The following is a 113525-nucleotide window of genomic DNA, read 5'->3' as shown; positions in this document are numbered from 1 at the left end:
GCCGGTCGGCACGGGCCGGTTCGACGCCAACCGCCAGACCCTCGCCGTCAACTTCGTCGCGGCCGCGGCCCAGATCGAAGCCGCCGCCGGGATCTTCCGCGAGCAGGGCTCGGGACACCTCGCGGTGGTCTCCTCGTTCGTAGCGCTCCGCGGCTTCCCGGGCCACCTCACCGCGTACGCCGCTTCGAAGGTGGGGATCTCGGCGTACGTCGACGGCGCCCGGATCGAGCTGAAGCGCAAGGGCATCGCCGTCACCGACGTCCGGCCCGGCTACATCGAGTCGGAGATGAACGACCGGATCGGCCGGAACCCGTTGCTGGCCAAGGCCGAGCACGGCGCCAGGGCGCTGGCCAAGGCGATCGAGGCCGAGCCGGCGCGCGCCTACGTCCCGGCATGGCCGTGGGTGCCGCTGAGTGTCGTCATGCGCCTGCTGCCGGGCTCGCTGCTGCGGAAGATCGCGTGAACACCCCGGTCGAGGTCCGCGCGGAGGACGCCTTCGACGCCGCCGCGGTGCACGCCTGGCTGAGTGCGAAGGTCGAGGGTCTCGGGGACGCCCCGCCGCTCGTCCGGCAGTTCCCGGGCGGCGCGTCGAACCTGACCTACCAGCTGACCTACCCGGACCGGGAGCTGATCCTGCGCCGCCCGCCCGCCGGGCACAAAGCCGCCTCGGCGCACGACATGCGGCGTGAGTACCGCGTCCAGCACGCGCTGAAGCCGGTGTTCCCGTACGTGCCGCGGATGCTGGCGTTCGGCGACGACGAGAGCGTGCTCGGCGGCGACTTCTACGTCATGGAGAAGCTCGACGGCCTGATCCTGCGCGGCGACCTGCCGCCCGGTCTCGAGCTGCGCCCGGACCAAGCGCGCGAGCTGTCCGGCAAAGTTGTCGACCGGCTGGTGGACCTGCACGCCGTCGACGTCGGGAAGGCCGGGCTCGCCGATCTCGGCAAGGGCGCGGGGTACGTCGGGCGCCAGATCCGTGGCTGGTCGGAGCGGTATGTCGCGGCGCGCACGGACAACGTCGGCGACTTCGCCGAAGTACGCGCGTGGCTGGCGGAGAACCAGCCCGCCGAGGTGAAGATCTGCCTGATCCACAACGACTACCGGCTCGACAACCTGGTGCTGGACGGCCCGGGAACGCTGAACATCACCGGCGTGCTCGACTGGGAGATGGCCACGCTCGGCGACCCGCTGATGGAGCTCGGCAGCATGCTGGCCTACTGGGTGCAGGCCGGCGACGACGACGTCATGCACGCGAGCCGGCGGCAGCCGACGCACCTGCCGGGCATGTTCACCCGCGAGGAGTTCGTCGCCCGCTACGCCGAGAAGACCGGGCTGGAGATCGGCGACTGGCGGTTCTACGAGGTCTACGGCCTGTTCCGGCTCGCGGCCGTGCTGCAGCAGCTGTACCGGCGCTACCACGACGGCGCCACCCGCAACCCGGCGTTCAAGGACTTCTGGCAGTTCGTCGGCTACCTCGACTGGCGCTGCCGGGAGATCATCGCGAAGGGACGTGTCTAGTGGGCGCGATCTATCTGGTGCGGCACGGACAGGCGTCGTTCGGCGCGTCCGACTACGACGCGCTGTCCTCGCGCGGCTTCGAACAGTCCACTGTGGTCGGTGCGGAACTGCTGCGGCGCAACGTCTCCTTCAGTCAGATCAGGTCGGGTACGCTGGCCCGGCAGCGCGACACCGCGGCCACGGCGCTGAAGGTGCTCGACGCGGTCGTCCCGGTGGTCGAGGATCCGCGCTGGAACGAGTACGACCACGTCGACATCGCGCTGCACCACGCCGGCGGGGCACCGCAGGAGGATTCCCACGCTTACCAAGGCGTGCTGGACGCGGCGCTGACCGCGTGGGTCGAAGCCGGCGACGGCGGCCCGTGCGCCGAGACGTGGCCCGCGTTCCTCGCGCGCTGCCGTGCCGCCCTCTCCGACCTCGTCGCGTCGCTGGGCAAGGGCGAGCACGCGGTCGTGTTCACCTCCGGTGGCGTGATCGCCGCGGTCTGCGGCGCCCTGCTGGGGACGCCGGAAGCCGGGCTGCTCAAGCTCAACCGCGTCACGGTCAACGGCGGCATCACGAAGCTGGTGTCCGGGCGCGGCGGGGTCACGATGCTGTCGTTCAACGAGCACCCGCACTTCGAGGCGGACGCGGCCCCGTTGCTCACCTACCGGTAGGAGGCACCCGATGCGGTTCGGTGACGTCACGCTCATCCCGGTCGGCGGCCACCGCCCGGAGGACGTCGTGGTCGACGGCGAAGGCCGGATCTACACCGGCGTCGACGACGGGCGCGTCCTGCGCCTCTCGCCCGACGGCCGGCACATCGACGTCGTCGCCGACACCGGCGGCCGCCCGCTGGGGCTGGAGCTGTACGGCGACGACGAACTGCTGATCTGCGACGCGCGCGCCGGGCTGCTGGTGGTGCCGCGGTCCGGCGGCACACCGTCGGTGCTCGCCACGTCGGCCCTGGGCCTGGACTTCGTGTTCTGCAACAACGCCGCGGTGGCCGCGGACGGGACGATCTACTTCACGGACTCCTCCCGCCGGTTCGGCATCGACAACTGGCGTGACGACCTCATCGAGCAGACCGCGGGCGGCCGCCTGCTCCGCCGCTCCCCGGACGGCACGATCGACCTGCTGCTGGATGGCCTCCAGTTCGCGAACGGCGTCGCGCTGGCCCCGGACGAGTCGTTCGTCGCGGTGGCGGAGACCGGCGCGTTCCGGGTTTCGCGGGTGTGGCTGCGCGGTTCGCGGCAGGGCCGGTCGGACGTGTTCGCCGACGGCCTGTGGGGGTTCCCGGACAACATCTCGACCGGCACGGACGGCCTGATCTGGATCACGCAGGCGTCGCCTCGCGTGGCGGCGCTGGACGTGGTGCGCCGCCTCCCGGCCTTCCTGCGCGCGGGAATCCGCGCGCTCCCGACGTCGCTGCAGCCCCGCCCGGGCCGCGAAGTGGGGGTGCTGGGTGTCGCGGCGGACGGCAAGGTCGAACGCGAGCTGCGCGGCGAGATCCCCGGGTTCCACATGCTCGTGGGCGTCCGCGAGTGGCGGGGCAAGCTGTATTTCGGCTCTTTGGAGGAGTCGGCGATCGCGGTGACACCTACCATCGGGTGATGCTGAGCAACGTCCGGATCGAAGCGCGCATCCCCACCCAGGACCTGGCCCGCGCCCGGCGCTGGTACGCGGAGAAGCTTGGACTCGAGGCCGTCGAGGAGCGCGAAGGCGGCCTGCGGTACGAAGGCGCGTCGGGCGTCTTCTGCCTGTATGCCTCGGCCGGGGTGTCCGACGGCTCGTTCACACAGGTCGCTTTCTACGTCGACGACCTCGAAGCGACGGTCGCCGTGCTGCGCGAGCGCGGCGTCGTGTTCGAGGAGTACGAGGGCATGCGCGGCGGCATCATGGAGATCGACGGCAACTACCCGAGCAAGGGCAGCGGCGAGCGGGCCGCGTGGTTCCGCGACAGCGAGGGCAACCTCATCGGCCTCGCCGAAGTGGTGCCCTGACGCGTTACTACGGCACGGTTTCGCCGCGGTTCGACCGCGGGCCCTCCGAAAAACGTCGTCACGGGTCGTGGTGACCGCGCCGGTGTAACAGCCCTGTGTCAGGTGCCGACTAAGCAGGGCACAATTGGAGTCGGCGGCGGAGGGAACCACGAGTGCAGGGCGAGGGGCCGTACGAAGAGGTGCCGACCATCGTCGTCGAGCGGTACAAGTACATCCTCAATCAGATCCACGTGGTGAACGAGAACGTCTACCGGTTCTTCGCCATCTTCCAGGCACTGGCGACGGCGATGGTGACGGCGGCGCTGGGTCTGTTCGTGGGCTATTCGAAGTGGGGAATCTCCGCGGACACCGCCCGAACGGGCGTCCGCGGCGTGCTCGTCTTGACCACGGCCGTCGCGGCATTCACGGTCTTGATGGTGGTGATCGGCCTCCTTTCTTGGCTCGATTACCGCCGTGAAGAGTGTGAGCTGACGGAGAAGTTCTTCGCCGCCGGGTTCCGGACATTACCGCGCCTGCGCAACTTCTACCGCTGGTACGAGACTTACATCGTCTTCTTCATCGTCGCGATCACCGCGGTCCTCTGGATACTCGGTGAGTCGACCCTGGTCGCGCGGATAAGGTGATGGGCGTTCCCGGCCGCGACTACATCGGGGTAGGCGTGGGAGCAATGGTTTCGGACGGCGTGGACAGGTACTTCTTGGCGCGCCGCGGCCCGGCGGCGCGCAACGAAGCCGGCTCCTGGGAGTTCCCGGGCACCTACCTCGCGCGGCACGTAGCGGGCGAGCCGGGGATCGCCGAAGAGACGAAGTGCTCGGCGATCGGCTGGTTCCGCCTGGACGAGCTGCCTTCGCCGCCGAGCAAGATCACCGGCGCGAACTTCGAGGCCTGCCGGAACGCCGCCACCCGCGATGGCCGGACATAGGTCCCTCTGGAAGGAGCAGGTCGTGGAGCTTTGGGACATCCTCAGAGGTGGCGGCGACGCGCAGCTCACCGCCGACGTCGAATACCTCGTCGACTACGCGGCCGGCAAGTTGATCCTGGCGCGGGACACTTTCCCCGATTACACCTTGCATGACCGGCGCCACGCCGACAACGTGATCGGCCTGATGGAGAAGCTCTTGGGGCCGGACATCGAGAGCGTGACGCTGCTGGAAGCGGCCATGCTCATCCTGGCTGCCTACTTCCACGACATCGGCATGGTCTACAGCCGCGAGGAAGTGCGGGAGCTGCTCGAAGAACAGGACTTCAAGGACTACCTCGACGAGCATCCGTCGGCCTTCGTCCGGGTCGCCCAGTCGGACGAGGTACCAGGCGACATCGTCGTGGACTACTGCCGGGCGCGTCACGCCGACCGGGTGTCCGAACACCTGTATCGGCTGGAACCGGGCAAGCTGGCCTGGCAGAGTGTGAGCTTGGTCGAGGCGCTGGCCACGGTGTGCAAGAGCCACAACGAACCGCTGGACGAACTGCGCTCCGATCGGTTCGAGACCGACTTCCTCGACGGCTGCGACCTGCGGCTGTGTGCGATCCTGCTGCGGGCCGCGGACCTGCTTGACTTCGACGAGACCCGGTCCCCGACCGCGGTGTACGAGCACCTCCGGCTCGACGACGCCGAGGGAAGCCGCAAGGTCAGCCGGACCGAGTGGGCGAATCACATGGCCGCCCGCGGCTTCGTGTTTCCGCGCGACCGGAGTCCCGGCTACGCCGTCAAGTTGATCGCCAGCCCGGACCAGCCTGCGGTGGAGAACGCCATCCGCAAGTTCCTCGATCTGGTCGAGCACGAGTTGCGCGGATGCCGCGTCCTGCTCGACAGCTGCCACCCGCGGTGGCGGTCGCTGAACTTCCCGGGCAACGTCGACCGTCGTGGCATCGTGAGCCAGGGCTACCTCTGGGGCGACTACCGGTTCGTGCTCGACCGGCATGCGGTTCTGCAACTGTTCATGGGTGACCGGCTCTACGCGAACCCGTACGTGTTCATCCGCGAGCTGCTGCAGAACGCCATCGACGCCTGCCGGCTGAATGTGTACCTGCACGACGCCGACCCGGAGTCGATGGAAGTGCACATTTCGGCGTGGGAGGACGAGTCGGGCAATTATTGGTTCCGCGTCGACGACACCGGCGTCGGAATGGATCGGCACATCATCGAAAACTACTTCCTCGGTGTGGGCCGCTCGTACTACAGCTCCGACGATTTGCAGGCGGAAATTCTGCGTAAAGGGAACAAAAGCCGGAAGTTCATGTCCATCAGTCGATTCGGCATCGGAGTGTTGTCGACGTTCATAGTCGGCGATCATGTGGAAGTCTCCACCCGGCGGCGTGATCCAGATGGAAGAGCGGGGGTTCGCCTTCGGATGTCGCTGAACAGTCTCGACGACTTCTTCGTCTTACGTTCACATCCTATGTCTGTCCCGGCTTTCCCTGGTCGCGATGAGCATGAAAGCGACTATCGAAAGAAGTGTGGAACAAGCGTAGCGGTTCGGATCAACCCCGCCAAGTCCGATGTTGCACTGGACAAGCTTTTGCAGTACGCCAAGGATAGTCTTTTCTATCCGCCGGCCAAGATTTTCATTAATGGAATTGAATGGCGTGAGCGCGAGTATCCGGACCTGTCCTGGCCATTGCTTGACGGTCCGGTTTCTCATATTGTCTCTGATCGAGCATTCGCGGATGTCGAATCGGGTGCCGACCTCCTCAAGACAACCGAAATACAGCTTACCTTCCTTCCTTTGGATTTGACCAGGAATTCGCCGCTTCAGCAACTTCGAGGTCAGGTCTTGGCGGTTTCGGTTGACGTATACCCCGCGATTTCGAATCGCCAAAGCAGTCTACTGGCGGCTCTTCCAAGAGAATTAATCGACGAACTGCCATCACAGCTCGCGGCCCGGCTGGAAAGATGTATCAAATCCCGCGAGTCGGTATGCAGAAAACGAAGCTTTGGTCAACTGGATTTGATGGTACTGCTGCACTGCGAGACTACAGTAATCAAAGAGCTGCGAGTCTGGCTCAATGCGAGACATTTGAAGGGTGACTTATCATTTGATTCTCTGTTCAGTCGAACTCTTGGCCTCGAGGGCATCTTGGATCGAGAGGCGAATTTGCCGCCAACCGTCTCTCTTGGCCGAATTTATACCTTGTACTGGCTGGACCTGCTGGACGGCCGTGCGGCGCGGCACGTTGCAGAAGAGTGGCTCGGGCACAATGGCGTGCGGGTCTCCGTCAAGCTCGAAGCAGGGCCCGGTGGCCCACATTCAGCAGCCTCTCTGGCTGGAGGTCTGCTCTACGGTCCGGTCTGTCTTTTTGATCGCCTTCGCCCCGATGTTTCAGTTGCACGTGATTCGCTTCGCGATATTTCTTACGCCATAAGGTCCGCGCTACACCTGGCTCTTCGTCGTGCGGCGGCAGGGTATGGGGATTCCGAGTTCCGGGGTGCAATCGAGGGCTTGTCCACTGATATTGGTTTTCCGGAGTTCAAGTTGCGGTCGGTGACCTCGGCGCAAATAACTGACGACGACCTCTTCTGGGAGTGGATGAAAGAAAAAACCATCAACCCGGGCGGTAAAGGGTTGAGTATGGATGACCTGTGTGCCCGGGCGGCAAAAAAGGAATTGTGGCAGCCGCTTCGAGCGACCGGCCTTTGGTCGATAGAGCATAGTGGCGACGCGCGATCTGCCATGAATTTTTACGATGTTCTACGAGTTGCGATGCTTGAATCACGGCTCGATTTACGACTTCGAATTCTCGAGCCCGATGGAGAATTCCCGTACGGTGAACTCAGGGCGAGTCATCCTAAGAAGGATATTCGTCCGGCGGGTCTTGATCATCTTCCACCCTTCTTTGCTGTCCGCTATGACGATGTGGACGTTGTCATTTGCTCCAATCTTCCGGCAAATCTGGCCAATCCGCTGATTGCTTGGCTTGTCGAGCAGTGGGAGGTGCTGGGCGTCCGCGTTTATCCGGCGATCTTCTTGCGGATAAGACACGCTCTCGCGATTGTCGCAAACCTGAGGATGTTCACCGTTGGAACGGTTGCCGATGGTGAAGCGTCGAGAGCTGCCGATCAGGTGAACTCCGCTCTCGACAAACTGCGACGTTCGATGGCGAACCCGCCGGAGATCCTTGCCGCGCAGGTCTACGCGAGTAGCAAGTACAGCTTGCGGCTGCGGCAATGAGCGCTCAGCGACCCGTCCAGCGAGGCTCCCGCCCCGCCGTCCAGGCCGCGTAGAACTCTTTGTGGTCCTTGGCCGTCATCAACAGCGCCTGCGTGATCGCCTCCAGCTCGATCGCGCTACCGAGGTCCATGTCCAGTTCGCGGGTCAGCAGCACCTTCGTCGTCGCGTACGCCAACGCCGGGCCGTCCGCCAGTCGCCGTGCCAAAGCCGAGGCTGCGGCCGGCAGCTCCGAGTCGTCAACCACCTGCGAAGCCAGCCCGATCTCCGAAGCGCGCTCCGCGGATACCTTGTCGCCGAGGATCAGCAGCTCCGTCGCCCGGCCCAAGCCGACCAGACGCGGCAACAGATACGCCGAACCCATGTCCGCCCCGGCCAACCCCACCTTCGTGAACAGGAACGCGAACTTCGCCGACTTCGCCAGCAGCCGGAAGTCGCTGGCCAGCGCGATCACCGAGCCCGCGCCCGCCGCGACGCCGTTGACCGCCGCGATCACCGGCAGCGGGCACTCCCGCAGCGCCTTCACCACCGCGCCCGTCATGCGCGTGAACTCGAGCAGCTCCGCGGTCTCGAACTTCTGCAGCTCGCCGATGATCTCCTCGACGTCGCCGCCGGAGCAGAACCCGCGGCCGCGGCCGGTGATCACCAGCACCCGGACGTCGTCGTGCTGCGGCAGCTCGATGATGAGGTCCCGCAGGTCGGCGTAGACCTCGAAGGTCAGCGCGTTCAGCTTCTCGGGCCGGTCGAGGGTCACCGTGGCGACGCCGTCGGCCACGGTGAACTCGAAGTGCTCCCACTCCTTCAGCGGTGCGGTCGCGCGGAACGGGCTCATGACTGGATTCCTCCGCCGTCGAGTACGAGGGTCTGGCCGTTGATCGCGGCGGCTTCCGGCGCCGCCAGGAAGGAGACGGCGAACGCCACCTCCGAAGGTTCCAGCAGCCTGCCGAGCGGGGACGCCGCCGCCAGGGCCGCTTCGGCGTCGCCGGTGGAGCGGCCGGTGCGCTCCTGGATCCGTGCCACCGAGGTCGCCGTCATGTCGGTGCGGACGAACGCCGGGCACACCGCGTTCGCCGTGACGCCGGTGCCGGCCAGCTCCGCCGCCACCGCGCGCATGAATCCCACTGCCGCGTGCTTCGACGCCGTATACCCGGCTGTGTAGCGGTAGCCGACGTGCGAGGCCGTCGATGCCACCGTGACGATCCGGCCGCTGTCGCGCGAGCGCATTCCGTCCAGTACCGCGCGCGTGCAGAGAAAAGCGCCGGTCGCGTTCACCTCGAACTGCTCGCGCCAGTCGCTCAGCGATGTCCGTGAAACGGGGGCGCTCGACGAGATCCCGGCGTTGTTGACCAGCACGTCCACCGGCTCCGCCGAGGCGAAATAGGCCTCGACCGCGCGTTCGTCGGTGACGTCGCATTCGGCCCGGCCCGGCGCGAGCACCGTGTCACCCGAAGCGCGGAACCGGGCGGCGATCGCCGCGCCGATGCCGCGCGTGCCGCCGGTGACCACGACCAGGCGGCTCACGGGCGGCCCGCCAGGGCGCGCCGGTCGAGCTTTCCGTTGGCGGTGCGGGGGAGTTCCGGCATGAAGACCACCTCGCGGGGGTACTTGTGCTTGGCCAAGTGGGCTTTCGCGTGGGCTTTCAGGTCGTCCGCGGACACCGAAGCCCCGGCCCGCAGCACGACGTACGCGCGCGGCACGACCAAGCCGCCGGTTTCGTGCCCGACGACCGCGCAGTCCACCACGGAAGCGTGGCCGAGCAGGCAGTCCTCGATCTCGCCGGGCGCGACGAACACGCCGCCGACCTTGAGCAGCGCGTCGGCCCGGCCGTGGTGGCGGAAGCACCCGTCCGGATCGCGGCTGAAGAGGTCGCCCGAGGTGAGCGTGTCGCCGTCGAACGTCCGCGCGGACTTCTCCGGGTCGCCGAAGTACTCCAGCGCGATCGTCGGCCCGGTCACGCGCAACGGCCCGATTTCCCCGTCCGGCAACGGGTTTCCGAGCTCGTCGACGACCTGCGCGGTGTAGCCGGGCACCTCGGTGCCGAGCGTGCCGATCTTCGCCTCGCCCGGCCGGTTCGACAGGTAGATGTGGTACGCCTCGGACGAGCCGATCCCGTCGACCACCGGCACGCCGAAGGCCGCGTCCCACTTCCGGTGCAGCTCCGAGGGCAGTGCCTCGCCCGCCGACGTCGTCATCCGCAGGCAGCTCAGGTCCTGCTCCGCCGCGGCCGGGTGCGCGACCATCGCGCTCATCATGGTCGGCACGTTGACCAGCACGGTCGGCCGGTGGCGAGCGATCAGCTCGAAGATCAGGTCCGCGGTGCTGCGTTCTCCGAACGCGATCCCGGCCGCGCCGACGCCGAACGGGAACAGTGCCACCAGGTCGCGTGCGTAGCCGAAGAACAGCTTCGGTACCGCGAGGACCCGGTCGTCCTCACGCAGCCCGAGCACCTGGACGGCGTACCGCTCGAAGCTCTCCAGCGGACTGCGCAAGGGATGCACGCACGCCTTGGGTGCGCCGGTGCTGCCGGTGGTGAACTTCCAGATCCCGACGTCGTCCACCGTGGTCGGTGCCGCTTCGAGGGTGTCCGGCGCCGCGTCGACGAGCGTCCGGAAAGGACTCTCGCCGGGGCGCAGTTCGGCTTCGGGCACGCCGGTGACGAGCAACCCGGTGGCGCCCGCCTCGCGCAGCGCGGGCAGCGTGACGGCGTCGGCGAGCACCGCGACGGCTTCGGTGTAGCCGAGGTAGTACGCGTAGTCCTTCGGCTGCAGGAACGGGTAGACCTCGGCGGTGACCGCGCCGATCTTCTGTGCGCCGTACCACGCCGCGACGAACTCGTCGCCGTCGCTCAACGCCAGGAGCACCCGCTGTCCTTTTCGGACACCCGCGTCGAGCAGGACGTTTCCGATCCGGTTGGTGAGCCGCGCCAGCTGCGCGTAGCTGATCGAACGATCCCCGACGAGCAGGGCGGTCCGGTCGCCGCGGCCCTCGGCCACGTGCCGGTCGAGGAAGTGCGTGGCGAGGTTGAACGGCTCACTCACGGGCCAGCTCCCGGATCGCTTCCACCAGCAGGTCGGTCAACGTCGAGAACGTCTCGTCGCCCTCTTCGGCCGTCGCCTCGGCCGGCTTGCCGCAGTACGCCTCGGTCATCCCCATTTCGCGGAAGCCGCCATCCTCAGGCGCCGAGGCGAGGCTGACCGGCACGTGCGGCAGCTCCCGCATCAGCGCCTGGTCGACCAGCTCGGGCCGGTCGGCCAGCACCAGCGACGTCTCGTACCGCCCGGCGTGGCACTCGCCGGACCGGAACTCCTCGGTCAGCCGCCGCGCGTGCCGCCGCCGGACCAGGTCGAGCAGGGCGACGCGTCCGTCGTAGGCGAAGTTCAGCGTCTCCACCGCCCGCCGCAGCGTCACCAGGTGCGCGGGTTCGAAGTGGTTGTTGACCAGCAGGATCCGGCGGAACCGCTGGCCGATCAGCGACGCGCCGATGTCGACGAGCAGCGAGTGCAGCGTCTCCTCGCCGATGTGGACGCCGCCGGCGAACCCGGCCGCGAACCGCGTCACACCGTAGGGCACCTCGGGGAGCACCAGCACGTGGACGTCCTCGTCGGCGGCCAGCCGCTCGGCGGCGCGTTCGCACATCCCGCGCGAGATCAGCGGGTCCGTACCCAGCGGCGCGTGCGGGCCGTGCGGCTCGATCGCGCCGAGCGGCAGCAGCAGCACCGGCACACGCTCACCCGAGGCGAGCGCGGCGACCTGCGGTGAGCTGAGGTCCGCGAAGTACGTCACGCAAATCAAGCTACACCGCAGCGGCCTGAGGTGTATAGAGTTGCGCTCATGCCCGCCGACGCCTTCGAAGCCAGCCCCCAGGAGCTGGTCGTGACGTTGCTGGGCAGCTACGTGCACCCGCGCGAAACCCGCCGGGTGTGGTCGGGCGGCCTGGTCGCGGTGCTCGCCGAGCTGGGCTTCTCCGACGGCGCCGCCCGCATCGCGCTCACCCGCCTGGTGCGCCGCGGCCTGCTGCAGCGCCACCGCGAAGGCCGCACCGTGCACTACTCGCTGACCCGGCGCACCATCGCGCTGCTCGCCGACGGTGACCACCGGATCTTCTCCCTCGGCCGCCGGGAGCGCGCCGCGGGCGAGTGGACCGTGCTGTGGCAGAGCATCCCGGAGAGCCGACGGCAGGCCAGGGAACGCCTGGTCAGGCGGCTGCGGTTCCTCGGGTTCGGGCCGTACCAGGACGGCACCTGGATCGCCCCGCACGACCGCGAGGCCGAGGTCGTCGCCCTGCTCGGCGAACTGGACGTCACCGAGCACGCCGGGCTGCTGCTCGGCCGTCCGTCGGCCGCGCTGGACGTCCGCCGGTTCGCCGGGCGGGCCTGGGACCTCGACGACCTGGCCGCGCGGTACACCGCGTTCGTCGGCCAGTTCGGCGGGTACGCGGACAAGGACATTTCGGACGCCGAAGCGTTCGAGGTCCGCACGCGCCTGGTGCACACGTTCCGGGCGTTCCCGTCGCTCGACCCCGAACTGCCCGCCGACCTGGTGCCCGCACCGGATCGCCGGGCGGCCGCGGTCGAGCTGTTCCACGATTTGTACGCCGCGCTCGCGCACCCCGCCCAGCGCCATTTCGACGAGGTGACCAGAGGATGACCGAAACCAGTCAAGCGACCCAAGAAGCCATGAGCTACACCTCGTACCTCGCGCTGGACGACGTGCTCAACGCGCAGCGCACACGTTCGGACGAGCACGACGAGCTGCTGTTCATCGTGATCCACCAGGTCTACGAGCTGTGGTTCAAGCAGATCCTGCACGAACTGGCGTTCCTGCAGGAGAACCTCGTGGCCGGCAACACCGCGCTTTCCATCCGCACGCTGCGCCGGATCCTCACGATCCTCAAGGTCGCCGTCGCGCAGATCGACGTGCTCGAAACGATGACGCCCAGTCAGTTCACCAGCTTCCGCGCCCGGTTGGACGCTTCGAGCGGCTTCCAGTCGGCCCAGTTCCGCGAGCTGGAAGCGGTGCTCGGGCGCCGCGACGAGCGCGTGTTCGCGCACTACCCCGAAGACGGCGAGCAGCGGAAACGCATTGCCGAAGCGATGGCGCGCCCGTCGTTGTTCGACTCTTTTCTCGCGTACCTCAAGGCTTCTGGTTACGCGATCGAGTGTGACCGAGACGTCACCCGACCGGTGGAGCCGTCCCCGGCCCTCCAGGCGATATTGCTGGACGTGTACAGCGACGACGGGGGACCCTCGGTCGTCGCGGAGTGTCTGGTCGATCTCGACGAAGGGATGCAGGAGTGGCGCTACCGGCACGTGAAGATGGTCGAACGCACCATCGGCGACAAGACCGGGACGGGAGGATCATCCGGCGCGACTTACCTGCGTACCACGCTTTTCCAGCCGATGTTCCCGGATCTCTGGGCCGTACGGAGCCGACTGTGACCACTTTGGACGACTTGCGCGCGGACGACAACGCCCTCGCCGCGCACTACACCCGGTTCGCGGTGGCCGAACGCCTGCTGCTGTCCGGGCACTCGCACCAGGCCTGGCCGGACGTCGCCGAGGAGGGACTCCTGGAGTCCTTCGCCGACGCCGCGCGTGACGTCGACGTCAAATGGGAGCGCGCCTTCGCGAAGGCGGACGAGCTGCGCGCGGGCTTCCGCCTGCTGCTCGGCGACCCGCACGGCGAGTACGCGCTCGGCGCGAGCACGCACGACCTCGTGCTGCGGTTCCTCTCGGCCATGGAGCTGCCGCGGCGGCCGCGGCTGGTCACCACCGACGGCGAGTTTCACACCCTGCGCCGTCAGCTCGCCCGCCTCGAGGAGGAGGGCGTCGAGATCGTGCGGGTGCCCCTGGAACCGGTGACGACGCTCGCCGAGCGTGTCGCCGGCGAGGTCGACGGCACCACCGCGGCAGTGCTCGTCTCGGCCGTGCTGTTCGAGACGTCGAGGCTCGTGCCCGGGCTGGCGCACCTCGCCGACGTCTGCCGCGGCCGCTCGATCGAGCTCGTCGTCGACGCCTACCACGCGCTCGGCGTCGTGCCGTTCGCGCTGCACGACCTCGGGCTCACCAACGCCTGGGTGCTCGGCGGCGGCTACAAGTACCTGCAGCTCGGCGAGGGCAACTGCTTCCTGCGGCTGCCCGCGCACGCCCAGGAGCTGCGGCCGGTGATCACCGGCTGGTACGCCGAGTTCGGCGCGCTCGCCGACGCGCGCCACCCCGGCAAGGTCCCGTACGCCACCGGCGGCGACCGGTTCGCCGGCTCGACCTACGATCCCGCCAGCCACTACCGCGGTGTCCGGGTCCAGCGGTTCTTCGCCGAGCAGGGGCTCACGCCGGAGTTCCTGCGCGAGGTTTCGCAGCACCAGGTGGGCCTGCTCGCGTCGGTGTTCGACAAGCTGGCACTGCCGGAGGACGTCGTCACCCGCGACCGCGAGACGCCGCTCGGGATGCTCGGCGGGTTCCTCTCGCTGCGCTGCGCCGATGCCACCGGGCTGCAGGCGGCGCTGGCCGCCCACGGCGTCCGCACCGACAGCCGGGGTCCGTACCTGCGCTTCGGCCCGGCGCCCTACCTCTCCGACACGCAGCTGGAGACGGCGATGAACACCCTCGGCACGGTGGTCCGGGGCTGAACACCGGTCCGTATCGCGGGACCTCCGCTGGTCCGTGCTGCGGCGAAGATCTAGGTTGGTGCCGGGCACCCGCGGGCGGACGACCTCCGCGCGAAGGGTTCCCGCCAAACCCGTGAAGCGCGTCCCGGCCACGAACCGGGCGCGGGAGACAAAGGAGTCACCACCGTGACCGAAGGAGTGTTCGCCCGGGGCACCGGGCACGAACAAGTCGTGTATTGCCACGACGCGGCCAGTGGCCTGAGGGCCATCATCGGCATCTACTCCACCGCGCTCGGCCCCGCGCTGGGCGGGACGCGCTTCCACCCCTACGCCACCGAATCCGACGCGCTCGACGACGTCCTCGCGCTGTCCAAGGGCATGGCGTACAAGAACGCGCTGGCCGGGCTTGACCTCGGCGGCGGCAAGGCCGTCATCATCGGCGACCCGAAGACGCTCAAGTCCGAAGCGCTGCTTCGCGCGTACGGGCGCTTCGTGCAGTCCCTGGGCGGCCGCTACATCACGGCGTGCGACGTGGGCACGTACGTGCAGGACATGGACGTCGTGGCCCGCGAATGCCAGTACGTCACCGGCCGCTCGCCCGAGGACGGCGGGGCAGGCGACTCGTCCGTGCTCACCGCGTTCGGCGTCTTCCAGGGCATGCGGGCCTCGGCCGAGCACGTCTGGGGCAGCCCGGACCTGGCGGGCAAGCGCGTCGGCGTGGCCGGCGTCGGCAAGGTCGGGCACATCCTCGCCGGGCACCTCGTGGACGCCGGCGCGCAGGTGACGATCACCGACGTGTGGTCGCCGGCCATCGAGCGCACCCGCTCGGTGTACGGCGGCGTCCAGGTGGCGTCCGATGTGGACACCCTCCTGCGGTCCGAACTGGACGTCTTCGCGCCGTGTGCCCTCGGCGGTGTGCTGAACGACGAAACCGTGCCGGTGCTCGGCGCCCGCATCGTCTGCGGCGCGGCGAACAACCAGCTCGCCCACGCCGGCATCGACAAGCAGCTCGCCGATCGCGGCGTCCTGTACGCGCCGGACTACCTGGTGAACGCCGGCGGCGTCATCCAGGTCGACGACGAACGGCACGGCTTCGACTTCGCCCGCGCGAAGCGCAAGACGACGGCGATCTACGACACGACGAAGGCCGTGTTCGCGCTGGCCGACACCGAGGGCGTGCCCCCGGCGACGGCGGCCGACCGCCTCGCCGAACGGCGGATGGCCGAGGTCGGCCGGCTGCGGTCCATCCTCACCGTCTGAGCCCAAAGCCGTGAAGGCCACCTTCAGGAACTTGAAGTTCCTGAAGGTGGCCTTCACGACTGTTCCGGAAGCTCAGCCGCTCTTGCGGCGGAAGGTCCGCTTGTTGGCCGCCGGGCCGTGGGCGTGCTGGTTCTTGCCGCCGGCGTTCTCGTGCGACGCGCCGCTGCGGGTGCTGGCCTGCTTGCGTTCCAGTGCTTCGCGGAACTTGCGCTTGACGTCGTCGTCCTCCTCGCCGCTGGGCGACGGATTCGGTTCACTCATGCTTACCTCCGGAAATGACGACGTGTGACCACTCCAGCCTGGCATCACTCAAACCGCTTGGCGAGTCGATTACGTCACCCTCGTCAGTGTTTGGGCGACGGAACGCCGCCCCACTGCACCGACTTGCGGGTCAGCGGGCGGCCGCAGTGGTCGCACAGCAGCATCGGGCGCAGCCGGTTGCCGCATTCGACGTGGTGCAGCGTGATGTCCGGCTCCTGGCCGGTCACCTCGAACCCGCGTGACCACTCGGCGATGAACGCGAGCGCCGGGAAGAACGCCAGGCCCTTCGCCGTCATCCGGTAGTCGCGGGCGTCGGTGCGGGTCTTCGCCGTGCCGGTGCGCAGCACGCCGACCTCGACGAGCTTGCTCAGCCGGGCCGACAGCACGCTCGGGCCGATGCCCAGCTCGCGCTCGAACTCCGAGAAGTGCCGGCAGCCGAGCAGCGCGGAGACCAGCAGACCGGTCGACCAGCGATCGCCGAGCAGCTCCATCGTGTCCGGGAAGAACATCATCGGGTCGCCGGCCAGGGACTCGGCGTCCTTGCGGCGGAAGCGCTTGGACGCCGTCGCCGCCGCGACGCCGGTGCTGTCGAGGCGTTCCGCGCGGACGTCACGGGCATCGACCCGGCGGCCGCAGGCGGCGCAGCCGAGGGGCGCTGATGTAGCCAGCTCGCAGTCGAGGTGGATCAACGTCGGCAGCACCTCGCGGCGGCCTTCGACCCACTCGCGCTCCCACGCCCAGATGCAGATCAGCAGCGGCCACAGCTCCAGGCCGCGTTCGGTGAGCCGGTACTCGTGCCGCGTGCGGCGGGCGTCCCGGTACGGCACGCGCGTGAGCATGCCCGCTTCCACCATGTCCCGCAGGCGTCCGGACAGCGCCGTCGGCGAAATGCCCAGCCGCAGGCGCAGCTCCTCGTAGCGCCGGAAGCGCAGGAACAGGCTCTGCAGGATGAGCAGCGTCCACTGGTCGCCGACCAGTTCCAGCGCTCTCCGGAGCGGATCTCCCGCCGGCCGGACGCGGTGCGCGGTCGCTTCGGTCACTGTCATCCCCTCGATTGCTTGCGGACCCAGCGTACCTGACTACACCAAAAGAAGCCTATTGACAGCTGGGTACACAAATCATAGTCTCATCTCCAGCAGCCCGCAGCACTGAGGCCGACAGCCAGGGAGCAGCCCGATGACCAGCACCTCCGAACAGCCGCTGATGGTGGCCCGGACGGCGGACACCGGCGAGGCGAACCCCTATCTGCTCGGCGTCTACGCCCCGGTCGGCACCGAGATCGACGCGGAAGACCTGCAGGTCATCGGCGAGATCCCGAAGGACCTCAACGGCGTCTACCTGCGCAACGGCCCGAACCCGCGGTTCGCCCCCGAAGGCCGTTACCACTGGTTCGACGGTGACGGCATGATCCACGCCGTCCACCTGGAGAACGGTAAGGCCCGCTATCGCAACCGCTGGATCCGCACGAAGGCCTTCGAGGCCGAGTCCACGGCGGGCAAGGCGCTCTGGACCGGCGTCATGGAGAACCCGGAGCACAACCCCTTCGGCAACTCCCACGGCCTGGGGCTCAAGGACAACGCCAACACCGACGTCATCTTCCACCGCGGCCGGATCCTCGCCACCTGGTACCTGTGCGGCTCGCCGTACGCGGTCGACCCGCTGTCGCTGGAGACGCTGGGTGCCGAGGACTTCCTCGGCACGCTGGTCGGCGACGTGATGGCCCACCCCAAGGTGGACGAAACCACCGGCGAGCTGTTCTGGTTCGACTACGGGCCGCGCCCGCCGTACCTACGCTACGGCGTGATCAGCGCGGACGGCCGGGTCGTGAACACGACCGAGATCGAACTGCCGGGCCCGCGCCTGCCCCACGACATGGCCATCACCGAGCACTACGCGGTGCTGATGGACCTGCCGCTGGTCCAGGACCTGGAAGCGGCGAAGCAGGGCCGTCACAAGCTGCACTTCGACCGCTCGATGCCGAGCCGGTTCGGTGTCATGCCACGCTACGGAGACGGTAGCCAGATCCGGTGGTTCGAAGCGAGCCCCTGCTACATCTACCACGTCGTCAACGCCTGGGAGGAGGGCGACGAGGTCGTCCTCGACGTCTGCCGCGTGCAGCGCCCCCAGCCCCGGGCGGACGCCCACACCCCGCTCGCGAAGATGCTGTCCTACCTGCGGCTCGACGCCCAGCTCCACCGTTACCGCTTCGACCTGCGGACCGGTGCCTGCCGCGAGACGCCGCTCGACGACGGCAACACCGAGTTCCCGACCGTCGACGCCCGCGGCGTCGGCAGGCGGAACCGGTACTCCTACACGGTGCACATCTCGCCCGAGTCGACGCTGAAGTTCGACGGGCTGGTGCGCCACGACAATCTTGCCGGCACCAAGACCGAATACCGGTTCGGTCCCGGCCGGTGGGGCAGTGAGGCTCCGTTCGCACCCCGCGAAGGAGCATCCGTCGATTCGGCGGACGGTTATCTGGTGACGTTCGTGCAGGACGAGCGTGAGGGACGCTCGGAACTGGACATCTTCGACGCCGCCGATCTCGCTGCCGGACCCGTGGCCAGGGTCCTGCTTCCCCAGCGTGTCCCGCTCGGTTTTCACGCGACCTGGGTCCGGGCGGACCAGCTGGAAAACCTCCGCGCATGAGATGCCATCGAGAGGGTCGCGCCCGGGACTTCCGGACGCGGGGATGGTGGAGTGCGGAGACGATCGATCAGCTCGTGAAGGAGCGGGTCAGTGCCGACCCGGAGGGTCTCGCGCTGGTCGATCCACCGAACACCACCGCACTGGTCGGACGCGACCCGGTGCGGTGGACCTGGAACCGGCTCGACGAACGTGTCGACGTCCTGGCCGCGTTCCTGCTCGCCAGAGGGGTGCGAGCAGGTGACGTCGTGGCCGTGCAGCTGCCGAACTGCTCGGCCCTGGTCCAGGCGTTCCTCGCGATCGTGCGGATCGGCGCGGTCGTCACCCCGTTCCCGGTGTCCTACCGGGAGCACGAGCTGGGCCCGATGTGCCGGCGCACCGGGGCCGCGGGAGTGATGACCGCATCCAGATACGGCGAGCACGAGCTCGCCGGGGCGGCCCTTGGGCTAATCGGCGCTTCGGCGCCGTCGGTCCGGTTCGTCGTCGCCAGGGGGGACGACGAACCGGCCGGCGCCCTGGCCTGGCCCGAAGATCCACTGCCGGCGGCCGAGAAGTCCACTTTGGACTCATACTTGAGCCGGCTCGACACCGATGTCAACGACTGCGTGACGATCTGCTGGACGTCCGGCACCGAAGCCGAACCGAAGGCCGTCCCGCGCTGCCACGGAGACTGGCTGGCGGCGGCCGCCGGCTGTGCCCAGGCCGCCGGGATGACCCGCGACGACGTCGTGCTGTCGCCGTTCCCGATGACGAACATGGCCGGCATCGGCGGGATGTTCCTGCCGTGGCTGCTGACCGGCGCCGTGTTCGTCCCGCACCACCCGTTCGACCTGCCGGTGTTCCTGGGCCAGCTCGCGGCCGAGCGGGTGACGTACACGCTCGCGCCGCCGGCGTTGCTGACCATGCTGCTGCACAACGAAAAGATCCTGTCCGGAGTGGACCTTTCCGCGCTGCGGAAGATCGGGTCCGGCTCGGCGCCGCTCTCGCCGTGGCTCGTGCGCACCTGGGCCGAGCGGTACGGCATCGACATCATCAACTTCTTCGGCTCCAACGAAGGCACCGCGCTGCTGTCCGGTCCGGTGGACATCCCGGACCCGGACCAGCGCGCGAGCTACTTCCCGAACTACGCCTCCGCCGTCGCCTGGTCGACCCCGGTCGCCGGCTGGACGTCGGTGCGGCTGCACGACCCCGTCACCGGCGAGCACGTGACCGAACCCGGGCGCCCCGGCGAACTGCACATCGCCGGGCCGACGGTGTTCGCCGGATACCTCAGGGAGAGGGGCGAGCCGCTCGACACGTCGGCGTTCGACGACGACGGGCACTTCCGCACCGGCGACGTCTTCGAGATCGCCGGCGAGCGCGGCGAGTTCCTGCGCTACGTCGACCGGATGAAGGACCTCGTGATCCGCGGCGGCATGAACATCTCGCCGGCCGAGGTCGAGGGCCTGCTCGCCGGCCACCCGGACGTCGCCGACGTCGGTGTCGTCGGCGTGCCCGACGACGTCATGGGCGAGCGGGTGTGCGCGGTCGTCGTGCCGGGCTCGCGCAAGCCGACGCTGGAGGAGCTGGTCGCGTACCTGCGCGAGCGCAAGGTGGCGGCGTTCAAGCTGCCGGAACGGCTCGAATACGCGGACGCGCTTCCGCGCAATCCGGTGGGGAAGATCCTCAAGCGGCAGCTGAGGGAAAGCCTGGGGTGAGGTCATGACGGTGTTCGTGCTGGGCGGGGCGCAGACCGACTTCGCGCGCAACTTTACGAAGGAAGGGCGCGGGATCCTCGAGCTGTTCGCCGAGGTCGTGCCCGCCGCGCTGGCCGACGCCGGCGTGAGCGCGGACGACGTCGAAGTCGCCCACGTCGGCAACCTCGCGGCGGAGCTCTTCACCGGCCAGGCCCAGCTCGGCGGGCTGCTGGTGGCCGCGGTGCCGGAGCTCGACGGCGTGCCCAGCACCCGGCACGAAGCCGCGTGCGCATCCGGCAGCACCGCGGTGCTCGCCGCGTGCGCGGACCTCGAAGCCGGCCGGTACGACCTGGCGCTGGTCGTCGGCGTCGAGCTGATGCGCAACGTCGACGGGCAGCGGGCCGCCGAGCACCTCGGGTCCGCCGCGTGGGCCGGGCACGAGGCCGTCGCCGCGAAGTTCCCCTGGCCCGCGCTGTTCGCGGACGTCGCTTCCGTCTACGACGAGCGGTACGGTCTCGACCCGGCGCACCTCGGGCTGTTCGCCGAACACGCCTTCGCCCAGGCGACGCTGAATCCGCTGGCCCAGGCCCGCGACTGGCGGTTTCCAGCCGGCGCGTTCGGGCTCGACGACGAACTCAACCCCGTCATCGAAGGCCGCCTGCGCAAGCAGGACTGCGGCCGGATCACCGACGGCGCCGCGGCGGTCCTGCTGGCCTCGCCCGCGTTCGCCGAACGGCTCGGCGGCGGGTTCCCGCGCATCGCGGGCTTCGGGCACCGCACCGCGCACATCGGCCTCGCCGAAAAGGTCGCGGCCGGCGGCGAGTACCTGTTCCCGCACCTGCGCGGCGCCGTCGTCGATGCCTACCGGCGCGCGAGCGTGCCCGGCCCCGACGCACTCGACGTCGTCGAACTGCACGACTGCTTCACCATCACCGGCCTGGTCGCGCTGGAGCACCTCGGCGCGGCACCGCCCGGCGACGGCGGCCGGTTCATCGCCGGAGGCGGCCTCGACGCGGCGGGGATCAACCCGGGTGGCGGACTGATCGGCCTCGGCCACCCGGTCGGCGCGACCGGCGTCCGCATGCTGTGCGACGCGGCCCGGCAGGTCACGGGCGTCTCGGGCGAGACGCAGGTCGGGGGCGCGCGGACGGCGTTGACGGTAAACGTCGGCGGCTCGTTCACCACCGTGGTCACCATGATCGTGCAGGCCGCCGCATGAGGCTTTCGGTGTCGCTGGGACTTTGGCAGGACCGCCTGCCGGTGGAAGCACTGGAAACCGCCCGCGCCGCCGAGGCCGCCGGGTACCCGGAGCTGTGGATCGGCGAGATGGCGACGTGGGACGCCTTCGCGCTCGGCACGGCGATCGGTGCGGCCACTTCGCGGATTTCCCTCACCTTCGGCCCGCTCGCGGTGACCGTGCGGGACCCGGCGACGATCGCCATGGGCGTCGCGTCGGTGGCGGCGCTGACCGGCCGCGAGACCGGTGTCGCGCTCGGCACGTCCAGCGACGTGGTGGTGCGTGCCTGGCACGGCCGTTCGCGGGACCGGGCGGCCACGGCGCTGGCGGAGTCCGCGACCGCGGTCCGGCAGCTCCTCGGCGGCGAGAAGTCCACTGTGGACGGCAAGGTCGTCGGCTCGCGGGGGTACCGGTTGCGGCTGGCCGCCCCGAAGTCGCCCTTGACGATCGCCGCCTTCGGCCCGCGCGCCCTCGACGTCGCCGCGCGGCACGCCGACCGGATGGTCGTCAACCTGGTCAGTCCCGCGGCCGCGGCGACGCTGGTCCGCGGACTGCGCGAAGCCGCCCAGCGCGCCGGCACCACCCCGCCGCCGGTGGCCGCGTGGGTCGTCGGCGCCGCCGACCCGGGCCGGGCCGAGGTCGAACAGCTTCGCCGCGGCGTGGTCGGCTACCTCGCCGCGCCCGGCTACGCCGACATGTTCCGCGCCGAAGGGTTCGGCGCTCTCGTCGACTTCGCCCGCACCCGCCCGCACCCGCGCGAGCTCCTGGCCGCGGTGCCGGTGGAGGCCATCGCCGCGGTCGGGCTGCTCGGGTCCCGCGCCGACATCGCCGCGAAGGCCGCCGAGTACGCCGCGGCGGGCGTCGACGAGCTGGCGATCGTCCCGGCGACGAGCGACGACGACCCCGGCGGCGCGAAAACTCTCGCCGCGTGTCGATCCGCCGTCGTCCCGTTCGACGCGTAGGCATGACTGAAGCCAGCGAAACCAAGAACCTCGACCGGTCCGGCCTCGCGGAACTGCCGTGGAGCAGGGCGCGCGACCTCCTCGCCACCCAGACCCCGCACGAGGACCTGACGTTCTTCGTCGGGACCGTCCGCCCCGACGGGCGGCCGCACGCCGCGGGCGTCGGAGCCATCTGGGTCGACGACGCCCTGTACTTCGTGAGCGGGCCGGGCACGCGCCGGGCCCGCAACCTGGCGGCGAACCCGGCGTGCACCGTGTCGGTGCGGCTGCGCGGCCTCGACCTCACGATGGAAGGCGAGGCCGGCCGCCTCACCGACGCCACGACCCTGGAGCGGGTGGCGGCCGTCTACCGCGAGGGCGGCTGGCCCGCGGCGGTCGTGGACGAGGGGTTCACGGCCTCGTTCATGGCCGCGAGCGCCGGGCCGTCGCCCTGGCACCTGTACCGGCTCACGCTGCACCGGGCCATCGGCGTCGCCACCGCCGAGCCCCACGGCGCCACCCGCTGGGACTTCAGCCGCTGATCGACGAGGCGACCAGCCCGCCGATGGCGACCATGCCGTCGGCGTTCGGGTGCAGCGGTGCCGCGATCGACGTCGGGATCACGCTCTCGAACCACTTCACGCCCGGCCGCTTGCAGACGTCGTGCCCGATCGAGGCCGTCCGCACGTCGACGTAACGGGCATCGTGCGCGGCGGCTTGGCGGGCCAGGGCCGCGTTGGTCTTGTCGATGCTGCCCTGGATGTAGTTCGCGTCGCGCGGGGTGAGCGGCGCGATCGGCCAGCACCCGTTGTGCGGCAGGTACGTCCCGTACCCGGCGAGGTAGACGGCGGCGTTCGGCGCGTGCGCGTGGATCGCCTCCAGCAGCTCGCCCCACACCGGCTCGAACGCGGCGATCTTCTCGGCGAGCTGGTCGTGGCCGCCGGCGGTGAACCGGTCGACGCAGTCCCCGATGATGCCCGGCAGCAGGTTGATGCAGCTCGTCGCCGCGCCGACCAGGCCGACGTCGTTGCCGCCGATCGTCAACGTCACGATCCGGGTCGAGGTGCTCAGCGCGTCCAGCTGCGGCGGCACCGGGCCGGACGACGTCTGCTGCGGTGCGGTCATGTCCGCGGTCGTCGCACCGGAGCACGTGACGTCTTCGAGCGGCACGCCGAGGTCCTTCGCGGCGACGTGCGGGTAGTCGAGCAGCGACCGGAGGCAGCCGGGAGAGGAGAGGTCCGGTGGCGGGATCAGCGGCCCGGCGGCCGCCGAATCGCCCAGCGCCACGTACTCGCCGCCGGTGCCCGCCGTCGCCGTGCCCGCCGTCGCGCTCGCCAGCGCGGTGACCATGATCGCGATCAACGCCGTCGTTCTCATTCGCACGCCGTCCTCCTTGACGTTGTGCCGATGATTGGCTTCCGTGACACCATCGGCACGCAGCGTGGCCGGATTGACTGGGAATCCGGGCAGAGAACGGGGGGATCGGTTGTGACGGAGCACAAGCACGGCGGGGACCTGGCCCTCGGCGGCCAGCGCGTGCACGAGCGGCTCAGCCGGGAGGAGCCCGAGCTCGTCTCACGGGTCCTCACGCGCATCCAGGCCGAGGTCGCGGACTACCGGCGGCTGCCGGTGGAGGAGCTGGCCGGCGACATCGCGGGCATCACCCGTCAGGCGGTGCGGGCGTTCGCGCGGAGCCTGCGCGAGGACCGCGAGCTCAACGCCGCCGAGCTGCGGCAGATCGGCGCGTCCGCGGTCCGGCGCGCGGAGGAGGGTTTCCCGCTGGAGGCTGTGCTGACTGCCTACCACGTCGGCGCGCGGGAGATCTTCTCCGTCGGCTCCGCCGAAGCGGGCCACGCGGACGTGGCCGACCTCCTGGAAGTGGCGGACCGGGTGCTCGCGTTCGCCGGCACCGTCACCGGCGCGGTGACTCGCGGCTACCTGGAGGAGCTGCGCACGAAGGTCGGCCAGGAGCACACCGCGCGCCGGACGCTGCTTTCGGTGCTCGTCGACGGCGGCCCGGTGGACGTCGTCGCCCGCAGCGCCGGGATCGCCCTGCCGGCGCGGTACCTCGTCCTGAGCGTCGAGCTCGGCCCGCACGCCGACGAGGAGTCCCCGGGTGTGGACGCCGAGATCGCCGTCCGCCGCAAGCTCCGCCGCTTCCTCGCGGCGTTCGAACGGTGCTGCGGCGACGGCGTGCTCGCGTCGCTGGACGGCCCCGGCGGGCTCGTCCTCCTGCCGCTGGCGGGGCGGCTCGCCGACGTCGCCGAATGGCGGCAACTGCTGCACACGGCCGGCCACGCGGCGGGCGTCGCCGTGCTCGCCGCGGCGGACACCGCGGCGCCGGAGCAGGTCCGCGAGGTCGCCACGCAGACCGCGGACGTCCTGGACGTGCTCCGCTGGTTCGGCCGCGAACCAGGCCTCTACCGCCTCGACGACGTCCTGGTCGAGTACCAGCTGACCCGCCCTGGCGCGGCCCGCGATCGGCTCGCGGCGGTGCTCGGCCCGCTCGACGCGCACCCCGAACTCGTCGAGACCCTGGAGACGTACCTGGTCCTGGACGCGAATCGCCGCCGAACGGCGACGCGGCTGCACGTCCACCCGAACACGGTCGACTACCGCCTCCGCCGGGTCCGCGACCTGACCGGCGTCGACCCGCTCCACCCGGCGGGCCTGCCCCGCGTCATCGCGGCCCTCGCCGCCCGGCGGGCTTCGGCGTCACGCCGGGCTTGACTGGCGGGACCGCGAGAGGTCGAGGGCTCGCACTTCCACGGGTCGGCGGGGCGCGGGCACCCGAACCGGCCACGGCGTGCGGGCGACCAGCCCGGTGAGCGTTCCCGCCGCCAAGGCGGCCGTCAACACGATCGCGGCCACCGCCGAGGCGTGGCCGAAGGCGAGCTCACCGAAGCGGCCGAGCACGAACCCGGTGTGCAGCGCCCAGGCGACCACCGCGATCCCCGCCGCAGCGCCGAAGGACGTTTCGAAGGCGGCCGCCAGTACGACCGCGCCCAGCGTGACCAGCGCGTACCACGGATGACCCGTCGCGCCGGCCAGGTCCGCCACGATCACCGCCGCGATCGCGGCCACACATCCGAACGGGAACCCGAACCCAGCTGTCATGTTCCCAGTGCAGTTTCGACGGCGTCGAAGGCCATGATCCAGGACACATTTCCTACGCGGAGCCGCCCGGATCTTTACGTCTTGTTTACTCCGCTTGTTTACTCCGGGCGGTCACGCGGCCGATCGCGTCGGCGAGCTCCGGCCAGACCGCGCGCGGCAGGTTGTGCCCCATGCCCGGGACGACGACCAGCTCCGCGTCCGGGATCGCCTCCGCCGTCGCCTTGCCACCGCTGACGTCGATCAGCGGGTCGGCGTCGCCGTGCACGACCAGCGCCGGCAACCGCACCGACCGCAGTCCCGCGGTGCGGTCGCCGGAGGCCATCACCGCCGCGGCGTGGCGCAGCGTGCCCACCGGGTGGCGTGCGCGGTCGTAGTGCAGTGCCGCCTTGGCCAGCAGGAACGCTTCGGCGTCGGGGTAGCCGGGGGAGCCGAGCCGCCGGTAGCCCTCGACGCTGTCGGCGATGGCCTGTTCGCGGGTGTTCGCCGGCGGCCGCGACAGCAGCGCCAGCGCCCACGGCTCGGCCCGGCCGACCGCCGGGTCGCCGGTGGTCGACATGATCGACGTGAGGCTCAGCAGCCGGTCCGGGTGGTCGATGGCCAGCTGCTGCACGATCATCCCGCCCATCGACGCGCCCACTACGTGCGCGCATCCGATGCCGAGCGCGTCGAACAGCCCGATCGCGTCGTCGGCCAGGTCCGAAAGCCGGTACGGCGCGGTCGTCAGGTCGCCGGCGGCGATCGCGGGCAGGTCCGGCGCGGGCAGGTGGTCGAGCCAGGTGGAGAGCCCGACGTCCCGGTTGTCGTAGCGCACCACGAAGAACCCGTGGCCGGCGAGCAGTTCGCAGAAGCCGTCCTCCCAGGTGATCATCTGGGCGCCGAGGCCCATCACCAGGACCAGTGCCGGGTTCGCCGGATCGCCGAAGGTGTCGTATTCGAGCTCGAGACCGTTGGCCTGTGCACGTGCCATACCCCGATCCTGCCGTACTCGCGCGGTGCTGGCACCGGCACGGCCGGTGCGGTTACCGTTACGCCCCATGCCGACCTCATCTTCGGGCACGGGACAGCGCCCCCGGTCGCGGGCCGCGGCGGGATTGCCGGCACTGACGGCCGACTGCATCATCGGCGCCGCCACGGACCTGACCGGCCGACGTGGCCTCGACAACTGGACGCTGCGGGAGCTCGCCCGCGCGGTCGAGGCGTACCCGGCGGTGATCTACCACCACGTCGGCGACCGGGACGCGGTGGTGAACGCCGTCGTCGACCGGGTGGTCGGCCTCCTGGAGCTGCCCGACGAACGGCTGCCGTGGCAGGAGTGGTTCACCGAACTGCTGGCCGGGCTGCGGGAGCTGCTGCGGACCTACCCGGGCTGCGCGCGCCGGCTCGCGCTGTTCGGCCCGTCCGTCCAAGCGGCCACCCGCAGCATCGACGCGGGCGTCGGCGTCCTGCTGAAGGCGGGATTCGGCCGCGAAAGCGTGCTGGCGTACAACCTGCTGCTGATGACCGCTTGCCAGTTCGTGGCGATGGAAGACGACCGCGACGGCGCGCTCGCGCTGCGGATCGACAACACGGAGACGTACGCGACCTACCGGGAGCGGGCCGACCTGCCCGGCATGGCCGAACTGGGCGCGGCGATGCACGACCTGATGGGTGACCCCGAACTCGCGTCGGGCTATTACGCGCAGCTCTACGACTATGCCGTCCGGCGGTGTCTCGACGGGCTCGCGCACCGGCTGGGCGAACTTCGCGAATCGGACGAGCTGAGCTGACAGTGACTTGACAGTGGTACCGCGTACGGTGGGGGGTAGGTCGGTGGTCTGCCATCGACCCGGAGCTCCCGGCGCCCTCCTCCCCCTCGTGGCGCCGGGGGCTTCGGTCTGTTCGGGGGTTTATTCGAGACCGCCGTGCCTTGGCGCCGGCGGTTCGCCGCGCGGCGGCTGCGCCTGGATGGCCGGGAAGATTTCGCCGACCAGCGTCACCAGCGACTTCGCCAGCAACAGGTGTACCTGGGCGCGCGTCAACGACCGGCGCACGAGCCATTCCCGGCCGGCCGACTTCACCATTCCGCCGAACGCGCGCACGAGCGCGTTGAGCTCGGGCCCGTGGTCGCTCTCCCGGGACAGCCCGACGGCTTCCAGCACGCGGTCGGCGGATTCGCGGTCGGCTTCTTCGAGGATGCGCTCCACCTCGAGGTCCCGGCCGATCCCTTCGGGCGCGATCGCGGCCAGCCACATCCGCTCCTGGCTGGTGACCATGTCCAGGAACCACTCGATGGCGACGTCGGCCCGCAGGTCCAGGGGCCCGTCCGGGAGGATTTCGACGGCCAGCCGCGGCACGGTCAGCGCCCGGCGGATGATCTCGAGGTACAGCTCGCGTTTCGTGCCGAAGTAGTGGTTGATCAGCCCGCGCGCGACACCCGCCGCCGCGGCGATGTCCGAAGTGGACACTTCGGAATAGGGGCGTTCACCGAACAGCCGCGCCGCGCAAGCGTAGATCTGTTCCCTTCGCTCGTCCGGTTCCAGTCTTCGCCATCTCGGCGCCGGCTCGGTGTTCATCGTCCCATCGTCGCATGGCCGGTTGGGCCGGGCAGCTCATTCAGCACTATGTCGGAAGTGGTGCCACGATCGGGGCACGGTCAGTCCGGGAGAGTGATCGGCGCGATGTCCGCGAAGCCGTCACCCGGGCCGGGATTCGCCGGATCGGTCTCGCCGCCGAAATGGTGCAGCACGCCCCAAACGGCGTTGAGCGCGGTCTGGACCGCGCCCTCGGCCCAGCCCGCCGTCCACGAGATGTCGTCACCCGCCAGGAAGAGCCCGCGGTAGCGCGCCGGGAGCTCGTCCTGCACGAAGTGCGTGAACAGCCGGTGCTGGTAGCGGTAGTGCCCGGGCAGGTTGGCCTTGAACGCGCCCATGAAGTGCGGTTCCGCCTCCCACGACACGGTCACCGGGTCGCCGATGATGTGCCGCCGGACGTCGACGCCGGGGTAGATCTCCCGCAGCGACTGCAGCATCACCTCGACGCGCTCGCTCACCGGCAGCGGCAGCCACTTCAGCGAGTCGTCGGCCCACGTGTAGGACAGGCAGATGACCGCGGGCTTCGCGGGGTCGTCGCCGAGCAGGTAGGTGCCGCGCGGCATCCGGTCGGTGAGCGTCATGCTCATCGTGTCGCGGCCGGTCGCCGGGTCGCGGTCCAGCCAGAACGGCCGGTCGACCGGCACGAACACCTTCGACGACGCCATGTAGTGCGTGCGCTCGATCGCCGTCCAGTGGTCGATCGGGAACAACGCTTCGTCGCATTCGATCTGCGAAAGCAGCATCCAGCTCTGCGCGGTGAACACGGCGGCGGGGAACGTCCTGATGTGGCCGTCGACGTCGGTCACGGTGATGTTGCCGGGCGCGGTCCGGTGCAGCCGCGCGACGCCGGGGTGCGGCCGTCCGCCGTGCAGCGTGCTCAGGCTCGTGCCCGCCGGCCAGAAAACGATTTCGTCCGGAGCGTGGTCCCACAGCCGCCGTGGCAGCTGCCCGCTGCCGCCGACGATGCTGCGGTGCTCGTCGTCGGCGCCCGTGTAGACCACGCGCAGGATCTCGAGGATGGAGTTCGGGAAGTCGGTGTCCCAGCCGCCCGTGCCGAAGCCGACCTGGCCGAAGATCTCGCGGTGGCGGAAGGAGGCGAACGCGGGGGAGTCGCAGAGGAAGCCGTAGAACGTCTGGTTGTCCAGCTGTGGGACGAGCTCGTCCCACAGCCGCTTGATCGTCTTCGCGTCGCGGTCGCGGATCGCCGTCTGCATCTCGGCGAAGGAGGCCTGCTCGGTTAGCGTCCGGTCCCAGGCCGCGGCGACTTCGCCGAAGACGGCGGGCAGGTCTTCCGGCGTCCGCGCGTAGTGGCTTTGCCCCTTCAGGTCCACGACGGTGCTCGGCGTCCCGGGCGCCAGCGGGTTCGGGAACGGCGTGGTCTCGAGCCCTACCTTGTCGATGTAGTGGTACAGCGCGGTCGACGCGGGCGGGAAGCGCATGGCGCCCATTTCGGCGACGAAGTCGTCCGGGCAGCCGGGGAACCGCACCGTGCGCAGCCGGCCGCCGACCTCGCCGATCTCGTACACCACCGGCCGCAGGCCGAGCTTCATCAGCTCGTACGCGGTGACGATGCCGGAGAGGCCACCACCGATCACCGCCACTTCGGTGCCGTGCCGGCCGGCGGGCACCGACCCCAGCCCGGCGGGGTGGGCGAGGTAGTCGTCGTAGGCGAACGGGAAGTCCGGGCCGAACATCGTGATCGGGCGGCCCGCCGGTTCGTCGTGGTGGATCGCGGTCGGGACGGCGGCGGTCATGCGGTGATTCCCCGGTACAGGTCGGGCCGTCGATCGGCCAGGTGGGTGTTTTCCGCCCGCGAAGCGACGAGCGCGTCGCGGGTGACGTCGGCGGCGATCACTTCGGGCCCGGCACCGGCGCGGGCGAGCACCTCGCCGGTGGGGGCCACGACGCAGGACCGCCCGCAGTAGACGAGTTCCCGCTCGGTGTCGCAGCGGTTGGCGTAGGCGACGAACAGCTGGCTTTCGTAGGCCCGCGCGGGCACGAGCGTGTCGGCGACCAGCTCGTACGGGCTCATCAGCGCGGTCGGCACGACCAGCAGCTCGGTGCCGGCGAGCGCGTGCGCGCGGACGAGCTCCGGGAATTCGACGTCGTAACAGATCAGCAGGCCGACCCGGACCCCGCCGACGTCGGCCTGCACCACCGCCTCGTCACCGGGGGTGAACCAGGCTTTGTCGAGGGCGCCGAACAGGTGCGTCTTGCGATAGTTCGCCAGCCGCCGCCCGCCGGCGTCGATGAGCTGGACGCTGTTGTAGACGTGCTCGCCGTCGGTCTCCGGGTAGCCGTACGCCAGGGCGACGCCGGTTTCCTTCGCCAGCGCGGACAGCCGGGCGGCGGTGGGGCCGTCGGCCGGTTCGGCGAGTTCGTGCGTGCGGGCCCCGATGTGGTAGCCGGTGGTGCTCATCTCCGCGGTGACGACCAGATCGGCGCCGGTTTCGGCGACCGTGCGGGGCACCTCGTCGAGCGGCCCTTGGTGGATGGCGACCCTCATGCCAGCCTCGACTTCCGGACGCCGTAGCCGAAGTAGATCAGCAGGCCGACCGCCATCCAGGCGCCGAAGACCACCCAGGTGGCGCTGTCGAGGCTGAGCATCATGTACCCGCAGCACAGCACGCCCAGAACCGGCGTGACCGGCGAGAGCGGCACGCGGAACGAGCGCGGCCGGTCGGGCTGGCGCCGCCGGAGCACCAGGACGGCGATGTTGACCAGCCCGAACGCGAACAGCGTCCCGATGCTGGTGGCGTCCGCGAGCTTCCCCAGGGGGATGACCGCGGCCAGGACGGCGACGAAGCCCGAGACCACGAGGGTGTTGATCCGCGGCGAACCCGACTTGGCCTCCACTTTGGACAGAGACGCCGGCACCAGGCCGTCGCGCGACATCGCGAACAGGATGCGGGTCTGCCCGTACAGGACGGTCAGCACGACGCTGGAGATCGCCACGATCGCGCCGACGGCGAGCAGCCCGGCCCAGAACGGGTTGTCCGACACGACGTCCAGCACGTGCGACAGCGCCGCCTCCTGGCCGTCGAACTCCTGCCACGGCAGCGCGCCGACGGCGGCCACGGCGACCAGGCAGTACAGCACGGTGACGATGCCGAGGGAGAGCAGGATCGCGCGCGGCAGATCGCGCTGCGGGTTCTTCGCCTCCTCGCCGGCGGTCGACGCCGCGTCGAACCCGATGTAGGAGAAGAACAGCTTGGCGCCGCCCGCGCTCATCCCGGCGAGCCCGAGCGGCAGGAACGGCGTGAAGTTCTTCGCCTGCACCGCGCTGAAGGCGATCACGCAGAACAGCACCAGTGTCCCGATCTTGACCACGACCATGACCGCGTTGGCCCGCGCGCTCTCCTTCGCGCCGGAGAGCAGCAGGACCATCGCGAGAACGACGACGAGGATGGCGGGCACGTCGACGACCCCGCCCGAGCCCGGCGGCCGGCTCAGCGCGTCCGGGATCGCGAACCCGAAGGCCAGCCGCAGCAGTTCGTTGAGGTACTGACCCCAGCCGACGGCCACCGACGCCACCGAGACGCCGTATTCGAGGATCAGGCACCAGCCGCACACCCAGGCGACCAGCTCGCCGAGCGTCGCATAGGCGTAGGAGTACGACGAACCGGACAGCGGGATCATGCCGGCGAGCTCGGCGTAGGACAGCGCCGAGAACAACGCGGTGATCCCGGCGAGCACGAACGAGAGCACGACCGCCGGTCCGGCCACCGGGACGGCTTCGCCGAGCACGACGAAGATCCCGCTGCCCAGCGTCGCGCCGATGCTCAGCATGGTGAGCTGCCCGAGACCGAGCGATCGCCTCAGCGTGCCATGATCACCTTCGGCGACCAGATCGGCGACCGGTTTCCGCCGCACCGCCGCGGCTCGCAGATTCATGCCGACGACGGTATTCGCCGTCTCCGACGCGCAAAACAGGAGAACGTTGCGCGTACAGATAAATCACAGGTGATTCATTGCACAGAAGCTTCGAATCATGGCGAATCGTTCCGTTCACATCACCCGTGTTCCGGGGGCATCAGGCCGATGCCTCTCCCAACACGTTTCATGCCCGGTTCGTCACGCGGGACTGTCTGCGGGCAGCACCAGCGTGAACGTCGGCGGGTCCGGCCGGCTCAGCCGCAACCGCCCGCCTTCGGCTTCGGCGAGGCTGCGCGCCAGCGGCAGGCCGATCCCGTGCCCGCTGAGCGCCGCCGCGAACGGATCGGCCTCGCCGAGGTCGGGGCCTTCGTCGGCGACGTCGATGGCGAGCGCGTCGCCGGCGTCCCGGGCCACCACCGTGACGGTGCCCTGCCCGTGCGTCGCCGCGTTGTCCAGCAGCACCCCGAGCACCTGCCGGACCGCCGCGGCCGCCGCGTGCGCCGGCGGCGGGTCCTGCCGGACGATCCGCAGCGCCCGCCCGTGCGGTGCGAGCAGGGCTTCGCCCGCCTGCCGGACTTCGTCGAGGAGCGCGCCGAGGTCGAGTTCGGCCCGCGGGGCCCGGCGTTCCCGGCCCAGCGCCAGGAGGTCCTCGATGGTGCGTTCCAGCCGGTCGGCGGACGCGATCCCGGCGCGGATCGCCGCGTACGGGTCCGCGGCCGGCGTTTCCAGCGCGGCTTCGAGCTGCAGCCGCAGCCCGGTCAGCGGGGTGCGCAGCTGGTGCGACGCCTCCGCGGAGAACGCCCGCTCGCGCTCCAGTGTCTCGCCGATCCGCGCCGCCGTGGCGTCCAGAGTCTCGGCGACCTGGTCGATCTCGGCGATTCCCGCGCGGGGAGACCGGGCGGTGAAGTCGCCGTCGCCGAGCCGCTCGGCCGCGGCGGCGAGTTCCTCCAGCGGCCGGACGAGCCGGGTGGTGAACCGGCGGGCCAGCAGCCAGCTGGCCCCGGTCGTCACGACCGCGAGCCCGGCCATGCCGAGCCAAGTCAGCACGATCCGCAGCTGTAGCTGAGACAGCGGCAGCGCGGCGCGGACCACGCCAGTCACCCGGGAACCGCTGACCACCGGCACCGCCAGCACCATTTCGCCGCCTTCGCGGCCGATGACGACGTCCACCGTGGCCTTGGCCGCCTGCTGCTCGACCGGGCCACCGACGGCGGGCCCGTGCCCGGTGAGCAGCCGCCCGCCCGGGGCGTAGATCCCGACCTCGCCCCCGGCTTCGTCGTCCTCCTCGTCGAGCGGGGGCACGGTCGGCCGCCGCCCGGCGGTCAGGTCTTCCGACACGGCGAGCGCGGCGGCGTCCGCGGCCCGCTCCAGGTCGCCCTTTGCGTCGTCGTGGTAGTACCGCCACACCGCGATGCCCAGCGGCAGCGCGAACAGCACTGTGGCGACGAGTGCGGCCAGTACCGTCAGCGAGGTGATCCGGCGGCGCACGGCTACCCTTCGGCCACGGACCGGGCGGGGTCCTCCAGGCGGTAGCCGTGCCCGCGCAGGGTGGCGATCCGGGGCACTTCGGCGTCGGGCCCGGCCGCCGACGTGAGCTTGCGGCGCACCGCCGCGATGTGCACGTCCAGCGTCTTCGTCGAGCCGTACCAGTGCGCGTCCCAGACCTCGGACATCAGCGTCTCGCGGCTGACCGCGACCCCGGGCTGCTCGGCGAGCCGGGCCAGCAGGTCGAACTCCTTCGCGCGCAGCACGACCTCGCGCCCGTGCAAGGTGGCGCGCCGGCCGGCGATGTCGACGATCAGCCCCCCGATGGTCACCGGTGGCCGGGCCCCGGCCGGTGCGCCGCGGCGCAGGTGCGCCCGCACCCTCGCCAGCAGCTCGCCCAGCCGGATCGGCTTGGTGAGGTAGTCGTCGGCCCCGGCGTCGAGGCCGACGACGACGTCCATCTCCTCCTGCCGAGCGGTGAGGATGACCAGCACCGCGGACGGCAACGCGGCCCGCAGCCGACGGCAGACCTCGACGCCGTCCAGGTCGGGCAGGCCGAGATCGAGCAGCACGAAGTCGAACTCGCCCGCTTCGGCGGCCTGCAGGGCGGTCCGCCCGTCGCGTCGCCAGCACACCTGGTAACCGTGCAGTCGCAGGGTCGATTCGAGCACGCTGCCGATCGCCGCGTCGTCTTCCACCACCAGCAGGTTCGGCATGCCGGGAGCCTAACCAACGATGCGTCGGATGCCGGGGCGTTGTGGTCTATTCCGCCCGGGTACCGAGGCCGATCCGCGATATCCGCCGCGAGGCGTGAACGACGGCTTCGCTGAACGCAGCGACTTCGGCGCTCCCGAACCGGCTGCTGGGACCCGTGATCGCCAGCGCAGCCAGTACCCGGCCGTCGCCGTCGCGCACCGGCGCGGCGACACTCGACGCGCCCGCCTCCGGCTCACCGTGGCAGACCGCGGCGCTTTCGGCCGCGCCGGCCAGGACCTGCCCGGCGGCCCCGCACTCGAGCGGCAGCTCGTCACCTACGTGGCCGACGTGCCGGATGGCCTGAGGACCCTCCTCCTGCGCCACGCAGACCAGCACGCTGGTGCTGCGCACGTAGAGGTTCACCGTCTCGCGGCACTCCCGCGCCAGGTCGCGCAGCACCTGCCGGACCGGCTCGGGCAGCTGCCACGCCGTGTTCGCCAGCTGCGCCCAGCGGAGCATCCCGGGCCCGACGGTGATCCGCCCGTCCGGGCGTGTCCACAGCAGGCCGCGTTGTTCGCAAGTGGCGACGAGGCGCAACAGGGTCGTCTTCGCCAGGCCGCTCGCCGCGGTGAGGTCCTTCACCGCCCAGGTCCGGGTGCGTTCCGTGAAGAGAGCGAGCAGGTCGAAGGTGCGCAGCACGCTGCGGACCGCTCCCTCGTCTTCCGCGTGCATCGAGCGACCCCCGTCCGCGTGGTGGATCCAGCGTATCGGCGGACGGACGGGCTCAGGCCACGTGTCGCTCGAACGCCGCAACGGTCTCGGCGAGCACTTCCGCTCCCGGCCGCGCCCACAGCCCGGCGTTGAACACCTCGACCTCGATCGGGCCCGTGTAGCCCGCGGCCTCGACGCAGGCACGCAGGTGGCGGTGGTCGATCGGGCCGTCGCCCGGCAGCGCGCGACCCAGCAGCGGGTCGGGCAGCGGCACCAGCACGTCGCACACGTGGAACCCGGCGATCCGGCCGGCGGCCGCGGCGATCGACTCCTCGATCCGCGGGTCCCACCAGACGTGGAACTCGTCCACGATCACGCCGACCTGCTCGGCGGGGTGCTCCCGGGCGACCGACAGCGCCTGATCCACAGTGGACAGCACCGAGCGGTCCGCGCACTGCATCGGGTGCAGCGGCTCCAGACCGAGCCGCACCCCGCGCTCCCCGGCGTACGGCGCGAGCTCACCCACGGCGTCCGCTACCCGCTGCCGGGACGCGGCCAGGTCGTTGCCCGCGATCCCGCCGACAACCAGCACGAGAACGTCGGCGCCGAGCGCGGCGGCCTCGTCGATCGCCTCCCGGGTCTGGGCCACACCGTCCACAGGGGACCCCTCCGGCGTCACGCCGGTGAAGAACCCACCACGGCACAAAGACGAAACCCGCACACCGTGCTCCTTGAGCACCCGCGCGGCTTCGTCGACACCGGTTTCGGCCACCTTGTCGCGCCACAGTCCGATCCAGCCGACGCCCGCCGCCGCGCAGCCGGCCACCGCTTCGGGCAGCGACCAGGCCTTGGTGGTGATCTGGTTGAGGCTCAGCCGGGGATCCATCACGCCACCCCCGCGGCCTGCAGCAGCGGCCGCATCCGGGCCACGGCCAGGTCGGGGTCGGCGAGCACACCGGCCTCGTCGGCGAGCCGCAGCAACGTCGCGAGGTGGGTGATCGTGCGCGCGGACTCCTGGCCGGCGATCATCCGGAAGTGCTCCTGGTGGCCGTTGAGGTAGGCCAGGAAGACGACACCGGTCTTGTAGTGCCGGGTCGGCGCACGGAAGATCTCGCGGGACAGCGGCACGGTGGGGTCGAGCAGGGCGCCGAACCCGGCCCGGTCGCCTTCGTCGAGGCGAGCCAGTGCGGCCGCGGCGACCGGCGCGATCGGGTCGAAGATCCCGAGCAGGGCCTCGCTGTGGCCTTCGTCGTCCCCGGCGATGAGTTCGGGATAGTTGAAGTCGTCGCCGGTGTAGCAGGCGACGCCGCCGGGAAGGGCCCGCCGGAATTCGGTCTCGATCTCGGCGTCCAGCACCGAGACCTTCACCCCGGCGATCGTCCCGGCGTGCTCGGCGCAAAGCGCGGCCAGCTCGCGGGCCGCGGCGCGCACGTCGTCGTGGCCCCAGTAGCCGGCCAGCGCCGGGTCGAACTGCTCGCCCAGCCAGTGCAGCAGGACCGGCCCGCTCGCCTCGGAGAGCAGCTTCCCGTACGCCGCGTGGTAGTCCTCGGGACCGGTCGCCGCCGCGGCCAGCGCCCGGCTGGCCATGACGACCGGGATCGCGCCCGCGCGGGAGACCAGGTCCAGCTGCTCGCGCCAGGCGTCCACAATGGAGGCGACGGTCGCCGGGCCGGCGGGCAGCTGGTCGGTGCCGACCCCAGCGCACCAGCGCCGCCCGGCGGCGACGGCACCGGTGCGCGTCACCAGCTCCTGCGTCGTCGCCCAGTCGAGGCCCATGCCGCGCTGCGCGGTGTCCATCGCCTCCGCGACGCCCAGCCCGCACGACCAGAGATGCTCGCGGAAGGCCAGCGTCGTGTCCCAGTCCACGGCGTAGGGCTCGTCGGCCAGCGCGTCCGCGACGACATGCGCGGCGGCGTAGACGATCCGCGACGCCGGCGGCGTCTTCGGTGGCTCCGGGAGCGGCGGCCCGGACGGCGACCAGTTCAGGAGCTCCCCGCCGGGAACCGGGAGCACGAGCATCAGGACCTCCGAGACAGTCAGAAAGCGCTTTCTCAAATCCACGGTAGGGCCTGTGCCGGAGCACGACAAGGCCCGTCCGGGTCAGCGCTTGGGGCGTGCGGTGCTTTCGCGCAGGACGACCTCGCCGGACAGCCGGACCGTCCGCGGCCGGCTGCCCGTGGCGCCCTTGATCGCCAGGTCCATCGCCCGTTCGCCCAGTTCCTCCAGCGGCAGCCGCACGGTGGTCAGGGCCGGGGCCAGGTCGCGGACCACCGGGATGTCGTCGAAGCCGGCCACGGAGATGTCACCCGGTACGGACAGGCCTTCCTCCCGCAACGCCGTCAGCGCGCCGATCGCCATCACGTCGGTGACGGCGAAGAGGCAGGTAGGCAGCTTGCGCTTGCGGCCGGCGAGCAGCCGCTTCGTGGCTTCGTACCCTCCGTCGCGGCTGAACGCGGCCTCGAAGACGTCGTCTTCGCGCAGCTCGATACCGTGCGCGGCGAGCTCACCCGAGAACCCGGCCAGCCGGTCGATCACGGTGCTCAGCCGCCGCGGCCCGGCCAGCACGGCGAACCGCTTGTGCCCGAGGCCGACCAGCGCCTTCGCCAGTTCCGCGGCACCGCCCTTGTTGTCCGGCTGGACAGTATCGATCTTGAGCCCGCGGTGGCGGCTGACCGCCGCGACCTGACCGCCGCCGCGGCGGTAGGGCTCCAGTTCGGCGGCCATCGCCCGCTCCCACGCCCGGTCTTCGAATGCCGAGCCGATCAGCAGGATCGCCGCGGCCCGCTGCGCGCGCAGCGTCGAGACGTAGGCGACCTCGCGATCCGGGTCGCGGAACGTGCCGGCGAGCATCACGAGCAGCCCGTTGTCGGTGGCCACGCGCATCACGCCGCCGGCGATCGCGGCGAAGTACGGGTCGCTGACGTCGTGGCAGATCACGCCGACCGTGCGGTGGGTGCCACCGGCAAGGGCCTGCGCGTGGGCGTTCGGGGCGTAGGCCAGCTCGGCCGCGGCGGCGGAGACCCGCTCCCGCAGGTCGGCGCGGACGGACGCGGTGCCGTTGAGCACCCGCGACGCCGTCGCGAGCGAGACGTTCGCGCTGCGTGCCACATCTTCCAGTGTCACGTGCGGCCGGGCCTTCATGGCTCCTCCAAGATCGGTCTCGGGCGTTCGCGTGTGCTCGGTCGGTGCAATCTACTGGGAGTCGAACGCGGACGGAGAAACCGCTACTCGGCGAACGTACCCCGATCGAGTGAAAAGCGGCCGGGGAAGATCCACGACGGTGTGGGTGTTCCTGTCCAGGGGAACCGTCAAGTGGTGAGCTGGCCACATCAGAGGATCGCGAAAGGAACCACGCATGCTGTTCGGTGACGAGCACGTCCGCCGCTACGAGGAGACCGACGGCGAGGTCGGCCACGACTGGCAGGAAGGCGTCCCGACGCTGGTGCTGACCACGAAGGGCCGCAAGACCGGGCAGGAGCGCAAGTTCGCCCTGATCTACCAGGAAGTCGACGGAAACCCGGTGATCGTGGCCTCGAAGGGCGGCGCGTCGAGCCACCCCGGCTGGTACTTCAACCTCGTCGAGCACCCTGAGGTCGGCGTGCAGGTCAAGGCCGACAAGTTCAAGGCGCGCGCCCGCACCACCTCCGGTGAGGAGCGCACCAAGCTGTGGGAGAAGCTCGCCGCGGTCTGGCCGGACTACAACGAGTACGCGAAGAAGACCGACCGCGAAATCCCCGTGGTGGTGCTCGAGCGGCTGTGACCTTCCCACGGTGAACTTCTTGCTGTGATCTGCGCCGCGTTCGGCGCGCGCCGGGGCCCAACCGGCCGGTCGTGAGCTACGAATGACACTCATGACCGACCGCTGGACCGTCCTGGAGACCGAAGGTGAGCTACTCACCCGACGCCAGATGATCGCCTACGGCCGGCGCTTCGCCCGCGCCGGCCGGGGTGCCTGGTACAGCCTCGCGATCGAGGTGGTCTGGCAGTTCCTCGCGCAGACGACTCGCTTCCGCGTGCGGGGTTCGCGGCACATCCCCCGGTCCGGCGGGGTGCTGGTGGCGTCGAACCACCTGTCGTTCGCCGACCCGACGACGCTGACGGCGTTCTGTCTCGCCGCCGGCCGGGTGCCCCGCTACCTGGCGAAGGCCTCGCTCTGGAAACTGCCGGTGGTGGGCCCGGTGATGCGTTCCGGACGGCACATCCCGGTCTACCGTGGCGCGGCGACGGCGGCTGAGGCCTACCGGGACCTGGTCGCCGCCGTGCGGGCAGGCGAGTGCGTCGCGATCTTCCCGGAAGGCACGTTCTCGAACGATCCCGCCGGCTGGCCGATGCGCGGCAAGACCGGTGTGGTCCGGGCCGCGTTGGAGACCGGGGCCCCGGTGATCCCGGTGGCCAACTGGGGGACCCACCACTTGCTGCCGGCCACGGCGTGGCTGCCGCGCGGGGTGCCCCGCAAGACGGTGGACCTCGTCGCGGGGCCGCCGGTCGACCTCTCGGACCTCGTCGGCCGGGAGCTGACTCGCGCGGTGCTGGAAGAGGCGACGGCCCGGATCATGGCGGCGGTGACGTCGCTGCTGGCCTCGGTCCGCGGGGAGCAGCCGCCGATCGCCGCCTGAGGCGCCGGGCGGCGTTCGGAAACGGTGAGCATCTGCCGTCCTCGACCTTCCGGGGGCGCCCACGAGCAGTTTCCTACCGGCGGTGACCGCGGCGGTGTGGACGACCAAGCGAGGGTGACGACGGACGCGGAGCAAGACCCGGCGGTCCGTGCCCCGGCCGCCGGTTGGCGATGCCCGTCGCCAGCCTGTGGCAGTGCCCAGCACCGAACTGCCCTTCGAGTCGGCGGCGGTCGGGACTCCGTGGTGCCAGATCTGCGGATCCGCGTGCTGGATGGCGGCCATCTCTTGCCCGGAGCGCGTGACGAGGAGGTGACCGCGGTCCTGCGCGGCCACCTTGGCGGTCGAGCGAGCACCGTCACTCCGCTTGGCGATGGGGAAAGGGGTAGTTTCGGCTCATGAGTGCACAACACTTTGATGTCGTCGTGCTGGGGGCCGGGGTGGGCGGCTACGTCGCGGCGATCCGCGCGTCCCAGCTGGGGCTGAGCGCCGCGGTGGTCGAGGAGAAGTACTGGGGCGGCGTCTGCCTGAACGTCGGGTGCATCCCGTCGAAGGCGCTGCTGCGCAACGCCGAGCTGGCGCACGTGGTGACGCAGGAGGCGAAGGCGTTCGGCATCTCGTCCGACAGCCCGATCCGCGTCGACTACACGGCCGCCTACGAGCGGAGCCGCAAGGTCGCCGACGGGCGCGTCAAGGGCGTGCACTTCCTCATGAAGAAGAACAAGATCACCGAGTTCGACGGGCACGGCACCTTCGTCGACGACCACACCCTCGAGGTCAACGGCTCGCAGGTGACGTTCGACCACTGCATCATCGCGACGGGCGCGACCACACGGCTGCTGCCCGGGACATCGCGCAGCTCCCGCGTTGTGACCTACGAAGAGCAGATCCTCTCGAGCGAGCTGCCGTCGAGCATCGTCATCGCCGGCGCGGGCGCGATCGGCGTCGAGTTCGCGTATGTGCTGCACAACTACGGCGTCGACGTCACGATCGTCGAGTTCCTCGACCGGATGGTGCCGCTGGAGGACGCCGAAGTGTCGGCGGAGCTGGCGCGCCGGTACCGCAAGCTCGGCATCAAGGTGCTGACGTCGACCCGCGTCGAGTCGATCGACGACTCGGGCCCATCGGTGCGCGTCACTGTGTCTTCGGAGAAGAACGGTGAGCAGGTCCTCGAGGCGGACAAAGTCCTGCAGGCGATCGGCTTCCAGCCGCGGGTGGAGGGCTACGGCCTGGAGACGACGGGCGTCGCGCTCACTGATCGAGGGGCGATCGCCGTGGATGGCCGAGGCCGCACGAATGTCTCGCATATTTTCGCGATCGGCGACGTGACGGCGAAGCTGATGTTGGCGCACGCATCCGAGTCGATGGGCGTGGTCGCGGCGGAGACGATCGCGGGCGCGGAGACGATGGAACTCGACTTCCCGATGATCCCGCGCGCGACGTACTGCCAGCCCCAGATCGCGAGCTTCGGCTGGACCGAGGAGCAGGCCCGTGAGAAGGGCTTCGACGTCCAGGTGGCGAAGTTCCCGTTTACGGCCAACGGCAAGGCCCAAGGCCTCGGCGACGCGGGTGGCTTCGTCAAGCTGATCAGCGACGCGAAATACGGCGAGCTGATCGGCGGCCACCTCATCGGGCCGGACGTCACGGAGCTGCTGCCGGAGCTGACACTGGCCCAGCAGTGGGATCTGACGGTGCACGAAGTGGCGCGGAACGTTCATGCTCACCCGACCCTGGGTGAAGCGGTGAAGGAAGCGATCCACGGCCTTGCGGGCCACATGATCAACATGTAGGGACCTCGAAGCGGAGCTCCGGCCGCTCCCAGCGGACCTTCGGGGGTTTCGGCGGGATCGTGCCGGTGCGCCGTCCGCCCATGCGGACGTAAAACGGCAACGCAGGCGGGTGCGAGACGACGCGGACGCTTTCGATCTCGCGTTCGCGGGCCTCGGCAAGCATGTGCGTGATCAGGCGCGCGCCGATGCCGAGGCCCTGCGCGTCGTCCGCGACGAAGAGGATGTCGAGTTCCGGTTGCTCTGTCAGCAGCGTGTAGAAACCGAGGAGTTCGTCGCCTCTCATGGCGGTGAAGGTCAGGTTGCTTTCGATGTACTCGGGTGTGACCGCGTAACCATCCAAATGGACGCATATTCGCCTTGGTAGGCCGGAGAGGCGTGCATCAGGGCGGTCAGGACGCCGGCCTGCGCCGGGCCGGCGCGGAAGATTTCGATCTTGTCCATGGCGCAGAGCGTACGTCGGGGTACCGACAGTTTCGGTTCGTTGTCGTCTCATGACGGGGGTCGCTCCGCGAGGCTCGGGGTTGGCAAGGGTGGCGTCGATCTTCGGATCACGCGGGATGATTTGGCCGCCCAAGTGCGGTCGAGTCGCCTTGGTTGCCAGGAACTCGGACATGCGCCCGGCAGCGCGGGGCAGGCCTGCATCGTCTAAGCCGCGTCGTTCTGAGGCGGGTGCGAGGTGCGCGGCAGCGGGCGGGCGCTGTTCTCGGGTGCGCGCGGTGCGTGCAGTGGCGGCGCGGTCGAGCGATGGACGAGGCCGGCGGGGGTGGTGATCGTCAGGGTGCCGTCCTCGGCCAGGGCGTAGTGCCAGCCGGGTTCGTCCTTCAGGTGGTGGTCGCAGCTGCAGAACGCGGCCAGTGACGCTGTACTGGTGGGGCCGCCGTGGTGCCAGTCGGTGACGTGGTCGATCTCGCACGCCTGCGCCGGGCGGGCGCAGCCGGGGCGGCGGCACTCGCGGTCGCGGACCCGGACGAACTCCGCCATCGCCGCCGTGGGGCGATAACGGGTACGGCCGAGATCGTGGACCTGACCAGTCAGCGGGTCCGTGATGATCCGGCGCAGGATCGTGTCCGGGCCGCCGAGGAGTTCGCGGGCGAGGGCCGCGGAAATAGGCCCGTGGCCCGCGAATTCCGCCGGGTTCTCGTTCAAGCCCAGATAGGTGGCCAGGTCCAGGTAGAGGAATCCCTCCAGACGCGGGGGAGTGCCGCCGACTTCGGCGCTCAGCAGTAGGTTCAGGGCGACGTCGGCGCGCAGCTGGTCCAGCGTGCGGGGCTCGTCGCTCGTCTTCAGCGCCTTGGCCATCCCGTTGACCCGGGCATACGCCGCGGCGGCCTTCTCGGCCGGCGCGTGGTCGAGGGACAGCGTCGCCGCGCCCGAATCCTGATGGATCAATGTGAGGCAACGCGCCGCGCGCCGTTCGCGGGTTCGTCGTTCGGCACCTTCCGGATCCGCCATCTTCGCCGCGTACGTCGCTGCTTTCCGTACTTCCGTGGCATTCTTGCCCGCCAAGTGCAACGCGAGACTCGCATCGGCGCCCCGCGCGGCCTCGTCGGTGAGCCATGCTGTCGCGTTGGTGACCTTCATCGCGCGTCCCAGGTCGAGCCGACCGCGCTCCATGAGTCCGAAGGTGTCGGGCAGGCGACTGGTCAGTGCCTCGGCTGTCGCGATCATCGCGCCCGCGTGACGTGTCGTGACGGAGAGGGCCAGGGAGAGTTCCGCCTCGGTACTGCGCGGATTCCCGCGTCTTCGGCTCAGTGTGGCCGCGGCGCGTACCTGGAGCGCTTCGAGCCGTGCGATTTCGGACGCGGCCGCCTGCATGACGCGGACGATGCCGTTGTCGGTCAGGTGATCGATCTGCTTCGAACGAAGGCGGAAGGCTCGGTCTTCGCGCCTGAGGTAGTGCACGACTGCCTTGCGGACTTCGTTGTCGGTGATGTTCTGGACGGAAGCTTCGGTGGTGGTCATGCCGGCGACGTTAGGGGCGGCCACCGACAGAAAAGCGGGCTGAGGCAGCGAAAATGGCCACTCGATCGAGTGAAGATGTGCGGTAAGGTCGAGTCATGACGGACCTCGAGCGGCTCCGAAACATGTTGGAACACAACGAAGTTCTCACCGAATTGCTCGATCGGGCAAGGAAACTCGAACTCCCGCATTGGTACCTCACCGCCGGGTGCGTCGTGCAGACCGTTTGGAACGTCCTGACCGGACGCGAAGCGGCGCGGGGAATCAAGGACTACGACCTCTTCTATCACGATGCCCAAGACCTCGGCTGGGAAGCCGAAAACCGGGTGATCCGCATGGTCGGCGCCGCGTGCGAAGATCTTCCGGTCGAAGTGGAAGTACGCAACGAAGCCCGAGTGCACCTCTGGTACGAAGGGAAGTTCGGCATCCCCTGCCGTCCCTTCGCCACCACGGAGCAAGCGATCGACGCCTTTCCGGCGATCTGTTCGTGCGTGGGCGTCCGGATCGAACGCGACGGGATCTGGCGCTTCCATGCACCACATGGTTGTGATGACCTGTTCGCGTTGGTCGTTCGGCCGAACCCGGTGCTCGCCCCGCGGGAAGTCTACGAACGCAAAGCCGCCCGATGGCAAAACCAGTGGCCTCAGCTGAAAGTGCGGCCGTGGTCTTGACCTCCAGTCTGCTGGAAGTTCCAGGATGGTGGAGCAAGCGACAACCTGGAGGGAACCGATGAAAGCCGCTGCGTTCACCGAGTTCGGTGGGCCGGACGTACTCCGCGTTCTCGAGCTGCTGGAGCCGCACGCCGGGCCAGGGCAGGTTCGGGTGCGGGTGAAGGCCGCCGGGGTGCAGCCGTACGACGCCGCCGTTCGTGCCGGGTGGGAGCCGCCGGGGCTGAAGCTGGGCTGGCCGCGGGTGCCCGGCAATGAATTCGCCGGTGTCGTCGACGAAGGCAGCGAGGACATCGAGGTGGGTACCGACGTGCTGGGCTTCACCGCTGTGCAGGCCGCCGCCGAGTACATCGTCGTCCCGGCTGCCGATGTGACGCCGAAGCCGCCCGAAATGCGTGGGAGGTGGCCGGCGGGTTCACGGCCGGCACGCAGATCGCGTCGATCGCGCTGGAAACGCTGCACCTGCGAGAAGGCGAGACGTTGCTCGTCCACTGCGCCGCCGGGTCAGTCGGCACCGCCGCGGTTCAGCTCGCGCAACTCCAGGGCGCCAAGGTGGTCGGTACCGCGAGCGAAGCGAACCAGGACTATCTCCGCGAGTTGGGCGCGACCCCCGTTGTCTACGGCGTCGGACTCGAGGCCGGCATCGAGGCTGCCGCACCGCAGGGGATCGACGTGGTGCTCGACGGCGCGGGGTGGTCCCGCACTCGACATCTCACTCGAACTGGTGAAGGACCGGCGCCGGATCCTCACTCTCGTCGATCACGGCCGGGCTGCGGAACTCGGCGTGCTCGTCTCGAAGTCCGGACGCTCCGCTGCGCGTCTCGCCGAATTGGCCGCGCTTTACGCCAAGGGCGACTTGCGGTTCCACGTACGCCGCGTCTATCCGTACACCGAGGCGGCCGCCGCCCATCGGGAGGTCGAGACGGGACACGGCCGGGAAAAAATCGTTCTCACGTTTTCCTGACCGTTCCAGTATGTGGACCGACGGGTGTTCCCGACTTTGGTCGGTGGACCACTGAGCGGGCACTCCTTAGATTCTCCCAATACGCCCGGTCGGGTGTCATTCGGTCGAGCGACCGAGCAATACAGGGAGACATCGATGGTGAGATTCAGCCGGGTCGCCGCGCACGCGGTTCCGCTGACGGTCGGCGCGCTGCTGCTGACGACGGGGGTCTCGGCGGCGCAGCCGTCCACCGTGGACGTGGCGACCGCGCGCACCGAAGCGGGTATCAACGCGCTGCAGAGCATCAAGAAGAGCCTGAGCCCCGCGGAACGCAAGCAATCGAGCCAGCTGGTCATCGAGAAGCGGTTGCGGGCCGACCGGTCGCTGGCCGCGAAGCTCCCCGACTACCGCTCCGGCGTCGGTGTCAGCACCGCCGGCACCGTCGCCGTTGACATCGCCGCTCACGGCAAGGCCGTCGCGAGCGCCGTCCAGGCGGCAGGCGGGACCGTCCGCTACGTCTCGTCGGACGGTGCCGTCCGCGCCGACCTGCCGCTGTCCGTGCTGGACGAGATCGCCGGCCGGGCCGACGTGGCCGAAGTGAAGCCCGCGGCGCAGGCCACGACCTGGAGCGAGCCGGGCAACCGGGACCTGCGCCAGGCCCTCGCCGCGCAGGCCGCGGCCGCGACCCAGGTCTCCGAAGGCGACAAGGCGCACGGCGCCGACACGGCTCGTACGACCTACGGCGTCAGCGGCTCCGGCGTCAAGGTCTGCGTGCTTTCCGACGGCGTCGACTCGCTGGCGAAGTCGCAGAGCGCCGGCGAGCTGCCCACGGTCGACGTCCTGTCCGGCCAGAAGGGCAGTGGCGACGAGGGCACCGCGATGCTCGAGATCATCCACGACCTCGCGCCGAGCGCGACGCTCGGCTTCGCCACGGCGTTCACCAGCGAGGCCAGCTTCGCCGCGAACATCCGTGCGCTGCGCAGCACCGGCAACTGCCAGATCATCGTCGACGACGTCTCCTACTTCGACGAAGCGCCGTTCCAGGACACGCAGGTCGCCCAAGCGGTCAACGACGTGACCGCGGCCGGAGCGCTGTACTTCTCCTCGGCCGGCAACTCGGGCAACGCGACCGACGGCACCAGCGGCTACTACGAAGGCGACTTCCGCGCCTCCTCGACGAAGATCAGCGGCGTCACCGGCACCCCGCACGACTTCGACCCGAGCAGCACCACGCAGAACTTCGACGCCCTCTCGACCGGCTCGCTCGGCAAGCCGGTGACGTTGTTCTGGTCCGACCCGTGGGGCAAGTCCGCCAACGACTACGACCTGTTCATCCTGAACTCGTCGGGCAGCGTCGTGGCTTCCAGCGAGAACGGCCAGTCCGGCGCGCAGAACCCGTACGAGATCGCGAACGTGCCCACCACCGGCTCCGGTTACAAGGTCGCGGTGGTCAAGTACAGCGGCGCCGACCGGTTCATCGCCCTGAACGTCATTCGCGGCCGGTTCGTGGCCTCGGGCTCGCTCAAGGCGTTCAGCACCAACGGCGTCACGAACGGCCACTCGGCCGCGGCGAACGCGTTCAGCGTCGCGGCGGCCCCGGCGGCGGCCGCGTTCAGCCGTCCGCTGGAGACCGGCGACCCGGCGAACCCGGCCGGCCCGTACCCCGGCCTGTTCAGCGCGTCGAGCAAGTGGGAGCGGTTCTCCTCCGACGGCAAGCGGCGCCTGTTCTACAACGCCGACGGCACCGCGATTACCCCCGGCAACGTGTCCTCGACCGGCGGCACGGTCCGCACCAAGCCGGACATCACCGCGGCCGACGGCGTCGCGACCTCGGTGAGCGGTTTCCAGCCGTTCTTCGGGACGTCGGCGGCGGCCCCGCACGCGGCGGCGATCGCGGCACTGCTGCTCTCGGGCAAGCCGACGGCGACCCCGGCCCAGATCCGTACGGCTTTGGTGTCTTCGTCGATCGACCTGGGTACCCCCGGGTTCGACACGGTGACCGGCAACGGCGTGATCATGGCAGGCCCGGCGCTGGCCGCGCTGGGTGTGCAGGCCAAATAGGTCTCCTCGCACCGGCCCGGCGAGTTCTTGCGCTGTTGTGCTCGCCGGGCCGGTTCGTGCCCGGGTTGTCCACAGGGTGGTCGTGATGTGGACGAGTTCGCCGCGACGGCACCGTTTCGCCCGGATTGTCGGGGGCCGATAGACTGGCCTGGGGACGCCCCCTGGGAGCGGCGGGGGATGTTCGACGGTGGCTGTGGTGAGGCCGCAGCTGGTTACTTCGATCCGGTGCGGTCCACATCCGACGTACCCGGGCGGACCGGCGAACGTCCGGCCTCGGAACTCCCGGCATTGCGCGAACGAATCATCCACCTCGGCGAAAGCCGTGGACGAGTCGTTCACGACGTCGGAGCCGGTTACTTCGGTGCGGTCACCAGCAAGTGAAATCCCAGCCCGCTGTGCGCGAACCGCTCCTGCCGCGTCACCTGCAGGCCCGCCAAGCTCAGCGCGGCCTTCAGCTCGTCCAGCGGGCGGATGTGGAAGCCGTTGTCCGTCAGCATCTTCGAACGGCCCATCAGGTCCGGGTCGCCGATGCCCAGCACGAACCGGCCGCTCGGGGTGAGGACCCGGGCCACCTCCGCGAACGCCGCGCCGAGATCTAGGACGAAGTAGATCGTGTTCGTCGAGACGATCGCGTCGACTGCGTGGTCGTCGAGAGGCAGGGCCGTCATCGAACCTTCGTGGAGGTGCAGCCGGCCCGCCGAGATCTCCGTGGCGAACGTGCCCCGGGCGTGGTCGAGCATGGTCGCCGAGATGTCCACGGCGTGGACCGCGGCCGCTCGGCGCAACAGCAACTCCAGGCCCAAGCCGCCGCCGAAGCCGATGTCCAGTGCCGTCTCGGTGCCCGATGGCTCCAAGGCCTCGACCGCCTTCACGACCGCCGTCCGGTTGCGGCGGTTGAGCATCGCGCCGACGAGTCGGCCGCGCAGGCCGCTAGGGTGGCCGAGTTGGCGGGCCAGGCCGGCCTGGAAACTTTCGCGAAGTCCCATGCGAACAGTGTAGGAGGCGCGATGGCGAAGACCGCGGTTGTCACCGGAGCCGGATCGGGGATCGGGCGGGCCCTGCTCGGCGACGGCTACCACGTGGTCCTCGCCGGCCGCCGGACCGACGCGCTGGGCGAGACGGCAGGGGACGCCGCGCACACCCTCGTCGTGCCCACCGACGTCTCGGATGAAGAGTCTGTCCGGAGCCTCTTCGAGACCGTCCGCCGGGAATGGGGACGGCTCGACCTGCTGGTCAACAACGCGGGCGTCTCCGTCGGCGGGACCGTCGCCGGCCTGTCCGTCGAGGACTGGAAACGTACGGTCGACGTCAACCTCACCGGGATGTTCCTCTGTGCCCGGGAGGCCGTGCGGCTCATGAAGGACCAGGATCCGCGCGGCGGCCGGATTGTCAACAACGGCTCTATCTCCGCGCACGTGCCGCGGCCCGCGAGTGTCGCCTACACCGCCACCAAACACGCCGTCACCGGGCTGACCCGGTCGATCTCGCTGGACGGCCGCGCCTGGAACGTCGCCTGCGGGCAGATCGACATCGGCAACGCCGCCACCGAGATGACCGAACGGATGACCGCCGGCATACCGCAGGCGGACGGCCGGGTCGCCGCCGAGCCGACGTTCGACCTGAAGCACGTGGCCGACGCGGTGCTGTACATGGCCGGGCTGCCGCTGGACGCGAATGTCCAGTTTCTGACCATAACGGCGACGACCATGCCGTTCATCGGCCGCGGGTAGAATTCCGACATCCAGGTGAACTCGGAACCAGCTAGTCGACGGCCCGGCGGAGCGGTTGGTAAAACCGGAAATCCGTAGCGCCGAGCACAAGGGCTGAACCGTGCCGACTCAGTGGACTTTCGCCGCCGTGCTGGCGATCTTTTTCGCCGCCGCCGCATTCCTTGTCAAACAATTTCTGGGTGAGGGAGCCAAACACCTCGGCCAGCGATTCTGGCCGAACGTGTTCCGCAGCCGGCGCCGGACGCTGGGAAAGCGCAGCTTGCGACGGTACGTCAGCGGGGTCGCGCGGACGTACAACAACCACGCGCTGGGTTTCCTCGCCAACACCAAGGTCACCGTGAGCGACGTCTACGTCCCCCTCCAGCACGAGGTCGACGGACGCCGCGAGGACATCTACGGCAGCATCCGCACCAAGACCCGCATGGTCGTGCTCGGCGCCGCCGGCGCCGGAAAGTCCATGTTGCTGAAGAACTCTATGGTGAAGTGGGCGAAGGAGCCCGGTGTTTTCGACCGTGTGCCGGTCTTCGTCGAGCTGTTCCGCCGCAACCGCGGCGACGATTCCCTGTTCGACCTGGTCGCGGACGCGTTCGCGCGTGGTGGAGTGAAGAAACCGGAACGGTTTCTGGAACGAGCTCTCGAAGACGGCCTGCTGAGCGTGTTCTTCGACGGATTCGACGAAATCGTGACGGACCGCAGAGGAGAGGTGACACAACAGTTGAAGCAGTTCGCCGAGAAGTGGCCGAACTGCCAGATCGTCGTCACCTGCCGCGACGCGGTCTACGATTACGACCTGCGGCCGGCCTTCGAGGACGACGTCCGGGTGGCCGGTTTCGACGACGCGGCCATCCGCCGGTTCCTCGGTCTCTGGTTCAAATCGAAGCAGCTGCCCGACGTGCGGTACGAGGTCGACCAGATGATGGCGGGGCTGCGGGCCAGTCCCGCCATCATGCGGCTGGCCCGGACGCCGCTGCTGCTCACCATGATCGCGTCCCTGCACGACGCGGATCCCGGCCTCGGGCCGATGCTACCGAGCTCGCGCACCGAGTTCTACGAAATGGCTGTGATGCACCTGCTCAGGCGCGATTCCCAGCTCGGCCGCGGCCGCGAGCTCGCGACCTACAAGGCCGGGCATAAACTCATGGCCCTGCGGGCCATCGCCGTCCAGGCACAGGGGGCCATCGCGCCGGGAACGGACCGCCGGACGGTGTCGGAAAGCGAGCTCCTCACGAACATCACACGGGTACTCGGCCGGTTCAACCTGGCGCCGACCCACGCCTCCGACATGCTCGAGGAAATCGTCGACCGCAGCGGCTTGCTGGTAAAGGTCGACGAGGGCAACCTGCTTTACGAGTTCCCGCACCTGACCTTGCAGGAGTACCTCGCCGCGATGGAACTGGCCGACAGTCCCGAGCGGTTGCTTCACCTCTACGACAGCAACCCGGGCCGTTGGCGCGAGACGGTGAAGCTGTGGTGCGGTGGCGCGAATCGCGACTGCACACCGGTCGTCGAGCGGATCTTCGCCGGCGACGAGCGTGACAAGCTGCTGGCCCTCGAATGCCTGACCGAGGCGCGGCAGATCGACGAGGAGCTGGCCGGCAAGGTGCTGAACCACTTCGAGTCGGCGCTCCGCAGCGGCGAAGTCGCGGACCACCTCGTGGTGGCCGCGCTCGGTGCGGTCGCGGCGGATCCCGGACCACGGGGAACGGCGCTGCTGTCCCGGCTTCGCCAGGGTGCTCGGGAGCGCCGGGACTTGGCGATCGAGGCGCTGGCGGCGTCCCGGCTGCGGTCGGCGGTCGAGACGCTCACCGCGCTGGCCAAGGACACCCCGTCGGCACGGATCGCCCTGCGCTCGACCGGTGAGCTCGCGGTTCCGGTGCTCGCCGAGTGTGCCAAGCAGGGCTCGCTGTGGGCAGTCGACGACATCGCCGCCGTTGGCACCGCGTCGGCGGGCCTGGCGCTCGTCGACTTGCTGGATGACGAGGGTCCGGTGGCTTTCCGCGCCGCGTGGCGGCTGGCGGCCCTGGTGAACAACCCGGATATCGAGGAGGAGCTGTACCGCGCCGAGCCCCGAACGGTGCCGGGACCGCGCCACGATTGGCTGTGGGTGCCGTTCAACCGGAACGCTCCCCAGACGATCAATGAAATCATGGGTCGGGTCGGTTACCTGATCGACACTTCCGGCCCGGAGCACATGCCGGACGGCCCCGGCCGGATCGACCCGAGGCTGGCCATGCCGATCGGGGTGATCGGCGCTTCACGGCAATACCATCCGGCTTCCAGTGAGCGGCTCGAGGAGCGCATTCGCGACTTCGCCCGTTCGGTCGGCCTCGGCGTCAAGGAATTCCACGGCAGTGCCTTGTTGCTCGGTAGGATCTACGAGCAGGACCCGGAGGCGGCGCGGGCGGCCATGGCCGAGGTGTTCGACGAGGCACACGTCCATTCGGTTTACCGGGTTCTGCTGGAAACCCTGCCCACTCCCATTCTCCTGGACCTCGCGGACTGGTTCGGTGACATGGGGTTCCGGGTCGACGAGCACCAGTGGAAGGCCGTCACCGAGAATCCGCACGAGCCGGTCTTCCTCCGGCCCTTGGCCGGTGCCGCCCTCGCCGTTCTCCTCTTAGGCCCGTATCTGGTCGGGGTGACCAGAGCGACCGGAACCGCGTTCGGGTGGTGGCCGTGGGGCCCGTCGTGGCTGGGCTGGACTACGACGGTCGCGGCGGCCTGCACCTTCGTCGGTTTTGGGGCCCTCATGCTGGTGCTCGACATCGACTGGCTCGACGACTTGCTCGGAGCCATCTCGCCCAATGATGATGCGGAGGACCTGATCCTGCTGGTATTCGGGGTCGGCTTGGTCGTCTCCGCTCCGGGGGCCGCGGTGCTGTCGTGGACGACCCTGGTCGGCTGGGTCGGTATTCCCATGCTGGTGAGCGCGGTGGCCGCCCTGATCGCCGTCACTGTCGCGCTCTTCTGGGTCGTCGATCGGCGGGAACGGAAGATCGCCAATCCCTTCCGCGAGCTGCGGAGGCTCGACGAAAGCATCATCCGCGTCCGGTCGACGGTGATCTCGGGGCGGGAAGTGACCTGCTAGGGGATCACCCGCGCCTTGCGGAACTCGTCGAAGAGCCGGAAGAACATCTGCTCGGTTTCGACATAGGTGTGGAAGCCCGCCCGCCGCGACTTCGACGTGTCGGCGAACATGTCGTAGTCCCAGCCGAACACGAAATCGCCGAACGCCCACGACGACACGTCCGCATAGGATGCCGAAAGACCGTACTTAGAAGACATCGATGTCCACAGTGGCCCTTTGTCGGCCATGACTTCGGCCAGGGACATCCGCAGCGGCGGCGCGACGTCGAGGCCGAAGTACGCCGCCAGTTTCGGCCAGAGTTCGTTCCAGCGGAAGAGGTCGCCGTTCGCGATGTTGAAGGCGCCCTGGTGTCCGGTCGCCCAGATCGTCGCCTCGGCCAGGAGCCCTGAGTCGGTCATCTCCAGCAGGCTGTCGTACGCGCCGGGCTTGCCGGGGAACCGCAGCGGCAGCCCGAGTTCCTTCGAGATCGACGCGTACACCGCGATGACCAGCGCGAGGTTCATCGGGTTGCCCAGCGTGGTCCCGCCGACCACCGACGGCCGGATCGCCGACCACGTCCACGACCCCGGATGCCGTTCCAGGAACGCCTGCTGGTCGACGTTGAACTCGGGCGGCATGTGCCCCGCGTCGGTCTCGCGCGCCGGGGTCTTGAACGGGCCGAGGTGCGCGCCGTAGACCTTGTAGCCCTGCATCAGGCTGACGTGCTCCAATCCGGGCGCCGCCGCTTCGACCGCGTCGACGAGGTTGGTCAGCATCGCCAGGTTCGGCGGGACGAGCTCCGCCCACGTCGGTTTGTCCTGGTAAGCGGCGTAGAACACGTGGGTCGCGCCGGCCAGGGAGCCGACCTTCGCACGGGTGTCCGCGGGGTCGAGCAGGTCGACGGCCACCGTCCCCGGCCCGCCGCGGCGGGAAAGGCCGACGACGTCCCAGCCGCCGTCCGCTCGCAGGTGCTCGACCAGGTGCTTGCCGATGATTCCGTGGGCCCCGGCGACCAGGGCGGTCTTGCGCTTCATGACCTCAAGGCTGCCTAGGCGGGAGTGATGAGTCCAAGGCTTACTTGTCACCAAGTCGATAAGCTGAGGTCATGGCTAGTCTCCGGCAGCTCGAGTACCTGGTCACGGTGGTCGACACCGGTTCGTTCACCCGCGCCGCTGAACAGCTGCATGTGACACAGCCGGCGCTGTCGCACCAGATGCGCGTGCTCGAGCGCAGCCTCGGCGGGCCGCTGCTGGAGCGGCTGCCCCGGGCTGTCCGGCTGACCCCGATGGGCCGGGCGATGCTGCCGCACGCGCGAGCCGCGTTGGCCGACGCTGAACGTGCACGCTGCGCCGCCCGGCTCGCGTCCGGGACGACGGCGGGCGAGCTGCAGGTGGCGACGGTGTACTCGGTGAGCCTCGGCGTGCTGCCGCCCGCGCTGCGAGTGTGGCGGCGTGACCGGCCGGAGGTCGATGTCCGGCTCATCGAATTCCGGCACGCCGACGAGCTGCGGGAAGCGATGGCCGCGGGAGAAGCGGACGTCGCGCTCGGTCCGCGGCCCACCGGGTGGGACGGGCCGGTGCGGGAACTGGGCGTCGAGGACTTCGTTGTCGTGCTGCCCGCTGACGGCGCATCGGAGGAAGACACCACCGGCGTGGTCGACCTGAGCACGCTCGCCGGCTGCGCGTGGGTGCACTACGCCCCGGGCAACGGCCTCGCCGAACTCGTGGACGAGACGTGCGCCGCCGCGGGGTTCCGGCCACGCGCGGCGGTCCGCACCGAGCAGACGGCCGCCGCGCCGATCCTCGCCGCCGCGGGCCTCGGTCCCGCCCTCGTCCCGGCGAACGTCCTGCCGGCGCGGTTCGACGGCCGCGTTCTGCGCCCGTCGGTGCCTGTCCGCCGGACACTGGTCGCCTACACGCGCGTCGCGCCCGACCCGTTGACCACGGCGTTCATCGAAACTCTCGCCGAGCACGCCACCGTCTAGAGGCGATCAAGCCACGGATGCGGTCCGTAAGTGGTTTCAAGAGCCTTCGCCAGCCAGCGCCGCTGCGTGTCGTCGAGGACCGGCAGGGCCGCGGTGAAGTCTTGCTCGTCCTTGGGCCGGGTTCCCCGGGCTTTGGCGAACAACTGCACCTCGGGGGCCAGGTAGGGGACGCCTCCCGGCGAGACCGCACCCAGGTCGGCGATGGCGCGCCGCACGGCGCCGTTCCGGCGCGAGACCCACTCGTCGCCTTGCGCCTCGTCGAGCATGACCTGGATTCGCCACGGCGCGGCCGCCGACGGGCGGCACCACACATCGTCGACGCCGACCGGCAGGATTTCGCCGCGCTGCCAGGGACGCAGCGTGCCGGGTGGATCGGCCGCCCACCAATCCCACGATGACAGTGCCTCCTGGACCGCCGACTGATCGCGCCGGAGCAGGAGCACGTCGACGTCGCCGTGCTCGCGGAACGCGTGGCCCACGGCCAGCTCGATCGCGTGGCCGCCCGCGATCCACCACGGCACCCGCACCCGTGAGAACAACGCGGTCACCTCGGACAGGGGTGCGGGATCCCAGGTCATGACACCCCGATTCCGGCCAGCACCGGGCCGGCGAAGGGCGTCGTCGTGACGTCGTGGACGCGCGACGACCAGACGGCGTGGCCGTGCCCCGACCACAGCGGGACCACCGGCAGGTCGCGCAGCAGCTGGTTCTCCGCCAGCCGGTACAGCTCGCCCGCCTCGTCCGCGGTCGCCGCGGCGTCGGCGAGGGCCAGGTTCTGGCGGAAGACGTCGTCGGCGTACCCAGACTCCGAAGCCAGCTCCGAGAGCAGCTCGTACGGGCTCGCCGTGGCGAGCTTGAGGTCGAGCGTGGCCGGCCCGTCCAGCGGACCGGTGCTGGGTTTCGCCTGCGCGGTCACGGATACGTCCAGGGCCTTGTGCAGACCGACCACGAGGGTCCGCGTCCATGCTTCGGCGCCGGGTCCGAAGTAGACGGTTGCGCCGCCGGGAAAGGCAGCTTGGTGCAGGAGGGCCTTGCCGGCCGCGGCGTCGAAGCTGCACGGCCGGCAGGTGCCGGATCGTTCGCCGGGCGCGTCCGCCGGTGGCAGCAGCGCCTTGGCCGGGTCGACCTGGTGCGCGAGGGGGCCGGCTTCCAGCGCCGCGCGGTCGACGCCGAGCGCGAAGCCGTGACGGACTGTCGCGTCGGCGAACTGCGGGTTCGCCACCGGGAACGCCAGGTAGCCGGCTTGCGGCAACGCCCAGGTCGCGTGGTGGCCGTCGAAGTCGCCGTGCATGGCGTCGTGCTTCTCGCCGGGGACCTCGATCGCGAGGTCGAGCGTGCCCGCCTTCACCGCGTCGTACTGGGCCGCCGGCTCGCCGACCCGCAGTTCGATCTCCGTGGCGTTGCCCTGGCCGGTTCGTTTGAGAGTGCCACCCGAGCCGGGCTTCCACGGTCCGTCGAGCCGGTAGGGGCCGTTGCCGACGGGGCTCTTCGCGAAGCCGTCCCAGTCGCGGGAAGCGAGCACCGACGCGGGCAGCGGTACCAGGCCCGGCGCCGAGAGCAGCGCCGGCACCTGGCCGGACGGCCGGTCGAGCGTCAGGACGATCGTGTCCGGGGCCGGCGCCGTGATTTCCCGGGCGCGCAGCAGTTTCGTGAGTACGGGCGAGGAGACCCATCGCGAGTCCGCGATCACCTTCCAGGTGTCCACATAGGACTGCGCAGTGACCGGGGTGCCGTCGTGGAACGTGGCGGGCCGCAGCTTGACCGTCCAGTGCACCCGGTCGGTGCTCGTGATCGACTCGGCGGCCCGCGGTGTCACCTTTCCGGACGCCGCGTCGTAGTCGGCGAGCGGGGTCCACAGGGCGCCGGTCACCAACCGGCCCGCCTGGTCGGCGAGGTCGGCGGGCAGCAGCGTCGCGGGCTCCCGGATGCCGACGGACAGGACACCGGGCCGGGCCGGATCGGGGCCGGAACAGCCCGTGACGGCGAGAGCCAGGACGGCGAGCAGGACGAGCAGGCGCATGCGCCAGTCCTACCAGTCGGATGGCAACGAAAGACGGTTGTGTCCGGTTGATCTCCGTCGTACCGTTCGGTTGGTCACGCTCGTAGCGTTCTGGGAGGTTCCGCGTGCGCACCTGGTTGCGGTCGTGCTTCGCCGCCGTCACCGTCAGCGCCACGCTGGTCGCGACCGGGTTGCCGGCCGCCGCCTGCGGCGAGGACGACAAGCCCGCGACCCCGGCCGCCCGCACGGCGGGTGACCCCGGCGCGATCAAGAACGTCAAGGCCGTCGGCAGCGTGCCCGACGCCGCCGGCGCCATCTCGATCAACTTCCTCGACTACGGCCGCCGCGACGTGATGGTCGTGTCCGGCGAGTTCGGGCTGAAGGTGTACGACCTGACGAAGAACCCGGCGGCGCCGAAGCTGGTCGGGCAGGTGAGCCTGCCGGGGCTGTGGGAGACCGAGGACACCGAGGTCGACCCGGTTCGCAAGCTCGTGTTCCTCTCGCGGGACCCGCGCGCGTTCGGGGGCACCACTCACACCGGCGAGTCCGGGATCTACGTCGTCGACGTCGCCAAGCCCGAAGCTCCGGCCATCCTGAGCTACACCAAGGTGCCGGCCGGGCACACCACCAGCTGCGTCGACGGCTGCCGCTACCTGTGGACGGGCGGCCCGGCGAAGGCCGACGACCAGCCGGCCGACTGGGGTGGGCGGCCGATCTGGGTCACCGATGTCCGCGACCCGAAGCACCCGAAGGTGAACCTGCAGCCGATCGAGCTGGCTCGCAACGACGGCAAGACCGACTACGTGCACGACGTGCAGGTGGACGGCAACGGCGTGGCCTGGGTGTCCGGGCGCGGTGGCGTGCGCGGCTACTGGACGAACGGCGTGCACCGCGACCCGTTGACAGGCAAGATCCGGCGCGCGACCGCGCACGAGCCGGTGCCGTACGCCGGTGGCGGCATCGCCGAGACCGCGGCGCCGTCACGGTTCATGCACAACAGCTTCCACCCGGCCGGCCACCGCGCCGGCGACGGCGCCTGGCGCAACCGGGACCTCGTCTACGCGACGGAGGAGAACTTCGTCGACGGCTGCGCGGGCGACGGCGTCCTGACGATCTCGTCGCTCGAAGGCTCGTACAACGGCGAAGGCTGGCGTTCGACGCCGGACAAGCCGTTCCGGCTCCGCAGCGTCGGCACCTGGAGCGTCAACGGCCAGGAAGGGAGCGACCCGGCCTCCGACGACTGCTCCGCGCACTACTTCGACGTCCGCGGCACCGTCCTGGTGCAGTCGTTCTACGCGCAGGGCACCCGGTTCCTCGACGTCAGTGACCCGACGAACCCGCGCCAGATCGCGTACTACCGCCCGGGTGACGCGAGCGCGTGGGCGCCGTACTGGCACGGCAAGTACGTCTACGTCGCCGACAACGCCCGCGGTGTGGACATCCTGCAGCTGACGAAGTAACCAAGTCCGTGAATGGCCCATTGAGGGACTTCAAGTCCCTCAATGGGCCATTCACGGCTTTCAGGATCGCCGGAGCCAGACCGCGGTGTCGGTCGGGAGTTCGGTGGTCACCGGGCCGCTGGCCAGCAGGATTTCGCCGTCCGGGAGCGGGATCGGCGTGGTCGAGAAGTTCAGCACGAACGTGAATCCCGGCTTGCGGCGGAACGCCAGCACGCCGTCGGCCGGCGAAAGCCATTCGAGCCCGTCGACAGGGAGCCCGCGCCGCAGCCGCAAACCCTGTCGGTACAGCGACAGCATCGAGGCCGGATCGGCGGCTTCCGCCTCGGCCGTGTAGTCCGCCCACTCGGCCGGCTGGGGGAGCCAGGTGCCACCCGAGCCGAAGCCGAACGGCGGAGCGTCGCCGGACCACGGGATCGGCACCCGGCAGCCGTCGCGGCCGGGGTCGGCGCCCTGCGTGCGGGCCCACACCGGGTCCTGCCGCAGCTCGTCGGGGATGTCCAGGACCTCCCAGAGCCCCAGCTCCTCGCCTTGGTAGACGTACAGCCCGCCGGGCAGCGCCAGCGTCAGCAGCGCCGCCGCCCGCGCCCGCCGGGTGCCCAGCTCCCGGTCCACGGGCAGCTCGTGCAGGCGGTCGGCGAAGGAGAAGCCGGTGTCGCATGGGCGGCTGTAGCGCGTGACGTGCCGCGTGACGTCGTGGTTCGAGAGCACCCAGGCCGCCGGCGCGCCGACCTCGTCGTGCGCTTGCAACGTGCGCGTGATGACGTCCCGGAAGCGGGCGGCATCCCACGGGCAGACCAGGAAGTCGAAGTTGAACGCCGAGTGCAGCTCGTCGCGGCGCAGGTAACGAGCCGCCCGCGACATGTCCGGCAGCCACATCTCGCCGACCAGCACTCGCTCGCCCGCGTAGCTGTCGGCGATCTTGCGCCACGACCGGTAGATCTCGTGCAGGCCCTCCTGGTCGGAAAACGGCGACTCGTCGCCGTCGTCGACGTCGGGCAGCCGCGGGTCCTTGACGAGCCCGTCGGCGACGTCGATGCGGAAGCCGTCGACTCCGCGGTCGAACCAGAACCGCAGCACGTCCTCGAACTCCGTGCGGATCTCCGGGTTGTCCCAGTTGAAGTCGGGCTGGCGCGAGCTGTAAAGGTGCAGGTACCACTCGCCGTCCGGCACGCGGGTCCACGCGGACCCGCCGAAGCGCGACTTCCAGTTGTTCGGCGGTTCGCTGCCGTCCGGGCCGCGGCCGGGCCGGAACCAGAACCGCTGCCGCTCCGGCGAACCCGGGCCCGCGTCCAGGGCGGCTTGGAACCAGCGGTGCTCGTCGGAGCAGTGGTTGGGCACGATGTCGATGATCACGCGGATGCCCCGGGCGTGGGCCTCTGCGATCAGGTCTTCCGCCTCGGCGAGGGTGCCGAACAGCGGCTCGATGTCGCGGAAGTCGGCGACGTCATAGCCGCCGTCGTCCATCGGCGACGGGTACCACGGGGTGAACCAGATCGCGTCGATCCCGAGGTCGGCCAGGTGGTCCAGCCGGGCGCGGACGCCGGCGAGGTCGCCGACGCCGTCGGCGTTGCCGTCCGCGAAGCTGCGGATGTACACCTGGTAGATCGCCGCGCTCCGCCACCAGCCGGTCTTTTCGGTCACGAAAGTGCCTCTCCTGGTCGTTGTGAAAGCCTCAGCCCTTGACGCTGCCGGCGGTCAGCCCGGCGAGGATCTGCCGCTGGAAGGCAAGGAACAGCGCCACCATCGGCAGGCTGGCCAGCACCATCCCGGCGACGAGCACGTTGAGCGGCATGTCGATCGCCACTCGTTGCAGCATCACCGAGAGGGTCTGCTTTTCCGTGTCCGGGAACACCAGCAGCGGCCAGATGAAGTCCTTCCACGCGGTGACCACCGCGAGGATCGACACGACGGCCAGGATCGGCCGCGAGATCGGGAGGATGATCCGCCAGAGTGTGCGCACCGGCCCGGCGCCGTCGATGCGCGCCGCTTCGATGAGCTCGTGCGGGATCTGGTCGAAGAACCGCTTCAGCAGGTAGATGTTGAACGCGTTCGCAGCCGCCGGCAGCCACACCGCGGTTGGCGAGTTGATCAGGTTGAGGTGCAGCAGCGGCAGGTCGGTCACCGTCACGTACGTCGGGACCAGCAGCGCCGTCGCGGGGAGCATCAGCGTGGCCAGCATCAGCCCGAGCACGACGTTGCCGAATTTCGGCCGCAGCTTCGACAGCGCGAACGCGGCCGGGACGTCGATGGCCAGCTGCGCCAGCCACGCGCCGCCGGCGACGACGAGCGTGTTGAGGAAGTACTTGCCCAGGCTCAGCTGGTCCCACGCGTCGGCGAACGTTTCGGGGTGCCACTCGTGCGGGACGAGCGTCGCCGGCGTCTGCGCCAGCTCCTGCGGTGACTTCATCGCGCCGGTGACGACCCAGTACAGCGGGAACATGAAGGCCAGGATGAACACCGCGAGCGTGCAGGCGAAGACCACGCCGTAAACGAGCTTGCCGCGCGGGCTGCGCAGCGCGCCGGGGGAGACGAGGGTTCTCATGACTGGTCCGCCTTCCGCGTCAGCCGGACGTACCACGCCGAGAACACGCCGAGCGTCACGAACAGCAGCAGGCTCATCGCGCTCGCCGCGCCGAAGTCGTTGTAGACGAAGGCGTAGCGGTACAGCAGCAGGAGCACGGTGACCGTCGAATCGTCCGGGCCACCGCCGGTCATCACGTACGGCTCGGTGAACACCTGCATGGTCGCGACGATCTGCAGCAGGAGCAGCACCAGCAGGACGAACCGGGTCTGCGGGAACGTCACGTGCCGCAGCCGCTTCCACAACCCGGCGCCGTCCAGCTCCGCGGCCTCGTACAGCTCGCCGGGGATCGTGCCGAGCGCGGCCAGGTAGATCAGGGTGGTGCTGCCCATGTTGGCCCACGTCGAGACGAACACCAGTGAGAGCATCGCCGTGCCGCTCGAGTCGAGCCACTGGCCGCCGGGCAGGCCGGCCGCGCCCAGTGCCGAGTTGAACAGGCCGGGACCCGGGTCGTAGAACCACTTCCACATCAGCGCCGTGACGACCGGTGGCAACATCACCGGCAGGTAGACGGCGAGCCGGAAGAACGCCTTCGTGTGACGCAGCTCGTTCAGCAGCACCGCGGTGAGGAACGGGACGGCGAACCCGAAAACCAGCGCGAGGCCGGTGAACAGCAGCGTGTTGCGCCAGGCGACACCGAACAGCGGGTCTTCGAACAGCTTCGCGAAGTTGTCGAAGCCGACCCATGCCGGCGCGTTGACGAAGTCGACCTGCTGGAAGCTCAGCAGCACGCCACGCACGATCGGGTACCAGGAGAACAGTGCGAACACCACGAGCGCGGCGCAGAGCAGGCCGTACGCCGTGAGGTTCTCCTTGAGCTTGCGACGGAGTCTGGTCCGGTTTACCTGCGTTGCGACCGGGCGCCCGGCCCGCGACGGTTTCGCCGCGGGCCAGGCGAGCAGGCTACTTGACCTGGGCGAGGACACTGTTGACCTTCGACGCGGCCGACGAAAGCTGCTGGTCGATGTTCGCGTTCTGGTCGGTGAGCACGGCCTGCATCACGCTGTCGAGCGCGGCGTAGATCTGCTGGGCGTTCGGCGGCTCGATGCTGCCCTTGATGTGGCTGGTCGTGTCCACGTAGGACTGGAAGTTCTGTGCCAGGACGTTGGCGTACTTGGCTTTCAGCGCCAGCTGCTGGTCGCGCACCGCGCCCTGCCAGATGTCCGGGGTCGGTTCGGCGGGCAGGCCGACGGGCTGCTTGCCGTCGACGTATTGCCGGATGTGCTTTTCGAAGCGGTCCGGGTTGAGGTACTTCCACTGGATCCACTCGAGGCCGGCCTTGATCTTCTCCGGCGACGCCTTCGGGTTCATCATGTAGCCCTCGCCGCCGAGCAGGGTGCCCTGGCCGCCGGGCATGCCCGCGATGCCGTAGTCCTCGTACTTGCCGTTGAACTGCTTGACCAGCACCGGCACGTTGTCCGGGGCGGCCATGTACATGCCGAGCTGGCCGGCGCCCATCATCCGCTGGACGTCCTGGGCTTCGAGCAGCTGCTTGGCGCCCATGGAGTTGTCGGTCCAGCGCATGTCGTGCAGGTACTGCAGGGCCTTCTTGCCTTTTTCGTTGTCGAAGTCGGCGACCCACTTGTCGCCGTCCTTGCGGGCGATGTCGCCGCCCGTCGAGTAGAGCCAGCCGGTCAGGTGCCAGCCGCCCTGGTTGTTCTTGCTGTAGTCGGCATACCCGACGATGCCGTTGCCCAGTGCGGAGATCTTCTTCGCGGCTTCGCGGACTTCGTCCCAGGTCTGCGGTGGCTTGTTCGGGTCGAGCCCGGCCCTCTGGAACAACGGGCGGCTGTAGAGCAGGCCCATCGTGTAGTTCATCGTCGGCAGGCCGTAGAGCTTGCCGTTGGCGTCGCGGAAGTTGTCGAGCAGCTCCGGCTTGAGGTCGCCGACGTGCGGGACGCCCTTCACGGCTTCGGTGATATCGGCGGCCTGGTGCCGCGCGATGATCTGCGCGGGGTCGGTGAAGTAGACGTAGTAGACGTCTTCGAGCTGGCCGCCGGCGAGCTTGGCGGAGAACGTCTTGGGGTCCATGAACCCTTCGTGCGGATCGATGTCGATGTTCGGGTGTGCCGCCTCGAACTCCTGGACATCGGCGTCGAACACGCTGCGCTCGAACGGCTGGCTGGTCGGCGGCTGGCCGGTGACCGTGATCTTCACCTTGCCGCCGGTCTGCGCGGTGTTGTCACCGTCGCCGCAGGCGGCCACCGCCAGGGCGAGGCCGCCCGCGGCGAGCAGGCACAACGTCCGGCGGGAGACGGTCCGGGACCAGGGACTGCTCATCTCAAGCCTCTTCTCAGGGTCGCGACGGCTGTCACGTGATTGCGGTCACTCTAAAGTGTGAGACCGTAACGACGCAATAAGCCGACGAGAGTATGCAAGTTACGAACATGTGGAGTTGTCCACAGGGCGGCCTAGATGTGGACAACTCAGCTCCTGCACGGCCGTTTCCGACTTTCGTCGGGCAGGCCCGATATGCTGGATGCGGGGCCGGTCCCCCGGAGAGGGCGGGGGCTGCTTTCTGGGCGGCGCGTCGCTTTCCGGCGGGGTGCTGTGACGCTGGGGTGGGCATGCGAAAGGGCGCGACGGCCGGAACCGTCGCGCCCCGGGGATTGAGGGCTAAGCCGTGCGCCGTGCCGTGGAGCCGCGGACCACCAGCTCCGGTGCGAAGAGCAGCTCCTCGGCTGCCACCTCGCCGCCGTTGATCCGCTTGACCAGCAGTTCCACCACCGCGCGGCCCATCGCCTCGATGGGCTGGCGGGTCGTCGTCAGGGGCGGGTCGGTGCAGTTCATCAGGGCCGAGTCGTCGTAGCCGACCACCGAGATGTCCTCGGGGACCGACAGGCCCTGTCGTCGCGCTGCGCGGATCGCGCCCAGGGCCAGCAGGTCACTTGCGCACAGCACCGCCGTCGCACCGCGAGGGTACAGCCGGGCCGCCGCCGCGTGGCCGCCTTCGATCGAGAACATCCCGTGCTCGACCAGCTCGTCCAGCACCGGCAGCCCCAGCTTCGCCGCGTACGCCTGGAATGCTTCGAGCTTGCGCCGGGACGGCACGTGGTCGGACGGGCCGAGCACCAGGCCGATCTTCTCGTGTCCGAGCGAGCTCAGGTGCCCGACGACCTGCTCGACGGCGACCGCGTCGTCGCACGAGACCTGGGGCAGCCCGAGGTGGTCGACCGCGGCGTTGATCAGCACCGTCGGCAGCCGCCGCTCCACGAGGTGGTGGTAGTGCGAGTGGAGCGCGTCGGCCTGCGCGTACAGCCCGCCGGCGAACACCACGCCCGAGACCTGCTGCTGCAGGAGCAGCTCGACGTACTCCGCTTCGGACACCCCGCCCGCGGTCCGCGTGCAAAGCACCGGCGTGAAGCCCTGCTGGGCGAGCGCGTTGCCCATGATCTCGGCCAGGGCGGGGAAGATCGGGTTCTGCAGCTCCGGCAGCACCAGCCCGACCAGCCGGGCCCGGTCGCCGCGCAGCTGGGTGGGTCGTTCGTAACCCATCACGTCCAGCGCGGTGAGCACGGCCGCCCGGGTGCCGGCGGACACCCCGGACCGGCCGTTGAGCACGCGGCTGACCGTGGCTTCGCTGACCCCGACCTGGCGGGCGACTTCGGCAAGGCGACGCGTCATGGGTGAAACTTTACAGCAAGCAGGCGAAAAAGCAGGACGATGCGTGGCGTGCCGAACCGGCGCCGATCTGTTGATCAACGGTCGCGTGACGCGCACATCCCGTTCCTAGCTTGGCCCTCGGGACCACGATCCGAGGGGGACGATGACCAGCACACTCGACCACGCCGCGAAACGGGACACGAGCTCCCGTGGCCTCACGGCGCTCGCCGCACTCGCTCTGCTGCTCGCCGCGTACCGCGGGTTCCGGATGCCGGGCGACTGGGTCGCGACGCTCGAAGCCGTCTCGGTGACCGACGGTTTCCACCGCCGGTTCCTCGTCGGGACCCTGCTGCATCCGCTCGCCGTCGCCACCGGCTACGCGTACTGGGTTTTCGCGGTTGCGGCGCTCGCCGTCCTCGGCGCCCTGCTGGCGGTGCTGGTCTTCGCGTTCTTCCACGCCCGGTACCCCGGCCACCGGTTCCTGATCGTCGGCTGGCTGCTGCTGCCGACCGGCGGGTTCTTCTTCCACGACGTCGGCTACTTCGAACAGGTGCTGTACCTGCTGCTGTTCGCCGCTTTGTGGCAACTGCCGCGCCGGCCCGCGGTGGCGGCCTGCTTGATGACCGCCGCGGTGCTCGTGCACGAGATCGCGGCGGTGACCGTCCTCCCCGTGTTCGCGGCTGTGCTGGCGAGGCGGTTTCCCTGGCAACGCGTGGCGGTGCTGCTCGCGGCACCGGTGGCGGCGGAACTCGCCGTGCTCGCGATGCCGGCGTCGAGCGCCGGTGCGGCCGACCGGCTGTGGACCGCGATGGCCGGCGCCGGGTTCACCCCGCGAGCCGACGCGCTGGCGCTGTTCGAGCGCACCCAGAGCGAAAGCTGGCAGCTGTACTCCGTCACCGAGGTCCTGGTGCTGCTGGCGCCGATCGTCGTCGTGGTGGTGGCCGGCTTCCTGACCCAGCGGCCGGACGTGCTCAGCGTGGCGGCCGTCGCGGCGCCGGCGTTGCTCGCCTTCGGTGGCTGGGACTGGGCGCGCTGGGGGTTCCTGCTGGTCACGAACTTCGCGCTGCTGCTGTGGCTCGGTCCGGTGCGGGACTTCCGGCCGTGGCCGCTGATCGGTGCCGCGGTGCTGCTCGCGCACCTGCCGCTGCAGTACTTCGACGCGCAGCACCCGCGCGACCTGAGCTGGCGGCAGCTCACCGCCTTCGCCGATCAGGCGTTCTCGACGCCGGAGGACCGCGGGAGCCGCACGGTGAACACCGCGCCGCCGTCGTTGTGCGCCGCAAGCGATCCGCCGTGCGCGAGTACGTTCTCCCGGGCGATCGCCAGCCCGAGCCCGCTGCCCCCGGTCGCCTGACGCGCGTGGTCGCCGCGGGTGAACCGGTCGAACAGGATCGGCAGCAGGTCCTCCGGCACCCCGGGGCCGGCGTCGGCGACGCGGACGACGACGTCGCCGGTGTCGGCGCCGGTGCCGGTGCCGGTGCCGTCGAGCGTGACCGTGACCGGCGCGGCGCCGTGCTGGACGGCGTTGCTCAGCAGGTTTGCCACCACGACGTGCACTCGCCGCGGATCGGCGATGACCGTGACGTCCCCGCTCGCCCTCACGGCAGCCTCCATGCCGGTGACTTCGGCGGCGTCGGCGACCAGGTCGGCGAGGTCGACGGGCGCCACCCGCAGGTCGGCCTTCCCGGCGTCGAACCGGGCGATCTCGAGGAGGTCCTCGACGAGCTTCGCCAGCCGCCGCACCTGGGTGCCGAGGATCTCGGCGGCGCGGGTGCGGGTGGCCGGCTCGGCGTGGTCGAGGCTGTCGACGGTGGCGATCATCGAGGCGAGCGGGGTGCGCAGGTCGTGGGCGACGTCGGCGACGAACCGCCGCTGCTGGCGGTCCTTCGCGTGCAGCTCGTCGATCGACGAGCCGAGCCGCGCGGCCATCGTGTTGAACGACTCGGCGAGTGCGGCGACCTCGTCCCGGCCCTTGACCGGCACTCGCGTGTCGAGCGCGCCCGCACCCAGCTCGTCGGCGGCCACGGACAACGCCTTGATCGGACGGCGGATCCGGCGTCCGATCACGAGCGCGACGCCGACGCCGAGCACGCTCACCCCGAGCGCGATCAACGCCAGGTTCCGGCGCAGCGCGCCGAGGTCGGTTTCGAGCACGCCGAGGTCGAAGAGCTCGACGAGGAAGTAATCGGTGCCGCCGAAATCGCGGCTCACGACCAGCACCGGGCGGCCGGTCTCCGGATCCGTGGTGTGCGCGGTGCTCATCGAGATCGTGCCGAAGGGGCGGGAAAGCACCTCTGCTTCGACCGGCCTCAGCAGCTCCTCCGGGATTTCCGTGGAGAGCATCCGTGGTGGCCCGAGGGCGACGACCTGGTGCCCGTCGAGTTCCAGGGGCGCGCGGGCGATCGTGGTGAACGGCTTGCCGGGTGGTTTGGTCACGAGCAGCCAGCCGGCGGGCTGCAACCTGAGCTCGTGCAGGATCGCGTTGGCCCGCTCCTCGGGCCGGACCCGGTCGACCTCCTTCTGCATGTCGATGGTGTCGGTGATCATCCGGGACTCGGCGGCGATGGTGAACGCCCACACCACGTCATCGGACTGCACCTGGTACGCGAAATAGGCCATGACCGCCGTCGCCGTCGTGGTCACCCCGACGATCGCCGCGACGATCCGCGTCCGCAGGCTGACGGCCGGGAGCCTCACTTCGTCACCAGGTGGTAGCCGAGGCCGCGAACCGTCCGCAGCAGCACCGGGTTCGCCGGGTCGTCCTCGACCTTGGCCCGCAGCCGCGCGACTGCCGCGTCGACGATCCGCGAGTCGCCGACGTAGCCGTAGTCCCAGACCCGCTTGAGCAGCACCTGCCGGCTCAGCACCTGGTTCGGGTGCTCCGCGAACTCGACGAGCAGCCGGATCTCCGTGGCGGTCAGGGCGAGCTCCTCTCCGCCGCGGGTGACGCTCATCGCGGCGGCGTCGATCTCCAGCTCGCCCACGCGCAGCAGGCCGGCTTCCGGCACGGCAGGGTGCGCGCGGCGGCCGATCGCCTTGATCCGCGCGTCGAGCACGCGGGGTTCCGCCGGCTTGACGACGTAGTCGTCGGCGCCGCATTCGAGCCCGGCGACGACGTCGATCGGGTCGCCGCGCGCGGTCAGCAGCACGATCGGCAGCCGGCTGCGGGCGCGGATGCGGCGGCAGACCTCGAAGCCGTCGATGCCGGGCAGCATGACGTCGAGGAGGACGAACTCGGCGTCGGCCAGCTCGGTCAGCGCGTGCTCGCCGGTGGGGGCGTGGACGACGTCGTGGCCGAGCGCGCGCAACGCCAGCGAAAGGGCTTCGGCCAGTGCTTCGTCGTCCTCGACGAGCAGCAGACGCGGCACTGGTCCTCCCCGGGATGATCTCCCGGCGAGACTAGTGCAGGCCCGGCGGCCCGGCGGTCGTCGTGCGGAACCGCCGAGCCGCCGTGCCGTTTCGTCACACTAGGCGGCCGCCACCTCGACCTCGGCCGCCTGGCCGGCGGGCCAGCCGGTGTTGCCGCTGAACGACAACCGCACGAAACGCTGCGACGTCGCCGTGAACGACACCGACGCCGTGTTGCCGGAAGCGGGGTCGAACGTGTAGCCGCGCGAACCCACCAGCGTCGTGTACGAGGCGCCGTCCGTGCTGCCGGAGATCGTCACCGTCTGGGTGCGTGTGCCCCAGGCCGGCGACGGCGGCAGACGCAGCGTCACCTTGTTGATCGACGAAGCCGTGCCGAGGTCCACGGTCAGCGTCTGCGGGAAGGCGTTGTTCGCGCTCTCCCAGTAGGAGTTCGCGTCGCCGTCGACCGCGTTCGACGGCGGGAAACCACCCTGCGAACCGGACGCGCTGATCGCCTTGCCCCGTGCGAGGTTGGTGCCCGGCAGCGGCGGCTGCGGCGGGCCGGAGTTCGGCGGGGGCCAGGTCGAGCAGTCGTCCCAGGTGCCGGTCCAGCCGCTGTTGCCGGACCCGCTGAACGTCATGCGCGGGATCGACGCCGGGTAGGGGCAGTTGTACGTCCCGGTGACGCCGACGCCGGACGCCGTCAGGTTGCTGATCGACACCGACCCCTGCGTCTGTGCCTGCGCGACGAACGTGCCGGCGCCCTGGACCGAGACGCCGTCGATGGTGATGCCCTGGATCGGCTTGCCGGCGCCGTTGCCGTCGATGAACTGGATCGCCTCGTACGGGCTCTGGATCGCGGTGAACCCGGTGACGCGGATCGTCACGCCGGTGATCGCCTGGTCGCGCGCGTCGAACCACAGCGCGCCGACGCCGAACTGCCAGTTCGGGTCGAGCGCCCCGGCCCGCAGTGCCGTGTTGTCCGACAGCGTGATCGTGCCGCCCAGCGGAACCGAGTTGAAGCGGTTCCCGACGACGTAACCGCCGCCGAGGGCGTTGGTGTCCTGCACCAGGTTGCCGCGCACGGTGTTGTTCGAGCCGCCGTACAGCGCGATGCCGTTGGCCAGGTTCGGCTGGACGACCGTGTTGTTCGCGATGGTGTTGCCCGAGTCGGCCTGGCCGTTGGACCACAGCGCGAGCCCGTCGTCGCCGTCGTTGCGCAGGTAGTTGTTGCGCAGCGTCGAGTTCGTGACCGCGCCGTCGAAGTTCACGCCGTCGGCCTGGGTGTCGAGGATGCGGTTGTTCTCGATGGTGACGTTCGACGACGCGCCGTTCATCAGCCACAGGCCGCATTTGGTGTCCTGGATCCACAGGCCGGATACGACCGAGCCGTTCCCGAGGACGCCGTGGAACGCGTTGTCGGGGCTGCCGTCGTTCCGCTCGGTGACGTCGCCGAAGACGGCGAAGTCGTAGAGCCTGATGTTCCCGGACGCGCTGCCGTTGTTGAAGATGTTGTTGCCGTGCAGCACGGTGTACCACGGGCCGGCGCCGCGCACAGTCGTCTGGTCGATCTGCAGGGCCGAGCCGATCTCGAAGCGCCCGGACGGCACCCAGACCTCGCGCCCTTGCGAACGCGCGGCCGCCAGCGCGGTGCGGAACGCCTGCGAGTCGTCGGAGCCGTCGTCCGCGGTGGCGCCGTAGTCGGTGACCGAGAGCGCGTTCGCCGGTTTCGTGCCCGCGCCGCCGACCTGCTCGAAGTCGGCGAGGTCGAGGGTCGCCTGGCCGATGTCACCCGAGTCGGCCTGCACGCGCACCTTCGCCCCAGGCGCGAGGTTCTGCCCCAGCGGCAACCTCGCGTCGTCGAAGAAGTGGTGGGTCTTCGCGCCCGGGATCCAACTGGTGTCCACATAGGAATACCGCGACGTCACCGAGAGCCCGCCGCTCAGCTTGGTGCCGTTGACGTACACCGAAAGCCGGCCCGAGGAACCGTCCGGGACGCTGTAGTGGACGTTGATCGCGTTCGCCGCCGCGGGCAGCGTGAACTCGACGTACTGGCCGGTCCCGATCCGGACCGCCTGCCGCCCGGAGGCTTCCGAAGCCAGGCTCGCCTGGGTGTAGCCGGGGCCGACGGCCGAGCCGTTCGTCGCCGAACACTCGGCTTCGACCGTCCGGAACGGCACATTCGCGCCACCGGACGCCGTTGCCGGGCAGGTCGCCGCCGCGGCGGGCGTCGTCGCGCCGGTGATCACAGTCAGCCCGGACGCGGCGAGCGCCGCGGCCAGCACTACGGCGCGGCGCCGGGGAGTAGGGGACATCGTCGTCACCTTTCTCGCGGGGATCGGGAGGTGCAGGACGTCGACGTGATCGGGATCATACGAATGTCGAACAAGAATCCGCAATAGTTTGACTGACTTACGCAAATTTGCGACAGAATCTGACGGGCGCGCGGTTCGTCCGACGCCCGGCCCGGCTTGCTACGTTGTCGCCATGAGCCAGCGACGGGCCGACGGCAGCGCAGGGGACGCGGACTACGGCGCGATCGGCGGGGTGTACACCGACTACCGCAAGCCGGATCCGCGGATCGGCCAGTACCTCCTCGACGCGCTGGGCGACGCGCGAACCGTCCTCAACGTCGGCGCGGGCGCCGGTGCGTACGAGCCGGGCGACCGCGAGGTGACCGCGGTCGAGCCCTCCGCGTCGATGCGCGCGCAGCGGCCGGCGGGCCTGCCGCCGGCGGTCGACGCCGTCGCCGAAAAACTGCCGTTCCCCGACCGGGCCTTCGAAGGCGCGATGAGCACGTTCAGCGTCCACCAGTGGAACGACCTGTGGACGGGGCTGCGGGAGATGCGCCGCGTCACGCGCGGCCCGATCGCGATCCTGACCTGCGACCCGGAGCGGCTGCGCCGGTTCTGGCTGCTCGACTACGCGCCCGAGGTGATCGAGACCGAGGCCGGGCGCTATCCGTCGATCGACGACATCGCCGACGGGCTCGGCGGCCACACGTCCGTCGTCGGCGTGCCGATCCCGATCGACTGCACCGACGGGTTCAACGAGGCGTACTACGCGCGTCCCGAACGCCTGCTGGACCCGGGCGCGCGGCTGTCGTGTTCGGCGTGGAGCTTCGTCGACGACCGCGTGCACCACCGCTTCGCCGCCGAACTGCAGCACGACCTGGACGACGGCACGTGGGACCGCCGCTACGGCGGCCTGCGGGAGCAGGCGACGTTCGACGGTTCGCTGGTCCTCGTCGTTTCCGATCCGACGGCGTGACTCCGCCGCCGTTCGACCCCGAGCTGGCGGCGGTCGTCGACGAGCTGCGCGCCGGACGTCCGCCGCTGACGACGCTTGCCGACATCCCCGCGCGCCGCGCACTGGTCGCCGCGGACGAGCGGACCGTCGGTGAGCTGGCCGCGGCGCACTCCGGATTCGCCTTCCGCGAGGAACGCGCCGGTGACGTGCCGCTGCTGGTCGTCACACCGAAGGGCCGGGCCTCGGCCGGCGTCCTCTACCACGTGCACGGCGGCGGCATGATCGTCGGCAGCCACCGCGGCGCGGACGTGCCCGTCCTGCTGGAGTGGGCCGGGGATCTGAACCTCACCGTTGTCTCGCCGGGGTACCGGCTCGCTCCGGAACACCCGTACCCGGCGGCGGTCGAGGACTGCTACGCCGGTCTCCTGTGGACAGCCGAGCACCTGGGCCGCCGTCCGGTGATCGGCGGGGCCAGCGCGGGCGGTGGGCTCGCCGCGGCGACGACGCTGCTGGCGCGCGACCGCGGCGGCCCCGACCTCGCCGGCCAGCTGCTGATCTGCCCGATGCTCGACGACCGCAACGACTCGGCGTCCGCCGTCGACCTCGACGGCCGGGGCCTGTGGGACCGCACGGCGAACAACGTCGGCTGGACGGCATACCTCGGCGACCGCTGCGACGTCCCCGCCTATGCGGCTCCGGCTCGCGCCGAAGACCTTTCAGGCCTGCCGCCCGCCTTCCTGGACGTCGGCACGGCCGAGACGTTCCGCGACGAGGTCGTCGCCTACGCGAGCCGGATCTGGCAGGCGGGCGGCGAAGCCGAGCTGCACGTGTGGCCGGGCGGGTTCCACGGGTTCGACGCTCTGGTGCCCGGCGCGGCGATCAGCCGGGCGGCCCGTGCCGCCCGGCTGGCCTGGCTGCGGCGCCTGCTAAGCCAGTAGGTCCTGCAGTTCGCGTACCGCGCGGGCGAGTTCGTCGGCGAAGCGGTACATCTCCGCCGAGACGTGCTTCGGCGTGCTCAGGTAGATGTTCCAGCGGTCCGGCAGCAGCACGTAGGCGATGCCGATGCACTGCGGGCTGGTCGAGCCGAACCCGAAGTACTGGATGTTGACCGACGGTGCCGAGCTGGTGCTCAAGTAGTCGTCGCGCATCTTCAGCCAGCCCGGCGAGGTGTACAGGGCCGGCGTTTCGGTGTCGCCGCGGCGTTTCCCGATCAGCTGCAGCTCCCACAGGTGCTGCTCCGGCGCGTCACCGGCCTGGCACTCCTTCGCACGGGCGACGTGCTTCGCCGCGGCGGCACGGAACGCTTCGCGCTTCTCGTCGGGAGAAGCGTTCTCGTCGGTCATGATGTCGGCGAAGCGCACGACCTCGGGCGTGACGACCCGCATGGCCTCGGTCCGGCCGTTCTGGAACTGCCGGGTGGCGATCGACTCGTACGTCGCGCCGGTCAGGCCCTTCGCGCGGCGGTGGGCCAGCTGGTACGCCATCTGCGCGAAGGCGTCCGGGGACATGCCCAGCTCCTTCGCCCGGTTGGCGCCGAAGTCGAACGACACCGTCTGCGTCGCTGTGGCGTCCGCGTACGCCTTGTAGGCGGCTCCGGCGGCGCGAGCGTCTTCGCGGAGAGTGCCGGTCAGCGTGAACTCGATCGACTCGAAGCCCGGCACGCCGTCGGCGGTCTCCCGTGGCAGTCGAGAGCCGCTCAAGAGCGCGTCGGTGAAGCCGAGGATCGTGGTGCCGTCGAGTTCGCAGTGCTCGACGTTGATCCCCGCGGTGCCGTCTTCGAACACGATCAGCGACACGGCCTTGTCGTACCAGCGGTTGTCGCCGTACAGCAGCCGATCCCCGGCTTCCAGGGCGTTCGACGGCGTGAAGTCGTCCAGGCACAGGCAGAACAACGCGGTTTCGATCGTCTCGAGCGAGTCGCCGTTGCCGGCTTCGAGCAACGCCGCCCGCGAAGCCGCCCACTCCGCGCGGGCTTTCGTCGTGAAATGGCCGGCCGCGACGTCCGGCTCGTCGGTGAAGCGGCCGGTCTTGAGGATCGCGTGCAGGCCGTCGGCGATCTGCGCGGGCGAGTACGGCCGCCCGTCCTCGGCGATGACGTCCATGCGGAACGGCGTGTTCTGGTGGAAGACGACAATGTGCCGTTCCCGGGACGGCCCTTCCCAGCCCTCGCGGTACGGCGTGCGCACGCTGTCCAGGACCTCACCGGGGATCCGCGTCGCCGAGAAAAGGTACTTGTGCTGCACCATCGACTGCGGCGTGCCGCGCAGCAGGACCGGCGGCACCAGTTCGTCGTCGAGCCGGAGCTTGTAGTCCACGGCGGACGCGGCCAGCTCGGCCGCGCGTTCCACCTGCCCCAGCGAGGATTCGCGGAACAGGAAGAAGAAGTTGGCGTTGAGCGCGATCCGGTCGCGGCGGCCGAGGTAGCGGTACGGCCAGAACGTGTCGAGCCAGCTCCGCACACCGGGCGAGCGGTCGTACTCCTCGAGCGCCGCCTGCAGCCCGTGCGCAGGGCTGGCCGGCGCCAGGAACTCCGCGACGGCCGCTTCGGTTTCCGCCAGCTCGTCCGGTGTCAGCAGCGGGGCGCACCATTCGAGGAGGCGGCGGCAGCTGTCGTCCAGCGTCGGAAGCGGGACGCGGGGAAGCCGGTCTTCGTTGCCGAAGGTTCGGGTGGACCATTCCGGACTGCTCACGGTCATCCTTCTTGCTCGGAATTCTCAAGCGCGGTGGCGAGGGTGGCCGCGCCTTCAGGACGGGAAACATACAGCTGCGCGTAGAGCCACCCGTCGGCCTCCAGACCGGTGGGGTCCACCCCGGCGGCGTCCAGGGTGTCGAGGATCTGCGTCTGCTCCTCTTCGGACGCGAACCGCCGCTGCCGGAACGCACCCGGCACCTGCGCGGTGTCGTACCCCAGCTCGGCCAGGCTCGCCGCGACCGGCTCGTAGGAGAACATCCGCAGCACGAAGTGCGCCATCCACGGCCGCGCGCCGCGCGCGACCCGGGTGAGGGTCTTCTCGGTGACGTACCCGACGCAGCCGGTCGAGACGACGAGGTCGACGTCGTCCAGGAGCTTCTGCTGGACGACGTCCGGGTCGTCGAGTTCGAGGTCCGCGTGGATCGCCTCGTCGAGGAACCCGGCGGAAAGCGCGTACTCGAGCGCCGGGCCCGAATTGTCCAGGCCGTAGTATTTCGGGCCGCCGGTGCGGGTCCGCTTCCGGTCGGCCTCGACCAGCGCCGCGTGGTCCAGGGCACGCACGGCAGGGTCGGTGTAGTGGGCGTAGAGGTCGTCCATCGTCGCGCCGCACCGCTGCAGGGCCGCGTTGACACCGTACGAGCAGCCGATGTCGAGCACGGCCGGGCGCTCGGCGGGGTGCTCGGAGATCAGCTTCGCGAAGTACGGCTTCGCCAGCTGGGGAATGCCGTAGTCCACGCGGCGCAATGTGCCGAAGAACGGCCGAGGGTCGGGCGCGGTGTAGATGTGGTCGAACGAGATCTTGCCGGTCGAGTCCAAAGGCACGGGCCAGGCTCCTGATCTAGTCGAGCAGCTCGTCGCCGCGGGCGGTGCGCTCCGTGAGGTGGGCGGGCAGGACCCGGCCGAACAACTGCCTGGTCCGCTCCGCGCTGCCGATGACCCCCGGGCGCTCGCTGTAGGCGAAGATCGCGGAGTGACGCGCGATCACACCCTCCACCGTACTGACCCGGTGCAACGCGAACCGGCCCTTGAAGAGCTGGAGGTCCCCCGGCCGCAGGTCCAGGCGCCGGACCGGCCGGATGTCGCCGGCCAGCACCGAGCGCACGGCGGCGAAGTTCTCGTCCGCGGCGGACCTGATGCCGGGGCAGTACTCGAACGTCCCGCCGTCGGCCGCGGCCTGCGTCAGCATGCTGACGGTGTGGGTGTTCGTGTCGAAGTGCCACGGGTGCGCGCGGCCGGGCGCGATGACGTTGAGCGTCAGCCCGGACAGCGGGTCGGCGAGCTCGTGCAGCTCCGGTAGCGCGAAGCAGTCGGCGACGAACCGCTGGAACAACGGGCTGGTGTAGAGCCGGCTGATGATCGACGACGCCGGGATCCGGTCGCGCGCGACGAAGGCGTTGCCGCGTTCCATGATCGTCCGGCCGGGGTGGTCTTCGGGCAGCGGCTCGTCGATCGCGGTGTTGTAGGCGTTGACCTTTTCGATCTTCGTGTACGCGTGCGGTTCGAGCGCGGCGCATTCGGCCCGCAGCACCTCGTGCAGTTCCGGGCGGATGAAGTCGGCGAGGACGCTGCAGCCGACCTCGGCCAGCTCGGCGCGGGTGCGGCCGACCGTCTCCCGCCAGGCGGGACCGTCCGGATCGGTGAGGGGGTAGCGGTCGGTGCCGACCATCTCCAGTGGCGCTACGGAGGTGCTCATCATCGAGGTCCCTTCCGCCGGTGAAGGAACAGAGTTAGCACAGAAGCCCGCTGGTCAACCGTCGGTTTGTGAGCGGTGACACAAAGTGGTCACATCCGGATTTTGGTGGCCCACGAGCTGACCGTGACGGTGGCCGTGGTGCCCAGATCGGTCTCGATGGGCTGTTTTTGCGCCGGCTCGCCCGGGGCGGGCACCACGGAAATGGCGGCGCCGGTTTGCTTGCCACCGCTCGTCACGGTGGCCGACCACGAGAGCACGGCCAGCGCTTTCTCGCCCGGCTGGAGGGTGAGGTTCTGCGGCCCGAAGTCGCCGGCGAAGTAGGACGTGCCGTGTTTGACTTGGACGTCCATCGGGGTGCCGTCGTCCGCGAGGACCTTCAGGTCGGGGTAGTCGGTGACCTTCCGCGGCGTCGTGTCCCGGTTGGTCAGGGTCAGGACGCTGGCGCGGTGGCCGAGGGCCAGTTCGACCTGGCCGACCGAAAGCGACAGTCCGGTCGACGGCGGCGGAGCGTACGTCGGGCTCGGCGTGGTCGTCGGCGTCGGAGCGGGCGGTGGCGGCGGAGTGCTACAGCCCGCGAGAAGTGCTACGACGAAAAACGGCGCGAAGCGCAAAACCCCCATGCAGCGGAAGGGTAGCGGACGTCATGAACGACTCTTTCATGTCACCAGACGACCTGAAAGAGTCGTTCATGACGTCCGTGCGCTACCTCAGGGCGTGAGCAACGGCAGGAGCGGCTTGCGCACCGCCGTCGCGACGCCGTCCGACGCCTCCGCCGCGGCGAGCCGCTCGGCCGGCGGCCTGCCGTAGCCCGTCGTGCGCTGGACCAGCGGGCGACCCAGCGGCTCGACCATCGCGCGCATGTCGCTGATCGTCTTGTACGACCCGTGCGACGCGCCCGCCATCCGGCTGATCGTCTCCTCCATCAGCGTGCCGCCGATGTCGTTGACGCCGCCCTGCAGCACCGCGCGGCTGCCCTCGGTGCCGAGCTTCACCCAGGAGCTCTGGATGTTGTCGATCATCCCGTGCAGCAGCAGCCGGGACAGGGCGTGCACCGCGCGGTTCTCGTTCTGGGTCGCGCCCGGGCGGGCGAGGCCGGCGAGGTAGATCGGCGAGCTCTGGTGGATGAACGGCAGCAGCACGAACTCGCTGAACCCGCGTCGGCCGTGCTTCTCCAGACCTTCGCGCTGCAGCCGCGCGAGCAGCTTCAGGTGCGCGACCCAGTGGGCCGGGGTGTCGACGTGGCCGTACATCATCGTGGACGTCGTCGGCAGCCCGACCTCGTGCGCGGTCGTGACGACCTTGATCCACTCCGACGTCGGCAGCTTGCCCTTGGTGAGCACCCAGCGGACGTCGTCGTCGAGGATCTCCGCCGCCGTGCCCGGCAGCGAGTCGACGCCGGCCTCCTTGGCCTTGATCAGCCAGTCCTTCAGGGACAGGTTGGTCCGCGAAGCGCCGTTCACGACCTCCATCGGGCTGTAGGAGTGCAGGTGGATCTCCGGCTGACGGCGCTTGACCTCGGCCGCGAGATCGAAGTACGCGGTGCCCGGCAGGTCCGGGTGGATGCCGCCCTGCATGCAGATCTCGGTCGCGCCCGCGGCCCACGCCTCGTCGACGCGGTCGCCGACCTGCTCCAGCGAGAGCGTGTACGCGTCAGCGTCGGTGCGACGCTGCGCGAAGGCGCAAAAACGGCAACCGGTGTAGCAGACGTTCGTGAAGTTGATGTTCCGCGTGACGACGAAGGTGACGTCGTCACCGACCGTCTCGCGCCGCAGGTCGTCGGCGAGCTTGGTGAAGGCGTCCAGCTCCTTGCCTTCGGCCGACAGCAGCGCGAGCGCGGCGTCGTCGGACAGCCCGGCCGGATCCTTTTCCGCGCTGCGCAAGGCTTCCAGCACGGTCGAGTCGAACTTCTGCGGACCGGTCTTGATCCGGTCGCCGATCTCCTTCCAGTCCCCGTAGACCGAATCGAAGTCGCTGCGGCGGTCCTCGGTGCGGCCGCTGGTGTCGATTTCGGTGTGCAGGTCGGTGCGCCCGGACTGCTGCCAGCCGCCGTCCGGCTCCTGCCACGGGATGCCGACCGGCATCGCGCCTTCGCGGGCCATCCCGGTGTCGTAGTCGACGAGCGCGGCGACGTGCCGCGTGATCCGCGGGTCCAGCCACGGCTCGCCGGCTTTGACGTACTCGGGGTAGATCGTGAGCCGTTCCTTGAGGTCGAAGCCGGCCTTCTCGGTGCGGCGGGCTAGCTCGTCGATTTGCGGCCACGCCCGCTCCGGGTTGACGTGGTCGGGAGTCAGCGGCGAGACGCCGCCCCAGTCGTCGATGCCGGCGCGGATCATCAGGTCGTACTGGTTGCCGATCAGGTTCGGCGGCGCCTGGATGCGCATCTTCGGTCCGAGCACCAGCCGCGCGACGGCGATGTTCGCGGCGAGCTCTTCGAGGTCGGCGTCCGGGGTCGCGCGCATCTTCGTGTCCGGCTTGGCCCGGAAGTTCTGCACGATGACTTCCTGGATGCCGCCGTAGGTCTTGGCGACCTTGCGGATCTCGAACAGCGCGTCCGCGCGCTCTTCGAACGTCTCGCCGATGCCGATCAGGACACCGGTGGTGAACGGGACACTGCTGCGCCCGGCGTCTTCGAGCACCCGCAGCCGGACGGCGGGTTCCTTGTCCGGCGAGCCGTAGTGCGGGCCGCCCTTCTCGCTCCACAGCCGGGTCGCCGTGGTCTCCAGCATCATGCCCATGGACGGCGCGACCGGCTTGAGCCGCTGGAAGTCCTGCCAGGTCAGCACGCCGGGGTTGAGGTGCGGCAGCAGGCCGGTCTCCTCGAGGACGCGGATCGCCATCGCGCGGACATAGGAGAGGGTGTCGTCGTAGCCGTGCGCGTCCAGCCAGTCGCGGGCGGCCTTCCAGCGGTCCTCGGGCCGGTCGCCGAGCGTGAACAGGGCTTCCTTGCAGCCCATCTCGGCACCCTTGCGGGCGATGTCGAGGACCTCGTCGGGAGACAGGAACGGCGATTCGAGCCGCCCTGGCACAGTGACGAACGTGCAGTAGCCGCAGCGGTCGCGGCACAGCCGGGTCAGCGGGATGAACACCTTGCGGCTGTAGGTGATGATGCCGGCGCGGCCGGCCTCGGCCAGGCCCGCGTCGCGGATGCGCGAGGCGTACTCGGACAGCTGGGTGAGGTCGTCACCGCGGGCGTGCAGCAGGACGCTCGCTTCGGCTACGTCGAGTGTCTTCCCGTCACGCGCCCGGGCGAGCGCGCGGCGCATCGCGGAGGCAGTCGGGGTGGTGGCGTCGGGTTCGGATCCCATTCCGCCAACGCTAGGACCGTCCTCGCGGGACCAGCAATGTGTGTTCCGCACCTCTCTCGGCTGCGTTATGCGGACGATCGTCGCCCCAGGTCAGGGGGTCCGGGTGGTTGTCGATCAGCTCCTTGCCGTGTATTACCTAAAGGGTGGCATCGGTGGTCGGGAAGAAGATCGGCGGACGGACTTACTACTACCTGGCGGAGTCCGCCCGGGTCGACGGCAAGCCGCGGGTGGTGACCCAGCGTTACCTCGGCACGGCCGACGAGATCGCGCGCGCCGTCCCGGGCGGCGAACCCGCGGCGGCTTCGTATCGAACTTACGGCGACGTCGCCGCGGTGTGGGCGACGCTTTCGCGCCTGGATTTCGTCCGCCGTGTCGACGACGTCGTGCGATCGAAACCCGGCCTGGGGATGACCCTCGCCGTCGCGGTGCTGCACCGCGCGACCGCTCCCGAGACGCCGATCGGCGAGTGGTGGGCGTCCGGGGCGGCCGCGGATCTCGTCCGGCCCCGGATGGCCACGGTGGCGGGGCTGTGGCGGGCCCTCGAACGCCTCACCGCCGAACGCATCGCGGGTATCGAGGAGACCGTCGCCGCCGCCGTCCTGGCCATCGTCGACGACCACGCGGCGCTCGCCGTCGACGTCCCGCAGTTCGCCGCGTTCGCCCCGGCCGACTGCACGCTGCCGTCGGCGTGCCGGGGCGTGCTCGCCGGGGTCGGCCTGCGGGTGACGCGCGACGGCGCCATCCCCCTGGCGTCGCGGCTCTACCGGCGCGACGACGGCACGGCGCCGACGTTCGCTTCGGTCATGGCGGGGCTGGGGCCGGCCACGCTCGTCTTCCACGCGGGCCATGCGGCCCAGCTCGACCTGGGCTCGCGCAGCGGCTTCGTGGGGTCACTGCCGCTGACCGACCACCCCGAGCTGCTGACCCAGCCCACGTCCGCGCGCAAGCGCGTCGATCCCGAACGGTTCGCCGGCCTCACGGCGCTCGACACACACGCGGTCGTCGACGGCGTCCGGCGGCGGGTGATCCTGACCCACTCGGCGACGCTGCACGCGGCACAGTCCCGCGCGTTCGCCGACGAGCTGGCCACCGCGACCCGGGAGCTCGACGGCCTGGCCGAGGCCCTGGCCGCGGGCACCCACCGCGGCGACCGCGCCCAGGTGCACGCCGAGATCGGCCGGGTGACGCGCGGCCGGCGCATCGAGCGCGTGCTCACCGCCGTCCTGAGCGGCAACCGGCCCGGCGAGATCCGGGTGGAACGCCGGATCGATTCGTCCGCGTTGGCTCGGCTGGACGAGGAGTTCTTCGGCAAGCAGGTGCTGGTCACCGACCGGGACTGGCCCATCGGGGATGTGGTCACCGCCTACCGGGCGCGCACCCACCTCGAATCGACGTTCGGCTGGCTCACCGGGCCCGCCGTCACCGGCCCGACCCCGCGCTGGGAGTGGACGCGGCAGCGCATCGCGGCGCACGGCCTGGTCTCGGTGCTCGCCGCGACGGTGACCCACCTGATGCGGCGCGAGGCGGACCGGGCGGGGATGAACCTGTCGGTGCGTGAGCTGCTGGACCAGCTCGCCGGCATCGGCGAGCTGGTGCTGCGGTACCCGTCCACCGGCGGGCGGCCGCGTACGAAGCGCGTGCTCACCGAGCTCGACCCCGCGCAGCGGGCGCTGTTCGACCTCTTCGCGCTGGGTCAGGCGGCGACGTCCGCGTAGGTGTGGCCGAGCTTGGCGTGGTTGAGCAGGGCCGTCGCGTGGCCGCTGTTGCCGCCGGAGCGGTAGACGCCCCACTTGTGGTTGACGTGGTCGCCCCACAGCGTCGGGCCCGGGTAGCGGGTCTGGCCGTTCGAGAACGTCTGCTGCTTGCCGTTGAAGTAGAACTCGCACCAGCCGTCGTTGCCCCGGGACATCTGGTAGCCGATGGCGAAGGTGTTCCAGGTGTTGACCGGGAAGTCGGCCGACCAGATGTGCTTGTTCGCGCCGCTCGGCCCGGTCAGCTGGAAGTACAGCTTGCCGTCGCCGAGCGTGCGCAGCACGAACGGCCCGGACTGGGCCTGCGAACTGCTCTCCCCGGAGATGTGGAACTGGTAGACCGCGATCCACTTGCCCGCCCGGGGGTTCACGTTCCACTTCGCCCGCCAGCCGAGGTACTGGACCTGGCCGAGTGTGCCGGCGCCGGGGCGGTAGACGCTGCCGTCCGGCAGCCGCAGGCCCCGGCTTTCGCAGCGTTCCTTGGTGCCGTCGGCGTTGTCCCAGGTCTCGTACCGGAAGCACTTGCCGTACGTCGCGTCGTTGACGACGGTGATGCTGCCGGGCGCCTTCTCCAGCCCGTCGAAGACCGCCGTGCCGCGCGCCGGGTCGCCGTCCCAGATGACGCCGGCCGGGGCCGCGGTGGCCGTGCCGGTGCCGACGAGCGGGATGGTGGCGAGGGCGCCGAGACCGGCCAGAACCGTGCGCCGGGACAGGGAATCCATGGGTACCTCCGAAGTTCGGACGTGCTTTCGAACGACGGCGGTGACCCGATGCTGCCTGTCCCGGCGCGGGTGGTCAAGAGTTGTCGCGGAAGATCTGCAACGGGGAAAAACTTTGCACGACCGGCATCAGCTCGATGACGTTGATGTTCACGTGCTCCGGCTGGCTCGCCGCCCAGTAGACGGACTCGGCGACGTCCTCGGCCGTCAGCGGGGTCGTGCCCTCGTAGACCTTGTCCGCCTTGGCCTGGTCGCCGTCGAAGCGGACCTTCGAGAAGTCCGTGCCGCCGACCATGCCGGGCTCGATGTTGGTGACGCGCACGCCGGTGCCGTGCAGGTCGCTGCGCAGGTTGAGGCTGAACTGGTGGACGAACGCCTTGGTCGCGCCGTAGACGTTGCCGCCGGGGTAGGGGTAGGTGCCGGCGATCGAGCCGAGGTTGAGCACGTGACCGCGGCCGCGCTCCACCATGCCCGGGAGCAGCGCGCGCGTGACGTGCGTGAGGCCGCGGACGTTGGTCGCGATCATCTCGTCCCAGTCCTGGAGGTCGGCCTTGTGCGCGGGCTCCAGGCCCTTGGCCAGGCCGGCGTTGTTGACCAGGACGTCGACCTCTCGCCAGTTTTCGGCGAGATCGCCGATGACGGTTTTGACGGCTTCGGGGTCGCTGACGTCGAGCTTCACCGGGAGGACGGCGTCGCCGAGCTCGCCGGCCAGCTTCTCGAGCTTGTCCTCACTACGGGCGACGGCGATCACGCGGGCGCCCTCGGCGACGAACCGGCGAGCGATGGCGTCACCGAAGCCGGCGCTCGCGCCGGTCACGAACACGGTCTGCTGGGTCATGGGTGAACTCCGCTGTCGTTCAGGAAGGTGCTGAGTGCCTCGTCGAACTCGGTCTCGCGCTCCAGGTTAGGCAGGTGGCCCGCGCCCTCGATCACCACCAGGGTGGAACCCCGCACCTTCCGGTGGATCAGCTCGGCGTCGGCGACCGGGGTGAACTCGTCCTCACTGCCGACGACCACCAGGGTGGGGACTCGGATGTCTCCGAGGCCGTTCGTGTAGTCCGGGCGTTCGGCGCGTCCCCTGAGCGCGGCCGCGGCGCCTTCCTTCGGCGCGTTGCGCATCATCTTCCTGACGTGCGCTTCGACGTCGGGCCTGGTCTCGCGGGTCTGCTTCGAGATCATCTTGGGGAGGAGCTCCTTGGCGTAGCTCTCCATGCCTTCCCCGGTGATCCGGTCGGCGGTGTCGTAGCGCGCCTGCTTGGCCGGGGGCGTGTCCAGACCCGCGAAGGTGTCGGCGAGCAGGAGAGCCTCCACGCGGCCGGGGTGGTCGGCGACGAGCTGCATGACGATCTGGCCGCCCATGGAGAGGCCGCCGAGAACGAACCGCTCCAGTCCCAGGCGGTCCGTCAGCTCGACGAGATCCTTCGCGAAGATGTCGAGGCCGGTCTTCGTGTCCCCTGTGGGGGACTCACCGCTCTTTGACTCGCCATAGCCGCGAAGGTCAGGGGTGACGACGCGGTAGCCGTCCGCCGCCAGTCGCCCGGCCTGGGGACGCCACATCGAGCGGTCGAAGGGGTGGCCGTGGACGAGGAGGACCGGTCGTCCCGTCCGCGGTCCGAGGTCGTCGTGGGCGAGTGTCATGCGGCCGACGCTAGGCGGGGCTTTGACGCGGAGCAATACGGCGCAATGTACTCGGAGCAATGTTCTTTCGGTGGCGCTCGCGGCCGGTTCGGGGCAGACTGAGCCTCAGGCGGGCTTCGTCATGGGGTCTGACCTGCGCTGATCTTGTTAACCGACCCCCCTGTTGCGGGCCGTTTTCGAGCATGTAATCTTCTCTTCGTCGCCAGGGAGACCGAGCGACAGGGACACGAACCAAGCTCTCGCGGACAGCGATTGAGTGGGTGTCCCACCAAAAACTGCTAGGAATAACCCGCTTCGGGTGACGCTGGGCCTTGGGTCTGGGGTTGGTCGTGGTGTGTTGCTTGAGAACTCAACAGTGTGCTAGTGAACTAAGCCAGTAGAGCTTATGTTTTGAAACCTCGTATGAGGTTCCTTTGAGAGCATTAATTTGCCTCGATTAAACTGTTCATTGTTGGAGAGTTTGATCCTGGCTCAGGACGAACGCTGGCGGCGTGCTTAACACATGCAAGTCGAACGCTGATCCGCTTTCGGGTGGTGATGAGTGGCGAACGGGTGAGTAACACGTGGGTAATCTGCCCTGCACTCTGGGATAAGCCTTGGAAACGGGGTCTAATACCGGATATCACAACTTCTCGCATGGGGGGTTGTTGAAAGTTCTGGCGGTGCAGGATGAACCCGCGGCCTATCAGCTTGTTGGTGGGGTAGTGGCCTACCAAGGCGACGACGGGTAGCCGGCCTGAGAGGGTGACCGGCCACACTGGGACTGAGACACGGCCCAGACTCCTACGGGAGGCAGCAGTGGGGAATATTGCACAATGGGCGAAAGCCTGATGCAGCGACGCCGCGTGAGGGATGACGGCCTTCGGGTTGTAAACCTCTTTCGCCAGGGACGAAGCGCAAGTGACGGTACCTGGATAAGAAGCACCGGCTAACTACGTGCCAGCAGCCGCGGTAATACGTAGGGTGCGAGCGTTGTCCGGATTTATTGGGCGTAAAGAGCTCGTAGGCGGTTTGTCGCGTCGGCCGTGAAATCTCCACGCTTAACGTGGAGCGTGCGGTCGATACGGGCAGACTTGAGTTCGGTAGGGGAGACTGGAATTCCTGGTGTAGCGGTGAAATGCGCAGATATCAGGAGGAACACCGGTGGCGAAGGCGGGTCTCTGGGCCGATACTGACGCTGAGGAGCGAAAGCGTGGGGAGCGAACAGGATTAGATACCCTGGTAGTCCACGCTGTAAACGGTGGGTGCTAGGTGTGGGCGACATCCACGTTGTCCGTGCCGTAGCTAACGCATTAAGCACCCCGCCTGGGGAGTACGGCCGCAAGGCTAAAACTCAAAGGAATTGACGGGGGCCCGCACAAGCGGCGGAGCATGTGGATTAATTCGATGCAACGCGAAGAACCTTACCTGGGCTTGACATGCGCCAGACATCCTCAGAGATGGGGCTTCCCTTGTGGTTGGTGTACAGGTGGTGCATGGCTGTCGTCAGCTCGTGTCGTGAGATGTTGGGTTAAGTCCCGCAACGAGCGCAACCCTTATCCTACGTTGCCAGCGCGTTATGGCGGGGACTCGTGGGAGACTGCCGGGGTCAACTCGGAGGAAGGTGGGGATGACGTCAAGTCATCATGCCCCTTATGTCCAGGGCTTCACACATGCTACAATGGCTGGTACAGAGGGCTGCGATACCGCGAGGTGGAGCGAATCCCTTAAAGCCGGTCTCAGTTCGGATCGCAGTCTGCAACTCGACTGCGTGAAGTCGGAGTCGCTAGTAATCGCAGATCAGCAACGCTGCGGTGAATACGTTCCCGGGCCTTGTACACACCGCCCGTCACGTCATGAAAGTCGGTAACACCCGAAGCCCATGGCCCAACCTCGTAAGGGGAGGGAGTGGTCGAAGGTGGGACTGGCGATTGGGACGAAGTCGTAACAAGGTAGCCGTACCGGAAGGTGCGGCTGGATCACCTCCTTTCTAAGGAGCACAACACATCCATCAGGCCGGGATACCCGGATCAACCTGGTGGGGTGGCTGGGACTCAAGTGCCGAATGTGTGCTTGTTCCGGTTGCTCAAGGAATCGTGGAACTACTGGTTATGGCTCACCGCGGTTGTGATACCGCCGGCTAGTACTGCGGAGCTTGCTTCGCGTGGAACCCCGGTCGTGGAGCTGGGTGGTGGGTTGTTCGCTGTGCACACTGTTGGGTCCTGAGGCAACACGCCTCAGGGCTTACACAGCCCTGAAACGTAGTTTGTTTCTGGTGTGGTGTTTGAGAACTGTAGAGTGGATGCGAGCATCTTTGTGGTCAAGTTGTTAAGGGCACATGGTGGATGTCTTGGCTTCAGGAGCCGATGAAGGACGTAGGAGGCTGCGATAAGCCTCGGGGAGCTGTCAACCGAGCTGTGATCCGAGGATTTCCGAATGGGGAAACCCAGCACCAGTGATGTGGTGTTACCCGCACCTGAATATATAGGGTGTGTGGAGGGAACGCGGGGAAGTGAAACATCTCAGTACCCGCAGGAAGAGAAAACAACCGTGATTCCGTGAGTAGTGGCGAGCGAAAGCGGAAGAGGCTAAACCGATTGCATGTGATACCTGTCAGGGGTTGTGTGGTCGGTGTTGTGGGACCCGCCTTGAGGAGACTGACATCTCTTCGGGTTGTTGTGCTGGTTAGTGGAACCGCTTGGGATGGCGGGCCGGAGTGGGTGAGAGCCCCGTACGCGAAAACCAGTTTCAAGGACCTTGGTGGTGTTCCCGAGTAGCAGCGAGCTCGTGGAATTTGCTGTGAATCTGCCGGGACCACCCGGTAAGCCTAAATACTTCCTGAAGACCGATAGCGGACTAGTACCGTGAGGGAAAGATGAAAAGTACCCCGGGAGGGGAGTGAAAGAGTACCTGAAACCGTGTGCCTACAAGCCGTCAGAGCCTGCTTTGTTGGGTGATGGCGTGCCTTTTGAAGAATGAGCCTGCGAGTTAGTGCTGCGTGGCGAGGTTAACCCGTGTGGGGTAGCCGTAGCGAAAGCGAGTCTGAATAGGGCGTCTGTAGTCGCGTGGTCTAGACCCGAAGCGGAGTGATCTACCCATGGCCAGGGTGAAGCGACGGTAAGACGTCGTGGAGGCCCGAACCCACTTAGGTTGAAAACTGAGGGGATGAGCTGTGGGTAGGGGTGAAAGGCCAATCAAACTCCGTGATAGCTGGTTCTCCCCGAAATGCATTTAGGTGCAGCGTCGTATGTTTCTCCACGGGGGTAGAGCTACTGGATGGTCTAGGGGCCTTACCGGGTTACCGAAATCAACCAAACTCCGAATACCGTGGTGTTAGAGTACGGCAGTGAGACGGCGGGGGATAAGCTTCGTCGTCGAGAGGGAAACAGCCCAGAACACCAGCTAAGGCCCCTAAGTGTGTGCTCAGTGGGAAAGGATGTGGGATTGCCCAGACAACCAGGAGGTTGGCTTAGAAGCAGCCACCCTTGAAAGAGTGCGTAATAGCTCACTGGTCAAGTGGTCCTGCGCCGACAATGTAGCGGGGCTTAAGCACACCGCCGAAGCTGTGTCATTCATGCAATACATCGGCTTGGACTCTTGAAGTCCTTGTCTAGTGGTGTGGATGGGTAGGGGAGCGTCCTGCATCCGGGGAAGCGGCGGCGGAAGCCAGTCGTGGAGGGTGTGGGAGTGAGAATGCAGGCATGAGTAGCGAATGCAGAGTGAGAAACTCTGCCGCCGGATGACCAAGGGTTCCTGGGCCAGGCTAATCCGCCCAGGGTAAGTCGGGACCTAAGGCGAGGCCGACAGGCGTAGTCGATGGACAACGGGTTGATATTCCCGTACCCGAGCATGTGCGCCCATGACGAGGCGTTTGATACTAACCACCCAAAGCCATGAGCTGAAGTCTTCGGATGGAGGTTTGTGTGTGGAGCGTGGGATCTGATTTCGTAGTAGTCAAGCGATGGGGTGACGCAGGAAGGTAGCTCCGCCAGGCGATGGTTGTCCTGGTGTAAGCGTGTAGGCCGGAACATAGGCAAATCCGTGTTTCATGAGGCTGAGACGTGATGCGTAGCCGTTTGAGGTGAAGTAGAGTGATCCTATGCTGCCGAGAAAAGCCTCTAGTGAGTGCATGCACGGCCCGTACCCCAAACCAACACAGGTGGTCAGGTAGAGAATACCAAGGCGATCGGGTGAACTGTGGTTAAGGAACTCGGCAAAATGCCCCCGTAACTTCGGGAGAAGGGGGGCCAAACATCCTGAAGTCCTTTACGGGCTAGGGGTGGGTGGCCGCAGAGACCAGCGGAAAGCGACTGTTTACTAAAAACACAGGTCCATGCGAAGTCGCAAGACGATGTATATGGACTGACGCCTGCCCGGTGCTGGAACGTTAAGAGGACCGGTTAATCCCTTCGGGGGTGAAGCTGAGAATTTAAGCGCCAGTAAACGGCGGTGGTAACTATAACCATCCTAAGGTAGCGAAATTCCTTGTCGGGTAAGTTCCGACCTGCACGAATGGCGTAACGACTTTCCGGCTGTCTCAACCACAGGCCCGGCGAAATTGCACTACGAGTAAAGATGCTCGTTACGCGCGGCAGGACGGAAAGACCCCGGGACCTTTACTATAGTTTGGTATTGGTTTTCGGTTCGGCTTGTGTAGGATAGGTGGGAGACTGTGAAGCGGCAACGCTAGTTGTTGTGGAGTCGTTGTTGAAATACCACTCTGGTCGAATTGGGAATCTGAACCTCGGGCCATGATCTGGTTCAGGGACAGTGCCTGATGGGTAGTTTAACTGGGGCGGTTGCCTCCTAAAGAGTAACGGAGGCGCCCAAAGGTTCCCTCAGCCTGGTTGGCAATCAGGTGTTGAGTGCAAGTGCACAAGGGAGCTTGACTGTGAGACAGACATGTCGAGCAGGGACGAAAGTCGGGACTAGTGATCCGGCACCTCCTGGTGGAAGGGGTGTCGCTCAACGGATAAAAGGTACCCCGGGGATAACAGGCTGATCTTGCCCAAGAGTCCATATCGACGGCATGGTTTGGCACCTCGATGTCGGCTCGTCGCATCCTGGGGCCGGAGTAGGTCCCAAGGGTTGGGCTGTTCGCCCATTAAAGCGGCACGCGAGCTGGGTTTAGAACGTCGTGAGACAGTTCGGTCCCTATCCGCCGCGCGCGTAGGATACTTGAGGAAGGCTGTCCCTAGTACGAGAGGACCGGGACGGACGAACCTCTGGTGTGCCAGTTGTTCTGCCAAGGGCATGGCTGGTTGGCCACGTTCGGAAGGGATAACCGCTGAAGGCATCTAAGCGGGAAGCCTGTTCCAAGATGAGGTATCCCACCCCTTTGTGGGTTAAGGCCCCCAACAGACCATTGGGTTGATAGGCCAGAAATGGAAGCACAGTAATGTGTTGTCGAGTTGACTGGTACTAATAGGCCGAGGACTTGCCTACGAAGATGTTGCGCATCCACTCTACGGTTCTGAAACACCACCCCAGAGGGTGTGTTGTTTCGGAGTGTTTCGGTGGTTTTAGCGTCAGGGAAACGCCCGGTCCCATTCCGAACCCGGAAGCTAAGCCTGACAGCGCCGATGGTACTGCAACCGAAGGGTTGTGGGAGAGTAGGACACCGCCGAACTTACCTTCCGTACGGCCCGTTAGGATAGCCAGTTGGCTGCCCTAGCGGGCCGTACGCGTATGTCCAGAACAAGATTTTTCCAGGCAGGAGGCCAGGTGTCCGAGATCGGTCGACGAGACTCAGCGGATGATGGGTCCGGCCGGTCGGCACGCCGGGACGAAGGCTCCCGGAGCCGGTCGGACGCACCACGAGGAGACCGGCGCGGAGCGCGGCAGGACCGCGGCGGCCGCGACAGTCACCAGGGACGGCCTCGCCGTGACGACCACGGTGTCCGTGGTGGCGGCAAGCCCTTCCGCAGCGGCGACGGTCCCCGCGACCGCGACCAGCGCGGAGGAACCGCAGGTCAGGGCCGTGACAGCGGCCGCAACTTCGGTGACCGCGACGACCGCCGCGGCGGCTACGGCAACCGCGACGCCGGTGGCCGGCCGGGCGGTGGCAGCCGGTATTCCGACGGTCCCAGCCGTTCCGGCGGCGGCCGCGACGAGGATCGCGGCGGCAACCGTTCCGGTGGCCGGTACGAGAACTCGGACAGCCGGTCCGGCCGCGGTAGCGACGACCGCGGTGGCCGGCCGGGTGGCGGCCGTCCGCAGGGCAAGTCCGCCTACGGCGACCGCAAACCACGCTGGGAGGACCGCGGCGGTTCCGGCCGCCGCGACGACGACCGCGGCCGTGGCGGCTACCAGCGCCGGGACGATGACCGTGGCGCGCGGCCGGGCGGTTTCCGCTCGGACGATCGCGGGCGCGGCGGAAGCGATTCGCGCGGCGACCGTGGCGGCTATCAGCGGCGTGACGACGACCGCGGTGCCCGGACGGGTGGTTTCCGCTCGGACGACCGTGGCCGTGGCGGAAGTGATTCGCGTGGTGGTTACCAGCGCCGTGATGACGACCGTGGGGCCCGGCCGAGCAGTTCCCGTTCCGACGATCGCGGGCGTGGCGGAAGTGATTCGCGTGGTGGTTACCAGCGGCGCGACGATGACCGCGGTGCGCGGCCGAGTGGTTCCCGTTCCGACGACCGTGGGCGCGGCGGAAGTGATTCGCGTGGTGGTTACCAGCGGCGCGATGACGACCGTGGGGCCCGGCCGAGCAGTTCCCGTTCCGATGACCGCGGTGGTTACCAGCGGCGTGACGATGATGACCGGGGTGCCCGGACGGGTGGTTTCCGCTCGGACGACCGCGGCCGCGGTGGAAGCGACCGTCGTGACGACTCGCGCGGCGACCGCGGTGGCTACCAGCGTCGCGACGACGACCGCGGCACCCGCTCGGGCGGCTTCCGCTCCGACGACCGCGGCAGCCGGGACGAGCGTGGCGACCGTGGCACCGACAGCCGCGACAGCCGGAACGAGCGCTCCGCCGGCAGCTACCAGCGCCGGGACGACAGCCGTTCCACTCCTCGGGACCACGGGGACCGCAAGGACCGCCGGGACGAGCGGCCGCGCCGCGACCCGCGTCCCCGGGTCGGTGCCCCGCTCGACGACGAGGCCCTCGCCAAGGAGCTCCTCGAAGCGCCCGAACTGCCCGAGGACATCGAGTTCTCCGACCTCGACGAGGAGGCCCGCCGCGAGCTGCGGACCCTGCCGAAGGGGTTGGCGGAGACCGTCGGGAAGCACCTCGTCGCCGCCGGCGGCCTGATCGACAGCGATCCCGAGGCCGCCCTCGAGCACGCCAAGTACGCCAAGGCCAAGGCCTCGCGGGTCCCGATCGTCCGCGAAGCGCTCGGCCTGGTCGCCTACCAGTCCGGCAACTGGTCGGAGGCTCTCTCCGAACTGCGGGCCGTCCGGCGGATGACCCGCACCGACGACCACATCGCGATCATCGCCGACGCCGAGCGTGCGCTCGGGCGCCCCGAGCGGGCCCTCGACCTCGCGAAGGAGGTCGACACCGCGAAGCTGGCGAAGGCGACTCAGATCGAGCTCGCGATCGTCGCGGCCGGCGCCCGGCGGGACCTCGGGCAGATCGACGCCGCCGTGGTGTCGCTGCAGGGTGACGACCTCAAGCCGGAGAAGCGCGACCCGTGGAGCGCGCGGCTCTTCTACGCCTACGCCGACAACCTGGTGGCCGCCGGGCGCAAGGAGGAGGCCGTCCGCTGGTTCCTCAACGCCGCCGAGGCCGACGCCGAGGACGAGACCGACGCCGCCGAGCGGGCCGCGGACCTGGCGAACGAAGACAAGGACACCGAAAACAAGGACACCGAAAACAAGGACGCCGAGGAGAAGGACACCGAAGCGACCGATGAGTGACGCACTCCTCGCGGCCTACGACGCGGTCCTGTTCGACCTCGACGGCACCGTCTACCACGGCACCCGGGTGATCCCGGGCGCCCCGGAGACGGTGCGGGCCGCGCGGGAGCACGGCACGCCCGTCCGGTTCGTCACGAACAACGCCTCCAAGGCGCCTGACGAGGTCGTCGCGCACCTCACCGAGCTCGGCATGGCCGCCGAGATCGGTGAGGTGCACACCAGCGCCCAGGCCGGCGTCGTCCTGCTGAAGGAGCGGCTCGAGCCCGGCGCCGAGGTCCTCGTCGTCGGCACCGAATCGCTGGCCGCCGAGGTCGCCCAGGCGGGGCTCGAGCCGGTGCGGGAGAACGGCGACGACGTCCGGGCCGTCGTGCAGGGGCACTCGCCCGACAACACGTGGGCCGCGCTGGCCGAGGCTTGCCTCGCCATCCGCGCCGGCGCGTTGTGGGTGGCCTGCAACGTCGACGCGACGCTGCCCAGCGAGCGCGGCCTGCTGCCCGGCAACGGCTCGATGGTCGCCGCGCTGCGCACCGCCACCGACGTCGAACCGCTGGTCGCCGGGAAGCCGGAGCCGTTGCTGTTCGAGACCGCGGCGCGGTCGGCCGGCGCGGAACGGCCGCTGGTCGTCGGCGACCGGCTCGACACCGACATCGCCGGCGCGGTCGCCGCGGGCATCGACTCCCTGGTCGTCCTGTCCGGTGTCGCGACGCCGAAACAGCTGATCGAGGCGATTCCGGCCGAGCGGGGGACGTACCTCGCCGACGACCTCACCGCGCTCACCAGCAACCCGGAGGACCTGCGGATCGGGCCGCGCCCGGGCTGGTCCGTCACCACCCAGGACGGCGTGCTGACCGCGACCGGGGATGGCAACGACCTCGATCTGCTCCGCGCGCTCTGCCACACGGCGTGGGAGACGGGCGTCACCGAGCCGGACGAAGACGCCAAGGCGCGGCTCGGTCTGTCCTGACTGATACCGTTTGCACTGTGCAGGACCATCCCTATCCCGTCCCGGGCCCGCCGCCCGGCTCGTTCTCGCCGCAGACCGACCCGCGCGCCGGCATCGACGAAGCCGTCGCCGGGCTGGACGACCTCGACTCGCTGCCGCTCGCGGAGCACGTCGAGCGCTTCGACGCCGTGCACACCGAGCTGACGGTCGCCCTGTCCAGCATCGACAAGGTCTGATCGGCGTGCCCAAGCGGGCCCGCCTCGACGCGGAACTGGTTCGGCGCGGCCTCGCGCGGTCGCGCGAGCAGGCGTCGGCCCTGATCACCGGCGGCAAGGTCACCGTCCGCGGCATGGTCGCGGCCAAACCCGCCACCGGCGTGGAATCCGACGCGCCCATCGTCGTCAAGCACGAGGACGACCCCGGCTGGGCGTCCCGCGGCGCGCACAAGCTCCTCGGTGCCCTGGAAGCGTTCACGGGCCTCAGCGTCGAGGGCAAGCGCTGCCTCGACGCCGGCGCGTCCACCGGTGGCTTCACCGACGTCCTGCTCCGGAACGGCGCCGCGACCGTGATCGCCGCCGACGTGGGCCGTGGCCTGCTCGACTGGCGGATTCGCACCGACGAACGTGTAGTGGTCATGGATCGCACCAACGTCCGCAACCTCACGCCCGACGACCTCGGCGGGCAAGTCGACCTCGTCGTCGGCGACCTTTCGTTCATCTCCCTCAAACTCGTGCTGCCCGCGCTCGCCGCCTGCGCGCGCGACGGCGCCGATCTGGTGCCGATGGTGAAACCGCAGTTCGAGGTCGGCAAGGACCGCCTCGGCAGCGGTGGCGTGGTCCGCGACCCGGAACTGCGCGCCGAATCGGTGCTCACCGTCATCGACGAGGCCGCGAAGCTCGGGCTCGCGCTGCGTGGGGTGACCGCCAGCCCGCTGCCCGGGCCGTCCGGGAACGTCGAATATTTCGTCTGGCTGAAGAAAGTCCGTGTCACTGAAGAACATGTGGCCGAGTCCACAGTGGACACGGTAGACAGGTCTGAGGCCGAGCGGCTCGTCCGAACCGCCGTCGAGGAAGGGCCCGCATGACCACCGAACGTGAAGTGCTCCTCATGGTGCATCCCGATCGTGAAGCGACGGGTGAAGCCGCGCGCGAGGTTTCGGCGCGCTTCGCCAAGGCAGGCATCCGGATCCGGGTGATCGAGGAAGACGTCTGTGCGCTGATCAACCCGGACGAGCACGGTGCCGGGTCGAGGTGCACCGTCGTCGCCGCGGACGACAACCCCGCCGAAGGCGTGGAGCTGGTCTTCGTCCTCGGCGGCGACGGCACGCTGCTGCGCGCGGCCGAGGTCGCGCGCCCCGCCGGGGTGCCCGTGCTCGGTGTGAACCTCGGGCGCGTCGGCTTCCTCGCCGAGGCCGACTCGGACGCGCTGGCCGACACCGTGCAGCGCGTCGTCGACGGCGACTACCAGGTCGAAGAGCGGATGACCATCGACGTCACGGTCACCCACGACGGCGAAGAGGTCGCCCGCACCTGGGCGCTCAACGAAGCCAGCGTGGAGAAGAGCACCCGCGAACGGGTCCTGGACGCGCTGATCGAGGTCGACGGCCGTCCGGTGTCCGCGTTCGGCTGCGACGGTGTGCTGTGCGCCACACCGACCGGTTCGACGGCGTACGCGTTCTCGGCGGGCGGCCCGATCATCTGGCCGGACGTCCAGGCGCTGCTGGTCGTGCCGAGCAACGCGCACGCGATGTTCTCGCGCCCGCTCGTCGTTTCCCGCGACTCGGTGATCACCGTCGGGATCGACCCCGACGGCTCGTCCGCGGTCCTGACCTGCGACGGGACCCGGCCCATCGACCTGGAGCCGGGCGCGCGGGTGCGCGTGACCTGCGGCAAGATCCCGGTGCGCCTGGTGCGGTTGTGGGACGGCCCCTTCACCGATCGGCTGGTCCAGAAGTTTTCGCTGCCGGTGAAGAGCTGGCGCGAGCGGCACGCGCGCCCCGTCGAGTAACCCGTTGAGTAACCCGTTGAGCGCTTAATTCGAACATATCGGCGACTCGCCGGGCTCCCGCGCGCGCAGAGTGTCGGTGGTGGCCGCTACGGTAGGCGGCGTGCTGGCCGAGATGCGCATCCAGGGCCTCGGAGTCATCGAGGACGCCCTGCTGGAACTGCACGCGGGCTTCACCGTCGTGACCGGTGAGACGGGTGCGGGAAAGACCATGGTCGTCACCGGGCTGCACCTGCTGTCCGGGGGCCGCGCCGAGGTGTCCAAGGTCCGGACGGGAATGCTCAAGGCGTTCGTGGAGGGACGGTTCACCTACTCCGGCGTCGAAGGCGCGGAGCGGATCGTCACCGATTCGGGCGCGGACGTGGACGAGGACGGCAGCGTGATCGCGCTGCGCGCGATCGCCGTCGACGGGCGGTCCCGGGCCCACCTGGGTGGCCGGTCCGTGCCCGTCGGGGTGCTGGCGGAGCTGTCCGAGCAGCTGATCGCGGTGCACGGGCAGAACGACCAGCTGCGGCTGCTGCGCCCGGCCGAGCAGCGCGCGGTGATCGACCGGTTCGCCGGCCATGTCATTGCGAAGCCCCTCAGGGCGTACCAGGAGATCCGGTCCGAGTGGCTGGCGGTGATCGCCGAGCTGACCGAGCGGTCGACCCGCTCGCGGGAGATGGCGCAGCAGGCCGACCTGCTCAAGCACGGCCTCACCGAGATCGACGCCGTCGCGCCGGAACCGGGTGAGGACGTCGAGCTCACCGAGCAGATCAAGCGGCTCGCGGCGGTCGACGAGCTGCGCGCGGCCGCCACCGAGGCGCATGTCGCGGTGTCGGGGTCGCCGGACGGCGACCAGGACGTCCCGGGCGCGGCCATGCTGGTCTCCGAAGCGCTGCGGCGGCTGTCGACGTCCGAAGACGCCGTGCTGCGCGAGCTGGCGCCCCGCCTGGAGGAGGCGTCGGTGCTGCTCGCCGACGTCGGCGCCGAGCTGGGCAACTACGTCGAGACGCTGGACGCCGACCCGGCGCTGCTGGAGAAGGTCCTGGCCCGCCAGGCCGACCTCAAGCGGCTGACCCGCAAGTACGCGGCGGACGTCGACGGCGTGCTCGCCTGGGCCGACGACGCCCGGCGCCGGCTGGAAACCATGGACACGTCGGAGGAGGCGCTCGCCGAGCTCGCCATCCGGCGCGACCAGCTCGCGGTGCAGCTCGCGGCGCACGCCGCCGACGTGTCGGCCGCTCGGGACAAGGCGGCGGCCGAGCTGGCCGCCGAAATCACCCGCGAGCTGTCCGGGCTGGCGATGGGCCAGGCCGCGATCGAGGTGACGGTCGAGCAGCGCCCGGCCGAGCACGGTGACACGCACGCCCTGACCATCGACGGCCGCGCGGTGCACGCGGGCGCGGAGGGCGTCGACGACGTCGAGCTGCTGCTGCGCGCCCACGACGGCGCGCCGCCGCTGCCGGTCCACAAGGCCGCCTCGGGCGGTGAGCTGTCGCGGGTGATGCTGGCCATCGAGGTGGTCCTCGCGCACGCGGACACGGTCCAGACGCTGGTGTTCGACGAGGTCGACGCCGGTGTCGGCGGCCGCGCGGCGGTCGAGATCGGACGGCGGCTGGCCCGGCTGGCCCGCACCCACCAGGTCCTCGTTGTCACGCACCTGCCGCAGGTCGCGGCGTTCGCCGACCAGCACCTGGTGGTGGACAAGGGCCACAGCGGCGGGGTCACGCGAAGCGGCGTGAAGAACCTGAGCCAGACCGACCGGGTCTCCGAGCTGGCTCGGATGCTCGCCGGTATGGACAACGAGACGGGCCGGGCGCACGCGGAGGAGCTGCTCGCCACGGCGGAGAAGGACAAGGCCGAGTTCGAGCCGAAGCGGAAGCGCGCCAAGAAGAAGTAGGCGCAGGCGGAAATAGTCTTCGCAGGCGAACGGTTGCCGTGACAGCTGCCCGCGAAGAAAGGACGCCGATGCGCGCCGTCGTACTCCGCGAACCCGGACCCGTCGAGAACCTCGAGCTCACCGAGCTGCCGCCGCCGGCGGTGAAACCCGGCTGGGTCCGGATCGCGGTCAAGGCGTTCGGCCTCAACCGCTCCGAGCTGCACACCCGGCTCGGGCTGGCCGAAGGCGTCACGTTCCCGCGGGTGCCCGGCATCGAGGCCGTCGGCGTCGTCGACGAGGACCCCGGCGGGGAGTTCGCTGTCGGGCAGCAGGTCGCCACCATGATGGGCGGCATGGGCCGCACGTTCGACGGCGGCTACGCCGAATACACGCTGGTCCCGCGCGGCCAGGTCATCCCGTTCCGCAGCGACCTGCCGTGGGAGGTGCTCGGCCAGGTTCCGGAGACGCTGCAGACCGCGTACGGCTCGCTCACCACCGGCCTCGACCTGCGGAAGGGCCAGACGCTGCTGATCCGCGGCGGCACGTCCGCCCTCGGCTTCGCCACCGCGGCCCTGGCCCGCGACCTCGGCGCCACCGTCTTCGCCACCACACGGCAGCGGGACCGCCTGGACACCCTGGCCGGGCACGGTGCCGACCATCCCCTCCTCGACGACGGCGACATCGCCGCGCAGGTCCGGAAGATCGTCCCGGACGGCGTCGACGCCGCCCTCGAACTCGTCGGGACGCCGACCCTGCCGGACACCCTGAAGGCCACCCGCGTGCACGGCACCGTCTGCTTCTCGGGGATGTTGTCCAACCAGTGGACGATCTCGAACTTCTATCCGATCGGCTACCTTCCCGCCGGGGTGCGGTTGACCGCTTATGGTGGTGAGGCGGACGACCTGCCCGCCTCCGTCCTCCAGCACCACCTCGACCGGATCGCCGACGGCACCGCAAGCCTCGGCCCGGCCGAGGTGTACGCGATGGACGAGATCCGGCAGGCGCACGACGACCTGGAGCACAACCGGACGGCGGGCAAGCTCGTCGTGCTGACCGGCCGAGCGGAGGGAGCCGCCCCGTGATCCTGCCGCCGCCCGCCGACGTCGAAGCGCGGCTCGCCGCCGCCCGGCGGGACGGTGACCTCGACCGCTACCTCGGCGTCCTCGCCGGGGAAGAGCTGTTCGTGCCGATCCGGCGGGTGGACGCCCGGAGCATCCTCGACGAGCGGGCGGAGACCTTCCCCAACGTCTACTTCGAGACCGGCGGCGACGAGTTCCTGCAGGTCTTCACCCGCGGTGCGCTGCCGGACCTCGGTCCGGACGTCGTGGCCATGAGCGGTGCGCTGGACTGGGCGGTCGACGGCGTCGGGCGGCACGAGCGGGTCGTGTTCAACCGCGGCACCCGGGCCGAGTGGCGGCTGCCGGGGGCGACGCTGCAGCCGTGGCTCGACGCGCACCTCGACGACGTCACGCCGCTGGACGAGCAGGTCGAGCGGCTGATCACCGCGCCCTACGGGCACCTCGAAGGGCCGATCGCGCACGCGCTCGCCTGCGGCGCGCACCTGGCGGTGCTCAACGCGGCGCCGTGGAACGTCCTCGACGCCCGCTACCACGACTACGTCGCCGAGGTGCGGAGCCTGCGGGACTGGTGGGGCGTCCCCGACCCGCCGGGCTGGCGCACGACCATGGCCGGCCTGATCGGTGACGGCTACGCGCTGACGCCCGGCAATCTGGTGCTGATGCTGCGGCTGCGGTTCGCCGCCGAGTACGGCCTGCCGGGCGGCGAGTTCGACCCGGTGACGTGGGCGGAGCTGGCGGACCGGTGGTGCGAGGAGAACGACGCCGCGGACCAGGCGGCCGAGCTGCGGCACACCGTCCGCCGGTTGTCCCGCTACGAACAGCGGTTCCGCGCCGACGGCCTGGTCGACGGCGACGGGTTCGTCACGACGACGTTGTCCTGGGACGTCGGCCGCGCGGTCGCCATCGCCCGCGGGGGACTGGCGGCGGGCTACTGCGACGCGCTGACCGCCGAGCTGATGGTCCTCGAAGCCGGTGCCCTCGCGCGCCGCTACCACCAGTCATGGGCCGACCTGTCGGCCGGGTACGTCATGGGCCGGCTGCTGCACGGCGACGAAGACGAGTTCGGCGAGTGGTACGAGGCGGCCGTGCGCGTCCACCACCAGCTCCTTCAGGACCCGGCGAGCCCCTGGCTGAACCTCGGTTTCGGGTCGCTGTCGGAGGAGTCCGACGCCTGAGCCGCGACGGGGCTCACCACAACGAGTCACAACGGCTCCGGCGTGGCGTGCGTCGTCCCACGAGCAAATTTGTCACCATCGGCCACATGAAGCTCACGGGCCTGCTCACGCGGAACCAAGAACCCCTCCCGGGGATCACCGGGGTCGCCCGGGTGGACCGCCGCACCCGGGAGCTGCTGCGCCGGATCAGTCCCGGCGACATCGTCGTGCTCGACCAGCTGGACCTCGACCGCGCGACGGCCGACGCCCTGGTCGAAGCCGAGGTCGCGGGCGTGGTCAACGCGTCGCCGTCGATCTCCGGCCGGTTCCCCAACATGGGGCCCGAGATCCTCGTCGCGGCCGGCATCCCGCTCGTCGATTCCGTCGGCGGCGAGCTGCTGCGCTCGATCAAGGACGGGACGAAGCTGCGGCTGCTCGAGGGCGTCGTGTACGTCGGCGAGCGGCAGGTCGCCTCCGGTATCGAGCAGACGACCGAGAGCGTCGCCGACCAGATGATCGAGGCGAAGGCCGGGATGTCGACGCAGCTGGAGGCGTTCTCGGCGAACACCATCGAGTTCCTGCGCCGCGAGCGCACCCTGATCCTGGACGGCGTCGGCGTGCCGGAGCTGAAGGTGGCGCTGCGCGACCGGCACGTGCTGGTCGTCGCGGGCGGCAACGGCCACGCCGAGGACCTGAAGAAGCTCAAGAAGTACGTCGCCGAGCACCGCCCGGTGCTGATCGGCGTCGACGCGGGCGCCGACACCCTGCGCGTGCAGGGGTACAAGCCGGACGTCGTCGTCGGCGACCCGACCGGCATCGGCACCGCCACGCTGCGCGGCGGCGGCGAGGTCGTGGTGCCCGCCCAGCCGGACGGGCACGCCCCGGGTGTCGAGCGGATCCAGGACCTCGGCATCGGCGCGGTGACGTTCCCGGCCTCGGGCAACGCCGAGGACCTGGCGCTGCTGCTGGCCGACGCGCACGGCGCGAGCCTGGTCGTCACGGTCGGGTTCCAGGCGACGCTGCGCGAGTTCCTCGACCACGGCCGGTCGGGTTCGAACCCGTCGACGTTCCTGACCCGGCTGAAGCTCGGCACGAAGCTCGTCGACGGGAAAGCGGTGGCGACGCTGCACCGCAACCGGGTTTCGATCGGCGCGGTCGTCCTGCTCGTGCTCGCCGCGGTCGTAGTGGTCGCCGCGGCCCTCCTGGTGTCCGACGTGGGCTCGGTCTACCTGGACTGGCTCCGGCACACCTGGGATTCGTTCGCCGGCTGGGTCAAGGGGCTCTTCACGTGATTTCGCTGCGCTACCACGTGGTTTCGATCGCCGCCTGCTTCCTGGCGCTGGCCGTCGGCGTCGTGCTCGGCTCGACGGCGCTGAACGGCTCGCTGCTGTCCGGGCTGGCGGGGGAGAAGACGGACCTGGGCAACCAGGTCGCCGACCTGCAGGCGCAGCGCAACGCGCTCAACGCCCGGCTGGCCGACGCTGACGCGTTCGCCGGCTCGATGGGCCCGAAGGTGGTGGCCGGCGCGCTGGACAAGCGGTCGGTGGTGCTCGTGACCACCGGCGACGCGCGTCCGGCCGACCGCGACGCGCTCAAGCGGCTGATCGGCCAGGCCGGTGCTTCGGTGACCGGCGAGGTCCAGCTGACCTCGGCGTTCGCCGATCCGGGCAAGGCCGACCAGCTCCGTGACGTCGTGACGCGGCTGCAGCCGGCCGGCTCGAAGTTCCCCACCGCGGGTGACTCCGGCACGCTCGCCGGCGCGCTGCTCGGTTCGGTGCTGCTGCTGGACAAGACCACGGCGAAGCCGCAGTCCTCGGGCGAGGAACTGGCGGCCGCGCTCGGCGGGCTCACCGACGGCGGGTTCGTCAAGGCCGGCCAGGACGTCAAGCCGGCCCAGCTGGCGATCGTGCTCACCGGCGCCCAGGCGACCGGCGACAGTGCGGGCGACCGCGCCGCGACGATCGCCCGGTTCGCGACGCAGCTCGACCGTTCCGGCGCCGGCACGGTGCTGGCGGGTGACGCCGGTTCGGCCGAAGGTGCCGGTGCGCTCGGCGTCGTCCGCGCGGACACCTCGGCGACGTCGATTCTGTCCACTGTGGACAACGTCGACTCGTCGGCGGGGCGGGTGAGCACGGTGCTGGCACTGAAGGAACAGCTCGACGGCGGCGCGGGCCGCTACGGCATCGCGGGCAACGCGCAGGCGCCCGCGCCGGGCGTCACCGCGCCGGCCGGGAACTGATCCCGGCCGGCGCCGGGTTCAGCTGACCGGCTCGAACAGGTGGGAGGCGTTCTGCCGGCTGAGAGCTCCCAGATCTCCTGCGCCGCCGGGGTTGTAGGTGAAGTTGGCGCCACCGTACCTGCTGTTGTAGTAGACCTTCACCACGTAGCGCCGGGTGTTGTTCTTCGCCGATCGGGCGTTGTTCTTCACGCAGAGCCCCTGACCGGCGCCAGGTCCTTTGAACTCGTAGCAGTCCGGCTGGGTGTCGCCGTAGTTCGGGATCGATCCGCTGAAGTCCGACACCGAGCCGGTCAGGCCGGGGCCGTAGTACAAGCAGAATTCGTCCGTTTCGCAGATGCCGTTGCGAGCCACTGCCGCACCCGCCGCGGGCGCGGCGGTGGCGAGCAAGGCGACGGCCCCGCCGGTGGCGAGCAATACCCGGACAAGACGCTTCCCCGCGGTTCCCAAAATGACCTCCCGAATCGGCTGTGGTGCAGTGGGTGCCTTGGTGTAACACCGCCGCCGGCGTCCCGGTTGAGAGCCGACGGCGATGATCACCCGATCGGCCGAGTCACTTCAGGGGCGGGTCCAGCGGGAAGCACGAGACGCGCACGGACCACGTGTCGCCACCGGCCGGCAGCGGCATCTGCTTGAGCGCCGCCGCCGCGTCGGTGTCGTGGGCTTCCTCGGCCGCCGCGTGGAAGATGTCCGCCGCGATCGACTGGTCGAACACCCCGATCTGCTGGTGCGGCCAGGCTTCCGCGCCGTGCAGCGCGCCGGGGATCAGCTGGTCGACGACCTTCCGCAGCGTCACGCCGTTCGCCGCGCGGTACTTCCAGACGTCTACGCCGAGGTGCTTGCCCACCTCCGCCATGCGGCCCCACGCCGTGAGGTTGAAGTTGACGTAGTGCCAGGACATCGTCCGCGACAGCTCCAGCGGCTGGATGCCGTCGGCGGCGAACTGCACCGGGAACCGCTTCTGCTCGGCGTCGAGCACGATCTTCCGTGCCGCGTCCCGCTGGCCGAGGTACGCCGAGATCGTCGCGTTCTGCATGTCGAGGAACGTGCCGTGGTTGTTGGTGGCGGCCAGTTCCAGCTTGGCCTGCGGGCTGGTCTGCATCCAGCCCAGGTACTGCGTCAGCCACGCCTTGATGCCGGAATGATCCTTGCCGGTCCAGCCGGGCGCGCCGCCGTCGAGCAGCGCGAACGCGTCCATCAGCTGGCTGAACGACTGCGTGGAGTCGATGATCCCGGTGCCGCTGACGGTGGTGCGGCAGGGCACGAGCTGCGAGTACGTCATGTTCGGGTTCATCCGGGTGGCCGGATCGAGGAACCACGTGCGGATGTCCAGCGCCGCACGCTTCGCGTACTTCGCGTCGCCGGTGTAGTACCAGGCCAGCGAGAGGTAGTACATCGCGTCCCAGGCCCACATCCGGTAGGTGTGGTCGGTGATCGCGTCGGCTTCCGGGTTGCGCTGGCCGTCCTTGCTGACGTACGGGCAGCCCTGCGGGTTTTCCGGCGTCTTGGGCTGGCTGGCCCACCAGTACGGCGCCTGGCTCATGTAGTCGTGCTTGTCGCCGCTCGGCGGCGCGGACGGCTTGTCCAGCACCGACCACGGCCCGGCCGTGAGCGCGGTGTTCGCCTTGTCCAGCACGGCTTTCAACGCGTCACGCTGCGCCCTCGTCGCGTGGCCGCCGCGGACGGCCTGCCGGATGCTCGCGAGTTTGACGCCGTCGGTGACGATGGTATGCGGGGCTCCGCCCCGGCCGGGGGCCCCGCCACCCGGACCCCCGAAAGAATCCGTGGTGTGGGGTGGGGACGCGGCCACCGCCGTCCCGCTCACCGGGACCAGGATCATGCTTGCCGCCAACGCAAGCGCGCCCAGAATGCTTCGCACCTCGACCGCCCTTCGGGGACGTCAAAATCCCCACTCGTCACCGGGCGGCGGTACGGCTGCAGGGATTCTGACCGGACGAAGCGGCGAGTGTCAATCAGGCCAGGTGCGCCGCTTGTCCAACGGCTTCGCGTATGACCCCGCGCGGCTCGTCTTCAAGCCCAGCGCGACGAGCGATTCGGCGAGCCGGACGGCGGCGGCCACGCCGTCGATGACGGGAATGTCCAGCATCGTCGAGATCTTCCGGTCGAGGCCGGTCATCCCGGCGCAGCCGAGCACGAGCACCTCCGCGCCGGCGTCACGCGCTCGACGTCCCGCGGTGAGCAGCGCCGACTCCGTCCGGCGTGCGTCGGTCAGCTCCAGCACCCCGAGCCCGGCACCGGTGACTGTGACGCAGTTCCGCGCGACCCCGGCGGCGTGCAGGCTGTCCTCGATCAGCCCGCACGTCCGGTCCAAAGTGGTCACCACGCCGTAGCGGCGGCCGAGCAGGCAGGCCAGGTGCGCGGCCGCTTCGGTGATGTCGACGACCGGGACGTCCAGCAGCTCGCGCGCGCCCTCGCGGCCGTGCTCGCCGAACCCGGCGAGCACGACAGCGTCGAACGGTTCTGCCAGGCCCCGCAACAGATCCAGCACCGCCGCCGCGGACAGGAAGCTGTCCAGCCAGCCCTCGGCCGACTCCGGCCCCCAGCGCGGCGTCCGGGCGAGGATCTCCGTGCCGGGGCTCGCGGCCGCGCGGGCCCCGGCTTCGATCTCCTTCGTCATCACCTCGGTGGTGTTGCAGTTGGTGACGACGATCCTCATCGGTGTTTCCTCGACACCACGTAGTACAGCGCCGCGGACGACGCCGTGCCGATGAACCACGAGTACGGCGCGGCGGGCGCGAAGTACGGCACCAGCGCGATGACGGCGGACAACGCCGCGGTCGGGAAGAACGTCACCAGCGCCCGCGGGTTCACCCGCGGGTAGATCCCGCCGTCGACGAACAGCTGCGCGACGTCGACCTTGCCGCGCCGGATCAGGTAGTAGTCGACGATCATGATCCCGAACAGCGGGCCGAGGAACGCGCCGAGCCCGCCGAGGAAGTAGTTGACCACCGCGGGCGAGGAGTACAGCTTCCACGGCAGCACGCACAGCGCGGCGACGGCACTGATCATCCCGCCGATGGTGAAGCTGATCCGCTTCGGCCAGATGTTGGCCAGGTCGTAGGCGGGGGAGACGAAGTTGGCGACGATGTTGACGCCCATGGTCGCGATCGCGAACGTGAGCGCGCCGATGACGAGCACCGGTGTGTTGTGCACCTTGGAGAGCAGTTCGGCCGGGTCGGTGATCGCCTCGCCGAACACCTGCATGCTGCCCGCGGTGACGATCACCGACAGCAGCGCGAACGCCGTCGAGTTGATCGGCAGGCCCCAGAAGTTGCCGCGCCGCACGGTCTTCTGGTCGGGGGCGAACCGTGAGAAGTCGCAGAAGTTGAGCATGAGCGTGCCGTAGGTGGCCAGGATCAGCCCGGTCGCGCCGAACCACTGCCGGATCTGCTCGCCGGTGGACAGCTGTTTCGGGCTGCTGGTGAAGGAGATGTTCCAGTGCCCGGCGGCGAGGACCCAGACGGCGAGGGCGATCATCACGACCCAGATCGCCGGCCCGCACCAGTCCTGGAACTTGCGCACCGACTCCATGCCGCGGGTCAGGATCAGCGCCTGGACCGCCCACAGTGCGACGAAACAGATCCAGCCGAGGGCGTGCAGGCCGAGGAAACCGTGCTCGGTCAGCGGTTTCAGGCCCGGGTCGATGGTGAGCACGAGCAGCGTGATGGCCACGCTGGCGAGGTAGGTCTGGATGCCGTACCAGAAGATCGCGATGACCGCCCGGATCAGCGCGGGCAGGTTGGCGCCGAACGTGCCGAAGCTGATCCGCGCCACGACCGGGAACGGCACGCCGGTGCGCTGGCCGATCCGGCCCATCAGGTTCATCCCGGCGTAGATGATCACGAAGCCGAACAGCAGCGCCGTGAACACCTGCCAGGCCGACAGGCCGAGCACGAAGAGCCCCGCCGCGAAGGTGTAGTTGCCGAGGTTGTGCACGTCGGACATCCACAGCGCGAAGATGTCGTAGACCTTCCACCGGCGATCCTTCGCCGGCGCGAGGTCTTCGTTCCACAGCCGGGGATCCGGCGGCGTGGTCGTCTCTTGGGAAGGTTCGGTGAGCGGGGCGGCAGTCATGTGGGGCCCTCCGATCTACGGATCTTTCGGGGGTTCCGGGTGGCGGAGCCCCGGCCGGGGCGAAGCCCCGTTTGACGCAGTGCGGCGACGGCGATTTGGGATACCAAACTTTGGAATCCCAAATATCACCCCGGGGTTCACCCGAGTCAACCCTCCGGCCGTAAACTCGTGTTACGGCCGGTTACGGCGGTGTTGAAGGAGGGGGAGCGGTGAACGAGCGGCAACCCCTCGCGGCCACCCGGCAGCGGGTCCGCGAGGAGCTGCGCGAACGGATCCTGACCGGCCGGCTCCGCCCGGGTGACCGGCTGGTCGAGCGCGAGCTGGCCGAAGACCTCGGCGTCTCCCGGGTGCCGGTCCGCGAGGCCATCCGCAGCCTGGAGGCCGAAGGCTTCCTCGTCGTCCAGTCGCCGCGGCGGGTCGTCGTCCGGCAGCTGGCGCGGGTCGACGTCGAGGAGCTGTTCGACGTCCGGGAGGCCCTCGAAGGACTCGCCGCGGGGCTCGCCGCCGGACGCGCGGGCGCGGCGGAGCTGAAACGGCTCGAGCGGGTGCTCGCCGACGCGGGCCGCGCGACCGCCCGCGGTGACGCGGCCCGGATCACCGTGCTCAACTCGCGCTTCCACGACGAGATCGTCGCGATCGCGGGCAACGCGCTGCTCACCACGATGCTGCAGCCCCTCGAGGGCAGGCTGCGCTGGCTCACGAGCCAGAACGAGCACTGGGCGGACCTGCTCGACGAGCACCGGCGGCTGTACGACGCGATCGCGTCCGGGAACGCCGAGCGCGCGAAGGCTTACGCGGCGGAACACGTCCGGGTGAACCGCGAGGTGACGCTGCGGTCCCTCTTCGGCGACGACGAGCCGGGCGAGCGACCGGCGGGCTGACCGCGCGCTACGCACAGTAGAAGCGGGGCGAAGTCCGCTTTGGCGGGAATTGCTGTCGCGTGTACGCGCTCGGCGGTGTCACCGGCGTCACGGGCGCGAACACTGTGTATTCGCCCACGTCCTCGCTCTGCGACGTGAGCGGCGGGAGCAACGGCTCGTGCGGCGGCAGCTACCTCTGCACCGCCGTGACCGGCTACGACGGCCTCACCGCCCTCGGCACCCCGGACGGGGCAGCCGCCTTCTGAGCGCTTTCGCCGTGAGGGCCGCCACGTGGATGCCGTCGCGCCCGTGTGGTGGCCCTTCACGCTGAGCACTAACATGATCACGGTAATCGTGCATCCCCAGCGGCAGTGGCATATCCGACACACCCCAGGAGCCCGGCCAACAGGCGCTTCCCAGTGGCTTCATGGGAAATTCACAGAATGGGTGGCAAGTCTGACAACGTGAACCACGCCGACGACGGTGCCGGATCGGCGGCACGATGACGACTGCCCAGGCCACCCTCGAGACCCCCGCCCGCGTCACGAGACCGGGTGGGAAAGCGCCCTACCTGCACCAGATCGACCTGTTCCGGTTGGTCACTTTCGCCTGCGTCATCCTCATCCACGTGGTGGGGGCGACGAACTACGCGTCGGACGCCGGTGCCAACGCCGTCGAGACACCGCTGCACTTCACGCGTGAGGCGTTCTTCGCGCTGACCGGGTTCGTGCTGGTGTTCCAGAACCGCGGCCGCGAGGTGGCCGCCGGTGACTTCTGGCGCCGCCGGCTGCCGCTGGTCGCGACGCCCTACCTGGCGTGGTCGATGTTCTTCTGGGCGTACGGCCTGGTGACCGGCGAGCAGCAGCCGGGCTCGCTCGAGGCGTCGATGCGCCTGCTGCTGACCGACCTGGTCACCGGCGGCGCCTGGTACCACCTGTACTTCCTGCTCGTGACGATGCAGGTGTACCTGCTGTTCCCGGTGCTGATGAAGCTCCTGCGGGCGACCGAGGGCAAGCACAAGTGGCTGCTGCTCGGCAGCGGGGTGGCGCAGGTCGGCGTGACGCTGTTCATGACCTACCAGCCGTTCGGCGTGAGCTACGAGACGATCACCCACCTGTACGGCACGATCCTGCCGTACCAGTTCTACACGCTGTCCGGCGCCGTGGTGGCCATGCACTTCGAGACCGTGCACGCCTGGGCGGGGCGGCACCGGCTGCTGCTCGGCGGCGCGTTCGTGGCGGTGCTGGCGGGCACCGAGTGGTACTACTTCCGGACCGTCCACAGTGGAACGTTCCCGCAGGTGGCCAGCGACCCGTTCCAGCCGTACCTGATCCCGTGGTTCCTCACCGTGATCGCGGCGATCTACGCGTTCGCCACGAGATGGGCGGCTCGCCGTCGTGAAGGCAGCCGTGGCGCCCGGCTGGTTTCGTGGGCGGCGAACCGCTCGTTCAGCATCTTCCTCGTGCACCCCCTCGCCCTGGCCCTGCTCGGGCCGGCGATCCCGCACGTCGCGGAGCGGTTCGGCGCGCCGTGGCTCAGCGTGATCATCTACCTGGCGACGATCGTCCTGACCGTCCTGATCGTGGAGGTGCTGCGGCGGCTGCCGGGCAGCCGCGCGCTCACCGGGCGGCCCCGGCTGGCCCCCGTGAAGGCGACTGCCTGACTCACCCGCCTGACTCACCCGCGCGGGTGGTGACGGTCATATCCGGAGGTTCGGGGATGTCACAACGAGCGGATCCGCAGCAGTGGGATATGCTGGCGGCCCGTGGGACTTCAGTCACGGGCAACCAAGTACGTCTTTGTCACCGGAGGCGTTGCCTCCTCTCTGGGTAAGGGACTCACGGCTTCCAGCCTGGGTCAGCTCCTTACCGCACGCGGGCTTCGCGTCACGATGCAGAAGCTCGATCCGTATCTCAACGTCGACCCCGGGACGATGAACCCGTTCCAGCACGGTGAGGTGTTCGTCACCGACGATGGTGCCGAGACCGATCTCGACATCGGGCACTACGAGCGCTTCCTCGACCGCGACCTCGACGGCAAGGCCAACGTCACGACCGGCCAGGTCTACTCCGAGGTGATCGCCAAGGAGCGCCGCGGTGAGTACCTCGGCGACACCGTGCAGGTCATTCCGCACATCACCGACGAGATCAAGGCGCGGATCACCGCCGCGGCCGAGCCCGACGAGAACGGCCAGTCGCCGGACGTCGTCATCACCGAGGTCGGTGGCACGGTCGGCGACATCGAGTCGCTGCCGTTCCTGGAGGCGTGCCGCCAGGTCCGCCACGACGTCGGCCGCGACCAGTGCTTCTTCCTGCACGTCTCGCTGGTGCCGTACCTGGCGCCGTCGGGCGAGCTCAAGACGAAGCCGACCCAGCACTCGGTCGCCGCTTTGCGCAACATCGGCATCCAGCCCGACGCGCTGGTCTGCCGGGCCGACCGGGAGATCCCCGAGGACCTCAAGCGCAAGATCGGCCTGATGTGCGACGTCGACAACGAGGCCGTCATCGCCTGTCCGGACGCGCGGTCGATCTACGACATCCCGAAGGTGCTGCACCGCGAGGCGCTCGACGCCTACGTCGTCCGACGCCTCGGCCTGCCGTTCCGCGACGTCGACTGGACGGTGTGGGGCGACCTGCTCGACCGCGTGCACAACCCGAACGAGGTCGTGCGCATCGCGGTGGTCGGCAAGTACATCGACCTGCCGGACGCGTACCTGTCGGTCACCGAGGCCCTGCGTGCGGGCGGGTTCGCCCACCGCGCCAAGGTCGAGATCGTCTGGGTCGCCTCCGACGACGCGCAGACCGCGTCCGGGGCGGCGTCGGTCTTGTCCGATGTGGACGGTGTGCTGATCCCGGGCGGGTTCGGCATCCGCGGCATCGAGGGCAAGGTCGGCGCGATCGAGTACGCCCGCACCCGCGGTGTCCCGCTGCTCGGCCTGTGCCTCGGCCTGCAGTGCATGGTCATCGAGGCGGCCCGGCACCTGGCCGGCATCGAGGACGCCGGATCGTCGGAGTTCGACGAGAACACCGAGCACCCGGTGATCTCGACCATGGCCGACCAGCGTGACGTCGTCGCGGGGGAGCGGGACATGGGCGGCACCATGCGGCTCGGGGCCTACCCGGCGAAGCTCAAGGCGGGTTCGCAGGTCGCCAAGGCCTACGGCACCACCGAGGTGTCCGAGCGGCACCGGCACCGCTACGAGGTGAACAACGCCTACCGCAAGCAGCTCTCGGACGCGGGCCTGGTCTTCTCCGGCACCTCGCCGGACGACCGCCTGGTCGAGTTCGTCGAGCTGCCCGCCGGCCAGCACCCGTTCTTCGTCGGCACCCAGGCACACCCCGAGCTGAAGAGCCGCCCGACCCGGCCGCACCCGCTGTTCAGCGCGTTCGTCAAGGCCGTCGTCGACCGCAAGGTCGCCGAGCGGCTGCCGGTCGAGCTGCCCGAGACCCCGGTGGCGGCCCGGTGACCGCGCCGGGCGAGCACGAGTTCAGCGTCGCGGCCAGCCGCGACGTCCACATCGGACGGGTCGTCGGCCTGCGGATCGACGAGGTCGTGATGCCGGGCGGGAACACCGCGACCCGCGAGGTGATCGAGCACCTGGGCGCGGTGGCGATCGTCGCGCTGGACGAGTCGCAGCAGGTCACGCTCATCCACCAGTACCGGCACCCGATCGGGCACCGGCTCTGGGAGCTGCCCGCCGGCCTGATCGACCACCTCGGTGAGGACCCGGTCGGCACGGCTCGCCGGGAACTCGTCGAGGAGGTCGGGCTGGCCGCTTCGGACTGGGTGACCCTGGTCGACGTCGCGGCGTCACCGGGCTTCACCGACGAGGTGGTGCGCGTCTTCCTGGCCCGCGGACTGTCCGATGTGGACCGTGAGGTGCTCGGGGACGAGGAGGCTGACCTCGTCATCCGCAAGTTCCCGCTCGCCGAGGCGGTCCGGATGGCCCTGGCGGGCGAGCTGCTGAACGGCGCCACGGTGTCCGGAGTGCTGGCCACGCACGCGGTGCTCACCGGGGTGGCCGGGCCGCGTCCGGCCGACGCCCCGTGGGAGGACCGCCCGACGGCGTTCGCCAAGCGCAAGCAAGGCTGATCCGCGTTCCGACGTCATGAACGACTCTTTCCTGTCATCCGACGACAGGAAAGAGTCGTTCACGGCGTTTCCGGCGGTCAGGGGCGCAGCGGGCGGCCTTGGGCGTCCTCGCCGCCGTTGGCCAGGAGCATGATGCCGTCGATCATCGGCCAGATCGCGCCGAAGCCGAAGGTGATCATGCAGACGAACAGCTGCAGCAGGCCGAGCCCGACCTGGCCGGTGTAGAACCGGCCGACGCCGAACGGCAGCACGATCTGCAGCACCCCGGCCACCGTCTTGGACCGGTACGAGTAGGGGACCGGCATCGGCGGCGCGTACGGCATCGGGGCCGGCGGCGGTGCATACGGATCCAGCACCGCCGGCGCGTACATCGGGAGCTGCGTGGTGGGCTGGACGTAGAGCGGCGGAATTCCGAAGTACCCCGGGTGCGGCTGCGGCAGGTCGCGGAACAGCGGCCGGAGGTCGCCGAGGGTCGTCGCCGCGTAGGCGTCCGTCACCCGCGTCTCGTACTCGTCCGGGGTGATGCGGCCCATGCCGAAGTGATCGGCGAGCAGTCTCGCCGCTTCCTCCCGCTCGGCCGTGCCGATGCGGAGCTCGTCGGACTCCATGAATCCAAGGTAACCGCGTGAAGCTGAGAACGGGGTTTCTGCCGGGTCACGAGCCCCGGGCGGCCTAAGGTGACCGGCGTGGCCTCCAGCCCGCACAGCACGGCCGACGTGATCGCCGCCTATCTCGACCACCTGGTCGTCGAACGCGGGACCGCACGCAACACCCTGGACAGCTACGCCCGCGACCTGCGCCGGTACCGCGCGCACCTGGACGGCGTGGGCGTCGCGAAGATCGCCGACGTCACCCCCGGGCACGTCACGGCCTTCGGCGCCGCCCTGCGCGAGGGGGACGACGAGCACCGGCCGCTCGCCGCGTCGTCGGCCGCCCGGGCCCTGGTCGCCGTGCGGGGACTGCACAAGTTCGCCCACGCCGAGGGGCTCACCGAGCACAACCCGGCCCGCGAGGTCCGGCCGCCGACGCCGGCGAAGCGGCTACCCAAGGCGTTGCCGGTCGACGACGTGCTGCGGCTGCTGGAGACCCCGCCGCCGGACGGCGAGCGCCCGCTGCGCGACCGGGCGCTGCTGGAGCTGCTCTACTCCACCGGGGCCCGGATCTCCGAGGCGGTCGGCCTGGACGTCGACGACGTCGACGACACCGAGCGCACCGTGCTGCTCGACGGCAAGGGCGGCAAGCAGCGGCTGGTCCCGATCGGCCGTCCGGCGCTCGCCGCGCTGCACGCCTACACCGTCCGCGCCCGGCCGGCGCTCGCCGCGCACGGACGCGGCACCGCGGCGCTGTTCCTCAACGCCCGCGGCAGCCGGCTCTCGCGGCAGAGCGCATGGCAGATCCTCAAGGACACCGCCGAACGGGCGGGGGTCAAAGCCGGGGTGTCGCCGCACACCCTCCGCCACTCCTTCGCCACGCACCTGCTCGAAGGCGGCGCCGACGTCCGCGTCGTCCAGGAACTGCTCGGCCACGCCTCGGTGACGACAACCCAGGTGTACACGCTGGTCACGGTCAACACGCTGCGCGAGGTATACGCGACGGCGCACCCGCGAGCGTTGGGCTAGACGGCCCTGTAAAGGGTCAAGGGCCTTCCCAGCCTGCACCGACGGTCGAGTGACATTGCCCCGTCGGGTCCGGCGCGTTGCTTTGCCGGGGCTCCGACTCCGGACATAGGCTGCGGCGACGCTGACGAACAAGGAGCTTTCGCGCCATGTCGACACCGAACCAGCCGGCCGTAACGGTCGAGTCCGCCGGGTCGGCGGCGGCGAACCTCAGCCAGGTCACCATCGCGACGCCCGCGGTCCACGACGGCGACGAGCCGCAGGAGCGCAACGGCAAGAAGGTCAAGCTCGAGGGCATCGGGCCGACCGGCCGCCCGATCCGCGAGCACCCCGATCCGGCGCCGCTGGACAAGCACGGCCCGGCCAAGATCATGGCGATGTGCAACCAGAAGGGCGGCGTCGGCAAGACGACGTCGACCATCAACCTGGGTGCCGCGCTCGCCGAGTACGGGCGCAAGGTGCTGCTGGTCGACTTCGACCCGCAGGGCGCGCTCGCCGTCGGCCTCGGCATCCAGCCGCACGAGCTCGACCAGACGGTCTACAACGCCATCATGGAGCGCTCGGTCAGCGCCACCGACGTGCTGATGAAGACCCGCGTCGACGGCGTTGACCTGCTGCCGAGCAACATCGACCTGTCCGCGGCGGAGGTCCAGCTCGTCGCCGAGGTAGGGCGCGAACACACGTTGTTACGGGTCCTGCGTCCGGTCATGAACGACTACGACTATGTTCTTGTCGACTGCCAGCCCTCGCTCGGCTTGCTCACGGTGAACGCGCTGACCGCCGCGGACGGCGTGATCATCCCGCTGGAGTGCGAGTTCTTCAGTCTGCGAGGCGTCGCCCTCCTGATCGACACCATCGAGAAGGTTCAGGAACGCCTCAACCCCAAACTGGACATAGTCGGGATTCTCGCCACCATGTACGACCCGAGAACCCTGCATTCGAAGGAGGTCATGGCTCGCGTGGTGGAGGCATTCGGCGAGACCGTGTTCGACACGGTCATCAACCGCACGGTGCGGTTCCCCGAGACGACGGTCGCGGGTGAGCCGATCACGACCTGGGCGCCCAAGTCGGCCGGCGCGGCGGCGTACCGTCAGCTGGCCCGCGAGGTGATCGCTCGGTGAGCAGGCGCGCTTCCCTGCCCGGAGCGTCGGAACTCTTCAGGATTACGACCAGCACCGCCAGCCCCGCTCTCGATCTCCCTCCCCAGGCACCCCCCGAGCCCGTCGAGAAGCCCCAGCCGAAGCCTTCGGGCAACGACCGGGCCGATCAGCTCGCCCGCAGTGCGGCCCCGCACGGCTCGGGCCGGACCAAGCACGACGCGAAGATCACCGTCTACGTCTCCGGCGACGAGCTCGTCGCCATGGAGCAGGCCCGGTTGACGCTGCGCGCGAAGCACGACCTGGTCGTCGACCGTGGCCGGCTGGTCCGCGAGGCCGTCGCGGTGCTGCTGGCCGACTTCGACGCCAACGGCGAGGAATCGGTGCTGGTGCAGCGGCTGCGGGTGGTCGGCTCAGACGGCGGCGAAACCGAGGACTGATGGACGAGCCGGCACCGGCTCCGGAGGAACAGGTACCCGAAGAGCACCAGACGGTGCACGGCGGGATGATCCCCGAAGGCGTCAACACCGAAGAACTGAGCACGTCGAAGTTCAAGGTGCGGCTGGCCAACTTCGAGGGGCCGTTCGACCTGCTGCTGCAGCTGATCTCGCAGCACCAGCTCGACGTCACCGAGGTGGCGCTGCACCGGGTCACCGACGACTTCATCGCGTACACGCGGGCGCTGGGCACCGACTGGAACCTCGACGAGACGACGGAGTTCCTGGTCATCGCGGCCACGCTCTTGGATTTGAAGGCGGCCCGGCTGCTGCCGTCGGCCGAGGTGGAGAGCGAAGACGACCTCGCGCTGCTCGAAGCCCGCGACCTGCTGTTCGCGCGGATCCTCCAGTACCGCGCGTACAAGCAGGTGGCGGCGCTGTTCGGCGAGCTGGAACAGAACGCGCTGCGGCGCTACCCGCGGTCGGTGGCGCTGGAGGAGCGGTTCATCGGGCTGCTGCCCGAGGTGATGCTGGGCGTGACACCGCAGAAGTTCGCCGACATCGCGGTGGCGGTGTTCCGGCCGAAGCCGCCGCCGACGGTGTCGATCGCGCACATCCACATGGGCCGTATCTCGGTGCGCGAGCACGCGGCGATCCTGCGGGTGATGCTGGCCGAACGGGGCCAGGCGACGTTCGGCGAGCTGGTGCACGACTGCGACCACACGGTCGAGATCGTGGCGCGCTTCCTGGCGCTGCTGGAGCTCTACCGCGAGGCGACGGTCCAGTTCGAGCAGAGCGAGGCACTGGCCGAGCTGCACGTCCGCTGGACGGGCGGCTCGAAGGAAGAAGCCTCCGCGGCGGCCGAGCTGGACCGCTCCGCCGGAGACGAAGAGGAGTACGGGTGATCCCCGAGAACAACGAGCCGGTGGAGACGCCGGCGGCCGAGATCGAGACACCGGAACCGCCCGTGGGTGAGGAACCGGGCGAAGCTGCGGCCGAGTTGGCGCTCGACGAGGCTTTGTCCGGCGAGCCGGTGACCGAGGAACCGGAGGAAGCCGCGGCGGAGCTGGCGCTGGACGAGGCGCTGGCCGGCGAGCCGGTGACCGAGGACGGCGAGCCGGTGGAGCCCCTGGGCGCGCCCGAGGTCGAGGCCGAAGCGGCACTTTCACGTGAAAGTGCCGCCCTTGCCGAGCCCGAGCCCGAGCCCGAGCCCGAGCCCGAAGCCGCCGCCGAGCCAGGCGCGGCCGAGCCCGGCCCCGCCGACCCCGAGTCCGACCTGGTCGCCGCCGGGGACGCCGACTTCATGCCGGACCTCACCTCCGACGAGGCTCTCGAGGCCGCGCTCGAAGCGCTTCTCCTCATCGTCGACTCGCCCGCCGGCGAAGAACTTCTCGCCGGCACCCTCGGCCAGCCGAAGTCGCGGATCGTCGTCGCGCTGCGGACCATGGCGCAGAAGTTCACCGACCGGACCTCCGGGATCGACCTGCGGCGCGTCGGCGAAGGGTGGCGGTTCTACACTAGAGACGTCTATGCCCCGTTCGTGGAGAAGCTCCTGCTGGACGGCCAGCGGTCGAAGCTGACCCGGGCCGCGCTGGAGAGCCTCGCCGTGATCGCGTACCGGCAGCCGGTGACCCGGGCCAGGGTCGCCGCGGTGCGCGGCGTGAACGTGGACGGCGTGATCCGGACGCTGCTCGCGCGCGGCCTCATCGAAGAGATGGGGACCGATCCCGAGACGACCGGCACGCTGTACGTGACGACCGAGCTGTTCCTGGAGCGACTGGGGCTGTCGTCACTGAACGACTTGCCTGCCATCGCTCCGTTGCTACCCGAAGTGGACACCATCGATGACATCCAGTGAACACCCCGACGGCATCCGGCTGCAGAAGGTGCTGTCGCAGGCCGGGGTCGCCTCCCGGCGCGCGGCGGAGGACCTGATCGTCGCCGGCCGGGTCGAGGTGGACGGCCAGATCGTCACCGAGCTGGGCCGCCGCGTCGACCCGGACGCCGCGGTCATCCACGTCGACGGCACCCGGGTGAACCTGCGCGACGACCTGATCTACCTCGCCCTGAACAAGCCCAAGGGCGTGCACTCGACGATGTCGGACGACCGCGGCCGCCCGTGCGTCGGCGAGTACCTGCTGGGCCGCTACGAGGAGACCCCCGGTGTCGTGCACGTCGGCCGGCTCGACGAGAACACCGAGGGCCTGCTGCTGCTGACCAACGACGGTGACCTCGGGCACCGGCTGATGCACCCGTCCTACCAGGTGCTCAAGACCTACCTCGCCGAGGTCGACGGCCTCGTGCCGCGCGGGCTCGGCAAGGAGCTGCGCAAGGGCTGGGAGCTGCCGGACGGCATCGTCAAGGTCGACCAGTTCCGGGTCAAGGACATGCACTCCGGCAAGTCGCTGGTGGAGCTGGTCATCCACGAGGGCAAGAAGCACATCGTGCGCCGCCTGCTCAAGGACACCGGGCACCCGGTGCTCAAGCTGGTCCGCACCGCGATCGGCGACGTCCAGCTCGGCAACCAGCGCGTCGGCTCGATCCGCCGGCTGACCAAGGGCGAGGTCGGCTCGCTCTACCGCGCCGTCGAGCTCTGACACGCTT

101 protein-coding genes, 3 rRNA genes and 2 pseudogenes (1 of these 106 only partly in view) are annotated in these 113525 nt (G+C 69.5%); 58 read left to right on the top strand and 48 right to left on the bottom strand.

Annotated features, from left to right (window positions below; translation table 11 throughout):
- From A3CE_RS0112005 to A3CE_RS0111970, 8 genes are all read left to right on the top strand, one after another.
- Nucleotides 1-463, top strand: the 3' portion of a protein-coding gene (locus tag A3CE_RS0112005) for an SDR family oxidoreductase (RefSeq protein ID WP_020640334.1). Its footprint begins 290 nt before the window's first position; 463 of the gene's 753 nt are visible here — the last part of the coding sequence; the start codon falls outside the window, past its left edge; its stop codon occupies nucleotides 461-463.
- Complete coding sequence (locus A3CE_RS0112000; protein WP_020640333.1) at nucleotides 460-1518, top strand: phosphotransferase family protein; 1059 nt, start codon at nucleotides 460-462, stop codon at nucleotides 1516-1518. Before A3CE_RS0112005 ends, A3CE_RS0112000 begins: the two co-directional genes overlap by 4 nt.
- Nucleotides 1518-2174 (top strand): histidine phosphatase family protein, encoded by a 657-nt coding sequence (locus A3CE_RS0111995; protein ID WP_020640332.1) that lies wholly within the window; start codon nucleotides 1518-1520, stop codon nucleotides 2172-2174. The genes A3CE_RS0112000 and A3CE_RS0111995 overlap by 1 nt, the downstream gene beginning before the upstream one ends.
- 10 nt (nucleotides 2175-2184) lie before the next feature.
- Nucleotides 2185-3111 carry an SMP-30/gluconolactonase/LRE family protein gene (locus tag A3CE_RS0111990; RefSeq protein WP_020640331.1) on the top strand — a complete coding sequence of 309 codons (927 nt, stop codon included), beginning with the start codon at nucleotides 2185-2187 and terminating at the stop codon, nucleotides 3109-3111.
- Nucleotides 3111-3500 (top strand): VOC family protein, encoded by a 390-nt coding sequence (locus A3CE_RS0111985; protein WP_020640330.1) that lies wholly within the window; start codon nucleotides 3111-3113, stop codon nucleotides 3498-3500. Before A3CE_RS0111990 ends, A3CE_RS0111985 begins: the two co-directional genes overlap by 1 nt.
- 152 nt (nucleotides 3501-3652) lie before the next feature.
- Nucleotides 3653-4123, top strand: a complete 471-nt coding sequence (locus A3CE_RS0111980; RefSeq protein ID WP_020640329.1) for a hypothetical protein — start codon at nucleotides 3653-3655, stop codon at nucleotides 4121-4123.
- A complete protein-coding gene (locus tag A3CE_RS0111975) occupies nucleotides 4123-4422 on the top strand; it encodes an NUDIX hydrolase (RefSeq protein ID WP_157376781.1) in 300 nt (99 codons plus the stop codon). The genes A3CE_RS0111980 and A3CE_RS0111975 overlap by 1 nt, the downstream gene beginning before the upstream one ends.
- 22 nt (nucleotides 4423-4444) lie before the next feature.
- The gene (locus A3CE_RS0111970; RefSeq protein ID WP_169523981.1) at nucleotides 4445-7669 is read left to right on the top strand and encodes an HD domain-containing protein; all 3225 of its coding nucleotides are present in this window, start codon (nucleotides 4445-4447) and stop codon (nucleotides 7667-7669) included.
- A gap of 4 nt (nucleotides 7670-7673) precedes the next feature.
- Here A3CE_RS0111970 and A3CE_RS0111965 read toward each other — a convergent pair whose 3' ends face one another.
- Genes A3CE_RS0111965 through A3CE_RS0111950 form a run of 4 tightly spaced genes read right to left on the bottom strand, consistent with a single transcriptional unit; the run spans nucleotide 7674 to nucleotide 11449 of the window.
- Nucleotides 7674-8498, bottom strand: coding sequence for an enoyl-CoA hydratase family protein (locus A3CE_RS0111965; RefSeq protein ID WP_020640326.1), 825 nt, complete (start codon nucleotides 8496-8498; stop codon nucleotides 7674-7676).
- Complete coding sequence (locus A3CE_RS0111960) at nucleotides 8495-9187, bottom strand: SDR family NAD(P)-dependent oxidoreductase (protein WP_020640325.1); 693 nt, start codon at nucleotides 9185-9187, stop codon at nucleotides 8495-8497. Before A3CE_RS0111960 ends, A3CE_RS0111965 begins: the two co-directional genes overlap by 4 nt.
- On the bottom strand, nucleotides 9184-10704 hold the full coding sequence (locus A3CE_RS0111955; RefSeq protein WP_020640324.1) for a benzoate-CoA ligase family protein: 1521 nt from the start codon (nucleotides 10702-10704) through the stop codon (nucleotides 9184-9186). The genes A3CE_RS0111960 and A3CE_RS0111955 overlap by 4 nt, the downstream gene beginning before the upstream one ends.
- Nucleotides 10697-11449: a creatininase family protein gene (locus A3CE_RS0111950; RefSeq protein ID WP_020640323.1), complete on the bottom strand. Its 753-nt coding sequence runs from the start codon at nucleotides 11447-11449 to the stop codon at nucleotides 10697-10699. Before A3CE_RS0111950 ends, A3CE_RS0111955 begins: the two co-directional genes overlap by 8 nt.
- 48 nt (nucleotides 11450-11497) lie before the next feature.
- Here A3CE_RS0111950 and A3CE_RS0111945 point away from each other — a divergent pair, with 48 nt between their 5' ends.
- The 4 genes from A3CE_RS0111945 to A3CE_RS0111930 all read left to right on the top strand — a co-directional run bounded on the left by A3CE_RS0111945 (nucleotide 11498) and on the right by A3CE_RS0111930 (nucleotide 15533).
- Nucleotides 11498-12313, top strand: coding sequence for a PaaX family transcriptional regulator (locus A3CE_RS0111945; protein ID WP_020640322.1), 816 nt, complete (start codon nucleotides 11498-11500; stop codon nucleotides 12311-12313).
- The gene (locus A3CE_RS0111940) at nucleotides 12310-13104 is read left to right on the top strand and encodes a tryptophan 2,3-dioxygenase (protein WP_026468396.1); all 795 of its coding nucleotides are present in this window, start codon (nucleotides 12310-12312) and stop codon (nucleotides 13102-13104) included. Before A3CE_RS0111945 ends, A3CE_RS0111940 begins: the two co-directional genes overlap by 4 nt.
- Nucleotides 13101-14294: a PLP-dependent aminotransferase family protein gene (locus tag A3CE_RS0111935; RefSeq protein ID WP_020640320.1), complete on the top strand. Its 1194-nt coding sequence runs from the start codon at nucleotides 13101-13103 to the stop codon at nucleotides 14292-14294. Before A3CE_RS0111940 ends, A3CE_RS0111935 begins: the two co-directional genes overlap by 4 nt.
- Nucleotides 14295-14459: 165 nt before the next feature.
- Complete coding sequence (locus tag A3CE_RS0111930) at nucleotides 14460-15533, top strand: Glu/Leu/Phe/Val dehydrogenase dimerization domain-containing protein (protein WP_020640319.1); 1074 nt, start codon at nucleotides 14460-14462, stop codon at nucleotides 15531-15533.
- Between the two features lie 72 nt (nucleotides 15534-15605).
- Here A3CE_RS0111930 and A3CE_RS0111925 read toward each other — a convergent pair whose 3' ends face one another.
- A complete protein-coding gene (locus A3CE_RS0111925; RefSeq protein ID WP_020640318.1) occupies nucleotides 15606-15794 on the bottom strand; it encodes a DUF5302 domain-containing protein in 189 nt (62 codons plus the stop codon).
- Nucleotides 15795-15877: 83 nt separating this feature from the next.
- Nucleotides 15878-16834 carry a winged helix-turn-helix transcriptional regulator gene (locus A3CE_RS0111920; RefSeq protein WP_026468395.1) on the bottom strand — a complete coding sequence of 319 codons (957 nt, stop codon included), beginning with the start codon at nucleotides 16832-16834 and terminating at the stop codon, nucleotides 15878-15880.
- A gap of 136 nt (nucleotides 16835-16970) precedes the next feature.
- Here A3CE_RS0111920 and A3CE_RS0111915 point away from each other — a divergent pair, with 136 nt between their 5' ends.
- From A3CE_RS0111915 to A3CE_RS0111895, 5 genes are all read left to right on the top strand, one after another.
- Nucleotides 16971-18443, top strand: coding sequence for a carotenoid oxygenase family protein (locus A3CE_RS0111915; protein ID WP_020640316.1), 1473 nt, complete (start codon nucleotides 16971-16973; stop codon nucleotides 18441-18443).
- Nucleotides 18444-18517: 74 nt separating this feature from the next.
- Entirely contained in the window at nucleotides 18518-20137 is a 1620-nt protein-coding gene (locus A3CE_RS0111910; RefSeq protein WP_020640315.1) for a class I adenylate-forming enzyme family protein, read from the top strand.
- 4 nt (nucleotides 20138-20141) lie between these two features.
- A complete protein-coding gene (locus A3CE_RS0111905; protein ID WP_020640314.1) occupies nucleotides 20142-21335 on the top strand; it encodes an acetyl-CoA acetyltransferase in 1194 nt (397 codons plus the stop codon).
- A gap of 8 nt (nucleotides 21336-21343) precedes the next feature.
- The gene (locus A3CE_RS0111900; RefSeq protein WP_020640313.1) at nucleotides 21344-22315 is read left to right on the top strand and encodes an LLM class F420-dependent oxidoreductase; all 972 of its coding nucleotides are present in this window, start codon (nucleotides 21344-21346) and stop codon (nucleotides 22313-22315) included.
- A 2-nt stretch (nucleotides 22316-22317) separates the two neighbouring features.
- Complete coding sequence (locus tag A3CE_RS0111895) at nucleotides 22318-22836, top strand: pyridoxamine 5'-phosphate oxidase family protein (protein WP_020640312.1); 519 nt, start codon at nucleotides 22318-22320, stop codon at nucleotides 22834-22836.
- On the opposite strand, the gene A3CE_RS0111890 is transcribed toward A3CE_RS0111895, so the two are convergent.
- Nucleotides 22826-23671 (bottom strand): SGNH/GDSL hydrolase family protein, encoded by an 846-nt coding sequence (locus A3CE_RS0111890; RefSeq protein ID WP_020640311.1) that lies wholly within the window; start codon nucleotides 23669-23671, stop codon nucleotides 22826-22828. The genes A3CE_RS0111895 and A3CE_RS0111890 overlap by 11 nt on opposite strands.
- A gap of 111 nt (nucleotides 23672-23782) precedes the next feature.
- Here A3CE_RS0111890 and A3CE_RS0111885 point away from each other — a divergent pair, with 111 nt between their 5' ends.
- A complete protein-coding gene (locus tag A3CE_RS0111885; protein ID WP_020640310.1) occupies nucleotides 23783-25024 on the top strand; it encodes a PucR family transcriptional regulator in 1242 nt (413 codons plus the stop codon).
- Here A3CE_RS0111885 and A3CE_RS50890 read toward each other — a convergent pair.
- Both A3CE_RS50890 and A3CE_RS0111875 read right to left on the bottom strand, forming a co-directional pair.
- Entirely contained in the window at nucleotides 25010-25411 is a 402-nt protein-coding gene (locus tag A3CE_RS50890; protein WP_043790808.1) for a hypothetical protein, read from the bottom strand. The genes A3CE_RS0111885 and A3CE_RS50890 overlap by 15 nt on opposite strands.
- A gap of 85 nt (nucleotides 25412-25496) precedes the next feature.
- Nucleotides 25497-26378 carry an alpha/beta fold hydrolase gene (locus tag A3CE_RS0111875; RefSeq protein WP_020640308.1) on the bottom strand — a complete coding sequence of 294 codons (882 nt, stop codon included), beginning with the start codon at nucleotides 26376-26378 and terminating at the stop codon, nucleotides 25497-25499.
- A 67-nt stretch (nucleotides 26379-26445) separates the two neighbouring features.
- Here A3CE_RS0111875 and A3CE_RS0111870 point away from each other — a divergent pair, with 67 nt between their 5' ends.
- Complete coding sequence (locus A3CE_RS0111870; protein ID WP_026468392.1) at nucleotides 26446-27177, top strand: TetR/AcrR family transcriptional regulator; 732 nt, start codon at nucleotides 26446-26448, stop codon at nucleotides 27175-27177.
- Nucleotides 27178-27297: 120 nt separating this feature from the next.
- Here the strand turns inward: A3CE_RS0111870 and A3CE_RS0111865 are convergent, their stop codons facing one another.
- The 10 genes from A3CE_RS0111865 to A3CE_RS0111820 form a co-directional block, all read right to left on the bottom strand.
- Nucleotides 27298-27963, bottom strand: coding sequence for a TetR/AcrR family transcriptional regulator (locus tag A3CE_RS0111865; protein WP_020640306.1), 666 nt, complete (start codon nucleotides 27961-27963; stop codon nucleotides 27298-27300).
- Nucleotides 27964-28043: 80 nt separating this feature from the next.
- Nucleotides 28044-29735: a flavin monoamine oxidase family protein gene (locus A3CE_RS0111860; RefSeq protein WP_020640305.1), complete on the bottom strand. Its 1692-nt coding sequence runs from the start codon at nucleotides 29733-29735 to the stop codon at nucleotides 28044-28046.
- Entirely contained in the window at nucleotides 29732-30487 is a 756-nt protein-coding gene (locus A3CE_RS0111855; RefSeq protein ID WP_020640304.1) for a carbon-nitrogen hydrolase family protein, read from the bottom strand. Before A3CE_RS0111855 ends, A3CE_RS0111860 begins: the two co-directional genes overlap by 4 nt.
- On the bottom strand, nucleotides 30484-31875 hold the full coding sequence (locus A3CE_RS0111850; RefSeq protein WP_020640303.1) for an amino acid permease: 1392 nt from the start codon (nucleotides 31873-31875) through the stop codon (nucleotides 30484-30486). Before A3CE_RS0111850 ends, A3CE_RS0111855 begins: the two co-directional genes overlap by 4 nt.
- A 180-nt stretch (nucleotides 31876-32055) precedes the next feature.
- Nucleotides 32056-33345: a sensor histidine kinase gene (locus A3CE_RS0111845; RefSeq protein ID WP_020640302.1), complete on the bottom strand. Its 1290-nt coding sequence runs from the start codon at nucleotides 33343-33345 to the stop codon at nucleotides 32056-32058.
- Nucleotides 33346-33347: 2 nt separating this feature from the next.
- Nucleotides 33348-34058, bottom strand: coding sequence for a response regulator transcription factor (locus A3CE_RS0111840; RefSeq protein ID WP_020640301.1), 711 nt, complete (start codon nucleotides 34056-34058; stop codon nucleotides 33348-33350).
- 46 nt (nucleotides 34059-34104) lie between these two features.
- Complete coding sequence (locus A3CE_RS0111835) at nucleotides 34105-34770, bottom strand: IclR family transcriptional regulator (RefSeq protein WP_020640300.1); 666 nt, start codon at nucleotides 34768-34770, stop codon at nucleotides 34105-34107.
- 52 nt (nucleotides 34771-34822) lie between these two features.
- Nucleotides 34823-35635 (bottom strand): sugar phosphate isomerase/epimerase family protein, encoded by an 813-nt coding sequence (locus tag A3CE_RS0111830; protein ID WP_020640299.1) that lies wholly within the window; start codon nucleotides 35633-35635, stop codon nucleotides 34823-34825.
- Entirely contained in the window at nucleotides 35635-36768 is a 1134-nt protein-coding gene (locus A3CE_RS0111825; RefSeq protein WP_020640298.1) for a DUF993 family protein, read from the bottom strand. The genes A3CE_RS0111830 and A3CE_RS0111825 overlap by 1 nt, the downstream gene beginning before the upstream one ends.
- Before the next feature lie 81 nt (nucleotides 36769-36849).
- Nucleotides 36850-37890 carry a LacI family DNA-binding transcriptional regulator gene (locus A3CE_RS0111820; RefSeq protein WP_020640297.1) on the bottom strand — a complete coding sequence of 347 codons (1041 nt, stop codon included), beginning with the start codon at nucleotides 37888-37890 and terminating at the stop codon, nucleotides 36850-36852.
- A gap of 214 nt (nucleotides 37891-38104) precedes the next feature.
- On the opposite strand from A3CE_RS0111820, the gene A3CE_RS0111815 reads away from it, so the two are divergent.
- The 3 genes from A3CE_RS0111815 (at nucleotide 38105) to lpdA (ending at nucleotide 41152) form a co-directional block, all read left to right on the top strand.
- On the top strand, nucleotides 38105-38509 hold the full coding sequence (locus A3CE_RS0111815) for a nitroreductase family deazaflavin-dependent oxidoreductase (protein WP_020640296.1): 405 nt from the start codon (nucleotides 38105-38107) through the stop codon (nucleotides 38507-38509).
- A 91-nt stretch (nucleotides 38510-38600) separates the two neighbouring features.
- Nucleotides 38601-39365, top strand: a complete 765-nt coding sequence (locus tag A3CE_RS0111810; protein WP_020640295.1) for a lysophospholipid acyltransferase family protein — start codon at nucleotides 38601-38603, stop codon at nucleotides 39363-39365.
- Between the two features lie 395 nt (nucleotides 39366-39760).
- On the top strand, nucleotides 39761-41152 hold the full coding sequence (lpdA, locus tag A3CE_RS0111805; RefSeq protein WP_026468391.1) for a dihydrolipoyl dehydrogenase: 1392 nt from the start codon (nucleotides 39761-39763) through the stop codon (nucleotides 41150-41152).
- Here lpdA and A3CE_RS50885 read toward each other — a convergent pair.
- The 3 genes from A3CE_RS50885 to A3CE_RS0111795 all read right to left on the bottom strand — a co-directional run bounded on the left by A3CE_RS50885 (nucleotide 41142) and on the right by A3CE_RS0111795 (nucleotide 43114).
- Nucleotides 41142-41435: a GNAT family N-acetyltransferase gene (locus tag A3CE_RS50885; protein ID WP_312024824.1), complete on the bottom strand. Its 294-nt coding sequence runs from the start codon at nucleotides 41433-41435 to the stop codon at nucleotides 41142-41144. The two genes, lpdA and A3CE_RS50885, sit on opposite strands and share 11 nt — an antisense overlap.
- An 11-nt stretch (nucleotides 41436-41446) precedes the next feature.
- On the bottom strand, nucleotides 41447-41593 hold the full coding sequence (locus tag A3CE_RS59580; RefSeq protein ID WP_312024825.1) for a hypothetical protein: 147 nt from the start codon (nucleotides 41591-41593) through the stop codon (nucleotides 41447-41449).
- A gap of 204 nt (nucleotides 41594-41797) precedes the next feature.
- Entirely contained in the window at nucleotides 41798-43114 is a 1317-nt protein-coding gene (locus tag A3CE_RS0111795) for an HNH endonuclease signature motif containing protein (RefSeq protein ID WP_020640292.1), read from the bottom strand.
- A 95-nt stretch (nucleotides 43115-43209) separates the two neighbouring features.
- Here A3CE_RS0111795 and A3CE_RS0111790 point away from each other — a divergent pair, with 95 nt between their 5' ends.
- The 5 genes and pseudogenes from A3CE_RS0111790 to A3CE_RS0111775 all read left to right on the top strand — a co-directional run bounded on the left by A3CE_RS0111790 (nucleotide 43210) and on the right by A3CE_RS0111775 (nucleotide 46783).
- On the top strand, nucleotides 43210-43782 hold the full coding sequence (locus A3CE_RS0111790; RefSeq protein WP_020640291.1) for a nucleotidyltransferase family protein: 573 nt from the start codon (nucleotides 43210-43212) through the stop codon (nucleotides 43780-43782).
- 25 nt (nucleotides 43783-43807) lie between these two features.
- Nucleotides 43808-44152: pseudogene (locus A3CE_RS59575) on the top strand (alcohol dehydrogenase catalytic domain-containing protein); the annotation flags it as partial.
- 29 nt (nucleotides 44153-44181) lie between these two features.
- A pseudogene (locus A3CE_RS59570) lies at nucleotides 44182-44412 on the top strand (NADP-dependent oxidoreductase); the annotation flags it as partial.
- 91 nt (nucleotides 44413-44503) lie between these two features.
- Nucleotides 44504-44743, top strand: coding sequence for a zinc-binding dehydrogenase (locus A3CE_RS59565; RefSeq protein ID WP_020640289.1), 240 nt, complete (start codon nucleotides 44504-44506; stop codon nucleotides 44741-44743).
- 135 nt (nucleotides 44744-44878) lie between these two features.
- A complete protein-coding gene (locus tag A3CE_RS0111775; RefSeq protein WP_020640288.1) occupies nucleotides 44879-46783 on the top strand; it encodes a S8 family serine peptidase in 1905 nt (634 codons plus the stop codon).
- Nucleotides 46784-47136: 353 nt separating this feature from the next.
- On the opposite strand, the gene A3CE_RS0111770 is transcribed toward A3CE_RS0111775, so the two are convergent.
- The gene (locus tag A3CE_RS0111770) at nucleotides 47137-47769 is read right to left on the bottom strand and encodes a class I SAM-dependent methyltransferase (protein ID WP_026468390.1); all 633 of its coding nucleotides are present in this window, start codon (nucleotides 47767-47769) and stop codon (nucleotides 47137-47139) included.
- Between the two features lie 21 nt (nucleotides 47770-47790).
- Here A3CE_RS0111770 and A3CE_RS0111765 point away from each other — a divergent pair, with 21 nt between their 5' ends.
- Nucleotides 47791-48513: an SDR family oxidoreductase gene (locus A3CE_RS0111765; protein ID WP_020640286.1), complete on the top strand. Its 723-nt coding sequence runs from the start codon at nucleotides 47791-47793 to the stop codon at nucleotides 48511-48513.
- Between the two features lie 100 nt (nucleotides 48514-48613).
- The gene (locus A3CE_RS0111760; protein ID WP_020640285.1) at nucleotides 48614-51601 is read left to right on the top strand and encodes an NACHT domain-containing protein; all 2988 of its coding nucleotides are present in this window, start codon (nucleotides 48614-48616) and stop codon (nucleotides 51599-51601) included.
- Here A3CE_RS0111760 and A3CE_RS0111755 read toward each other — a convergent pair.
- A complete protein-coding gene (locus A3CE_RS0111755) occupies nucleotides 51598-52614 on the bottom strand; it encodes an SDR family oxidoreductase (RefSeq protein WP_020640284.1) in 1017 nt (338 codons plus the stop codon). The two genes, A3CE_RS0111760 and A3CE_RS0111755, sit on opposite strands and share 4 nt — an antisense overlap.
- 71 nt (nucleotides 52615-52685) lie before the next feature.
- On the opposite strand from A3CE_RS0111755, the gene A3CE_RS0111750 reads away from it, so the two are divergent.
- Nucleotides 52686-53564 (top strand): LysR family transcriptional regulator, encoded by an 879-nt coding sequence (locus tag A3CE_RS0111750; RefSeq protein WP_020640283.1) that lies wholly within the window; start codon nucleotides 52686-52688, stop codon nucleotides 53562-53564.
- Here A3CE_RS0111750 and A3CE_RS0111745 read toward each other — a convergent pair.
- Together A3CE_RS0111745 and A3CE_RS0111740 are read right to left on the bottom strand one after the other, a co-directional pair.
- A complete protein-coding gene (locus A3CE_RS0111745) occupies nucleotides 53561-54142 on the bottom strand; it encodes a nucleotidyltransferase domain-containing protein (RefSeq protein ID WP_020640282.1) in 582 nt (193 codons plus the stop codon). The genes A3CE_RS0111750 and A3CE_RS0111745 overlap by 4 nt on opposite strands.
- Nucleotides 54139-55584, bottom strand: a complete 1446-nt coding sequence (locus A3CE_RS0111740; protein WP_020640281.1) for a peptide ABC transporter substrate-binding protein — start codon at nucleotides 55582-55584, stop codon at nucleotides 54139-54141. The genes A3CE_RS0111745 and A3CE_RS0111740 overlap by 4 nt, the downstream gene beginning before the upstream one ends.
- 104 nt (nucleotides 55585-55688) lie before the next feature.
- Between A3CE_RS0111740 and A3CE_RS0111735 the strand changes: the two genes are divergently transcribed.
- Entirely contained in the window at nucleotides 55689-57023 is a 1335-nt protein-coding gene (locus A3CE_RS0111735; protein WP_020640280.1) for an LVIVD repeat-containing protein, read from the top strand.
- A gap of 60 nt (nucleotides 57024-57083) precedes the next feature.
- Here A3CE_RS0111735 and A3CE_RS0111730 read toward each other — a convergent pair whose 3' ends face one another.
- From A3CE_RS0111730 to A3CE_RS0111690, 8 genes are all read right to left on the bottom strand, one after another.
- Complete coding sequence (locus A3CE_RS0111730; RefSeq protein WP_020640279.1) at nucleotides 57084-58664, bottom strand: glycoside hydrolase family 13 protein; 1581 nt, start codon at nucleotides 58662-58664, stop codon at nucleotides 57084-57086.
- A 31-nt stretch (nucleotides 58665-58695) separates the two neighbouring features.
- The gene (locus A3CE_RS0111725) at nucleotides 58696-59565 is read right to left on the bottom strand and encodes a carbohydrate ABC transporter permease (RefSeq protein ID WP_020640278.1); all 870 of its coding nucleotides are present in this window, start codon (nucleotides 59563-59565) and stop codon (nucleotides 58696-58698) included.
- Nucleotides 59562-60530: a carbohydrate ABC transporter permease gene (locus A3CE_RS0111720; RefSeq protein WP_026468389.1), complete on the bottom strand. Its 969-nt coding sequence runs from the start codon at nucleotides 60528-60530 to the stop codon at nucleotides 59562-59564. The genes A3CE_RS0111725 and A3CE_RS0111720 overlap by 4 nt, the downstream gene beginning before the upstream one ends.
- Nucleotides 60508-61884 carry an ABC transporter substrate-binding protein gene (locus tag A3CE_RS0111715; RefSeq protein ID WP_026468388.1) on the bottom strand — a complete coding sequence of 459 codons (1377 nt, stop codon included), beginning with the start codon at nucleotides 61882-61884 and terminating at the stop codon, nucleotides 60508-60510. The genes A3CE_RS0111720 and A3CE_RS0111715 overlap by 23 nt, the downstream gene beginning before the upstream one ends.
- A gap of 336 nt (nucleotides 61885-62220) precedes the next feature.
- On the bottom strand, nucleotides 62221-63228 hold the full coding sequence (locus A3CE_RS0111710) for a LacI family DNA-binding transcriptional regulator (RefSeq protein ID WP_020640275.1): 1008 nt from the start codon (nucleotides 63226-63228) through the stop codon (nucleotides 62221-62223).
- 1188 nt (nucleotides 63229-64416) lie between these two features.
- On the bottom strand, nucleotides 64417-65904 hold the full coding sequence (locus A3CE_RS0111700) for a sensor histidine kinase (RefSeq protein ID WP_020640273.1): 1488 nt from the start codon (nucleotides 65902-65904) through the stop codon (nucleotides 64417-64419).
- The gene (locus A3CE_RS0111695; RefSeq protein WP_020640272.1) at nucleotides 65901-66575 is read right to left on the bottom strand and encodes a response regulator transcription factor; all 675 of its coding nucleotides are present in this window, start codon (nucleotides 66573-66575) and stop codon (nucleotides 65901-65903) included. The genes A3CE_RS0111700 and A3CE_RS0111695 overlap by 4 nt, the downstream gene beginning before the upstream one ends.
- Nucleotides 66576-66674: 99 nt before the next feature.
- On the bottom strand, nucleotides 66675-68870 hold the full coding sequence (locus A3CE_RS0111690) for a discoidin domain-containing protein (protein WP_026468387.1): 2196 nt from the start codon (nucleotides 68868-68870) through the stop codon (nucleotides 66675-66677).
- A 172-nt stretch (nucleotides 68871-69042) separates the two neighbouring features.
- Between A3CE_RS0111690 and A3CE_RS0111685 the strand changes: the two genes are divergently transcribed.
- Together A3CE_RS0111685 and A3CE_RS0111680 are read left to right on the top strand one after the other, a co-directional pair.
- The gene (locus A3CE_RS0111685; protein ID WP_020640270.1) at nucleotides 69043-69825 is read left to right on the top strand and encodes a class I SAM-dependent methyltransferase; all 783 of its coding nucleotides are present in this window, start codon (nucleotides 69043-69045) and stop codon (nucleotides 69823-69825) included.
- Nucleotides 69822-70742 carry an alpha/beta hydrolase fold domain-containing protein gene (locus tag A3CE_RS0111680; RefSeq protein WP_020640269.1) on the top strand — a complete coding sequence of 307 codons (921 nt, stop codon included), beginning with the start codon at nucleotides 69822-69824 and terminating at the stop codon, nucleotides 70740-70742. Before A3CE_RS0111685 ends, A3CE_RS0111680 begins: the two co-directional genes overlap by 4 nt.
- On the opposite strand, the gene A3CE_RS0111675 is transcribed toward A3CE_RS0111680, so the two are convergent.
- The 5 genes from A3CE_RS0111675 to A3CE_RS0111655 all read right to left on the bottom strand — a co-directional run bounded on the left by A3CE_RS0111675 (nucleotide 70731) and on the right by A3CE_RS0111655 (nucleotide 77494).
- Nucleotides 70731-72500: a choline/carnitine O-acyltransferase gene (locus A3CE_RS0111675; protein ID WP_020640268.1), complete on the bottom strand. Its 1770-nt coding sequence runs from the start codon at nucleotides 72498-72500 to the stop codon at nucleotides 70731-70733. The two genes, A3CE_RS0111680 and A3CE_RS0111675, sit on opposite strands and share 12 nt — an antisense overlap.
- Nucleotides 72497-73318, bottom strand: coding sequence for a class I SAM-dependent methyltransferase (locus A3CE_RS0111670; RefSeq protein ID WP_026468386.1), 822 nt, complete (start codon nucleotides 73316-73318; stop codon nucleotides 72497-72499). Before A3CE_RS0111670 ends, A3CE_RS0111675 begins: the two co-directional genes overlap by 4 nt.
- Nucleotides 73319-73334: 16 nt before the next feature.
- Nucleotides 73335-74189, bottom strand: coding sequence for a HalD/BesD family halogenase (locus tag A3CE_RS0111665; protein WP_026468385.1), 855 nt, complete (start codon nucleotides 74187-74189; stop codon nucleotides 73335-73337).
- Nucleotides 74190-74278: 89 nt separating this feature from the next.
- Complete coding sequence (locus A3CE_RS0111660; protein WP_026468384.1) at nucleotides 74279-74809, bottom strand: DUF4232 domain-containing protein; 531 nt, start codon at nucleotides 74807-74809, stop codon at nucleotides 74279-74281.
- An 87-nt stretch (nucleotides 74810-74896) separates the two neighbouring features.
- Nucleotides 74897-77494, bottom strand: a complete 2598-nt coding sequence (locus tag A3CE_RS0111655; RefSeq protein WP_020640264.1) for a bifunctional FO biosynthesis protein CofGH — start codon at nucleotides 77492-77494, stop codon at nucleotides 74897-74899.
- Nucleotides 77495-77646: 152 nt separating this feature from the next.
- On the opposite strand from A3CE_RS0111655, the gene A3CE_RS0111650 reads away from it, so the two are divergent.
- Nucleotides 77647-79209 carry an IS1634 family transposase gene (locus A3CE_RS0111650; RefSeq protein WP_020640263.1) on the top strand — a complete coding sequence of 521 codons (1563 nt, stop codon included), beginning with the start codon at nucleotides 77647-77649 and terminating at the stop codon, nucleotides 79207-79209.
- On the opposite strand, the gene A3CE_RS0111645 is transcribed toward A3CE_RS0111650, so the two are convergent.
- From A3CE_RS0111645 to A3CE_RS0111635, 3 genes are all read right to left on the bottom strand, one after another.
- Nucleotides 79188-79967, bottom strand: a complete 780-nt coding sequence (locus A3CE_RS0111645; protein WP_020640262.1) for a heparin lyase I family protein — start codon at nucleotides 79965-79967, stop codon at nucleotides 79188-79190. The genes A3CE_RS0111650 and A3CE_RS0111645 overlap by 22 nt on opposite strands.
- Nucleotides 79968-80040: 73 nt before the next feature.
- Entirely contained in the window at nucleotides 80041-80802 is a 762-nt protein-coding gene (locus A3CE_RS0111640) for an SDR family oxidoreductase (RefSeq protein ID WP_020640261.1), read from the bottom strand.
- Nucleotides 80799-81602 carry an alpha/beta fold hydrolase gene (locus A3CE_RS0111635; RefSeq protein WP_020640260.1) on the bottom strand — a complete coding sequence of 268 codons (804 nt, stop codon included), beginning with the start codon at nucleotides 81600-81602 and terminating at the stop codon, nucleotides 80799-80801. Before A3CE_RS0111635 ends, A3CE_RS0111640 begins: the two co-directional genes overlap by 4 nt.
- A gap of 448 nt (nucleotides 81603-82050) precedes the next feature.
- On the opposite strand from A3CE_RS0111635, the gene A3CE_RS0111630 reads away from it, so the two are divergent.
- The 3 genes from A3CE_RS0111630 (at nucleotide 82051) to rrf (ending at nucleotide 87210) form a co-directional block, all read left to right on the top strand.
- Nucleotides 82051-83571: ribosomal RNA gene (locus A3CE_RS0111630) — 16S ribosomal RNA — on the top strand.
- A 328-nt stretch (nucleotides 83572-83899) separates the two neighbouring features.
- Nucleotides 83900-87026, top strand: a 23S ribosomal RNA gene (locus tag A3CE_RS0111625).
- 67 nt (nucleotides 87027-87093) lie between these two features.
- A 5S ribosomal RNA gene (rrf, locus tag A3CE_RS0111620) occupies nucleotides 87094-87210 on the top strand.
- Together the 16S, 23S and 5S rRNA genes form the textbook arrangement of a ribosomal RNA operon.
- A gap of 119 nt (nucleotides 87211-87329) precedes the next feature.
- Here rrf and A3CE_RS58535 read toward each other — a convergent pair.
- Nucleotides 87330-88817 carry a hypothetical protein gene (locus A3CE_RS58535; RefSeq protein WP_245589494.1) on the bottom strand — a complete coding sequence of 496 codons (1488 nt, stop codon included), beginning with the start codon at nucleotides 88815-88817 and terminating at the stop codon, nucleotides 87330-87332.
- On the opposite strand from A3CE_RS58535, the gene A3CE_RS58530 reads away from it, so the two are divergent.
- The 10 genes from A3CE_RS58530 to A3CE_RS0111565 all read left to right on the top strand — a co-directional run bounded on the left by A3CE_RS58530 (nucleotide 88794) and on the right by A3CE_RS0111565 (nucleotide 98727).
- A complete protein-coding gene (locus A3CE_RS58530; RefSeq protein WP_020640258.1) occupies nucleotides 88794-89447 on the top strand; it encodes a tetratricopeptide repeat protein in 654 nt (217 codons plus the stop codon). The genes A3CE_RS58535 and A3CE_RS58530 overlap by 24 nt on opposite strands.
- On the top strand, nucleotides 89440-90411 hold the full coding sequence (locus tag A3CE_RS0111605) for an HAD-IIA family hydrolase (RefSeq protein ID WP_020640257.1): 972 nt from the start codon (nucleotides 89440-89442) through the stop codon (nucleotides 90409-90411). The genes A3CE_RS58530 and A3CE_RS0111605 overlap by 8 nt, the downstream gene beginning before the upstream one ends.
- 17 nt (nucleotides 90412-90428) lie before the next feature.
- The gene (locus A3CE_RS0111600; protein WP_020640256.1) at nucleotides 90429-90626 is read left to right on the top strand and encodes a hypothetical protein; all 198 of its coding nucleotides are present in this window, start codon (nucleotides 90429-90431) and stop codon (nucleotides 90624-90626) included.
- Nucleotides 90627-90631: 5 nt separating this feature from the next.
- The gene (locus A3CE_RS0111595; protein ID WP_020640255.1) at nucleotides 90632-91474 is read left to right on the top strand and encodes a TlyA family RNA methyltransferase; all 843 of its coding nucleotides are present in this window, start codon (nucleotides 90632-90634) and stop codon (nucleotides 91472-91474) included.
- A complete protein-coding gene (locus A3CE_RS0111590) occupies nucleotides 91471-92397 on the top strand; it encodes an NAD kinase (RefSeq protein ID WP_020640254.1) in 927 nt (308 codons plus the stop codon). Before A3CE_RS0111595 ends, A3CE_RS0111590 begins: the two co-directional genes overlap by 4 nt.
- A gap of 100 nt (nucleotides 92398-92497) precedes the next feature.
- Entirely contained in the window at nucleotides 92498-94276 is a 1779-nt protein-coding gene (gene recN, locus A3CE_RS0111585; RefSeq protein WP_020640253.1) for a DNA repair protein RecN, read from the top strand.
- 68 nt (nucleotides 94277-94344) lie between these two features.
- Nucleotides 94345-95337 (top strand): zinc-binding alcohol dehydrogenase family protein, encoded by a 993-nt coding sequence (locus A3CE_RS0111580; protein ID WP_020640252.1) that lies wholly within the window; start codon nucleotides 94345-94347, stop codon nucleotides 95335-95337.
- Entirely contained in the window at nucleotides 95334-96509 is a 1176-nt protein-coding gene (locus A3CE_RS0111575) for a DUF1266 domain-containing protein (protein ID WP_020640251.1), read from the top strand. The genes A3CE_RS0111580 and A3CE_RS0111575 overlap by 4 nt, the downstream gene beginning before the upstream one ends.
- 86 nt (nucleotides 96510-96595) lie before the next feature.
- The gene (steA, locus tag A3CE_RS0111570; RefSeq protein WP_020640250.1) at nucleotides 96596-97780 is read left to right on the top strand and encodes a putative cytokinetic ring protein SteA; all 1185 of its coding nucleotides are present in this window, start codon (nucleotides 96596-96598) and stop codon (nucleotides 97778-97780) included.
- A complete protein-coding gene (locus A3CE_RS0111565) occupies nucleotides 97777-98727 on the top strand; it encodes a copper transporter (RefSeq protein ID WP_020640249.1) in 951 nt (316 codons plus the stop codon). The genes steA and A3CE_RS0111565 overlap by 4 nt, the downstream gene beginning before the upstream one ends.
- Nucleotides 98728-98745: 18 nt before the next feature.
- On the opposite strand, the gene A3CE_RS0111560 is transcribed toward A3CE_RS0111565, so the two are convergent.
- The 4 genes from A3CE_RS0111560 to A3CE_RS0111545 form a co-directional block, all read right to left on the bottom strand.
- Complete coding sequence (locus tag A3CE_RS0111560; RefSeq protein WP_026468383.1) at nucleotides 98746-99174, bottom strand: peptidase inhibitor family I36 protein; 429 nt, start codon at nucleotides 99172-99174, stop codon at nucleotides 98746-98748.
- A gap of 103 nt (nucleotides 99175-99277) precedes the next feature.
- Entirely contained in the window at nucleotides 99278-100603 is a 1326-nt protein-coding gene (locus A3CE_RS0111555) for an alginate lyase family protein (RefSeq protein WP_245589493.1), read from the bottom strand.
- 90 nt (nucleotides 100604-100693) lie between these two features.
- A complete protein-coding gene (locus tag A3CE_RS0111550; protein WP_020640246.1) occupies nucleotides 100694-101401 on the bottom strand; it encodes an aspartate/glutamate racemase family protein in 708 nt (235 codons plus the stop codon).
- Complete coding sequence (locus tag A3CE_RS0111545) at nucleotides 101398-102819, bottom strand: NCS1 family nucleobase:cation symporter-1 (RefSeq protein WP_020640245.1); 1422 nt, start codon at nucleotides 102817-102819, stop codon at nucleotides 101398-101400. Before A3CE_RS0111545 ends, A3CE_RS0111550 begins: the two co-directional genes overlap by 4 nt.
- A 209-nt stretch (nucleotides 102820-103028) precedes the next feature.
- On the opposite strand from A3CE_RS0111545, the gene A3CE_RS0111540 reads away from it, so the two are divergent.
- The 5 genes from A3CE_RS0111540 (at nucleotide 103029) to A3CE_RS0111520 (ending at nucleotide 107771) form a co-directional block, all read left to right on the top strand.
- Nucleotides 103029-103700, top strand: coding sequence for a GntR family transcriptional regulator (locus A3CE_RS0111540; protein WP_020640244.1), 672 nt, complete (start codon nucleotides 103029-103031; stop codon nucleotides 103698-103700).
- A 59-nt stretch (nucleotides 103701-103759) separates the two neighbouring features.
- A complete protein-coding gene (locus A3CE_RS50870; RefSeq protein ID WP_020640243.1) occupies nucleotides 103760-103945 on the top strand; it encodes a hypothetical protein in 186 nt (61 codons plus the stop codon).
- A gap of 236 nt (nucleotides 103946-104181) precedes the next feature.
- Nucleotides 104182-105342 (top strand): acyltransferase, encoded by a 1161-nt coding sequence (locus A3CE_RS0111530; protein WP_020640242.1) that lies wholly within the window; start codon nucleotides 104182-104184, stop codon nucleotides 105340-105342.
- Nucleotides 105343-105444: 102 nt separating this feature from the next.
- Entirely contained in the window at nucleotides 105445-107145 is a 1701-nt protein-coding gene (locus A3CE_RS0111525) for a CTP synthase (protein WP_063714203.1), read from the top strand.
- The gene (locus A3CE_RS0111520; RefSeq protein ID WP_020640240.1) at nucleotides 107142-107771 is read left to right on the top strand and encodes an NUDIX domain-containing protein; all 630 of its coding nucleotides are present in this window, start codon (nucleotides 107142-107144) and stop codon (nucleotides 107769-107771) included. The genes A3CE_RS0111525 and A3CE_RS0111520 overlap by 4 nt, the downstream gene beginning before the upstream one ends.
- A gap of 77 nt (nucleotides 107772-107848) precedes the next feature.
- On the opposite strand, the gene A3CE_RS0111515 is transcribed toward A3CE_RS0111520, so the two are convergent.
- Entirely contained in the window at nucleotides 107849-108379 is a 531-nt protein-coding gene (locus tag A3CE_RS0111515; RefSeq protein WP_020640239.1) for a DUF1707 domain-containing protein, read from the bottom strand.
- 108 nt (nucleotides 108380-108487) lie between these two features.
- On the opposite strand from A3CE_RS0111515, the gene xerD reads away from it, so the two are divergent.
- From xerD to A3CE_RS0111485, 6 genes are all read left to right on the top strand, one after another.
- Nucleotides 108488-109390, top strand: a complete 903-nt coding sequence (gene xerD, locus A3CE_RS0111510; protein WP_043792184.1) for a site-specific tyrosine recombinase XerD — start codon at nucleotides 108488-108490, stop codon at nucleotides 109388-109390.
- 146 nt (nucleotides 109391-109536) lie between these two features.
- Complete coding sequence (locus tag A3CE_RS0111505) at nucleotides 109537-110508, top strand: ParA family protein (protein ID WP_020640237.1); 972 nt, start codon at nucleotides 109537-109539, stop codon at nucleotides 110506-110508.
- Nucleotides 110505-110924 carry a hypothetical protein gene (locus A3CE_RS0111500; protein ID WP_020640236.1) on the top strand — a complete coding sequence of 140 codons (420 nt, stop codon included), beginning with the start codon at nucleotides 110505-110507 and terminating at the stop codon, nucleotides 110922-110924. Before A3CE_RS0111505 ends, A3CE_RS0111500 begins: the two co-directional genes overlap by 4 nt.
- The gene (locus A3CE_RS0111495) at nucleotides 110924-111826 is read left to right on the top strand and encodes a segregation and condensation protein A (protein WP_020640235.1); all 903 of its coding nucleotides are present in this window, start codon (nucleotides 110924-110926) and stop codon (nucleotides 111824-111826) included. Before A3CE_RS0111500 ends, A3CE_RS0111495 begins: the two co-directional genes overlap by 1 nt.
- Nucleotides 111823-112779, top strand: a complete 957-nt coding sequence (gene scpB / locus A3CE_RS0111490; protein WP_020640234.1) for an SMC-Scp complex subunit ScpB — start codon at nucleotides 111823-111825, stop codon at nucleotides 112777-112779. The genes A3CE_RS0111495 and scpB overlap by 4 nt, the downstream gene beginning before the upstream one ends.
- A complete protein-coding gene (locus A3CE_RS0111485) occupies nucleotides 112766-113518 on the top strand; it encodes a pseudouridine synthase (RefSeq protein ID WP_020640233.1) in 753 nt (250 codons plus the stop codon). The genes scpB and A3CE_RS0111485 overlap by 14 nt, the downstream gene beginning before the upstream one ends.
- Nucleotides 113519-113525 lie beyond the last annotated feature (7 nt).

Source organism: Amycolatopsis balhimycina FH 1894, assembly GCF_000384295.1.
Lineage (GTDB): Bacteria > Actinomycetota > Actinomycetes > Mycobacteriales > Pseudonocardiaceae > Amycolatopsis > Amycolatopsis balhimycina.
Note: the sequence above shows the minus strand (reverse complement) of the source record. Positions and strands in the feature narration are given on the sequence as shown.

Bases quoted from the DNA above. Each gene is read 5' to 3' on its own strand.
- A3CE_RS0111990 (WP_020640331.1), top strand. From the start codon at position 2,185: ATGCGGTTCGGTGACGTCACGCTCATCCCGGTCGGCGGCCACCGCCCG.
- A3CE_RS0111985 (WP_020640330.1), top strand. From the start codon at position 3,111: ATGCTGAGCAACGTCCGGATCGAAGCGCGCATCCCCACCCAGGACCTG.
- A3CE_RS0111975 (WP_157376781.1), top strand. From the start codon at position 4,123: ATGGGCGTTCCCGGCCGCGACTACATCGGGGTAGGCGTGGGAGCAATG.
- A3CE_RS0111965 (WP_020640326.1), bottom strand. From the start codon at position 8,498: ATGAGCCCGTTCCGCGCGACCGCACCGCTGAAGGAGTGGGAGCACTTC.
- A3CE_RS0111945 (WP_020640322.1), top strand. From the start codon at position 11,498: ATGCCCGCCGACGCCTTCGAAGCCAGCCCCCAGGAGCTGGTCGTGACG.
- A3CE_RS0111940 (WP_026468396.1), top strand. From the start codon at position 12,310: ATGACCGAAACCAGTCAAGCGACCCAAGAAGCCATGAGCTACACCTCG.
- A3CE_RS0111925 (WP_020640318.1), bottom strand. From the start codon at position 15,794: ATGAGTGAACCGAATCCGTCGCCCAGCGGCGAGGAGGACGACGACGTC.
- A3CE_RS0111915 (WP_020640316.1), top strand. From the start codon at position 16,971: ATGACCAGCACCTCCGAACAGCCGCTGATGGTGGCCCGGACGGCGGAC.
- A3CE_RS0111905 (WP_020640314.1), top strand. From the start codon at position 20,142: ATGACGGTGTTCGTGCTGGGCGGGGCGCAGACCGACTTCGCGCGCAAC.
- A3CE_RS0111895 (WP_020640312.1), top strand. From the start codon at position 22,318: ATGACTGAAGCCAGCGAAACCAAGAACCTCGACCGGTCCGGCCTCGCG.
- A3CE_RS0111890 (WP_020640311.1), bottom strand. From the start codon at position 23,671: ATGAGAACGACGGCGTTGATCGCGATCATGGTCACCGCGCTGGCGAGC.
- A3CE_RS50890 (WP_043790808.1), bottom strand. From the start codon at position 25,411: ATGACAGCTGGGTTCGGGTTCCCGTTCGGATGTGTGGCCGCGATCGCG.
- A3CE_RS0111875 (WP_020640308.1), bottom strand. From the start codon at position 26,378: ATGGCACGTGCACAGGCCAACGGTCTCGAGCTCGAATACGACACCTTC.
- A3CE_RS0111870 (WP_026468392.1), top strand. From the start codon at position 26,446: ATGCCGACCTCATCTTCGGGCACGGGACAGCGCCCCCGGTCGCGGGCC.
- A3CE_RS0111865 (WP_020640306.1), bottom strand. From the start codon at position 27,963: ATGAACACCGAGCCGGCGCCGAGATGGCGAAGACTGGAACCGGACGAG.
- A3CE_RS0111860 (WP_020640305.1), bottom strand. From the start codon at position 29,735: ATGACCGCCGCCGTCCCGACCGCGATCCACCACGACGAACCGGCGGGC.
- A3CE_RS0111855 (WP_020640304.1), bottom strand. From the start codon at position 30,487: ATGAGGGTCGCCATCCACCAAGGGCCGCTCGACGAGGTGCCCCGCACG.
- A3CE_RS0111850 (WP_020640303.1), bottom strand. From the start codon at position 31,875: ATGAATCTGCGAGCCGCGGCGGTGCGGCGGAAACCGGTCGCCGATCTG.
- A3CE_RS0111840 (WP_020640301.1), bottom strand. From the start codon at position 34,058: ATGCCGAACCTGCTGGTGGTGGAAGACGACGCGGCGATCGGCAGCGTG.
- A3CE_RS0111835 (WP_020640300.1), bottom strand. From the start codon at position 34,770: ATGCACGCGGAAGACGAGGGAGCGGTCCGCAGCGTGCTGCGCACCTTC.
- A3CE_RS0111830 (WP_020640299.1), bottom strand. From the start codon at position 35,635: ATGGATCCCCGGCTGAGCCTCAACCAGATCACCACCAAGGCCTGGTCG.
- A3CE_RS0111825 (WP_020640298.1), bottom strand. From the start codon at position 36,768: ATGCTCGTGCTCCCGGTTCCCGGCGGGGAGCTCCTGAACTGGTCGCCG.
- A3CE_RS0111820 (WP_020640297.1), bottom strand. From the start codon at position 37,890: ATGAAGGCCCGGCCGCACGTGACACTGGAAGATGTGGCACGCAGCGCG.
- A3CE_RS0111815 (WP_020640296.1), top strand. From the start codon at position 38,105: ATGCTGTTCGGTGACGAGCACGTCCGCCGCTACGAGGAGACCGACGGC.
- A3CE_RS0111810 (WP_020640295.1), top strand. From the start codon at position 38,601: ATGACCGACCGCTGGACCGTCCTGGAGACCGAAGGTGAGCTACTCACC.
- lpdA (WP_026468391.1), top strand. From the start codon at position 39,761: ATGAGTGCACAACACTTTGATGTCGTCGTGCTGGGGGCCGGGGTGGGC.
- A3CE_RS50885 (WP_312024824.1), bottom strand. From the start codon at position 41,435: ATGAGAGGCGACGAACTCCTCGGTTTCTACACGCTGCTGACAGAGCAA.
- A3CE_RS59580 (WP_312024825.1), bottom strand. From the start codon at position 41,593: ATGGACAAGATCGAAATCTTCCGCGCCGGCCCGGCGCAGGCCGGCGTC.
- A3CE_RS0111795 (WP_020640292.1), bottom strand. From the start codon at position 43,114: ATGACCACCACCGAAGCTTCCGTCCAGAACATCACCGACAACGAAGTC.
- A3CE_RS0111790 (WP_020640291.1), top strand. From the start codon at position 43,210: ATGACGGACCTCGAGCGGCTCCGAAACATGTTGGAACACAACGAAGTT.
- A3CE_RS0111775 (WP_020640288.1), top strand. From the start codon at position 44,879: ATGGTGAGATTCAGCCGGGTCGCCGCGCACGCGGTTCCGCTGACGGTC.
- A3CE_RS0111770 (WP_026468390.1), bottom strand. From the start codon at position 47,769: ATGGGACTTCGCGAAAGTTTCCAGGCCGGCCTGGCCCGCCAACTCGGC.
- A3CE_RS0111765 (WP_020640286.1), top strand. From the start codon at position 47,791: ATGGCGAAGACCGCGGTTGTCACCGGAGCCGGATCGGGGATCGGGCGG.
- A3CE_RS0111755 (WP_020640284.1), bottom strand. From the start codon at position 52,614: ATGAAGCGCAAGACCGCCCTGGTCGCCGGGGCCCACGGAATCATCGGC.
- A3CE_RS0111750 (WP_020640283.1), top strand. From the start codon at position 52,686: ATGGCTAGTCTCCGGCAGCTCGAGTACCTGGTCACGGTGGTCGACACC.
- A3CE_RS0111745 (WP_020640282.1), bottom strand. From the start codon at position 54,142: ATGACCTGGGATCCCGCACCCCTGTCCGAGGTGACCGCGTTGTTCTCA.
- A3CE_RS0111740 (WP_020640281.1), bottom strand. From the start codon at position 55,584: ATGCGCCTGCTCGTCCTGCTCGCCGTCCTGGCTCTCGCCGTCACGGGC.
- A3CE_RS0111725 (WP_020640278.1), bottom strand. From the start codon at position 59,565: ATGAGAACCCTCGTCTCCCCCGGCGCGCTGCGCAGCCCGCGCGGCAAG.
- A3CE_RS0111715 (WP_026468388.1), bottom strand. From the start codon at position 61,884: ATGAGCAGTCCCTGGTCCCGGACCGTCTCCCGCCGGACGTTGTGCCTG.
- A3CE_RS0111710 (WP_020640275.1), bottom strand. From the start codon at position 63,228: ATGACGCGTCGCCTTGCCGAAGTCGCCCGCCAGGTCGGGGTCAGCGAA.
- A3CE_RS0111690 (WP_026468387.1), bottom strand. From the start codon at position 68,870: ATGTCCCCTACTCCCCGGCGCCGCGCCGTAGTGCTGGCCGCGGCGCTC.
- A3CE_RS0111685 (WP_020640270.1), top strand. From the start codon at position 69,043: ATGAGCCAGCGACGGGCCGACGGCAGCGCAGGGGACGCGGACTACGGC.
- A3CE_RS0111675 (WP_020640268.1), bottom strand. From the start codon at position 72,500: ATGACCGTGAGCAGTCCGGAATGGTCCACCCGAACCTTCGGCAACGAA.
- A3CE_RS0111665 (WP_026468385.1), bottom strand. From the start codon at position 74,189: ATGAGCACCTCCGTAGCGCCACTGGAGATGGTCGGCACCGACCGCTAC.
- A3CE_RS0111660 (WP_026468384.1), bottom strand. From the start codon at position 74,809: ATGGGGGTTTTGCGCTTCGCGCCGTTTTTCGTCGTAGCACTTCTCGCG.
- A3CE_RS0111655 (WP_020640264.1), bottom strand. From the start codon at position 77,494: ATGGGATCCGAACCCGACGCCACCACCCCGACTGCCTCCGCGATGCGC.
- A3CE_RS0111645 (WP_020640262.1), bottom strand. From the start codon at position 79,967: ATGGATTCCCTGTCCCGGCGCACGGTTCTGGCCGGTCTCGGCGCCCTC.
- A3CE_RS0111640 (WP_020640261.1), bottom strand. From the start codon at position 80,802: ATGACCCAGCAGACCGTGTTCGTGACCGGCGCGAGCGCCGGCTTCGGT.
- A3CE_RS0111635 (WP_020640260.1), bottom strand. From the start codon at position 81,602: ATGACACTCGCCCACGACGACCTCGGACCGCGGACGGGACGACCGGTC.
- A3CE_RS0111605 (WP_020640257.1), top strand. From the start codon at position 89,440: ATGAGTGACGCACTCCTCGCGGCCTACGACGCGGTCCTGTTCGACCTC.
- A3CE_RS0111590 (WP_020640254.1), top strand. From the start codon at position 91,471: ATGACCACCGAACGTGAAGTGCTCCTCATGGTGCATCCCGATCGTGAA.
- A3CE_RS0111580 (WP_020640252.1), top strand. From the start codon at position 94,345: ATGCGCGCCGTCGTACTCCGCGAACCCGGACCCGTCGAGAACCTCGAG.
- steA (WP_020640250.1), top strand. From the start codon at position 96,596: ATGAAGCTCACGGGCCTGCTCACGCGGAACCAAGAACCCCTCCCGGGG.
- A3CE_RS0111550 (WP_020640246.1), bottom strand. From the start codon at position 101,401: ATGAGGATCGTCGTCACCAACTGCAACACCACCGAGGTGATGACGAAG.
- A3CE_RS0111545 (WP_020640245.1), bottom strand. From the start codon at position 102,819: ATGACTGCCGCCCCGCTCACCGAACCTTCCCAAGAGACGACCACGCCG.
- A3CE_RS0111530 (WP_020640242.1), top strand. From the start codon at position 104,182: ATGACGACTGCCCAGGCCACCCTCGAGACCCCCGCCCGCGTCACGAGA.
- A3CE_RS0111515 (WP_020640239.1), bottom strand. From the start codon at position 108,379: ATGGAGTCCGACGAGCTCCGCATCGGCACGGCCGAGCGGGAGGAAGCG.
- A3CE_RS0111505 (WP_020640237.1), top strand. From the start codon at position 109,537: ATGTCGACACCGAACCAGCCGGCCGTAACGGTCGAGTCCGCCGGGTCG.
- A3CE_RS0111495 (WP_020640235.1), top strand. From the start codon at position 110,924: ATGGACGAGCCGGCACCGGCTCCGGAGGAACAGGTACCCGAAGAGCAC.
- A3CE_RS0111485 (WP_020640233.1), top strand. From the start codon at position 112,766: ATGACATCCAGTGAACACCCCGACGGCATCCGGCTGCAGAAGGTGCTG.